The sequence below is a fragment of the Lysobacter gummosus genome, assembly GCF_001442805.1.
GTDB lineage: Bacteria > Pseudomonadota > Gammaproteobacteria > Xanthomonadales > Xanthomonadaceae > Lysobacter > Lysobacter gummosus.
This window is the reverse complement of sequence record NZ_CP011131.1, coordinates 3,322,556-3,436,385: the sequence shown is the minus strand read 5'-3', so window position 1 is coordinate 3,436,385 and position 113,830 is coordinate 3,322,556. Positions and strand designations below refer to the sequence as shown.

The following is a 113,830-nucleotide window of genomic DNA, read 5'->3' as shown; positions in this document are numbered from 1 at the left end:
CAGCCAGTCGTAGAGCGCTTGCGCGGCGGTGTGGGTGTCGTGGGCGGTGGACAAATTCATGCGGGCGGCGATGGCTGGCGTCGATTCACGGCTCTGAGATGGCGGCGAAGGGGCGGCGATCCAAGGGCAACCCGGAACGGACGGTTGCGGGCCCGACGCCGTCGATCCACGTCCGGCCTATTGATGATAACGGCGCAGGAGCGGCATCCAGCCGCGCCCGCTCCGGCAAACAAGAAGGCCGCCCGGATCGCTCCGGGCGGCCTGGCTGCCCGCGAGCCGAAGCTCGTGGGCCGCCGGGGGGAGGTCTTGGGAGCCGGCATTCGAGAATAGGGATTGGGGATTGGTAAAAGCGCGCTTAGCGCAGGATCTACCTGGGCTGTTGTCCCCATCCCGAATCCCTAATCCCGGCATTCACCAGACGATGCCCGCGCCGACCGTGACGCCGACATCGCCCCTGGAGTTGCTGTTGCCCGACAGCTTGTAGACGTAGCGGCCGTCCTCGGTGATGGTCGAGATGCCGATCGCGAAACCGGTCTCGCCGCGGAAACTGCTCGCCGCGATCGCCGCCATGCTCTTGCCCGGCATGTACGACTGCGGCAGGCCCGCGACCGCCATCGCCGAGGCGACGCCGGCGCTGGCCTTGTCGTCGAGCTGGCCGATCTCGCGGCGCAGGTTGTTGCCCCAGTTGTCGGTGTAGGTGTTGGACACGGTGATCGCGCGGTTCACGCCTTCGTTGAGCTGCTGCACGTTGACCGCATCGGTATTGGACACGCCGGCGCGGACGTTGCGGATGGTGACCGACGCGCCGCCGTTGTTGAGGGTGACCTGGCTGTTGTTGACGCTGCCATCGACATTGGTGTCGTAACGCACGGTGCCGTTCTGCGAGGCCTTGAGCTGGGCGACGTTGACCGCATCGTTGTCCAGGCTGCCGGCGGCGACGTTGACGACCTGACGCTGCTGCCCGGCGTTGCCGACCGAGACCGTGTTGGCGCGATCGGCCACCGCGCCCTGGCCCAGCGCGACCGCTCCGGCCGCGCTGACGCTGGCGCCTTCGCCGACCGCGACGGCGTTGGTGGCGCCGGCCGCGATGGTGGTGTTGGCGCCGACCGCGGTGCTGCCGTCGGCGTTGACCCGGGCGTTGCCGCCGATCGCGGTGTCGTTGGCGCCGGCCGCGTAACTGTCGCCGCCGATGGCGGTGGCGTGATTGCCGCCCGCGCTGGAACTGGCGCCGACCGCGACGCCGCGCGAGCCGGCCGCGACCGAAGCGTTGCCGGTGCCGTCGATGGCGATGCGCGGATCGGGCGTGCTCGCTGGCGGCAGGTTGTCGATGCGGTTGTTGATGTTGGTCAGGCTGGCATCGACGGCGGCGAAGGCGGCGCCCACGTTCTGGTAGCCGCTGCCTTGCACGGTGAAGGTCGGCGCCCCGAAGACGCCACCGTTGAACAACGCGCCGCCGCCGAAGATCGACGCCAGGTCGCTGCCCATGGTGTGTATCTGCCCGCCGTTGACCGCTTCCAGGCTGCCGGCGCCGATCTGGCCGTTGGCGAGGTTGCCGAGCACGGTGCCGGTGCCGGCCGGGCCGCGCAGGGTGATGTTGCCGTAGTCGGGATTGCCGGCGCCGTCGTCGTCGTACTGCACGGCGAAGGCGTTGGCGCCGTTGATGTTGCCGTCCAGCGCGGTCAGCGCCGAGCCGACATCGTTATAGGTGTTGCCGCCGATCAGATAATTCGGCGCGGTGAAGGTGCCGCCGGCGTTGAACACCGAGCCGCCGCCGAACAGATTGGCGATCGAGCTGCCCAGGCCGAAGATCTGCCCGCCGTTGACGCCCTGCAGGCTGCCGGCGGCGATCTGGCCGTTGGCGAGGTTGTCGAGCACCGTGCCGGTGCCGGCCGGGCCGCGCAGGGTGATGTTGCCGTAGTCGGGATTGCCGGCGCCGTCGTCGTCGTACTGCACGGCGAAGGCGTTGCCGGTGCTCTGGCCGCTGTCGAGCGCGGCCAGCGCGGCGCCGACGTTGTTGTAGCCGGTGCCGCCGATGACGTAGTTGGGCGCGGTGAAGGTCCCGCCTGCGTTGAACGCGGCGCCGCCGCCGAACACCGCCGCGGTGGCGCTGCCGACCGCGAAGATCTGCCCGCCGTTGACCGCTTCCAGACTGCCGGCGGCGATCTGGCCCGCGGCCAGGTTGCCGATCAGCGTGCCGGTGCCGGCCGGGCCGCGCAGGGTGATCGCGCCGTAGTTCGGATTGCCGGCGCCGTCGTCGTCGTACTGCACCGCGAAGGCGTCCGCATTGGCCAGGCCGGTGTCGATCGCGGCCAGGGCCGAGCCGACGTTGTTGTAGCCGTTGCCTTCGATGACGTAGTTCGGCGCGGTGATCGTTCCGTCCACCGCCACCGTGGCGCCGCCGCCGAGATGTTGCGCATTGGACTGGCTGATCGCGGACACCTGGCTGCCGTTCACGGCCTGGGTGCTGCCGGCGGCGATCAGGCCGGCGCGCACGTTCGAGATGGTGGTGCCGCCCGCTCCCTGCAGGGTGACGTTGGCGAAGTCCGGAATGCCGCCCAGGTCGTCGTACTTGACCGAGAACGGGTCCGATGCCGCGGTGGACAGCGCGCCCTGCAACTGGGCGAGGTTGACCGCGTCGGTGCCGCTGCTGCCGGCGGCGACGTTGGTGAGCTTGCGCGTCGCGCCGGCCGAGCCGATCGAGACTTCGCCGGAGGAGGTCTGCGGCGCGACCAGGCCGAAGGCGGCGTAGGCGGCCTGCGCGCCGACCGAAGTGGAGGAACCGGCGCCGAGCGCGACGCTGTTGGCGTGCGTGGAGGTCGCGCCGAAGCCGAGGATGGTCTGGCGATTGGCGTTGCCGAAGCTGTTGTCGCCGATCACCACCGAATTGCCCAGGCGCGCGGAGTAGTTGGTGTCGGGGCCGCCGGTGAAGCCGGCCGCGGCGGCGGTGATGGTGGGCAACTGGTGACGCGCGTTGGTGCCCATCACGATGGTGTTGGAGCCGTTGGCGTAGCTGCCGTCGCCGATGATGGTCTGGTTGTTCTGCGCCGCGTTGGTCTGCCAGGTGCAGGCCAGACCGATGATCACGCACGAGGCGTTGTTGTTGTTGCCGGTGTAGTTGCTGTCCTGGAACTGGATGTAGCTGTCGGACTGCACCGCGCCGATCAAGGTCAGATGGTTGGCCGGCTGGTTGCCGTCCAGGTCCGCCACGTTCGGCGCCTGCACCAGGTTGAGGATCAGCGACAGGTACGAGTAGTTGAAGTTGGCGCGGTCGATGGTCAGACAGCCCGAACCGAGCAGGCCGCAGGCCTGGTAATCGTTGCCCAGCAGCCAGTTGCTCAGGTAGGCGCTGATGCCGGGCAGGGTGTTGTTCAAGGCCGGCGGCGGTTCGATCACGCTCATCGGCGAGACCATGCCGCCGTCGAAGGCGCTGGCCGAGCTCCAGGTGTCGCGATTGGGAATGCCGTCGAACACCAGCGGCAGCAGCGGCGCTTCGCTGTCGAGCGCCTGATCGGTGGTGGCGGATTCTTCGCCGCTGTCGGCGGCAGGCTGGGATTCGACGCTTTCGAGGTCCGGCGAGGCGCCGGCGGCGAGTTCGGCCGCGGTCGCGGGCAGGGTGGTCATGCCGATGGCGATGCACCAGCTCAACACCGATGCGCGCAAGAGTTTCGCGCGTGCGGACGTGGAAGAGGTGGACGTGTGCTTGCGTTGGTGCGTGTCGAGCCTGGTCATGACAGCCTCCGTCTGCGTGTTCGGTAGGCCGATAGGCATTCGATGGGATTGAGCGTATGCGAACGCTGTTGCAACCGATCCGGGCGATGCGGCCCGATGGTGTCCCCCGTCCCCCGACGCCTTGGCTATCGCGTTCGCTGGCACGATCAGCCCTCGGCGATCGCAGGCTAGGCGCGTGAATCGCGCAACACACTCACCACCGCTCACGCCAAATCGCAGTGCGCGCGAGCGAAAAAAAACGGCGGCCGGTGAGGCCGCCGTCTTGCGTTCAAGCATTGTGATGCGCTTGCGGCGCTGAATGGTTCAGTTGTTGGCGCGGATGATCGTGCACAGGTAACCCATGCCGCGCACCGCGCGCAGCGGCAAAGGCAGCGGGCTCATCACCGCCACTTTCTTGCGCAGTCGATAGATCAGCATCTCCAGACGGTGCGGATCGAAGTCGTAGACGTCGCTGGTCAGCGATCCGATCAGGCTGTCGTGCGAAACCGGATGGCCGCCGGCGCCGGTGTTGACCAGGCGCATCAACACGCTGCGTTCGGGCGCGCTCAGGTCGATCGAAGCGCCGTCGGGCGTGCGCAGCGTCCAGCCGTCCAGGGCCAGTTCCCAATCCGGCTGCCCGGCGCTGGTGCGGGTGGGCATCGCGCGCATGTGGTGCTGGAGGCTGTGCATGGCGGTGATCACCGCGGCCAGGCCGTCGAGATCGACCGGCTTGGCGAAGCAAGCGTCGGCGAAATCATGGAACGACTCGGACTGGCCGCCGTTGGCGATGTCGGCGTCGAGCATGACGATGCCGATGTCGGAGTGTTGGCGCAGATGCAGCGCCACGGTGCGTGGATTGTCGTCGGGCAGATCGCTGGCGATGACCGCGATGTCGCACGGCGCGCTGAGCAGGTTGCGGTAGAGCGCGGTGGCGTTGGCGCATTCGACGATCGCGAACTGGCGCATCTGCAGCGAATGCAGAATCTGCTGGCGCAGATTCGGGTCGCGTTCGACTACAGCGATGCGGCGGTTGTTGCGGTTGTCGGCGGAGTGGTTCGAACTGCCGGAATGAACTGCTGAGATAGCGGCCATCCTGATCTCCCCTGTTGATCGAACTCCAAGCTGTTTTCTTATGGAAACAGTGCCGTCGATATCCAATATCAGGTTAATGGGGCTCCCTTGAAACCTAATGTGACATAGATCGGGCTTCACAAAAAGTGGGTAAATAATGTGGAACTAAATATCAATATTTAGATCGAGATAACGAATTGGGTGTGCCCTATGTGGCCTCAAACGCAGAAAAGGCCGCCCACCGGACAGGTGGACGGCCTTTTTTATCAAGACCGGTCGGGTCAGGCTGAATTATTTATTCTTCGAGCCCTCGGCCTGCGCCGGCGCGGTCAGGCCGCGGCGTTCCAGCAGCGGTTGAATCTGCGGATCGTGGCCGGAGAAGTCCCGGAACAGCTGCAGGGCGTCCTTGCTGCCGCCGCGCGAGAGCAGGGTGGCGCGGAAGCGGTCGCCGTTCTCGCGGGTCAGGCCGCCGTGCTGCTTGATCCATTCCACGGTATTGGCGTCGAGCACCTCGGACCAGATATAGGCGTAATAACCGGCCGCGTAGCCGCCCATGATGTGGCTGAAATACGGGGTGCGGTAACGCGGCGGGACCGGCGGGTAGTAGATACCGTCTTTCTTCAGCGAGGCGGTTTCGAAGGCCATCACGTCCTTGGGCGCCGGAATCTGGCCCACGTCGCCGATCTGGTGATAGTTCTGGTCCAGCATCGCCGCGCCCAGATACTCGGTGGTGGTGAAACCCTGGTTGAACTTGGACGCCGCCAGCACCTTGTCGAGCAGTTCCTTCGGCATCGGCGCGCCGGTCTGGTAATGCTTGGCGTAGTTGGCCAGCACCGACGGCCAGTCGGCCCACATCTCGTTGACCTGCGAGGGGAACTCGACGAAGTCGCGCGGCACGCTGGTGCCGGAGAAGTACGGGTACTTCACGTTCGAGAACATGCCGTGCAGGGCATGGCCGAACTCATGGAACATGGTGGTGACCTCGTCCCAGGTCATCAGCGTCGGCTTGCCGGCCGGCGGCTTGGGGATATTGAGGTGGTTGGCCACCACCGGCAGGGTGCCGAACAGCTCGGACTGCTCCACATAGGAGTTCATCCAGGCGCCGCCGCGCTTGCTGTCGCGGGCGTACATGTCGGCGATGAAGATCGCCAGCTGCTTGCCGTTGGCGTCGAACACGTCGTAGGCGGTGACGTCGTCGCGGTACAGCGGCAGGTCGGTGCGCTGCTTGAACTTCAGGCCGTAGAGCTGGCCGGCGGCGTAGAACACGCCGTTTTCCAGCACGTTCTTCATCTCGAAGTAGGGCTTGAGCTCGGCCTCGTCGAAGGCGAACTTTTCCTTGCGCACCTTCTCGGCGTAGAACGCCCAGTCCCAGGGTTCGAGCTGGAAGCTCTTCTCGCCCTTGGCGGCCTGCTCCTTGTCGATCATCGCCTGCAGGTCGGCGGCTTCGCGCTTGGCGTTGGCGACCGCGGCCGGGGCGAGCTGGCCGAGCATCTTGTTGACGGCCTCGGGGTTCTTCGCGGTTTCGTCTTCCAGCACGTAGGCCGCGTAGTTCGGGTAGCCCATCATCTTGGCGCGCTCGGCGCGCAGGGTGACGACCTTGGACACGATCGCGGTGTTGTCGTACTGATTGCCGCGGCTGCCGCGCACGATCGAGGCCTTGTGCAGCTTCTCGCGCAGGGCGCGGTTGGTCAGGTCGGTCTCCGGCGGCTGGCCGGTGGTGTTGAGCAGGGTCAGCAGGTACTTGCCTTCCAGCTTGCGGCCCTTGGCGGCCTCGGCCGCGGCGGCGATGCGCTCTTCCGACAGGCCGGCCAGCTCTTCCTTGGTATCGACGACGATCGCCGATTCCTTGACCTCGGCCAGCACGTTCTTGCTGAACTTCGCGCCCAGCTCGGCCAGTTCGGCGTTGATCGCCTTGAGCCGGGTCTTCTGCGCGTCGTTCAGATTGGCGCCGCTGCGCACGAAGTCGGAGTAGTAACGCTCGACCAGGCGCACGCCCTCGGCGTCCAGGCCCAGCTTGTCGCGCTGGTCGTACAGGCTCTTGATGCGCGCGAACAGCTTCGGGTTCAGCGAGATCGCGTCGCGGTGCGCGGCCAGCTTGGGCGCGTATTCCTGCTGCAGATTCTCGCGGGTCGGATTGGTGTCGGTGCCGGTGAGGTTGAAGAAGGTCGCGCCGGCGCGGCTGAGGATCTGGCCCGAGCGCTCCATCGCCAGGATGGTGTTGTCGAAGGTCGGGGCGTCGGCGTTGTTCGCGATCGCCTCGATTTCCTTGATCTGGTCGGCCATGCCGCGATCGAAGGCCGGAGCGAAGTCGCTGTCCTTGATCTTGTCGAACTGCGGGAAGTGCAGCGGCAGCGGGCTGAGCTGGAAGAACGGGTTCGCGCTGGATGCGGCGGCGGTCGAGGCGGTGGTCTGGGTCACGGCTTTGTCGGTCTTCGTCTGGGCCTGGGCATTGTGGGCCAGGCCCGGCACGGTGGCGATCAGGGCCACGGCCAGGGCCACGGCGAGGGGATGCTTCATCGTACGAACCTCGTCAAAAGGAACCTGGAAGCCTACCCGATGGGGGCCATAGGAGCCCCTGACGAAAGGCATGGGGGCTTCGGGAATCGGGAATCGGGAATCGGGAATCGGGAATCGGGAATCGGGAATCGGGAAAGCCTGCCGGCTGCCACCGCCAGCGTTACGCTTTTTACGAATCCCGAGCCCCTGAAGCCCCACCGCGAGCATGACCATCCGCCCGGGAACCGCCGCGGCCGCCGGTTTACACTCCGGCGATCTTCACGCCGGGAGAGGGCGGATGCGCAGCGCCATTGCAGGGAGCAGGCCATGACTACGGCGAGCGCACGCGCCTTCGTGCCCCTGGTCCACGTCGCCAACTTGCCGCGGGCGATCGACTTCTATGCGGTGTTCGGCTTCCGTGTCGGCGACGTCCACCACGAGCCCGGCAGCGGCGAAGACCCGGTCTGGGCCTGGCTGGAAAGCCCGGGCGGCGCGCAATTCATGCTGGTCAAGGCCGACGCTCCGATCGACGACACCGTCCAGGGCGTGCTGTTCTACATCTATTGCGACGATGTCGCGGCGATGCGCGAACGCGTGCTCGCCGCCGGCGTGCAGGCCGGCGAGATGGCCTATCCGTTCTACCGACCCAAGGGCGAGTTCCGGGTCAGCGACCCGGACGGTTACGTCCTGATGATTACCCACCACGACGATTGATTCCGCACTTTTCCTATTGCCCGGAGCCGTACCCGATGAATGCAGCGCGTCTGAAATCCACCGCAGGCCGCGCATTCGCGCGAGCGCTGTTGCCGAGCCTGTTGCTGGGCCTGTCCACCACCGCGCTGGCGGCGCAGACCACGCGCTACCTGGCCCTGGTCGACGGCGGCAAACAGGCCGGTCACCAGATCGTCAACGTCGCCGACGACGGCACCACCACGGTCGATTACATCTTCAAGGACAACGGCCGCGGCCCCGAGCTCAAGGAAACCTACACGCTCGGCAAGGACGGGACCTACCAGACCTACACCGTGCAGGGCACGTCGACTTTCGGCGCCAAGGTCGATGAAAGCTTCAAGCGCGAAGGCGCGCAGGCCAGCTGGAAATCGCTCGCCGATTCGGGCCAGATCAAACTCGACGGCGCCGGTTTGTATTCGCCGCTGGGCGGCACGCCCGCCGGCGTGTCGGTGATGATCAACGCCCTGAACCAGCGCAGCGACGGCAAACTGCCGCTGCTGCCCGTCGGCACCCTGAGCATGAGCAAGCTCGCGCAGGCCCAGGTCAACCGCGACGGCAAGACCCAGACCGTGGAGCTGGTCGCGCTGAGCGGGCAGGGCTTCTCGCCCAGCTTCGCCTGGGTCACCACCGGCGCCAATCCGCGCCTGTTCGCCTTCATCTTCCCCGGCTATCTGCAGTTGATCGAAGAAGGCTGGCAGGGCAACGCCGCCGCCCTGGAAGCGCAGCAGAAAACCGCCGAAGGCAAACTGCTGGTCGATCTGCGCAAGCAACTGGGCCACTCCTTCGCCGGCACCACGCTGCTGCGCGATGTGCGGGTGTTCGACAGCGAGCACGCCAAGCTCGGCGCCGCCACCGACGTGGTGATCGCCGACGGCAAGATCGTCTCGGTCGGCAAGGCCGGCAAGGATGTAAAGGCCGCTCGCGTCGTCGACGGCGGCGGCAAGGTGCTGATGCCGGGGTTGTTCGACATGCACGGGCATGTGTCGCGCTGGGATGGCGGCCTCAACATCGCCGCGGGCGTGACCACCGTGCGCGACATGGGCAACGACAACGCGACCTTGCAGCAGATGATCGCCGAAGGCGAAGACGGCACGCTGATCCTGCCGCGCGTGGTGCCGGCCGGCTTCATCGAGGGCGAGAGCAAATATTCGGCGCGCAACGGCTTCGTGATCAAGAACCTGGACGAAGCCAGGAAGGCGGTGGACTGGTATTCGGACCACGGCTATCCGCAGATCAAGATCTACAACTCGTTCCCGAAGGACGTGCTGCGCGACACCGTCGCCTACGCGCACGGCAAGGGCATGCGCGTAAGCGGCCATGTGCCGGCGTTCCTGCGCGCGCAGGACGTGGCCGACCAGGGCTTCGACGAAATCCAGCACATCAATCAGCTGATGCTGAATTTCTTCGTCGACGACAAGACCGATACGCGCACGTTGCAGCGCTTCTATCTGGTCGCGGACAAGACCGCGGACCTGGATTTCGATTCCAAGCCGGTGCAGGACTTCATCGCGACCCTGGCGAAGAAGCAGATCGCGATCGATCCGACCCTGGCGACGTTCGAGTTCCTGCATCAGCGCAACGGCGAGCTGTCGCCGATCGTGGCCGGTATCGAAGGGCACCTGCCGCCGGACGTGCAGCGCCTGCGCCGCTCGGCCGAGATGGATATTCCCGACGATGCCACCGCGGCGCGTTACAACAAGTCCTACGACAAGATGGTCGAGTTCGTCGGCCGCGCCTACAAGGCCGGCGTACCGCTGCTGGCCGGCACCGACGAAGTGCCGGGTTTCACCTTGCAGCACGAGCTGGCCTTGTACGTGCGCGCAGGCCTGACTCCGTCGCAAGCGCTGCAGGTCGCGACCTGGAACGCGGCCAAGGTCGCGCGGGTGATCGACGACCGCGGTTCGGTGACGCCGGGCAAGCGTTCGGACCTGATCCTGATCGACGGCGACCCGACCACGGATATCGGCGATATCCGCAAGGTGTCGCTGGTGCTGCGCGGCGATACGGCGTTTTATCCGAATGAGCTTTATCAGGCGCTGGGAGTGAAGGCGTTCGCGGCGCCGGCTAAGGTGACGGCGGCGAAGTAAACCTGCGTTGGTTTCGGCTGGCGCTAACCGGCCCGCGCCAATCAAGTCGAATTGAATCCCACCCGAAGTATTCCCCCCCCTTTGAAAAAAGGGGGGCAGGGGGGATTTGCTCTTCCGCCATCCACCCGACAGACCGCAAGCACCGGCAAAGCAAATCCCCCGCGCTGTGGAGCGCCGGGCTTCGGTCAGCGGCGCGGGGCGCTCGCCCCCTTTTTCAAAGGGGGCAATGGTTTGGGGCTTCGGTTGGGTCGAATCCAGGTGTCGCAGGCTACCAAGCCCACGCCAATCAATTCGAATCCGGCCCGAAGCATTCCCCCCTTTGAAAAAGGGGGCAGGGAGGATTTGCTCTTCCGCCATCCACCCGACAGACCGTAACCGCCGGCAAAGCAAATCCCCCGCGCTGTGGAGCGCCGGGCTTCGGTCAGCGGCGCCGGGCGCTCGCCCCCTTTTTCAAAGGGGGCAATGGGGCGGGGCTTCGGCTGGGTCGAACCCGGGCGCCGCATGGTCACCAAGCCCACGCCAATCAAATCGAATCGAATCCAACCCGAAGGATTTCCCCCTTTGAAAAAGGGGGGCAGGGGGATTTGCTCTTTCGCCATCCACCCGACACACCACAACCGCCGGCAAAGCAAATCCCCCGCGCTGCAGGGCGCGGGCTTCGGTCAATGACGCCGGGCGCTCGCCCCCTTTTTCAAAGGGGGCGACGGTGTGTGCGGCTTCGGTTGGCACGAAAAGCTCCGCCCCTGATCACCAAAAAACCCATTCGAGCACGGACTCTTTAATGATTTGGTAACATTCGCCGGTCAATGAGCCGACCACGGCGCGGGCAGGTCCGCGTCCCGACCGTCAAGGGACGGTCCGATCGCCCATCGCCGTCAGCCCATGCCCGAGGGGAGCATGATGCCGCGGTGGTTTCCCAAGCACTGGCGCCCCATGCGCCGCGTCCACCGAGAAACCCGACCATGCTCAAGCACTTGCGTGCTCCCCGCAGTCATGCCCTGGCTGCCGCCATCGGCCTGACCCTCGTTTCCGCCGCCGCCTTCGCCCAGGACGCCGCGCCCGCCACGGCCGCACCGGCCGAAGGCGAGGCCAAGACCCTCGACGCGCTGATGGTCACCGCCCAGCGCAAGGTCGAACGCGCCAAGGACGTGCCGGTCGCGCTCACCACCGTCGATCGCGAAAAGCTGCACGTGCTCGGCTCCGGCGGCGGCGATATCCGCTTCCTGTCCGGCCGCCTGCCCAGCCTCAACATCGAGTCCTCGTTCGGCCGCGCCTTCCCGCGCTTCTATATCCGCGGTCTGGGCAACACCGACTTCGATCTCAACGCATCGCAGCCGGTGTCGCTGGTGTACGACGACATCGTCCTCGAGAACCCGCTGCTGAAGGGCTTCCCGGTCTTCGATCTGGAAAACGTCGAGCTGCTGCGCGGCCCGCAGGGCACGCTGTTCGGCCGCAATACCCCGGCCGGCGTGGTCAAGTTCGAATCGGCCAAGCCGACCCGCGAACTGGAAGGCTACGGCCAGGTGTCCTACGGCACCTACGGCACCACCAACTTCGAAGGCGCGGTCAGCGGCCCGCTCGGTGCCAACTGGTCCGGACGCGCTTCGGCGATGTTCCAGCGCCGCGACGACTGGGTCGATAACACCAACCTCAACGCGCGCACCAACCAGAAGCTGGAAGGCTACGACGAATCGGCGCTGCGCCTGCAGCTGCAGTACGACGGCAGCGACACCTTCCACGCCTTGTTCAACGTGCACGCGCGCCGCCTCAACGGCACCGCGCGTCTGTTCCGCGCGCAGTTGTTCAAGAAGGGCACGAACGATCTGTTCGACGGGTTCGACGAAGAAAAGGTCGGCATCGACGGACGCAACTTCCAGCACCTGAAGACCTTCGGCGCCAGCGCGCGCCTGAGCTGGGATCTGTCGAACGAACTGACCCTGTACTCGATCACCGGTTACGAGACCGCCGATTCGCTCAGCCGCGGCGACATCGACGGCGGCGTCGGCGCGATGTTCCTGCCCGGCGGCAGCACCCCGGTCGGCATTCCGTTCACCGCCGAATCCGCCGACGGTCTGCCCGACCATCGCCAGATCACGCAGGAATTCCGCCTGGAATCGAACTACAGCGGCCCGCTCAACTGGCAGGCCGGCCTGTTCTACTTCGACGAGGACATCACCGTTGACAGCCTGAACTACGACACCCTGGCCGGTGGCGTGCAGGCCGGCCATGCCCAGCAGAAGCAGCGCAACAAGGCCTGGGCGGCGTTCGGCTCGCTGGAATACGCGGTCACCGATCGCTTCAAGCTGCGCGGCGGCCTGCGTTACACCCAGGACAAGAAGGACTTCAGCGCCAGCGTGCTGCAGAGCGCGCCGTTCGGCGCGCCGGTGTCGGGCCCGTTCAAGGTCACCACCGACGTCGACGACGTTAGCTGGGATATCAGCGGCGTGTTCCAGGCCACCGACGACATCAACCTGTATGCGCGCGTCGCGAAGGGTTTCCGCGCGCCCAGCATCCAGGGCCGCCTGTTGTTCCAGACGCCGCCGCAGCCGTCGGTGGCCGACGCGGAGAAGGTGATTTCCTACGAAGCCGGCTTGAAAGCCGACCTGTGGGACAAGCGCGCTCGCCTGGGCTTCGCGCTGTTCCGCTACACCGTCGATAACCAGCAGCTCAACGCGGTCGGCGGCGCGCTCAACCAGACCATTCTGGTGAACGCCGACAAGACCCTGGGCCAGGGCTTCGAAATCGACCTGGACGCGTACCTGACCGACAACCTGATGGTCACCTTCGGCGCCAGCTACAACGACACCGAAATCCAGGACAAGAACCTGTTCGTCGCTCCGTGCGGCGGCGGCTGCACCGTGACCGACCCGATCGTGGTCCGCAACGGCCAGACCCTGGCGGCGATCGACGGCAATTCGCTGCCGCAGGCGCCCAAGTGGGTGTACAACGTGACCGCGCGCTACAGCCTGCCGCTGGCCAACGGCAACGAGTTCTACGTCTATACCGACTGGGCTTACCGCAGCGAAGTGAATTTCTTCCTGTACGAGTCGAAGGAATTCCGCGGCAAGGCGCTGCTGGAAGGCGGCCTGCGCGTGGGTTACCAGTGGGACAACGGCCGTTACGACGTGGCCCTGTACGGCCGCAACATCCTCGACGAAGTGCGCGCGGTCGGCGGCATCGACTTCAACAACCTGGTCGGTTTCGTCAACGACCCGCGCATCGTCGGCGTGGAGTTCAAGGCTTCGTTCTGACGGTTGTCGCAGCTTGAGCAGTGAACAACGGCCCGCCCAGTGCGGGCCGTTTTTTTATCTCGCGCCGTGGCCAAGTCTTTTGTGGCGGGGCTTCAGGTCCGATGATCTTCGCTCAGGCCCTGGGGATCCGACCGGAGAACATCGGGCCTCAAGGCTCTTCCACAGGAGCGACGTCCGGGGCCGAGGTGAATCGCCGTCACCGTGTTAAACCGTGATCGAAGCGTCCATCTTTTCGTGCGCTGTCGGGCAGCTTTGGCGGCAGCCGGACAAGGCCGCGCCGACGCGCTATCGTGCGTCAACCCAGACATCGAGCGACGTCCCCATGACCACCGCCTACGACTTCTCCGCTACCGACATCGACGGCAAGACCCAGTCGCTGGACCGCTACAAAGGCAAGGTGCTGCTGATCGTCAACGTCGCCTCCAAGTGCGGCTTCACTCCGCAGTACACCGGCCTGGAAAAACTCGAGCGCGACTACCAGGCGCGCGGCTTCGAAGTGCTGGGCTTTCCCTGCGACCAGTTCGGCCACCAGGAGCCGGGCGACGAGAACGAGATCAAGGAATTCTGTTCGCTGACCTACGACGTGACCTTCCCGATGTACGCCAAGATCGACGTCAACGGCGACAAGGCGCATCCCTTGTGGAAGTGGCTCAAGGACGAGAAGGGCGGCTTCCTCGGCATCGATGCGATCAAATGGAACTTCACCAAGTTCCTGGTCGGCCGCGACGGCAGCGTCATCAAGCGTTATGCGCCGACGGACAAGCCCGAGTCGATCGCGGCGGATATCGAGAAGGCGTTGGCTTGATTGACTTGATCGTTGGGCGATAAAAAAGGCTTCGGCTTAAACAGCCGAAGCCTTATTCGTTTCAGTGCCGATCAAACCAACCTACAGTCATTCCCGCGAACGCGGACTCTGCTTTACTTCGACGAAGCCGAACATCCAGCGCCTTTCGTGCGAGAACGTTCGAAGTCACTGGATTCCCGCATTCGCGGGAATGACGTCCTGGAAGTTCGCCGCGGATTTACGGTCACCCCGCCGAGCCCCCTTCAACCCGAACACCGGCCGCAACAACGGCACGCGCCGGATGATCTCGTGCAGCACGAAGCACCCCGCCACCGTGCCGACCAGCACGATCGCCGGCTCCGCGACCGGGCCGAACTTCAGCGGCAAGATCCAGTACGCGATCAACACGATCAGGCTCTGGTGCAGCACGTACCACGGATACACCGCCTCGGTCGCCCACGGCAGCCAGCGGAACGGGCGGTTGAGCAAGGCGTGGCCCCAGCCCAGGATTGCGCAGATCGCGAACCACACGTACAGATTGCGCAGCAGCCACACGCTGTTCTGCAGCAGCGCCGGGATGTCGTCGGGCAGCACGATGACCAGGGTCAGATAGAAGCCGAACAGGCCCAGCGCCAGTCCCAGGGTCCACTTGCGCAGCCGCACCAGCTCGTTCCACAGCCCGCTGTCGTTGCCGATCCAATAGCCGTAGAGGAACACGGTGAAATAGACCGAATGGCGATACCAGTCGTGGATCAGATCGCCGGTGTCGTCGAACAGCGGCGCCAGCACGAAGGTGAACGCCGCCAGCGGCAACGCCGGCAGAATCATCAGCTTCCAACCGCGCAGGCCGACCGCCAGCGCATGCAGGCGGCGGCCGACGCGGTTGCGGAACAGGGGCAGCAGCGCGGCCAGGGCCATCGTGTAGACCCACAGATACACCAGGTACCACAGGTGGTTCCAGGTGAAGCCGTATTGCCAGCCATCGAACGCGCCCTTCGGCCAGGGCTGGAAGTGGTAGTAGCGGATCAGGAAATCGACGAACCCCGGCTCGACCAGGCCGTTGGCGACGCCCTGGGCGTAGGGCTGGATCGGCACGATCAGCAGGCAGCCGAAGGTCAACGGCAGCAACAGGCGCCAGCTGCGCTGGGCCACGAAGCGCCCGAGCGAAGTGCCGCGCAACAGGAAATGCACCGACAGGCCCGAGATCAGGAAGATCAGGTCCATGCGCCAGCGGTTCACGAACAGCATCGGGATCTGGAGGGGCTGCGACAGGTGCTCGCTCTTGAGGTGCCAACCCCAGTCGGCGACGTAGAGCATGGCGCAGTGGTAGAGGATCAACAGAGCGAAGGCGAGGGCGCGCAGGGCGTCGATGTCGTAGCGGCGTTGCATGGCGGGTCCGCGGCGGGAAGGTGGACAAATCCTGTAAGTCCAGGCACTTAGCCGGTACCCCCGGGTGACCGGAGGCGACCGGGCGGGGACGAATCGCGGCCCCGAGGGATAATCGGTTGCCGTCCCCGCCGCCGCTCAGGCGAGAATGCGCGGCATGAGCTTCGATGTTTCCGCCGCCAACGCCTCCGACCCGCAAGCCGCCGCGCCGGCCGCCGCCGCACCGACCGCCTGGGACCGTTACCAACCCTGGCGCCGCACGGTCGAAGTGCTGGCCTGGGTGACCCTGTTCGCGGTCAACGCCGCCTTCGGCACCTTGACCGCGGTGATCGACATCCACCGCTACCAGCTCGACATCCCCGACTGGGCCCCGGCGGTGTGGGAGGTCAGCAGCTGCGCGGTCGCCCTGGCGCTGGTGCCGGCGCTGGTCTGGTACACGCGCAAGATCCCGTTCCGTTTCGACAGCTGGCGCCGGGCCCTGGCCTTGCACCTGATCGGCAGCGTGCTGTGGTCGGTGCTGCACGTGGTCGGCATGGTCGCGCTGCGCAAATTGGTCTATGTCGGCCTGGGCGAGCGCTACGACGTCGGTTCCTGGGGTATGAACCTGTTCTACGAATACCTGAAGGACGTGCGCTCCTACACCTACATGGTGCTGTGGATGGAGGCCTACCGCCTGCTGATGCGGCGTTGGCAGGGCGAGGCCAGCCTGCTCGCCAGCCCGGATGACGTGCCCGAGCCGGCCGTGCCCGAGCGCCCGGAGCGCTTTCTGGTGCGCAAGCTGGGCAAGGAGTTCCTGATCGCCGCCAGCGACGTCGAGTGGCTGCAGGCCTCGTCCAACTACGTCAACCTGCACCTGCGCGGGCGCGACTACCCGTTGCGCACGACCATGGCGACGATCGAAACCCAGCTCGACCCGACCCGCTTCGTGCGCGTGCACCGCAGCTTCATGGTCAACCTGGATTGCGTGGGCGAGATCGAACCGCTGGAAAGCGGCGATGCGCGCATCACCATGCACGACGGCAGCAAGATCCCATGCAGCCGGCGTTATCGCGGCGCGCTGCGGCAGGAGCGGCGCGCGGCCTAGGGCGCGGCGCGGCTCAGTCGCGTTTCCTGGCCGGCTGCCTGAGCACTTCCGGCGGCAGCAGGTCGGCCACTTCCTTCGCGAACTGCTTCACCATCTTCGCCGAATAGCCGCTGTGGACCTTGGCGATCACGCCTTTCTGGTCGATCACGAACAGATTCGGCACGGCCTTGACCGCGTAGTACCGGGCCGCGGTGCCCGGGTCGCGGATGTAGGTCAGGTCGAGTTCGGGGTTGCGTCGCACGAACTCGTCGAAATCGCGCCTGGGCTCGTTGAGGTTGATCGCGATGACCTGCAGATGCTCGCGGCCGACGCCGGTCTGCAGCGCCGACAGCAGCGGCAGTTCGCGTAGGCACGGCGCGCACCAGCTGGCCCAGAAGCTCACCACCACCAGTTTGCCGCGGTGGTCGCTGACCTTGACCGGCTTGCCGGCGAGGTCCAGGCCGAGAAAGTCCGGCGGGGTTTCGCCGGGCCGCGGCTGGGAACTGGTCGAGGCGCGGGCGGCGGCGGGTGTTGCGACCGCGGACTCGGCGGCGAAGACCGGAGCGGTCAGTGCGCAGGCCGCGATGAGCCAGCCCGACAGCAACGTGCGCGCTTTCGACCGAAACCTCTTGGGTGCCATTCGTCCCGCCGTCGTCCGGATGCTATGCAGGCCGGCAGGGTAGCAGGCGCTCACTTCTCGACGAAGGCGCGTTCGAACACGTACTGGCCCGGCGTGCCGATGCGCGGCGCGGCGGTGAAGCCGCGGCGGTCGAGGATGTCGCGGAAATCGGCCAGCATCTGCGGGCTGCCGCAGATCATCGCGCGGTCGTGCTCGGCGTCCAGCGGCTCGATGCCGAGCTGTTCCATCATCCGCCCGCTGTCCATCATCTGGGTCAGCCGGCCGCGCTGGTCGCGCCCGTCGAAGGCGAAGTCCTCGCGGCTCACCGCCGGGTAATACTTCAGCTTGGCGGCGATCTGTTCGCCCAGGAACTCGTGCTGCGGCAGCTCGTTGACGATGTAGTCGCGGTAGGCCAGATCGTGCACGCTGCGCACGCCGTGGCAGAGCACGACCTTGTCGAAGCGCTCGTAGGTTTCCGGATCCTTGATCACCGACAGCCACGGCGCGAAGCCGGTGCCGGTGCCGAGCAGGTACAGATTGCGGCCCGGGTGCAGATCGTGGATCAGCAAGGTGCCGGTGGGCTTGCGCCCGATCAGCACGCTGTCGCCGGGGCGGATCGATTTCAGGCGCGAGGTCAGCGGGCCATTGGGCACCTTGATGCTGAAGAATTCGAGCTGCTCTTCCCAGTTGGCGCTGGCGATGGAATACGCGCGCAGCAACGGCTTGGACGCGCTGCCGTCTTCGTTCGCGACCTGCAGTCCGATCATCACGAACTGGCCGTTCTCGAAGCGGAAGCCGTCGTCGCGGGTGGTGGTGAAGCTGAAGTAGTCGTCGGTCCAGTGACGGACGTCCAGCACCGTCTCGGTGCCAAAAGCGGAGGACATGCCAGGGATTTCGGGTGGCGCGGGGCGCGTATTGTACCCCAGGATGAGAGCGGTTCTTATCTGGAGCGGTGCGGCGGCGGAAAGCGGAAACGAGTTCGCAGGAGTGAGGAGTGAGTAAAGGCAGGAGCCGGGTTCTTACTCACTCCTCACTCCTCTGAACTCGTTCCTGGCCCTAAAATCCCAGCCCTGTCAACGGGTTCCCCCTTCACGCCCGCATTGCGACAATCGCGAGGTTCCCGCTCGGCGGGGCTAAACGATTGGAAACGATGCAAGACAAGAACACGCAGTCCGCGCAGGTCGCGAACAAGATCGCCCAACTCATCGCCGTGGAAATCGGCGCCCAGACCGCCCAGGCCCTGTCCGCGATCGCCCTGCTCGACGAGGGCGCGACCGTGCCCTTCATCGCGCGCTACCGCAAGGAAATCACCGGCGGGCTCGACGACATCCAGTTGCGCGATCTCGAATCGCGCCTGCGTTACCTGCGCGAACTCGAAGACCGCCGCGCCGCGGTGCTGGAAAGCATCGCCGAGCAGGGCAAGCTGACCGACGAACTGCGCGGCGACATCGAGGCGGCCGACACCAAGTCGCGCCTGGAAGACTTGTACCTGCCGTACAAGCCCAAGCGCCGGACCAAGGCGCAGATCGCGCGCGAAGCCGGGCTGGAACCGCTAGCCGACGGTCTGCTCGCCGATCCGACGCTCAAACCGGAGGAATTCGCCGCCGGGTTCGTCAGCGAAGAAAAACAAGTCGCCGACGTCAAGGCCGCGCTGGAAGGCGCGCGTGCGATCTTGATGGAGCGCTGGGGCGAAGACGCCCGCCTGGTCGGCGAACTGCGCACCTGGCTCACCGAGGTCGGAGTGATCCGCGCGCGCGTGGCCGAGGGCAAGGAGAACGAAGGCGCCAAGTACCGCGACTACTTCGACCACGCCGAATCGCTGGCCAAGATTCCTTCGCACCGTCTGCTGGCGCTGTTCCGCGCCCGCCGCGAGGAAATCCTGTTTCTCGATCTGGACCCGGGCAGCGACGCCGAATCCGGTCACGCCTACGGCGAAGGCCGGGTCGCGCTCAACGCCGGCATCAGCGACCAGGGCCGTGCGGCCGATCGCTGGCTGCTCGACGCCTGCCGTCTGACCTGGCGCGCCAAGCTGCACCTGCATCTGCTGCTGGATCTGTTCGGGCAGGCGCGCGAGAAGGCCGAAGCCGAGGCCATCGACGTGTTCGGCGACAACCTCAAGGACCTGTTGCTGGCCGCGCCGGCCGGCCCGCGCGCCGTGCTCGGCCTCGATCCGGGCCTGCGCACCGGCGTCAAGGTCGCCGTGGTGGACGCCACCGGCAAGTTCGTCGCCCACGACACCATCTACCCGCACGAGCCGCGCAAGCAGTGGGACCAATCGCTGCACACCTTGCGCGCCCTGTGCCTCAAGCACGGCGTCGAGCTGATCTCGATCGGCAACGGCACCGCCTCGCGCGAAACCGACAAGCTGGCCGGCGATCTGATCAAGCTGATGCCCGAGACCAAGCTGACCAAGGTCGTGGTCAGCGAAGCCGGCGCCTCGGTGTATTCCGCCTCCGAGTTCGCGTCGAAGGAATTCCCCGATCTGGACGTGAGCATCCGCGGCGCGGTTTCGATCGCGCGGCGCCTGCAGGATCCGCTGGCCGAACTGGTCAAGATCGAGCCCAAGGCGATCGGCGTGGGCCAGTACCAGCACGATGTCGATCAATACCGTCTGGCGCGCGCGCTCGACGCCAAGGTCGAGGACTGCGTGAACGCGGTCGGCGTCTACGTCAACACCGCCTCGGCGGCGTTGCTGGCGCGGGTGTCGGGCCTGTCGAGTACGGTCGCGGAAAACATCGTCCGTCACCGCGACGAGAACGGCCCGTTCGCTTCGCGCAAGGCCTTGCTGAAAGTGCCGCGCCTGGGCGAGAAGACCTTCGAACAATGCGCCGGCTTTCTGCGCATCGTCGATGGCGACGAGCCGCTGGACGCCTCGGCGGTGCACCCGGAGGCGTATCCGGTGGTCGAGCGCATCGTCAAGCAGTGCGGCCGCGAGGTGAAGAGTCTGCTCGGCGATCCGCAGTTCGTGCGCAGCCTAAAGCCCGAGGCGTACACCGATGAGAAGTTCGGCGTGCCGACGGTGCGCGACATCCTCAAGGAAATGGAAAAGCCCGGCCGCGATCCGCGTCCGGAGTTCAAGGCGGCGAAATTCGCCGACGGCGTGGAAGACCTCAAGGATCTGCGGGTCGGCATGATCCTGGAAGGGGTGATCAGCAACGTCGCCGCGTTCGGCGCGTTCGTCGATATCGGCGTGCACCAGGACGGGTTGATCCACATTTCGGCGCTGTCGGACAAGTACATCAAGGACCCGCGCGAAGTGGTCAAGGCCGGCGATGTGGTCAAGGTGCGGGTGCTGGAAGTCGACATCCCGCGCAAGCGCATCGCCTTGACCCGCCGCCTGGACGACGCCGTCCCGGCGCCGCGCGCGCCGGGTGCCGAGCGCGGCGATCGCAACGAGCGTGGCGGCGGTCGCGGCGATGGCGGGCGCGGCAACAACAGCGGGCGTCCTGCGAACAACGCGGGTCGTCGCGATCAGCCGCAGCGCGGCGGTTCGTTCGCACCGCAGGGCAAGGCGGCTGCGCCGTTGGGCGGAGCGCTGGCGGATGCGTTTGCGAGGGCTAAGCAGAAGTCCTGATTGTTGGGGGCTGCTGGTTGTTCGAAGAAGCCGCTTGCTCGTGAGAGCAGGCGGCTTTTTTGTTGGTTGTGGGCAAGGGCGCGAGGATGTCTTGGATCGGGTGGGGCGATTGTTGGAGCAAATGTGAAATCAAGACTCTGCAGTTGCAGTTGTAGTTGTAGTTTCAGTTGCAGATGCCGTAGTTATTACTTTGGCTTTCGCTTTCGCCAAGATTTTTTCGCTCCGACTTGGCTTTTGCCTCTGTCGTTGCTGGGCGCGGCTTGTAACTCGCGAGACCAGGGACACCCGGAGGGCGGCGCACATGGACGTGCGCCGGGTCCCGCCGTGGGCAGGATGCCCACTGCGGGACCTGCCTGCGCAGGCTACGCACTCGTGGCTCTTGATTCGAAACAGCCCAAAGCCTTTTCTTTGGTTACTTTCTTTGTGGCTTTGGACAAAGAAAGTGACCCGCCGCTCCATGGCGGAAGCTTTAGGCGTTTGATCTTGCTCCTGCTCCTGCCTTGCTCTTGCTTGAGGCTTCTTTTGCTCGTCATTCCCGCGAAGGCGGGAATCCAGGGCCTTTCGTGCGAGAACGTTTGAAGTCTCTGGATTCCCGCGTTCGCGGGAATGACGGTAGGAGGGAGTGCGTAGGGCTGGTTGTTTCGATTAGGGACTACAGATTCCTTAGAGGCCTTAGAAGCCTTAGAAGCCTTAGAAGCTTCAAGCAAGATCAAACGCTAAACGCTTCCGCCATAGAGCGGCGGGTCACTTTCTTTGTCCAAAGCCACAAAGAAAGTAACCAAAGAAAACGCTTTAGCTGTTTCGAGTCAAAAGCCACGAGTGCGTAGCTTGCGCAGGCAGGTGCCACATTGGGCATCCTGCCCAAGGTGGCACCCGGCGCACGTCCATGTGCGCCGCCCTTCGGGTGTCCCTGGTCTCGCGAGTTACAGGCCGCGCCCAGCAACAGCAACAACAAAAGCAAAGCCGAGGCAAAGCAAAATCTTGGCAACGGCAACGGCAACGGCAACGGCAACGGCAACGCGATTGCGTCAGCCGCCACGCCGCATCAATACATCACTTCGCCGCAGGCGGATCGAGCCGCAACAACTTGCCTTCTTCTTCATCGGTCAGTACATAAACCTTGCCGTCAGCCGACACGCGCACATCGCGAACGCGCCAACCCAAGGATTTGAGCAGCCGCTCTTCCTTGACGATCTTGTCGCCATCCAGACTCAAGCGAATCAGGCTGCTGTCCGCCAACGCCCCAAGGAACAGACTGTCGTTCCAAGAAGACCCAGCATGACCGGTGTAGAAAGCCATGCCCGACAACGCAGGCGACACTTCCCAGACGTGATAGGGCGACTCCAGCCCCGGCTTCTCCTTGCCCTCGGCCTCGGCGATCTTCAGGCCGCTGTAGTCGATACCGTTGGTGATGATCGGCCAGCCGTAATTCTTGCCGGCCTGCGGCAGATTGATTTCGTCGCCGCCGCGCGGGCCGTGCTCGGCTTCCCACAACGTGCCGGTGCGCGGGTCGGTCGCCAGCGATTGCATGTTGCGATGACCGTAACTCCAGATCTCCGGCCGCGCGTCGTTGCGGCCGACATAGGGATTATCCGCCGGCACGCTGCCGTCCAGGTTCAGGCGCACCAGCTTGCCCTGCAGTTTGTCCAGCTCCTGCGAGGCCATGCGCTGCTGGCGCTCGCCCTGGGTGATGAACATATGGCCCTTGCCGTCGAAGGCGATGCGCGAACCGAAATGATTCGGGCCGACCAGCTTGGGCTGTTGCTCATAGATGCGCTTGACCTCGGTCAGCGCGGTATCGCCGAGCGTCGCGATCGACACCGCGGTGCCGGCGCTGCCGTCGGGGCCGGGTTCGGCGTAGCTCAGGTAGATGTGTTTGCTGGTGGCGAAATCCGGCGCCAGCACCACGTCCAGCAAGCCGCCCTGGCCCTTGGCCCACACGGGCGGAACGTTGGCGATCGGCGCGGAGATCGCGCCGTCCTTGCTCACGCGGCGCAGGCGGCCGGGGCGTTCGGTTACCAGGAACTCGCCGTTGGGCAACAAGGCCACCGACCAAGGATGCTCCAGGCCGCTGACGATTTCGGTGACCCGCATTTCGCCCAGTTCGCTGGGCACGCGATGTTCGGTGGTTTGTTTTGGCGCCGGCCGGGCAGCCGCGGCTTCGGCGTCGCCTCCGCGCTGGCAGGCGGCCAGAGTCAACAGCATCACGGCGGACAAGACGCCGCGTCGTAGGACGAAAGTCATGCTCAGCTCCTGAAAACGGTGAGGTCGTGATCGCAAGCCGGCTCACCATAGCTCGCGCGCGGCGCCGGAACAATTCGACTTTGTTCGCCCATCGCTGGCGCGCGAACGGCCGGCTCAGCGGTAGCCGGCGGCCTGCAATTCGAACAGCTCCGCATAGCGTCCGCCCTGCGCGAGCAATTCCTCGTGGGTGCCGCTGGCTTCCAGTCGGCCTTCGGCCAGCACCAGGATGCGGTCGGCCATGCGCACGCTGGAGAAGCGATGCGAAATCAGCACGGCCGTGGTTTCCTGCGACAGTTCCTTGAAGCGCTGGAACACTTCGAACTCGGCGCGCGCATCCAGCGCGGCGGTGGGTTCGTCGAGGATCATCACCTGCGCATCGCGCATGTAGGCGCGCGCGATCGCGATCTTCTGCCATTGGCCGCCGGACAGGTCCACGCCGGTCTTGAAACGCCGGCCGATCAGCTGGTCGTAGCCGCGCGGCAGGCCTTCGATCACCTCATCGGCCATTGCCCGGCGCGCCGCTTCGCGAATGCGTTCGGCATCGTTCATCGCGTCGATCTGGCCGACGCCGATGTTCTCCCCGGCGGTGAGGTGATAACGCACGAAATCCTGGAAAATCACGCCGATGCTGGAACGCACCTGATCCAGGTCGTAGTCGCGCAGATCGCGGCCGTCGAGCAGGATGCGTCCCTCGTCGGGGTCGTACAGCCGCGCCAGCAATTTCACCAGGGTGGTCTTGCCGGCGCCGTTCTCGCCGACCAGGGCCAACACTTCGCCGGCCCGCAACTCGAAGTCCAGGCCGCGCAGCGCCCAGCGTTCGGCGTCGGGGTAGCGGAAGCCCACGTTCTCGAACACGAAGCCGTGCTGGATCGGCTTGGGCACCGCGACCGGATGGGCGGGGGAGACGATCTCGGGTTTGATTTCGAAGAAGGAGAACAGATCGTCCAGATACAGCGCTTGGCTGGCGACTTGCGAGAAGCCGACCAAAAGCCCTTCCAGCAATTGCCGCAGCCGGCGAAAACTGCCGGCCAGGAAGGTGAGGTCGCCGATGCTGAAATCGCCGCTCACCGTGCGCCAGGCGATGTAGCCGTAAGCGATGTAGTAGCCCAAGGTCCCCAGCCCCGCGAGCAAGGTTCCCCAGAACGCGCGGCGGCGGGCGAGGGCGCGATTGGCCTTGAAGAATTTGTCCGCCAGTTCGCGGTACTTGGCGATGAGGAAGCGGTGCAGATTGAAGATCTTCACCTCCTTCGCGGTTTCCACGCTGGCGCCCATCTGGCGCACGTATTCGAGTTGGCGGCGTTCCGGCGTCCAGGCGAAGTTGAGCGAATAGCCCAGCGCGTTGAAGTGCGCTTCGCCGATGAAGGCCGGAATCAGCGCGACCGCGAGCAGCAGGATCAGCCACGGCGCATACACCAGCAGGCCGATCGCGAAGCTGATCACGGTGATGGTGTCCTGGACCTGGCCGAACAACTGGCTCATCAGGCTCATGCGCCCCATCGTCTGGCGGCGCGCGCGGTCGAGCTTGTCCTGCAGATCGGGATCTTCGAAATCCTCCAGGTCCAAGGTCGCAGCGTGTTCCATCAGGCGCACGCTGGTGACGTTGGTGAACAGCTCCGACAGCAGCGAGTCGCCGTAGTTGACCACGCGGCCGAGCAGGTCCGAGCCGATCGCGAGGCCGAACTCCAAGGCCAACAGCGCCAACAAAGTGTCCAGTTGTCCGCCCGCCCAGGCCTCGGGCAACGAGCCGAAGCCGTGCCCGGTACCGACCAGCCGCACCGCTTCGTCGATGATCAGCTTGCCGACGTAGAGCGTGACCACCGGCAACAACGCGCGTATCAGGCGCAATCCGAGCGTGATCAGCGTCAGCGCGGGGCTGGTCTGCCAGATCTGCCTGAGGAAGGGCGGCAGATTGCGCAGCGCGTTGAAACGTTCGCGCAGACTGGGTTTGCCGCCGCTGTCTTTGCCGGGACGACGGGCGTTGTCGTTATCGTGGGGAGTGGCCATGCACCGATTGTGCTCCCGATCCGCCGTGGCTTGCGACCGGTCCTTGCATCGTCTTGAATCCGGCGCTCATCGGTGCTGAAGTGCGGTCACCGCGAGGCAGGGCGCAGCAGGATGCGCAGGATCTGATCGATGCCATCGTCGGCGCGCGCATTCCGATCGGCAGTGACAGGCCCGGCATCGAGCGCCGACGGACAAGGGCTCTGTCGGGATAAGCCGTTCGGCATATCGCGTAAGCGGTACAAGCCCATCGCGATCGAGGCATTGCGACTGGCATCACTGCGGAGCCCAGGCGAGTGAATTGTGATGCGCGCATCGTCGCGGACTGATGCAGTCCGGATACGGCACCGATGCCGCGAATGCGTCCGATGTCGGTCGGAAGCGGCGATTCCCGCCCCTTCAAAGGATCGACCACCATGCAAAAGCAAGCACTGCCGCTGCTGGCCATGGCCTGCCTGTGCCCCCTGTTGGCTATCGCGCAAGCGCCATCCCGAGCCGCCGCGGCCTGCCGTTCCGATACGGCCCGGCAGATATCCGTCACCGGCACGGGCCTGGGCCGCAGCTTCCAGAATCCCTGTTTCTCGCCGAACGGCCGGGTGTTGGCTTTCACCAATTTCGCTACGCGCTACAACACCGGAAAATCGGTGGTGCGCACTGTGCCGGCCGAGGGCGGCGCGGTGTTGGCCGCGCTCAGCCCCACCTCCGCGCAGAGCGTGAACCTGCCGGGGCAATGCTGGTCCGCGGCCACCGATGAGGTGGCCTATTCGAGCGATGTCGTCGATCGCGACGAAATCTATCTGGCGCCCGCGGCCGGCGGCGCGTCGCGGCGCGTCACCCGACGGCCGGGCTTTCTGGCGTGGGAGCCGTCGATCTCGCCGGTGCTGAGCGAAGGCAAGCGGTGGATCGTGTTCGAGTCGCACAGCCAAGCCAATCCGGAGGCCGGCGGCGAATTGTGGAAGATACGCAGCGACGGCACTGAGCCGGCCGTCCGCCTGACCCAGAGCCATAACGACCGACAGCCGGAGTGGTCGCCCAAGGGCGACAAGATCGTGTTCCAGCGCGAGGTCGGCCCTGAAAGCTGGGACGTGTTCACGCTGGATGTCGCCACCGGCGCGGTGTTCAACGTGACCCGAGCCGGCGAGCTGTTCAATACCGATGCGTCGTGGTCGCCGAGCGGAAACTACATCGTGTATTCGTCCGGCGATGCCGATGTCGAAATCGCGAACGTGTTCGTGATTCCGGCCAACGGCGGCAACCGCATCCGCGTCACCCGCAGTTGCGGGCTCGACGGCGCGCCGGGCTGGTCGCCGGACGGCAGCACGATCGCGTTCGAATCGGCGCCGTTCGATCCGGATGCGCAAGGCAGCACGACCTTGTGGACGATCGACGCGCCGGCGGGCGTTCGCTGACGGCGGTATCGATCCGCGCCGCCGGAACCCGCGAGACATCGGCGGCCGCAAGGCCGCCGATGATCGCCGCGAGGAAGGGCGATCAGCCTTTCGCGGCCTCGCCGTCGCCGAACACCGGCCGGAAGAAGCTGCGCTCGTAGCTGACGATGAAGCGTTTTTCCGCCGCATAGGCGAACGCGGCCTGACACTCGGGATCTTCGAACGAGCGCGTGCGGTAATCCTCGTACGCGGCCAGGCTCGGAAACGAAAACATCGCCAGGGCCACGTTGCTATGGCCCTCCGAAGGCATGAAATAACCGTGGTGGGTGCCGCCGAATTTCTCGACCAACGGAATCCACAGGCGGCCGTATTGCTCGAACTCGGCCAGTTGGTAGGGATCGATGATGTAGCGCAGGTAGCAGGTGATCATGCGGACTCCGGTGCGGCAGTGAGGGGCGTCGCTCGCGGACACGGCGTGAGCGCAGGCATCAGATCGTAGCGCCGAGCAGAAAGATCGGCCGATACAGGGCAAGCACCACAAAGGCGGAACCCGCCATCGCGAGCATCACGCCGAACAAATACGCGGCGTTGTCGCGCTGCCGCGCCGGCCAGACCGCCCACAGCGCCAGCACCGCCAGCGGCGCCGGACACAGCATCCACGGGTAGTCCATCAGGATTTGCGTCATCCGCGGCAGATCGGCGCCGAATGCGCTGAAGGTGGCCTTGAACTGCGGCACCACGGCCAGGGTGCCCAGGCCGATCAGCAGCGGCGCGATCAGTCCGATCGCCAGCCGCATGGGGCGGAAGGCCGGGTTCTGCGGCGAGGTAACGGTCGAACGGGGTGGCTGGTAGCTCATCGGGTATCCGTCTAGGCCGTGATCGGACGGCGGGAGGCGTGCGCGGCCCCGGGACGGGCGCCCGGGGCCGCGTCGGGGCGCGACCCGGCCGGACGGGTAGAATAGCGGTCCCACACCGCCAGCCCTACGCCCGCCGTGACCGCAACCTCGTCTTCGGCCGCTTCCAGCGGCCCCGTCGTCATCCGCCAGGACGACCTGATCCAGTCCATCGCCGATGGCCTGCAGTACATCAGCTATTACCACCCGGTCGATTACATCAAGAATCTCGCCGCTGCCTACGAGCGCGAGGAAAGCGCCGCGGCCAAGGACGCGATCGCGCAGATCCTGATCAATTCGCGCATGTGCGCCGAAGGCCACCGGCCGATCTGCCAGGACACCGGCATCGTCACCGTGTTCCTGGAAATCGGCATGGACGTGCGCTGGGACGGCGCCACCATGGGCGTGGAGGACATGGTCAACGAAGGCGTGCGCCGCGCCTACAACCATCCCGACAACAAGCTGCGCGCCAGCGTGCTGGCCGATCCGGCCGGCAAACGCAGCAACACCCGCGACAACACGCCGGCGGTGGTCAACGTCAAGGTCGTGCCGGGCAATACGGTCGATGTGATCGTCGCGGCCAAGGGCGGCGGTTCGGAAGCCAAGTCCAAGTTCGCGATGCTCAACCCGTCGGATTCCATCGTCGATTGGGTGCTCAAGACCGTGCCGACCATGGGCGCGGGCTGGTGCCCGCCGGGCATGCTCGGCATCGGCATCGGCGGTACCGCCGAGAAGGCGATGCTGCTGGCGAAAGAATCGCTGATGGAGCCGATCGACATCACCGATCTGCAGGCGCGCGGCGCCAGCAATCGCGCCGAAGAACTGCGTCTTGAGCTGTACGAGAAGGTCAATGCGCTCGGCATCGGCGCGCAGGGCCTGGGCGGCCTGACCACGGTGCTCGACATCAAGGTCAAGGACTATCCGACCCACGCCGCCAACCTGCCGGTGGCGATGATCCCGAATTGCGCGGCGACCCGCCATGCGCATTTCACCCTCGACGGCAGCGGTCCGGTGATGCTCGATCCGCCGTCGCTGGAAGACTGGCCGAAGCTGACCTACGACGCCTCCAAGGGCCGCCGCGTCGATCTGGACACGGTGACGCCGGAAGACGTCGCCAGCTGGAAGCCCGGCGAAGTGCTGCTGCTCAACGGCAAGCTATTGACCGGTCGCGACGCCGCGCACAAGCGCATGGTCGAGATGCTGGGCAAGGGCGAGCCGTTGCCGGTCGATTTCAAGGGCCGTTTCATCTATTACGTCGGCCCGGTCGATCCGGTGCGCGACGAAGTCGTCGGCCCCGCCGGCCCGACCACGGCCACGCGCATGGACAAGTTCACCGAACAAGTGCTGGCGCAGACCGGCCTGCTGGGCATGGTGGGCAAGGCCGAACGCGGCCCGGCCGGCATCGACGCGATCAAGAAGCACCGCTCGGTGTACCTGATGGCCGTCGGCGGCGCGGCGTATCTGGTGTCGAAGGCGATCAAGGCCTCGCGCGTGGTCGGCTTCGCCGACTTAGGCATGGAAGCGATCTACGAGTTCACCGTGCAGGACATGCCGGTGACGGTGGCGGTGGACAGCACCGGCGAGTCGGTGCACAAGACCGGCCCGAAGGAATGGCAGGCGCGGATCGGGAAGATTCCGGTGGTGGTGGAGTCGGCCTGAGCGGCGCTGCTGCGCTGTTTGCGGATCTAACGAAGACGCCGGGCTTGCCCCGGCGTTTTTGTTTTTTGCGGTCGGTGATTGTGCTGCGGTGCTTTTGTCGGAAGGGGCTTCAGCGCCGTCTTTCCAGGCCGTCATTCCCGCGAAGGCGGGAATCCACAGACTTCAGCGCTATCCTTCCAGGCCGTCATTCCCGCGAACGGGGGAATCCAGAGACTTCAGCGTCATCCCTCCAGTCCGTCATTCCCGCGAACGCGGGAATCCAGAGGCTTCAGCGCCATCCCTCCAGTCCGTCATTCCCGCGAAGGCGGGCTCCGCTTTACTTCGGCGGAGCCGAACATCCAGAGCCTTCAGCGTCATCCTTCCAGTCCGTCATTCCCGCGAACGCGGGAATCCAGTGACTTCAAGCGTTCTCGCACGAAAGGCCCTGGATGTTCGGCTCCGCCGAAGTAAAGCGGAGCCCGCGTTCGCGGGAATGACGGTAGGGGAGAGCGTCGATACCTGGGAGGGACGCGTAGGCACAGTCTGTCGCTGCAAAGCGCGACGTGAGCATGCCGCACGCGGCACCCAGCACCCGGACCCGCACAGACCTCACCCCAACCCCTCAAAGCATCTTGACCAACCGCTCCAGCATCTTCTTGGTCGCCGGCCGAGCCAAATACTCACGAGCCATCGTCTCCAACCCCAACACATTCGTCTCGCTCGTATCGTCCAGATCATCCAGCCCGACAGTCAGCTCGGCCTGCATGCGGAAATACCCATCGCCGACCAACTGCCGCGCGATGTAATCCACCGAATCGGTATTGCCGTCGAACAACACGTCGATGATCGGCACCGCCCATTCCAGCGCGCCCCACGAGCGCGCCGATTCCAGGTCGATGCTGCGCGTGCGCTCGCCGCTGCCTACCGATACCACCACCAGATCGCGGCTGTTATCGACCTGGGCGTCTTTGCGCAACGCCTCGGCGATGGCGCAGGCGGTTGGATTGTTGGCGACCACGCCGCCGTCGATCAGCGCGCAGTCCTTGCCTTCGACCTTCATCGCATGGGCGGGGAAATAAGTCGGCGCCGCGCTGGAGGCGCGACACACCTGCCACACCAGCAGGTCGCGATGCTCGGGCTGGAAACTCTTGAAGATCACCGGCGAGCGCGAAATCGTGTCGTAGCTGGTGATCAGCACCGGGGCCTTGAGCTGGCCCAGCGTGGTCTTGCCGAACACCTTGCGCAGGACTTTCTCGATGCCCACGCCGTCGTAGCGCGGCGCCGACAGGCCGTCGCTGATCAAGCGACTAGTGCGCGACCACAAGCGGCCGGCGAGATTGGGAAAAATCAGATGGCGCTGCGCGCGATACAACTGCGCCAGCGCGTCCGGATCGATGCCGCTGGCCAGTCCGCAGGCGATCAGCGCGCCGGTCGAGCTGCCGGCGATCAAGTCGAAATTCTTCAGTAAACCGGTTTTTCCGGCCTGGGCCTTTCCCGCCTGAATCAGGGCCTGTTCCAGGCCCCCCAGCCAATGGCAACTCACCAGGCCGCGTATGCCTCCGCCGTCCAGCGAGAGGATGCGCCGCATCTTCATCGTGTTCTCCGTCGATCCGATCCAGCCTAGCGCGGCGGATCGGCGGCACGGATCACATTGCGTCGCAGTTTCGAACACGCCGCCTTGCCGGGTCGGGCGGATGCCGCGCGGCCCGGCGAGGCCATGCATCGCCGGGCCGCGCAGCGCCGGCTCAGTACCACTCCAGCAGCGAGATGCCCAGGCCGATGTAGGTGGCGCGGTGGTTGTAGTCGATCAGGCTCTCGCCGTAGCCGTCGAAGATCTGCAGATGGCCGCGCAACTGGTTGTGGATCGGGAATCCCCAGTCGAACTGCAGCGCACCGTGCGAGCGGTCTCCGCTGCGCAGCGAATGCCGCGCCATCAGCGAGAACTCATGACCGCCGCGCTTGTGCACGATGGTCAGGTCGCCGCGGCCGATGTAATCCTCGATATCGGGATTGTCGTCGTCGCGGCCGTCGGAGATTCGCCACCACGGCCGCGCCACGATCGCCCAGTTCTCGCGATCCAGGCCGATCTGGCCGATCACCCGGTTCCAGCTGCGCGAGAACGGATCGGTGCGGCCGTTGGACTGGTGATTGACGCCGATCGCGGCCATGCGGCCGCTCCAGCCGCCGATGTGATAGTTGTTGCGGAACACCAGCATCACTTCGGGTTCGTAGTTGGTCTCGCGGAACGGACGCGAGTCCTCGGCGTTGTAGACCTGCCAGCGCGAGGACTGGGTATAGCCCATCCAGATGTCGCCGTTGTCGCCGAACAAGTTCTCCACCGCCTTGGTCTTGAAGCTGATCTGGAACTTGGTCTCGATGTCCTTGAGCGACTGCGGCTCGGTCACGGTGTTGCGCGGGTTGGGCGAGTGCGGCAACACGTTGGGATCGTTGTTCCAGAACACCGGCAACAGGTACACCGGCTTGTAGGCGCGGAAGTTGAACACGCCCAGCTTGGAGTCCTTGGCCAGCTCCCAGCGGCTGTCGAGCAGGCCGCCCTTGCCGGCGTTGGCGATCGCGTCATTCAGCGGCTCGTCGTGACTGAACATGCTGCCCGACACCGCGCGGCGCGCGCGCTCGGCGACGCCGGGCTTGGGTTCGCCGGCGATCTCGTCGCCGATTTCCAGATTCTTGCGGATCGCCTTGGCTTCCTTCGCGGCGATATCGGCCTGGCGCGCGTCGCCGGCCTGGCGGCCCAGCGCTTTGTCGTAGCAGGCCAGGCGATCGGCATCGACGGTGACCGCCATGCACGCTTCCGGAGTCGCCGGTTGCGCGGTGGTCTGGGCCGAGCCGATCGACGGCGAGGCCGCCAGGGCGAGGAACAGGATCGTGCGGGAGTAGGGCATGGCATGACTCGCGGCGTAAGCGTCAAAACCGCTGCAGTCTTGCATTGATGTGCGAACGAAGCGTGAACCGGGCGCACGCGTTGAACACTCGCGCGCCACTTAGAAGAACCACGCCAGCGCGAACAGGCCGACCATCGCGAACGCCAGTCCGAACTTGAGCACGGTGCCGACGACGATGCCGATCCAGGTGCCGACGCCGACCTTGGTCGCCTGGGACAACTGACGCGTATGGATGAGTTCGCCGACCAGTGCGCCGACGAAGGGGCCGACGAATACACCGACCAGCCCGAACGCCAGCCCGGCGAAGGTGCCGATGACCGAGCCGATAATCGCCAGCTTGCTCGCCCCGACGCGTTTGGCGCCCATCGCCGTGGCGGCGAAATCGATGCCCATAGACAGCACCGTCAGCAGGCCGAGTACGACCAGGGCGACCCCGCCCACTTTCTCGAATCCCGACACCCACGAGGCCAGCAGCATGCCGGCGAACACCAGCGGCAGACCGGGCAGCGCCGGCAGCACCGTGCCGACGATTCCGATGACCACCAGCACGCCCGCCAATATGTAATAAAACGTATCCAAATCCATGCCGAACCCCTGTCCGGACGGGTTGTCCGGGCTGTTTGCATTTTGGCCCATGTCGGGGTACGTTGCGGGCGCTGCGTTTGCCAAGGGTCACCGTGAATCGTGGCCCGATGCGGTTGATCCATCGATCCGCTACATCGTTGCACCTCGCTTCCTCCTTGCAACCAGCACGCGGAAAAGCCGCGTTAACAACACCACGTTCCAAGGAGAGAGTAACGATGTCCGGCAAAGAAATCGGAACCGTCAAGTGGTTCAACGATGCCAAGGGTTTTGGCTTCATCAGCCGTGAAAACGGCGAAGACGTATTCGTGCATTTCCGCGCGATCCAGTCCCAGGGCTTCAAGAGCCTGAAGGAAGGCCAGAAGGTTTCCTTCACGGTCGTGCAGGGTCAGAAAGGCCTGCAGGCCGACGCGGTCGAACCGTTGTAAGACGTTCGCTGCGGCGCAACATCGCGCCGCACTTCGTCAGAGAAACCCGGCCTCGGCCGGGTTTTTCTTTTGTGTAATTTTGATGCATGTCACAAATGTACATATTCGCCGCTCCATCGCCGCCGAATATGTATTTTTCGCCCGCCGGGCCGGCGCTCAAACGCGTTCGGATTCGCAGCGCGGCGCCGGCGAAAATCCGCTGCGGGATTAAATCGCGGGTTTATATCGATTTAAATCTTTCGCCGGGCGCGGCCCGCCGGAATGCCGGCGGCGATCGCACGCGCCTTCGATGCGCCTTCGAATAAAAAACCGGGGGCCCGAAGGCCCCCGGCGACCGCGACGGCCTCGACGGCCGTCCCCACTTCCCTGTGGCGGCGATTCCCGCGACCGGCGTGCCCGTATTCGCCCCGCGCCGGTTCGGTGACCGCGCCCGGACCTGGGCGCGGCAAGCCTGCGTCGGTGGCGCGGCGGGCCTCGTCTCCCGCCGTGCCTGCGCGCGTCCTGCATCGCTGCGCGCGTCCTGCGCTGGGCTCGTAGCTATCCAACGCACGCGCCGCGGCGACGGGGTTGGCGCCGCGCAAAAAAAAACGGCCCGCCGAAGCGGGCCGTGATTCGCAGCGAGAGAGCGCGGAGCCGTTGCCGCGGCGCCGCGCGCGATCCTCAGTTCTGGAAGGGCGTGTTCTCGGCGAAGTACTCGTGGTTGTCGGCGTTGTCGAGCGCGTTGGTCGGGTTGGTGTTGGCGAGGTTCTTCGCGCCGGCCTGACCGTAGACGTGATCGTCGGTGCCCGCGACGACGGTGAAGTGGCTCATCTCGTGGATCAGCGTGCCGGCCTTGGAGTCGGTGCCGGTCAGCGGCGCGTTCCAGAACGCGTTGCAGACATAGATCTGGTACGGCTGGTTCGGATAGACGTAGGCATAGGCGCTGCTGGTGCAGCCGCAGTTGATGGTGATCTGGCCGCCGCTCTGGTCGATCGCCGAATCGATCGAGGCGAAGTGCGCGCGCGCGGTGCTGTAGCGGCTGGAGGTGTAGGCGCCGAACCACGTCGTATAGCGCGGGCCGACGGTGCCGTTGTTGAGATAGCCCTTGGCGTTCTCGGCGTAGGCGCGCGCCTGGACCACGGCCTGGCCGGCCGAACTGGTGCGCGAAGTCGTGCAACCGACGTAGTTGACGCCGTTGACCACGGCCTTGCTGCCGACCGGCTTGGCCGCGGCCGAGACCTTGGCGCCGCCGAGCTGATCCAGACCGTCCACCCACAGGCTCAGCGGCGCGCTCTGCACGCTCATCGGCAAGCCGTTGCTCTGTTGCAGCATCACCCGGTCGGAGGTGGATGCGTGCTGCAGCGGCGCGTTGAACGCGACCACGTACTGGCCGGTCCTGGACAGGTCGTAGCCGGCCGACAGATCGATCACGCGGCGCACGGTTTCGCCCGGCTGCAGGATCGCGAAATCCTCCGCCTGCGGCAGGCCGCGCTTGACCATCGCGCCCTCGTAGGCGACCGGCTGGCCGTTGTAGCTGATCGAGAACAGCTTCGACTCGAACTGATCCGACGGCAGCTGCCACTTGGGCAGGCGCACGGCCTTCTTGCTGGTGTTGGTGATGCTGACCTCGACCGAGCCGAGGAAATCGTCGGCGCCGCCGGTCACCGCGACCATGCCGACGCGCAGCGGATTGTTCTGCGCCGAGGGCGGCGTGGCGACGGCGGCGGCGATGGCGCCGGACAGGACGGCGCCTACGGAGACTGCATGCACGAAGCGAAATTTCATTCCGATCTCCTGATCTTGCGATGGCTAGGTCCGCGAGGCGGACGCGAATGACCCTAGCGCAAGGCCCGTTCGATGAAGACCCCATTAAGTGCGCCAGTTCCGCGGCTAATCGTGATGCGGGTTATGAACTCATCGCCTCGTGCGCGCATAACGAAAACGGCCCGCGATGCGGGCCGTTTTCTTTCGTTACATTGTTTCATCACCGCGGCGCGAATACCCGCGCTTGCGGCCGGGCGCGATCAGCGGATATAGACGCGACCGTTGGCGACGCGCACGTAGGTGTTCTCGCGAATGCCGCCGAGATCCTTCTGCGTGACCACCGTGGTGCGGCCATCGTCCATGCGCACGTAGACGTTGTAGCTCGGCGCGCCGACGCGGTTCTGGATCGCGTTGCCGGCGAGGGCGCCGGCGACCGCGCCGCCAACCGTGGCGGCGTTCTTGCGGCCCTTGCTGTCGGTGTGGTCGTCGGCGATCTTGCGGCCGGCGACGGCGCCGACCAAGCCGCCCAACACGGCGCCGGTGGCGCTTGGGGCGGTGCTCTGGGTGCTGATCTGCTCGATGCGGGTGACGACGCCGCAGTCGTAGCAATTGTTCTGTTGGCTGGGGTAGGCGGGCTGCTGCGGATAGTTGTTGTTGTAGCCGCCGTTGTTGTACCCGCCGCCACCGTAACCGGGCGAAGTAGCGCAACCGGCCAGTACCAGCGTGGCTGCGGCCGCTACGCCCAGCAATCGGATGTTGTTGGTATTCATTCCAGGCTCCTGCGCTTGTGCATTGCGAAGTGGCGGACAGTCGCCACGCGCCTGCCAAGCTATAAGCCGGTGCGTGAACGCGTGTTCAATTTATGTGCCGCCAATCTGCTGTGTTCAGCTGGCGGCAGGCAGAGCGATGCAAGCGCGCAACAAAAGCCGGCCCCGGGTGTCCGGGGCCGGCGTATTGGGAACTTGTCGATGGCCTCGCGCGCAAGCGCGCGCGGTCGCTCTCAGCCGCGGAAATCCTGATGGCAGGCCTTGCAAGCTTCGCCGATCTGCTGCGACACCGTGGTGACGCCGGCGCAACTGACCGGCGGACTGGTCAGGGCGCCGTCGAGCGCGGCGCGCATCTTGCTGGAATGTTGCGAGAAGCGCTGATCGTCCTTCAGATCGGGGAAGGCCGGATCCAGGTCGTCGGCCATCGTGCGCAGCGTCTTGATGTGCGGCAGCGTGTCGGTGGGGCCGCAGCGATTTTCCTTGACCTTGGCTTGCAACTGATCCAGATGCCACGCCTGCACATGCATGACGCTGTCGGGAAAATGGTCCTTGCGCTGTTCCAGCGCGCGTACCGCCATGACGGTGGCGATGACGCCGCCGACCAGGCCGATCAAAAACAGGAACAGGTACTTCGAACCATTGCCTTTGCGTTTCGCAGGGGCGTTGGTGGGCTGGGTATCGCTCATTGCCTGGCCTCCATCCAAGATCGCCGAACGATAGCATGCGCAGATGTGAGGTCCAGATCACGTGCGCGAGCGTGTACGCGTGCCTGCGAGTGGACGGGGACGCGGCGCCTGCGCGGGCGCGTGGCGATCGGTGGCGGGTTGCTTGACGGCGGGACGCGGCGATGGAAAGCGAACGGCTTTTCGCGAGGCGAGGGCGGCTTGCACGGACCTGCGGACTCGCGCCTTCGTGGGCGATCGCCGAGGTGCTGTCCGGCGCGTTCGCGGCATCCAGGCCGAGACGCTACGGGTGGGGCGGGCAGGGCGCCGGCTCGCCCGGCCCCGGTCGCCTCATCCGCGGCTCAGTGCTTTCCGCCGCGACCGGGCCGAATCGGCGGCCCGGGCCACTACACTATGCGCATGACTTCCGCATCTCCCGACACCGTCTGGCAAGAGCGTTTTGCCGGCATCGACCGTTTGTACGGACAAGGTTCCGTCGCCCGTTTCCGCCAATGCCGCATCGCCGTGGTCGGCATGGGCGGGGTCGGCTCCTGGGCAGTGGAGGCGCTGGCGCGCACCGGCATCGGCCATCTGACCCTGATCGACGCCGACGATCTGTGTGTGTCCAACACCAACCGGCAATTGCCGGCGCTCGACGGCCACTACGGCCGCGCCAAGGTCGAGGCGATGGCCGAACGCTGCCGCGCGATCAATCCAGCGATGGAAGTCGATGCGGTGCAGAGCTTTCTGACCCCGTCGAACCTGGACGAACTGCTCGACCGCCGCTTCGATCTGGTGCTCGATGCCTGCGACAGCTTCCGCAGCAAGGTCGAGCTGATCGCCTGGTGCCGGCGGCGCAAGCTGCCGGTGATCGCGGTCGGCTCCGCCGGCGGACGTACCGATCCGACCCTGGTGCGGGTGCGCGATCTGTCGCGCACCGAGCACGACGCGATGCTCGCGCTGATTCGCAAGAAGCTGCGCGGCGAATTCAATTTTCCGAAGAATCCGGATCGTTACTTCGGCGTGTCGGCGATTTATTCGCTTGAGAACGTGAAGTATCCGCAGCCCGACGGCACGGTCTGCGGCTTGCGGCCGAAGGTCGCCGGCGATGCGGCGCTGAAGCTCGATTGCGGCGCGGGGCTGGGTGCGGCGACGCACATCACCGGCGTGTTCGCGTTCGCGGCGGTGGGACGGGCGCTGGAGATTCTGCTCAAACCGAAGGTGCAGGCGGCTTGAGTTCGTCGCGGCTGAGCGAAAAGCATCGGGGCTGAAGCCCCTTCCACAAGAGATTCCGACGCCACATCCGCTTTTGTGGGAGGGGCTTCAGCCCCGACGCTTTCCGATCACCGAACCGGAACCCACCCGCCGTTCAAGCCAGCCCGAACAACCGCCGGGCATTGTCGGACGTGGCGGCCGCGATGTCCTGCGCCGCCACGCCGCGCAGCTCCGCAACGACTTCGCACACCCAAGACAGCCGGGCCGGCTCGTTGCGCTGCCCGCGAATCTGCGCGTCCGGCTGATCCGGCGCATCGGTTTCCAGCAGCAGGAATTCGATCGGCATCGCCGCGACGATGCGGCGCAACCGCTGGGCGCGATCGTAAGTCACCGGCCCGCCGAGCCCGATCGAAAACCCGAGCTTCCACAACTGCCGCGCCTGCTCCTCGCTGCCCGAATAGCTGTGCACCACGCCGCGCAGGCCGCCGATGCGGCGGATCGCGGCGAGGGTCGCGTCGACCGCGTGGCGCGCATGCACGATCACCGGCAGGTCGAATTCGCGCGCCAGTTCCAGCTGGCCTTCGAAGTAGAACGACTGCAGTTCGCGGTCCAGCCCTTCGACAAAATAATCCAGCCCGCATTCGCCGACCGCGCAGGGACGTTCGCGCTCGATCCATTCGCGCAGTTCCGGCAGATGCTCGGGGCGGTGCGAGTCCAGGTACATCGGATGCAGGCCGTAGGCCGGATGCAGACCCTCGCCGGTGCAGACCTCGCGCAGCTTCGGCCAGCCGGCGGCGTCGATCGCCGGAACCACCTGCGCGGCGACGCCGGCCGCGCGCGCGCGTTCGACCACCTGGGCACGGTCGGGGTCGAATTCGGCCGCGTCGAGATGGCAGTGGCTGTCGATCAACCCGCGCATGGGCTCAGGACGAGGGCGGCTGGATGCCAGGCGGTTGCGGCGCTTTGCGGTTCTTCCAGTTGGCCAGCAGCAAGGTGCCCAGGCCGAGCAGGATCTCGTCGGCGAACGGCACGAAGTCCGGAATCACCAGGTCGAAGGCGAACAGGGTCGCGGTGACCACGAACAGACGCGGATAGCTCAGGCGTCCGAGAAAACCCATCAGGGGAGCCAGCAACGGATTGGCCATGTTCGATCCAGGTGTGACGCAGGTTGCAAACACGCTAGCACGCGCTCGCGTGACGGTTCAGACAGGGGACAGATTAGCGAAAATCAATAGGTGCTGGTTCAGCTTTCAAGTGGTGGAATGGCGGCGTCCACACACGGTTTGGACATGCCTCGGGGAGAGGCTTCCGAAAAGCCGGGCTCAAGCCAGTCTTCGACGAAGCGCTCGATCCGCATTCCAGACTCTCATACCACCGCGGTTCCCCCGCTGCAGGAGGCTCCACATGAACAAGAACATTATTGCGGTCGCGATCGCGTCGCTGTTGGTCGGCGGCGTAGCGGTTGCGGCCTTCCAGAGCTTCCGCGGCACTCCCGCCACCCAGGCCGCGGCGCTGACTCCGGCGCCGGGCGAGCAACTGCCGGCGATCAACGGCGCGACCCCGGCCGGCGATCTGGCCGCCAGCGGCGCGATCAACACCGCCCCGCAGGTCGAATACGCCGACGTGGTCAACGTCAAGCCGATCAACCAGAAAGAAAAGCTCTACGCCACCGTGATCGGCACCGATCCGGTGCGCGAGACCAGCACCGTGTCCACCCCGCGCGAAGTCTGCCAGGACGTGGTCGTGCAGGAACGCCTGCCCGAGCGCGACGGCAACGTCGGCGGCACCGTGGCCGGCGCGGTCATCGGCGGCTTGCTCGGCAATCAGGTCGGCGGCGGCAATGGCCGCAAGGCCGCGACCGCGGCCGGCGCCGTGGCCGGCGGCTTCATCGGCAACCGGGTCGACCGCAACCATGTCGGCGGCCGTGTCGTGAACCGCACCGAGCGCCAGTGCCACACCACCTCGGACACCTCGCAGTCCTCGCGAGTGGTCGCCTATAACGTGACCTTCCGTAACCCGGACGGCACCACCGGCACCATGCGCACCGAAAGCAAGCCCGGCAGCCGCATCGCCCTGGGCAACGAGAACAAGGTGGTCGGCTACGACGTGACCTACCGCTACCAGGGCCAGGAGCAGACCATCCGCATGGATGAGCGTCCGACCCAGCGCCTGCCGGTCATCAACGGCCAGGTCGTGACCCAGACCGCTTCGGTGGCGGCGCCCGATCGCGGCTGATCCACCCAGGCGCCTTCGGCGCTCAAGTCAGTACCCTCGAACGGGGCCGGTCGATCCGGCCCCGTTTGTTTTTGCGCGCCGCCGGCCCGGCCCGGTTTCGCGCCAGCCGGGCGCCGCCGCCATCGGCTGACCGGGCCCGGGCGGGGCGGGGCGCGAACCTGTCCCGGCACGGCCGCCGCTTTCGCAAGAATCCACCGCATACCGGCCCGTGCGTGCGCAGCGAGCCTGTTCGGCCTTACTCCGGCCCGGTGGGCCCATTACAATGGCGGTCTTTCTGCCAAGGATTATTGAGCCCGATGGCCCTGCATCCCTACGATCTGTACGACGTGCGTTCCCTGCTCAGCGAAGAGGAGCGCGCCGTCCAGGACACCGTCGCCCGCTTCACCGACGAGCGCGTGATCCCGATCATCGGCGATGCCTTCGACCAAGGCCGGTTCCCGAAGGAACTGGTGCCGGAAATCGCCGAACTGGGCCTGCTGGGCTCCTCGCTCCCGGAAAAATACGGTTGCGCCGGCCTCAATGCGGTCAGCTACGGCCTGATCTGCCAGGAACTGGAACGCGGCGACAGCGGCATCCGCAGCTTCGTCAGCGTGCAGTCCTCGCTGTGCATGTACCCGATCTACGCCTACGGCACCGAAGAGCAGCGCGAGCGCTGGCTGCCGGGCATGGCGAAGGGCCAGATTATCGGCTGCTTCGGCCTGACCGAGCCGCACGGCGGCTCCGATCCGGCCAACATGAAGACCAACGCCAAGAAGGACGGCGCAGACTGGATCCTCAACGGCTCCAAGATGTGGATCACCAACGGCAACCTGGCCGACATCGCCATCGTCTGGGCGCAGACCGAGGACGGCATCCAGGGCTTTGTGGTCGAGAAGGGCATGCCCGGTTTCGCCGCGCAGGAAATCAAGCACAAGATGAGCCTGCGCGCGTCGGTGACCTCCTCGCTGTTCTTCGACAACGTGCGCGTGCCCGAAGCCAATCGCCTGCCGAACGTGAAAGGCCTCAAGGGCCCGCTGGGCTGCCTGACCCAGGCCCGCTACGGCATCACCTGGGGCCCGATCGGCGCGGCCATCGCCTGCCTCGACGAAGCGCTGAACTACACCAAGGAACGCATCCTGTTCGATCGTCCGGTCGCGGCGACCCAGTCGGCGCAGATCAAGATGGCCGAGATGGCGCGCCGCATCACCCTGGCGCAGCTGCTGGTCGTGCAGCTCGGCCGTCTGAAGGACGCCGGCAACATGCAGCCGACCCAGGTGAGCCTGGCGAAGTGGAACAACTGCCGCATGGCCATCGACATCGCGCGCGAATGCCGCGATCTGCTCGGCGGCGCCGGCATCACCACCGAGCATTCGGCGATCCGTCATGCGCTGAACCTGGAGTCGGTGATCACGTACGAAGGCACCGAGACGATTCACCAGCTGGTGGTCGGTCGCGAGTTGACGGGCATCAACGCCTTCTAAGTTTTGCTGCCGCAAGGCAGCACGATGTTCCTTCTCCCGCTTGCGGGAGAAGGTGGCCCGCAGGGGCCGGATGAGGGCACGCGGCAAACAATCGCCCGCGGCAACACACGCGACCTCGCGCGCCCTCACCCCAACCACTCTCCCGCAAGCGGGAGAGGGGCTCAATCGGTGGACAGGGGCTTGACGATGCGCACCAGGAGTACGCGACCGTGATGACGATTCCCGATATCCAGCTGGAAACCCCGCGCCTGATCCTGCGTCCGCCGCGCCTGGAAGACTTCGACGCCTGGGCCGCGTTCATGGCCGACGGCGATCACGTGCGCTACGTCGGCGGCGCGCAGCCGCGGCCGCTGGCCTGGCGCGCGATGATGTCGGTGGTCGGCTCCTGGGCCGTGCAGGGTTTCGCCTTCTTCTCGGTGATCGAAAAAAGCAGCGGCCGCTGGCTCGGCCGGCTCGGTCCCTGGTACCCGGAAGGCTGGCCGGGCACCGAAGTGGGCTGGGGCATCGTCGCCGACGCCAACGGCAAGGGCTACGCCAGCGAAGGCTCGGCCGCGGCCATCGACTGGGCGGTCGAACAACTGGGCTGGACGCAGATCATCCACACCATCGACCCGGAAAACGTCGCCTCCAAGGGCGTCGCGGGCAAGCTGGGTTCGCGCTTCCTGCGTTATGGGCGGCTGCCCGAGCCCTACCACGAAAAACAGGTCGAAGTCTGGGGACAGTCCGCGGACGAATGGCGCGCGCGGCGCAAGAGCGGAGCCTGAGCATGATCACCGTCCACGGCTTTTCGCCTTCGGGCAATTGCCACAAGCTGCGACTGCTGCTGGAGCAACTGGGCGAGCGCTACGACTGGGTCGAAGTCGACAGCAGCCAGGGCCAGACCCGCACGCCGGAATTCCTCGCCCTCAATCCCAACGGCAAAGTGCCGGTAGTGGAATTCAGCGACGGCCGCACGCTCAGCGAATCCAACGCCATTCTCTACTACCTCGCCGACGGCAGCGACTTTCTGCCGGCCGATCTGTGGCAACGCGCGCAAGCGCTGAGTTGGATGAATTTCGAGCAGTACAGCCACGAGCCCTGCATCGCCGTGGCCCGCTTCATCGCCGGCTGGACGCCGCTGGATTCGCCGCGCCGGGCCGAACTGCCGAAGCTGCGCGAGCGCGGCCATCAGGCGCTGGCGGTGATGGAGCGGCATCTGCAAACCCACCAGTGGTTCACCGGCGATCGCTACGGCATCGCCGATATCGCCTTGCACGCTTACACCGATGTGGCCGAACACGGCGGCATCGCCTTGTCGCCGTATCCCGCGATCCGGGCCTGGCTGGCGCGCGTGCGCGCGACGCCGGGTTTCATCGCGCTGCCCGAGCCCGGCCCGCAGGCCGCGCGGCTGATCGCACAAACCCTCTGATCTTTCCTCACCGATATGCCGGCCCGGCGACGGGCGGCGGAGCTTCCGATGTCAGCGCAACCGCAGTCCTCGATCTTCAGCAGCGTGCCGAACTTCAATCCGGTGGCCAACCCCATCCCGGCGCGAATGAAGGGCCTCAACCGGGCTGAAATCTGCGATCTCAATTTCGTCGAATTCGTCAACGGCTGGAACGGCCGCGGCGATGCGCGCCCGGCGGCGGACGAAGCCATCCTCGACGGCAGCGCGCTCGATGCGCGCGGCTTTCGCGAACTGTTCGAATCGCAGTTGATCAGCCGCCACCTGGACCTGATGGCGCGCGTGCTGCGCGTGCAGAACAAAGTCTTCTACACCATCGGTTCCAGCGGCCACGAAGGCAATGCGATGGTCGCGCGCCTGACCCGCCACACCGATCCGGCGTTCCTGCATTACCGCAGCGGCGGCTTCATGGCCGAGCGCTTCCGCAAGTTGCCGGGCATGGACCCGGTGATGGACTCGGCGCTGTCCTTCGCCGCGAGCAAGGACGATCCGGCCTCCGGCGGCCGCCACAAAGTGTGGGGTAGCAAGCCGTTGTGGGTGTTGCCGCAGACCTCGACCATCGCCTCGCACCTACCGAAGGCGCTGGGCACTGCCGTCGCCATCGAGACCGCGCGTCGCCTCGGCCATGTGCTTCCCATTCCCGACGACAGCATCGCCATCTGCTCCTTCGGCGACGCCTCGGCCAATCACGCCACCGCCCAGACCGCGTTCAACGCCGCGGCCTGGACCGCGTACCAGAAGCTGCCGGCGCCGGTGTTGTTCGTGTGCGAGGACAACGGCATCGGCATCTCGGTGAAGACGCCGGGCGGCTGGATCGGCAACCGTTTCCGCAGCATGGACGGTCTGGATTATTTCGCCGCCGACGGCCTGGATCTGGCCAGCGGTTACGGCGACGTGCAACGCGCGGTCGAACACTGCCGCCGCACGCGCCGTCCGACCTTCCTGCATCTGCGCACCACCCGCATCATGGGCCATGCCGGCACCGACTTCGAGATCGAATGGCGCTCGGTCGAGGAATTGTGCGCGGTCGAGGCCAGCGATCCGCTGTTGCGCTCGGCGGCGATCGCGCTGGAATCGGGATTGATGTCGAAGACCGATGTGCTGGATCTTTACGAAGCCACGCGCAAGCGCTGCTTCGCCGCGGCCGAAGAGGCCGACCGTCGGCCCAAGCTCGACGATCTGCGCGAAGTGATCGCGCCGCTGGCGCCGTATTCGCCCGCGGCGGTGGCGAAGGAAGCCGCGCGCGCGGATTTCGCCGAGCGCCGCCTGGAAGTGTTCGGCGGCCAGGCCAAGCTGCCGGAAAACCAGCCGCCGCGGCATCTGGCGATCCAGATCAACAACGCCCTGCACGACATCTTCGCGAAATACCCCGAAACCTTGTTGTTCGGCGAAGACGTCGCGCAGAAGGGCGGCGTCTACACCGTCACCAAGGGCCTGCAGAAAGCCTTCGGCGCGCGCCGCGTGTTCAACACGCTGCTGGACGAGACGATGATCCTCGGCATGGCCCAGGGCTTCGCCAACGTCGGCCTGCTGCCGATTCCGGAAATCCAGTACCTGGCGTATTTCCACAACGCCTGCGACCAGATCCGCGGCGAAGCGGCCTCGCTGCAGTTCTTCAGCAACAACCAGTACCGCAACCCGATGGTGGTGCGCATCGCCGGCCTGGGCTATCAGCGCGGCTTCGGCGGCCACTTCCACAACGACAATTCGATCACCGCCCTGCGCGACATTCCCGGCCTGGTGGTCGGCTGTCCCTCGCGCGGCGACGATGCGGCGACCATGCTGCGCACGCTGACCGCGCTGGCCAAGACCGACGGCCGCGTGGCCGTATTCCTGGAGCCCATTGCGTTGTACATGACCAAGGACCTGTACGAAGCCGGCGACGGCCAGTGGCTGACTTCGTATCCCGGTCCAACTGAAGCGATGACGCTCGGCGAGGGCCGCGTCTACGGAGAAGGCGAGGATCTGGTGATCTTCAGCTATGGCAACGGCGTTCCTATGAGCTTGCGTGCGGCTCGACAGATCGAACAGTCCCTTGGCTGGAAGATCCGCGTCGTCGATCTGCGCTGGCTGGTCCCGCTCAACGATGGCTACATCGCCGAGCAGGCCAGGAACGCCAAGCGCGTCATCGTCGTCGATGAAGGCCGGCGCAGCGCCGGTGTGGGCGAGGGCGTGATCACCGCGCTGGCCGAAGCCGGCCTGGGCGCGGTGCCGATGCAGCGCGTGGTCGGCGTGGACACCTACACGCCCCTGGCCGGCGCGGCGTTCCTGGTCATTCCCGGCGAGGACGACATCGTCCGCGCCGCCGACACCCTGGCCAAGGGCTGATCGCCGATGTGCGGACTGGCCGGCCTGCTGCGTCCGCGCAACGATCTCGATCACGAGCATCTGCTCGCGCTCGCCGGATCGATGGGCGACGCCTTGCGTCATCGCGGCCCGGACGACGACGGCGTCTGGGCCGATCCGCAGACCGGCATCGCGCTGGCGCACCGGCGCCTGAGCATTCTCGATCTGTCGCCGCTGGGCCATCAACCGATGGCCTCCGCCGACGGCCGCTACGTGATCGCCTACAACGGCGAGATCTATAACTTCGCCGAGCTGCGCGAACAACTGCTCAACCTCGGCCGCGGTTTCCGCGGCCACTCCGACACCGAAGTGCTGCTGGCGGCGGTGGTGGAGTGGGGCGTGGAGGCGGCGATCGCGCGCTGCAACGGCATGTTCGCGATCGCGCTGTGGGATCGCGATCGCAGCGAGCTGTGGCTGGCGCGCGACCGCGTCGGCAAGAAACCGCTGTACTACGGCTGGGCCGGCGACACCCTGGTGTTCGGCTCCGAACTCAAGGCGCTGTGGCGGCATCCGCAATTCGACAACGGCGTGGATCGCAATGCGCTGGCGCTGTTGCTGCGTTACGACTACGTACCCTCGCCGCACTGCATCCATACCGATACTTTCAAGATCATGCCGGGCGCACTGTTGCGCCTGGACGCGGCCACGGTCGCCGCCGGCGCGGCCGCGCACGATCCCACGCGCGATCAGCAGCGTTATTGGCAGGCCGGCGAACGCATGGCCGCGGCGATCGCGCAGCCCTTCGACGGCGACATCGATGCGGCCGAAGACCGTCTCGACGACCTGCTGCGCGACGCGGTCGGCCTGCGCATGGTCGCCGACGTGCCGGTCGGCGTGTTCTTGTCCGGCGGCACCGATTCGTCGGTGGTGACTTCGCTGATGCAGGCGTTGAGCGCCAAGCCGGTGCAGAGTTTCACCATCGGTTTCGAAGGCTCGCACCACGACGAAGCGCCGCTGGCGCTGGAAGTCGCGCGTCACCTGGGCACCGCGCACACCGAGTTGTACGTCAGCGGCGCCGATGCGCTGGCGGTGGTGCCGCGCTTGCCGGCGATGTTCGACGAGCCCTTCGCCGACGCCTCGCAGGTGCCGACCGCGCTGGTGTGCAAACTCGCGCGCAGCCTGGTCACCGTGGCCTTGTCCGGCGATGGCGGCGACGAATTGTTCTTCGGCTACAAGCGCTACGAGCGCGCGCTGCGCAATCTGCGCCTGCTGCAGCGCGTGCCGCTGCCGTTGCGCGGCTGGCTGGCCAAGGCCGCGCAAGGCCATGGCGAAGCTTCGCGCGCCGGTGGTTTCGCCGCGTTCGCGGCCGAGATGGGCGCGCGCGGCATCGGCGATGTCTATCGCAACCGCATCGTGCGCTGGCGTTTTCCCGAAGCCGCGATACCGGGCGCGAAGTTGCCGCCGACCCTCTACGACCTGGCCGATCCGCTGGCCGGGCAGGGCACGCCGGCCGACGCGATGATGCTGGCCGACTACAGTGTCTACCTGCCCGACGATCTGCTGTGCAAGGTCGATCGCGCCAGCATGGCGGTCGGATTGGAAGCGCGCGCGCCGTTGCTGGATACGAATATCGCCGAGTTCGCCTGGTCGCTGCCGTTGTCGTACAAGCGCGGCGAAAGCGGCAGCAAGCATCTGCTCAAGCGCGTGCTCAAGCGCTATCTGCCCGATGCGATGGTCGATCGCGGCAAGCGCGGCTTCGGCGCGCCGGTCTCGCAGTGGCTGCGCGGCGATCTGCACGACTGGGCCGAGGCCTTGCTCGATCCGCAGCGTCTGCGCGCGCAAGGGTATTTCGATGCCGAGTTGGTCGGCGGCCTGTGGCGCAGCTTCGTCGCCGGCGAAAAACGCTGGCACACGCACCTGTGGAACGTGCTGATGTTCCAGGCCTGGCACGAGCATTGGCGCGAACAGCGCAATCTGGCCGGCGACGCGATGGCGCGCAATTCGCACGGCGAGGGCGGGTTGTAGCGCGGCGCCGATCTTGGCCGGCGTAGTGCCGCGGCCTATGCGCGAGCTGCGACCGAGCGGCCGCGGCTCGCATCGATCGCAGCAGCGGTAAGTTCGCGGTGTACCTGCTCGCTTCCCGCGGCCCGGCTCAGCGTTCCAGCCCCGCGAGCAGCGTCTGTTCGATCACGGCATGCCCGTCGATGCTCGCCGGGCCTTCCGGGCGATCCAGCGGCAACACCGCCAGCGCCAGATGCATCGCCTCGGCATCGGCGGTGGAGGCGACCGAGCCCAGCACCGCCGCTTCGCCGCGCACTTCCGCGCCGGCGGCGACCTCGGCCGGACTTTCGAACAACACCAGCCCGCGCTTGGCTTTGCCGAGGAAGTGCGTGCGCGCGACGATCTCCTGGCCCGGATAGCAGCCCTTCTTGACGCTGAAGGCGCTCAACCGCTCCAGCGACAGTTGCTGCGGCGTCCATTGCTCGGCCTGCGAGGCCGGCAACCGCGGCAGGCCGTGGCGCAGATCGGCCAGCGTCCATCGCGCCAGCGCCGCCGCGTCTTCCTCCGCCTTCGCGCCGGCCGGAACGATGCGCAAGCTCCGCGCGCCGCCGTCGCCGCTGAAATCCAGTTCCAGGCCCGAGGCCTCGTCGCCGCCGATTTTCGCGCGGTTGGCGTGCTCGGGGGCCGAATGGCGGCCTTCGATCACCCAGTCTTCACGCAAATCGATCGCGACCTTGCTGCGGAACACGAATCGCTTCAGCGACTGCGCCATCGCCGCCGCGTCGGCGTCCGGCAGCAACAGCCAGACCTTCTGCTCGGACAGGCGCAGCAGCGCGAACAGCGCAATTACCCGGCCTTTTGGCGTCAGCCAGCCGTTCCACTGCCAGTGGCCGTCGGCCAGCGACTTGACATCGTTCATGAACTGCGCCTGGGCGAAAGCGGCCGCGTCGCGGCCTTCCAGGGCGATGAGATATTGACCGGACAGGGCGAACGCCCGTCCGGGCAAGGCTTGCGGGTTGTCAGGCATGGGGGCCGGGAATTAATATTTAACGCTGTGATGATAGGCGAAACCACCCCGGAAGCACGTTCGGACCAACAGTCCGAGACCCCGGCAACTCCCGTTTCCGAAACGGGAGGCCAATCGCCTTCCGCCAAGGACGCTCCTGTGGAGCATGCTCCGAAAGAGCACGGTGGTCGCGAGGGCCTCGAACCGACCCGCTACGGCGACTGGGAAAAGAACGGCCGTTGCATCGATTTCTGACCGGCGGTTGTCGCTTCAGCGATATCAGCGCACGCTGACTTCATTGGAGACGACGGCCGCAGTACCGATCTTTGATCCGACGACCCGCTTTTCAAGCACGCGACCCAATACCCAAGCGCTCCCACGCTTCCCGCCACGCGGCGCCGCCGCCCAGCCGAGATTGCCACGCTAATGGCGAACCGCGAACGACCCCTATCACCTCATCTGCAGGTTTACCGCTGGCAGATTCAGATGGTGACCTCGATCGTGCACCGGACCACCGGTGTAATCCTTTTCGTCGGCGCCTTGCTGATCGCCTGGGGCCTGGTCGCCCTGGCCGCCGGGCCGGAGTCGTGGGCGCGCTTCGTCGCCTGCGCGCGCTCGCCGCTGGGCTTTCTGGTCCTGTTCGGCTGGACCTGGGCCTTCGCCTACCACCTGATCAACGGCATCCGCCATCTGGTCCAGGACGCGGGCTACGCCTACAAGGTCGAGACCTTCATCCGTAACGGCTGGATCAGCGTCATCGGCAGCCTGGTGCTGACCGCCTTGATCTGGGTCGTGGCCATGATGTCGCGAGGTGGCGCATGAGCACCAAGATCGGAAGCAACAGCGGCAAGCAGCTGCGCAACCCGCTCAAGACCGCGCGCGGTCTGGGGTCGGCCAAAGACGGCACCCATCACTTCATCGTCCAGCGCGTCACCGCGATCGCGCTGATCGGGCTGACCCTGTACGTGCTGGGCCTGATCGTGTCGTGGATCGGCGGCGACTACGCCAGCGTGCGCGCCTCGGTCGCCAATCCCTGCAACGCGGTGCTGCTGAGCGCGTTCGTCATCGCGATGTTCTGGCACGCCAAGCTCGGCCTGCAGGTCATCATCGAGGACTACGTCCACACCCCGGGTCTGGCGGTCGCTTCGCAGATCGCCGTCGTTTTCGTTTGCGTACTCGCGGCTCTCGCCAGCGTGCTCGCCATCATCCGCATCACGTTGGGAGCCTGAGTCGTGGCCTCTGCCTACAAGATTCAAGAACACAAGTTCGACATGGTCGTGGTCGGCGCCGGCGGCGCCGGTTTGCGCGCGACCTTCGGCCTGGCCCAGAAGGGCCTGAAGACCGCCTGCATCACCAAGGTGTTCCCGACCCGTTCGCACACCGTGGCCGCGCAGGGCGGCATCTCCGCCGCGCTGGGCAACATGGGCGAGGACGACTGGCGTTACCACTTCTTCGACACCGTCAAGGGTTCGGACTGGCTGGGCGACCAGGACGCGATCGAGTACATGTGCAAGGAGGCCATCCCGGCCATCATCGAGCTCGAACACCAGGGCGTGCCGTTCTCGCGCACCGACGAGGGCAAGATCTACCAGCGCCCGTTCGGCGGCATGACCACCAAGTACGGCGAAGGCCCGCCGGCGCAGCGCACCTGCGCCGCCGCCGACCGCACCGGCCACGCCATCCTGCACACGCTGTACCAGCAGTCGCTGGCGCACGACGCGCAGTTCTTCATCGAATACTTCGCTCTCGACCTGATCATGGACGAGACCGGCGCCTGCCGCGGCGTGCTCGCCCTGGACATGGCCGAAGGCACGCTGCACCTGTTCCGCGCTCAGGGCACGGTGCTGGCCACCGGCGGCTACGGCCGCGCGTACTTCTCCGCGACCTCAGCCCATACCTGCACCGGCGACGGCGGCGGCATGGCGCTGCGCGCGGGCCTGGGCCTGCAGGACATGGAGTTCGTGCAGTTCCACCCGACCGGCATCTACGGCGCCGGCTGCCTGATCACCGAAGGCGTGCGGGGCGAGGGCGGCATCCTGCGCAACAGCAACGGCGAGCGCTTCATGGAGCGCTACGCGCCGAGCGTGAAGGACCTGGCGCCGCGCGACATGGTCAGCCGTTCGATGACCATCGAAATCCGCGAAGGCCGCGGCGTGGGCGAGCACAAGGACCACATCCTGCTCGACCTGACCCACCTGGGTCCGGAAGTCATCCACGAGAAGCTTCCCGGCATCGCCGAATCGGCGCGCATCTTCGCCAATGTGGACGTCGAGAAAGAGCCGATCCCGGTGATCCCGACCGTGCACTACAACATGGGCGGCATCCCGACCAACTACCACGGCGAAGTCGTGCAGTTGAAGAACGGCAACCCCGACGCGGTGGTCGAAGGCCTGTACGCGATCGGCGAAGCGGCCTGCGTGTCGGTGCACGGCGCCAACCGCCTGGGCTCGAACTCGCTGCTCGATCTGGTCGTGTTCGGCCGCGCCGTGGCCAACCGTTGCGCCGAGACCATCACCCCCGGCGGCCCGCACGCCAAGTTGCCGGCCGACGCCTGCGACGAAGCGCTGGCGCGCCTGGACAAACTGCGCAACGCCAGCGGCAGCACCCCGACCTCGGTCATCCGCGACAAGATGCAGCGCACCATGCAGGCCGACGCGGCGGTGTTCCGCACCGGCGAAACGCTGAGCGAGGGCGTGCGCAAGATGCGCGAGATCCACGCGCTGTTCGCCGACGTCAAGGTCAGCGACCGTTCGTTGATCTGGAACTCGGACCTGATCGAGACCTACGAGCTGTCCAACCTGCTCAGCCAGGCGCTGGCGACGATCGTCTCGGCCGAGAACCGCACCGAGTCGCGCGGCGCGCATGCGCGCGAGGATTTCCCCACCCGCAACGACAGCGAGTGGCAGAAGCACACGCTGTGCTATGTCGACGAAAAGGGTACGACCAGCATCGACTACCGTCCGGTGCACAACTACACCCTGACCGACGACGTGGCCTACGTGCCGCCCAAGGAACGCAAGTACTGATCGGCGACCGCGGCGCGCGCCCGTTCGCGCGCCGGTAACTCCCACCCCTCAGTACCGCCGCCAGCCCAGAGATCGCCAGCATGGCTCAGTTCGCACTACCGAAAAATTCGCAGATCCAGAAGGGCCGCCATTGGCCGACGCCCGGCGCCAAGCAGCCGCGCACCTTCAAGGTCTACCGCTGGAATCCCGACGACGGCATGAACCCGCGCGTGGACACCTATGAGGTGGACCTGGCGACCTGCGGCCCGATGGTTCTGGACGCGTTGATCAAGATCAAGAATGAGATCGACCCGACCCTGACCTTCCGCCGCTCCTGTCGCGAAGGCATCTGCGGCTCGTGCGCGATGAACATCGACGGCACCAACACCCTGGCGTGCACGCGCGCGATCGCCGATTGCGGCGACGCCAAGGGCGACGTGCCGGTGTATCCGCTGCCGAGCATGGCCGTGGTCAAGGATCTGGTTCCGGACCTGACCCACTTCTATGCGCAGTACGCCTCGATCCGTCCGTGGCTGCGCACCCAGAGCGCGACCCCGTCCGACCGCGAGCGCCTGCAGTCGCCGCAGGACCGCAAGAAGCTCGACGGCCTGTACGAATGCATCCTATGCGCGTGCTGCTCGACCAGCTGCCCCAGCTACTGGTGGAACGGCGACCGTTACCTCGGCCCGGCGATCCTGCTGCAGGCCTATCGCTGGATCATCGACTCGCGCGATGAAGACACCGGCGCGCGCCTGGACGATCTTGAAGACCCGTTCAAGCTCTACCGCTGCCACACCATCATGAACTGCGCCCGCACCTGCCCGAAGGGATTGAATCCGGCGCAGGCGATCGGCGAGATCAAGAAGCTGATGCTGGCGCGCCGGGTCTGATCGCGGCAACGGATTCGATCTGAGCGTATTCGACGCCGCCGTCCGGACTATCCGGGCGGCGGCGTTTTCGCGAGCGGGGCTTGGCCGTTGGTGCGATGGCGGGATGTGGTGGGTGGGGCCATCCTCCCAACCCGTCATTCCCGCGAACGCGGGAATCCAGAGACTTCAGCGCCATCCCTCCGGTCCGTCATTCCCGCGAAAGCGGGAATCCAGCGACTTTCGTGCGAGAACGCCTGAAGTCTCTGGATGTTCGGCTCCGCCGAAGTAAAGCGGAGCCCGCTTTCGCGGGAATGACGAGCAAGGAGCGAAATACTCGGAATCGAGCAGTCGAGCAGTCGAGCAATCGAGCCACAAACAAGCTATCGCGACGCAGCCGCCCACCGGCAAAAACAGCCCACGTCGCACCGACACCGACCCGCCGCGCAACCGGCGGCCACCAAGGAACGAGGCGACCGATGGACACGAAAGCGATCTTCCTGCCCGCGCTGGCCATGGCCGCGCTGACCTGTATCGTCTGGCTGCGCATGTTCCGCGTGCGCATCCGCCAGATGTACCGCGACCGCATCCATCCGCAATCGGTGGCGACCTCGGCGCAGGCCATCGCACGCTTCACCGAATCGGCCGCGGCGGATAATTTCCGCAACCTGTTCGAACTGCCGGTGCTGTTCTATCTGGCCCTGACGGTGGCCGCGTTCAACGGCCTGGCCGACACGCTCACCCTGACGCTGGCGTGGCTGTTCGTGGCGATGCGCATCGCGCACAGTTTCATCCAGTGCACCTACAACCGCGTCATGCATCGCTTCGCGGCGTATGCGGCCGGAGGCCTGGTGCTGTGGGCGCTTTGGATTTATCTCGCAACAGGATTGATCGGTCGATGATGTTCCGCGAAGCGAAATCGGCGGCAAAACTCGGCGAACCGTTCGGCTACCGCAAACGCCGCCCTGACAGCGCGTGCGCGATCATCGTCGCGCCCCCTTCTGACGGAAACCGCCCATGAGCGAAGAACTGTCCGCCGCGGACGAAATCGAACTGCGTCGCCTGCGCTGGCGCTGCCGTCGCGGCATGCGCGAGCTGGACCAATTGCTCGGACGCTATCTCGATCGCGAATGGAGGCAGGCTTCCGAAGCGCAGCGCGGGGTTTTCCTACGGCTGCTGGAAACCGAGGACGATAAGCTCTGGCACTGGTTCATGGGCCATGAGGAGGCCGGCGATGCCGAGCTTCGATCCCTCGTCGAATTCATCCGCCGGCTGCCGCCCTGAGCGGCAGCCACAGGCAAGCAGCCGCCCTGAGCGGCAACCGCACGCGAGCAACCGCTTCGATCGCCAGCGGCAAGCAGGCGCCCGCTTCGAGCAGGAAACGCTGCGCCATCGTCCCGGGCCGCCACCGGCAGCGGACTGTCGCCTGCAATGGCGCCCGTCGCGGCTGCTGTCGGCGGCCTTGATCGCGTTGGGGCTGGCGGCCGCGTTCTCGGTCGTGGCCTCCGAGCTGCCGTTGCCCGCGTCGCTGCCGCTCGCCGCGATGGCCCTGGCCTGGGCCGGGTGGTCGGCCCGGCGCGAAGCCCGCCGTCCGCCGCGGCCGCTGGTGATCGCCGGCGGCCGCGCCACGCTCGCCGCCGCGCCGATCTCGGACCTGCGCCTGCACTGGCGCGGATGGCTGGCCCGGCTGGATTTCACCGGCTCCGACGGCCGCCGCCGGCGCCTGCTGTGGTGGCCCGACACCCTGGACGCCGCCGGCCGCCGTGAACTGAGGCTGGCCGTCGCGGTCACAAGTCCTGCGCGCGGTCCGCGTTCGATGGCACCATGAGCGGCGATTCGGGCTTCGCGCTTCGGACGTCGTGAAAAACGCGGCGCCGAACGCCCGCTCGAAGCCGGCCGACAGCGGAACCGAACGAAGAGCCAGATGAAGACCATGCCCAATTCCCAATCCCGAGTCCCGGCTCCATAGATGTTCAAACCTCTTTCAGTAGCCATCGGCCTGCGCTATCTGCGCGCCAAGCGCCGTAACGGCTTTATTTCCTTCATCTCGCTGGCCTCGATCGCGGGCATCGCCCTGGGCGTGACCGCGCTGATCACCACGCTCGCGGTGATGAGCGGTTTCCAGCGCGAAATCCGCGACCGCATGCTGCAGATGGCCGCGCACGCCACCGTCAGCGCCTACGGCGAGCCACTGGTCGAATGGCAGCTCGCGGTCAACAAGGCGATGGCCGACATCCGTGTGGTCGGCGCCGCGCCCTACATCGAGAAGGAAGCCCTGCTGTCGGCCTCGCGCCAGCAGCCGGCGATCATCCGCGGCGTCGTTCCGTCCGAAGAGGGCAAGGTGTCGGTGCTGGCCGAGAAGATGGTCGAGGGCAAGCTCGATTCGCTCACGCCCGGCAGCTTCAACATCGTGCTCGGCAAGGAACTCGCGCTGTGGATGGGCGCGCAGGTCGGCGACAGCGTGGTGGTGATGACCGCCGACGGCCGCAGCACGCCAATGGGCGCGATGCCGCAGCTCAAGCGCTTTAACGTCAGCGGCATCTTCGAAGCCGGCTACAACGAATACGACAAAGGCCTGGCGGTCGTGAACATGCACGACATGCAGCGGGTGCTGCGCATGGGCGACGGCGTCACCGGCGTGCGCCTGAAACTGCACGACATGGACCAGGCCGCGGAGGTGGCGCGCGATCTGGCGGTCAGCCTGGGCGGGCCATATCGGGTCACCGACTGGAGCAGCGACAACGCCAACATGTTCCGCGCGCTGAAGATGGAAAAGACGGTGATGGCGATCCTGCTGTCGCTGATCATCGCGATGGGCGCGTTCAACCTGGTCTCCTCGCAGGTGATGCTGGTCACCGACAAGCAGGCCGACATCGCGATCCAGCGCACCCTGGGCCTTACTCCCTTGAGCGTGATGCGCATCTTCGTCGTGCAGGGCACCTTGATCGGCATCATCGGCACCGTGCTCGGCGTGGTCGGCGGCATCGTGCTGACCTTGAACCTGGAGCACATCCTCAAGCTGATCGAGAAAGTGCTCGGCGTGCAGTTGCTGCCGGAAGACGTCTACTACATCACCGGTCTGCCGACGGATCTGCAGAGCAGCGACGTGATCATCATCGCCTGCGTCGCGCTGGCGATGGCGTTCGTCGCCACCATCTATCCCGCCTGGCGCGCCGCGCGCACGGCACCGGCGGAGGCGCTGCGTTATGAGTGATATCCGCAATCCGGCCGCCGCCGCAGCCTCGCAAGCTTCGGACGACATCGTGCTGTCCTGCGAAGGGCTGGCGATGACCTATTCGGAAGGCAATCTGCATACGCCGGTGTTCGACGGCCTGGACCTGTCGGTTCGCCGCGGCGAGACCGTGGCGATCCTGGGCGCGTCCGGCGCCGGCAAGAGCACCTTGCTGCATCTGCTCGGCGGCCTGGACACGCCGACCGCGGGCGAGGTCTATGTCGGCGGCCATCGCATGAACGGTCTGCCGGATCGCTCGCGCGGCATCCTGCGCAATCAGTCGCTGGGCTTCATCTATCAGTTTCACCATCTGCTGCCGGAATTCACCGCGCTGGAGAACGTGATGCTGCCGGTCCTGCTGAGCGGGCGCTCGGTGCGGGCCAAGCGCGCGCGCTCGTGGGGCGGCGTGGTGATGGCGGTGCCGCGTTACCTGTTCTTCGATCTGCCGCTGGCGATGGTGCGCTCGGTGTCCGAGAGCGTGGACGCGCCGTCGGTGGCGCAGGCGCGCCAGCGCGCGACCGCGCTGCTGGAATCGGTCGGGCTGGGGCATCGGTTGCAGCACAAGCCCGGCGAACTGTCCGGCGGCGAGCGTCAGCGCGCCGCGGTCGCGCGTGCGCTGATCAATCGTCCGGCCTGCGTGCTCGGCGACGAGCCCACCGGCAATCTCGATGAGAAGACCGCGGCCACGGTGTTCGAGATCATGCTCTCGCTCAACCGCGAGCAGGGCACCAGCCTGGTGCTGGTGACCCACGACCGCCGCCTCGCGCGGCGTCTGGATCGCGTGCTGGAATTGCACGAAGGCAAGCTGCGGCAACTGGCGCCGAGCGAAGTCTGACCGGGGCGAAGCAGCCGGCGACGCGCAAGGCGTTCGCCGGCCGATAGAGACTTGCCCCTGTCGATGCGGCGCCCGCGAACGCTTGCTGCGTGCGCGGGCCGAGCAAGGCGCCTGATTGCAGAAGGCCCGGACCTGAGGCGAACGCAGCGTAGATGCCTGCATTCGCTGCCGCCGCGTGGCCGCGGGGCAGGGCGGTCGTGCTACGAACGACTGCGCCGTTCGCCACGATCCGATCAGGAAAACGCCTACAGCCCGATGGCATCAATACCGATTGGACGATCCGGACACCGTTCGTAGAGTCTGCATAACGCTCGCACGGATCGCGAAGCGCGGCCATCGACGGAGAACCCAACATGCTCGACGCGGCAAGGACGCCGCCTTTCGGAAAACTCGCGGCGATCGCTTTGCTGGCCGGCGCCGCCGCCGCGCTGGCCTCGCCGTGGCTGTGTCCGTGGGGACTGTCGGCAGCGATGCTCATCGCCGCGGCGATCGCATGGTGGCGTTCGCCGCGTTGGCGCGTCGTCGCGATCGCCGCCTTCGGCTTCGCGCTCGCCAGCGCGCACATCGCCTACGCACTCGATCTTCAGCTGCCGGCGCAGTGGGAGAAACGCGAGGTGGCGATCAGCGGCCGCATCGTCGATCTGCCCGTGCACGAAACGCGGCGCACGCGTTTCGAGTTCCGCGTCGACGACGACGCCCAGCAACCCGCGCCTCTGCGCGGCGGCCTGCTGCGATTGGCGTGGTACGACGACGATCCGCGCCCGCGCAGCGTGCTCAAGGCCGGGCAGCGCTGGCGCTTCCACGCGCGGGTGCGCGCGCCGCGAGGCCTGCGCAATCCCGGCGGCGCGGATGCGGAGAAGTACGCGCTGATGCAGCGCCTGACCGCGACCGGCTACCTGCGCAATCCCGAAATCAGCCAGCGGTTGTCCGCGGCGCAGGGCCTGACCGCATGGCGCGAATCGATCTGCGACCGCATCGCCGCGACCGTGCGCTCGGACGGTTCGCGCTTCGTGCGCGCGCTCGCGCTGGGCGACACGCGCGGCCTCAAAGATCGCGACTGGGAAGTGCTGCGCGCCGACGGCCTGACCCATCTGATCGCGATTTCGGGTTTCCACGTCGGTCTGGTCGCGGGCTTCTTTGCCTTGCTGGCGCGGGCGCTGTGGTGGTCGTTGCCGATGCTGGGGCGGCGGGTGCCGGCAGTGATCGCCGCTTCGGTCGCGGCGATGCTCGGCGGATTGCTGTACGCGGCGGCGGTGGGGTTCGCGCTGCCCACCATGCGCACCTGGCTGATGATCGCGGTGATAGCCGCGCTGCGGATCGCGCGGCGGCCGGTGCACGGGTTCGACGCGCTGGCGCTGGCGGCGATCGCGGTCTTGCTGGCCGATCCGCTGGCGCTGCTCGGCGCCGGGTTCTGGCTCAGCTTCCTCGGCGTGGCCTGGCTGCTGTGGTGTCTGCCCGGGCCGGACGCCGGCGGTTGGCGCGAACGCCTGCGCGGCTTCGTTTCGGCCCAGGGCGTGGCCAGCCTGGGTTTGCTGCCGGTATGTGTGGCGCTGTTCGGCCAGGCCTCGCTGGCCGGGCCGCTGGCGAATCTGCTCGCGGTGCCGTGGTGGAGTCTGCTCGTGGTGCCGCTGGCCCTGCTCGGAACCGGGCTGGAGAGCGTCCACGCCGGCGCCGGCGAATTCGCCTGGCGCTGGGCCGCGGCCTGCTTCGAGCCCGGCTGGCCGGCCTTCAGCGCCCTGGCCGAGAGCGGCCTGGCCCTGTGGTGGCTGCCGGAAGCGCGCTGGTTCGCGTTGCCGTTGGCCCTGCTCGGGGCGTTCTGGCTGCTGCTGCCGCGCGGCGTGCCGGGCAAGGCGCTGGCCGTGCTGCTGTGGATGCCGTTGCTATGGCCGGATCGGCGCCTGCCGGGGCCGGGCGAGGCGGAACTGGTCGTGATCGATGTCGGCCAGGGCCTGTCGGTGCTGGTGCGCACCGCCCGACACAGCCTGCTGTTCGACGCCGGCCCGGCGGTGCGCGACGGCTTCGACGCCGGCGAACGCGCGGTGGTCCCGGCCTTGCACGCGCTGGGCGTGCGCCGGCTCGATCAGGTCGTCGTCAGCCATGGCGACAACGACCATGCCGGCGGTATCAAAGCCGTGTTGCGGGCCTTTCCGGCGCCCGCGCCATTCGCGCCGCCCGATATCGACGGCGAGGCGGTGCAGAGCCTGCTAACCCGCGCCTGCAGCGCCGGAACCGCCTGGCAATGGGACGGCGTGCGCCTGCGTTTCCTGCATCCGCCGGCGCATTTTCCCTATCTGAAGAACGAATCCAGCTGCGTGCTGCGGATCGAAACCGAGCACGGCGCGGCGCTGCTGACCGGCGATATCGGCGAGGTCGTGGAGCGCGATCTGGTCCGCCGGGCGGCGCAGTCGCCGGCGCAAACCCTGCACGCCGAGGTGGTCCTGGTCGCCCACCACGGCAGCGGCGGTTCCTCCGATCCCGAGTTCGTCCAGGCCCCCGGCGCCCGCCACGCGCTGGTCTCCAGCGGCCACGGCAACCGCTTCGGCCACCCGCGCGCGGACGTGCTCGAACGCTGGCGTCGCGCCGGCGCGGCGCCGCGAAACACTGCCGACGACGGCGCCTTGCGGGTCGGCCTGCGCGCGCAGGGCATCGGCGTGGAAACGCGACGCCAGGCACACCCGCGGGTCTGGGATGCGACCCGCCGCGCGGACCCTGGGCTATCCTATCGGCCTGATTGAAGTCGGCCACGGGCCGGAGGTTCGCGAGTGCTGGAACTGGTGAAGGCCGGCGGTTGGCCGATGATTCCGTTGTTGATCCTGTCGGCGGTAGCGCTTGCGATCATCATCGAGCGACTGTGGACTCTGCGCCGGCGTGCGGTCCTGCCGCCCCAGCTGGGCCAGGAAGTGCGCGCCTGGGCGGCCAGCGGCAAGCTCGACCCGGCGCATATCGAATCCCTGCGCGCGACTGCGCCGCTGGGAGCGCTGCTGGCGGCGGCGCTGGACGTGCGCCTGCGTCCGCGCGAGGAAATCCGCGAACGCATCGAGGACGTGGGCCGGCATCTGGTCCACCGCATGGAGCGCTACCTGAACACGCTCGGCACCATTTCCGCCGCGGGCCCGCTGCTGGGCCTGTTCGGCACCGTGGTCGGCATGATCCAGATGTTCATGGTCATCAACGATCACGGCATCGGCGACGTCAACCAGCTGGCCGGCGGCATCGGCAAGGCGCTGGTGTGCACCGCCACCGGCATGATCGTGGCGATCCCGGCGCTGATCGCCCACCGCTGGTTCCGCGGCCGCGTCGCGGAATACATCGTGGCGATGGAGCACGAAGCCATCGCCCTGATCGACGTGCTGACCCCGGGCACCGCCGAATCGCGCCAGACCGAAGCGGCGCGCGCGCCGGTGCGCCTGGCCGGCGGCCAGGCCGGCTGAGGTCGCCGCATGCGTATTCGCGACCATCGCGCCGACGACGAACCCGAGATCAACCTGGTCCCGCTGATCGACGTGATCCTGGTGCTGATCATCTTCTTCGTCGTCACCGCGACCTTCGACGCGCGCTCGGTGCTCAAGCTGGAACTGCCGCGCGCCACCGGCGAGCCTTCGGGCGACGCCAGCAAGGCGCTGATCGTGCTGGTCAACGCCGAAGGCCGTTACTTCGTCGGCGACCGCGAGGTGCTGCGCGACGATCTTGAATCGCTCAAGACCACCATCGCCGAAGTCGCCGGTTCCGACCGCGACCGCGCGGTGATGCTGCGCGCCGACGCGCGCACGCCGTACCAGGCCGTGGTCACCGTGTACGACGCGCTCGGCCAGCTGGGTTTCCGCCGGATCATGAGCGCGACCGCGCCGCCGCAGAACGCCGGCGCGGCCAAGCCCGCGGAGGCCGCGCGGTGACGGCGAGCGCTGCCGCTTCGCCCTGGCAGACCTACCGCCGGTTGTTCCGCTTCGCTCTGCCGTATCGCACTCTGCTGTGGTTGGCCGGGATCGGCATGCTGATCGAAGCCGCGGCGGGCGCGGGTTTCACCAAGTTGATGGAACCGATCATCAACGAGACCTTCATCGCCAAGAATAAAAATGTCGCGATCTGGTTGCCGTTGACCATCGTCGGTCTGTTCGTCTTACGCGGCATCGCCGGTTACGTCACCGACTATTACATGGCCAAGTCCGGCCGCGGCGTGGCCCGCGATCTGCGCGTGCAGGTGCTCGGCAAATATCTGCGCATGCCCGGCGCGCGTTTCGATACTGAGCCGGTGACCTCGATGTTGGTGCGTCTGGGTTCCGACAGCGATCAAGTCGCTCAGGCCTCGGTCGACGCACTCAAGGTCATGGTGCAACAGTCGACTCAGGCGTTGGGTCTGCTTGCGATGATGGTCTGGACTAGCTGGCAGGTGACTTTGGCGGTGTTGGTCGTAGCGCCGCCGCTGGCCTGGGTGATGGACAAGGTCGGCCGGCGTTACCGGCGTATCAGCCACCGCATCCAGGAAAGCGGCGCGGAGTTGTTGCTCGCCGCCGATCAGAGTCTGTCCAACCAGCAGGAAGTGAAGATCTACGGCGCGCAGCCGACCGAATTGGGCCGTTACCGCGCGATCGCGGACCACTATCTCAAACTCAGCCTCAAGGTCGAATCCACCCGCAGCATCGCTTCGGCCATGGTCCAGTTGATGGGCTCTGTCGGTTTGGCGGTGTTGCTGTTTGTCGCCGGCTATGAAGCTTTCAACGGGCGTCTGAGCGCCGGCGGTTTCGTCGCGTTGATGTTGGCGATGATGGCGATGATCCCGAACCTGCGCCAGCTCACCAACGTGCAGAACATGCTCCAGCGCGGCGTGGCCTCGGCCGAGCGTCTGTTCGAAGTGCTCGATGCGCCGGAAGAGCCCGACGGCGGTTCGCGCGAACTCACGCGCAGCCAGGGTCTGATCGAATTCCGCGACGTCACCGCGCGTTATCCGGGCCAGGCGCAGCCGGCCTTGTCAAACATCGCCTTCACCGCGCGCCCGGGCACGGTCACCGCCATCGTCGGCCGGTCCGGCAGCGGCAAGTCGACCTTGATCAAGCTGATTCCGCGTTTCTACGACGTCGAATCCGGGCAGATCCTGCTCGACGGCCATCCGTTGCAGGACTACAAGCTCACCGATCTGCGTCGCCAGATCGCCTTGGTCGGCCAGCAGGTGATGTTGTTCGACGGCACCGTCGCGGCCAACGTGGCCTACGGCGAAATGCAGGATCGCGATGCGGACGCGCTCAATCGCGCCATGAAGGGCGCCAACGCGGCCGAGTTCATCGAGCGCATGCCCGAAGGCGCGCAGACCTCCATCGGCGCCAAGGGCGGCAAGCTCTCCGGCGGTCAGCGCCAACGCCTGGCGATCGCGCGCGCGATGCTCAAGGACGCGCCGATCCTGATCCTCGACGAAGCCACCGCCGCGCTCGACACCGAGTCCGAGCGGCTGGTGCAGGACGCGCTGGAGCGGCTGATGCCCGATCGCACCACGCTTGTGATCGCGCACCGGCTGTCGACCATCGAACACGCCGATCAGGTGCTGGTGCTGGATCAGGGCCGCATCGTCGAGCGCGGCTCGCATGCCGAACTGCTCGCCCACGGCGGGCTTTACGCGCATTTGCACCGCATGCAGTTCCGCGACGCCGAATGAATGACGCGATGAAGGGCGCGAACCAGGCCGCGATGCCCGCGCGAATCGACCCGCCGCGGATTTCGCCCAACACCGGCGGTGACCGATGAGCGCCGATCGCCGCGGCGGTGTTCCCGCCTACTGGTACGACGACACCGCCGTGCCCGCGCACGCGCGCCTGCTCTCGGGCCTGTACGGCGCGGTCACCGGCTTTCGCCGCGCGCTGTACCGCAAGGGCTACAAGCGCCGCCTGCACCCGGGCGTGCCGGTGCTGGTGGTCGGCAACATCACCGCCGGCGGCGCCGGCAAGACGCCGCTGACCATCGCCCTGGTACAGCGGCTCAAACAGGAAGGCTGGAACCCCGGCGTCGCCAGCCGCGGTTACGGCCGCGACGACATCGCCACGCCGTTGTGGGTCGAACGCGACACCGATCCGCGCCTGGGCGGCGACGAACCGGTGCTGATCGCGCGCCGCACCGGCGCCAAGCTGCGCGCCGACCGCGACCGCGCCGCCGCGGCCAAGGCCCTGGCCGAAGCCGGCTGCGACATCGTGATCTGCGACGACGGCCTGCAGCATTACCGCCTGGCGCGCGACATCGAGATCGAAGTCGTCGACGGCCGCCGCCGCTACGGCAACGGCCAACTGCTGCCGGCCGGACCTTTGCGCGAGCCGCCCGAGCGCGGCGCGCAGTGCGATTTCCGCGTGGTCAATCTGGCCCAGGCCGCGACCAGCGACCCGACCGCCAACGCCGGTTTCGGCGAATGGCCGATGCGCCTGATCGCCGATCAGGCGCAGTCGCTGCTGGGCACGCGTCCGCTCAAGCTGGAGGCCTTCGCCGGCCAGCGCGTGCACGCGGTCGCCGGCATCGGCGATCCCGAGCGCTATTTCTCCATGCTGCGCGGCTTCGGCATCGCGGTCGTGCCGCATGCGTTTCCCGATCATCACCGCTATGTCGAATCCGACTTCGCCTTCGGCAGCAAACTGCCGGTGCTGATGACGGAGAAAGACGCGGTCAAGATTCCGCTGACGGGCGAGGGCGCGTTCGCCTCGGAGGCGTACTACAGCGTGCCGGTGCGCGCCGAATTGCCGGAGGCGTTCTGGGTGTCGTTGTTGGATAAATTACAGGCGCTGCCGCGGCGCTGAGTTGTTTGCGGCGTGGTTGTTGCGAATCCGCAACGGCCCGCCATCGCCCGCCATCGTCGTCGCCACCGCCGCACTGCCGTACCGTTCGGAGACAGCCATGAGCCAGGATTTCGTCGTCGCCATTCCCGCCCGCTACGCCGCTTCGCGGCTGCCCGGCAAACCGCTGCGCACGCTCGCCGGCGAGCCGCTGGTGCTGCACGTCGCGCGCCGCGCACTGGCGGCGGGCGCGAGCGAAGTGTGGGTCGCGGCCGACGACGAACGCATCGCGCAGGCGCTCAAGGACAGCGGCGTGCAAGTGGCGATGACCTCGCCCGACCACGCCTCCGGCACCGACCGTCTGGCCGAATGCGCCGACATCGCCGGCTGGCGCGACGACACCGTCGTGGTCAATCTGCAGGGCGACGAGCCCTTCGCGCCGGCCGCGGGCATCCTGGCCACCGCACAGACCTTGCGCGACAGCGGCGCGGACATGTCCACGCTGGCCACGCCGGTCACGCAGGTCGAAGTGTTGTTCGATCCCAACGCGGTCAAGTTGGTGCGCGCCGGCAACGGCGATGCGCTGTACTTCAGCCGCGCGCCGATTCCGTGGCCGCGCGACGCCTTCGCCAAGGATCGCGAACGCATGCCCGGTGGCGGCGAATGGCTGCGGCACATCGGCATTTACGGTTACCGCGCCGGATTCCTGCGCAAGTTCGCCAAGATGCGGCCCGGACGCCTGGAGCAGATCGAGTCGCTGGAGCAATTGCGCGCGCTGGAAGCCGGTTACCGCATCGCGGTCGGCATCACGCCCGAGCCGTTCCCGCCCGGCGTGGACACGCCGGAGGATCTGGCCCGGGCCGAGGCGCATCTGGCCGCCGAAGCGGACGCGACCGGCGCAGGCCTGGACGGCGAGGGCGGTTGAGGCATGCGCCTGCTCGTGGTCTGCCTGGGCAACATCTGCCGCTCGCCGGTCGCCGAGGGTGTGCTGCGCGCGCGCATCGAGGCCTCGTCGATCACCGGCCGGGTCGAGCTGGATTCGGCCGGCACCGGCGACTGGCACGTCGGCGATCCGCCGGACCGGCGCGCGACCGCCAACGCCGCCGAGCACGGCATCGACATCTCCGGCCTGCGCGCGCGTCAACTCGAGGCCGCGGACTATCGCGATTTCGACTGGCTGCTGTGCGCCGACCGCGCCAACCTGCGCGATGTCCGCGCCCGCGCGCCGAAGGGCGCCCGCGCGCGCAGCGCCTTGCTGCTGGACTGGTGCGGCACGGTCACCGACGGCGAAGTGCCCGATCCCTACACCGGCGGGCCGGCGCAGTTCGAGCATGTGTTCCAGTTGCTCGATCACGCCGCCGACGGCGCGATCGCGCGTTTGCGCGAAGAGCTGGGATTACGCGGCGGCTAGAGCTGGCCGCAGTTTCGATCCGCTGCCGAAGGGCTGCTCAAAGTCTCTGCTGAGGCTTTCGAACCCTGCTTTTTCTGCTCGTCATTCCCGCGAAAGCGGGCTCCGTCTTACTTCGGCGGAGCCGAACATCCAGTGACTTCAAGCGTCCTCGCACGAAAATCCAGCCCGTCCGCCCAACCCAACCGCGACCCCGCGCAGTCCGCGCCCAGCCTCAGATCCAGCCCCGCGGCCCTTGCGCTAACGCATAATCAGCCCAATTCAAGCCTTATCCATTCATTACGCCGGCCTCCGGGCCCCAGCCGTTAGCCGACCGATGTCCGTGACCGCGACGCCCGCTCTCTCGCCAGCCAGCCCGCTCGATTCCGTCGCCGCTCGCGCGTGCGCAGGAGCCGTACGCGCATGACGGCCGCCCAGCCCGCGCCCTTCGACGGCAAGGCCTTCGTCAAGCAGCTCAGCACCGCGCCCGGCGTCTACCGCATGATCGGCGCCGACGACGGCGTGCTCTACGTCGGCAAGGCCAGCGCGCTGCGCAATCGCGTCTCCAGCTACTTCAACGCCACGCCCAAGTCCGCGCGCATCATGTCGATGCTGTCGCAGACCGCGCGCATGGAGGTCACGGTCACCCGCACCGAGGCCGAGGCGCTGATCCTGGAAAACCAGCTGATCAAGTCGCTCAAGCCGCGCTACAACGTGCTGCTGCGCGACGACAAGAGCTACCCCTACGTGCTGATGACCAGCGAAGCCTGGCCGCGCATCGCCATGCATCGCGGCCCGCGCGCGGTCGCCGGCCGCTACTTCGGCCCCTATGCCAGCGTCGGCGCGGTGCGCGACACGCTCAACCTGATGCACAAGCTGTTCCGCCTGCGCAGTTGCGAGGACAGCGTGTTCCGCAATCGCTCGCGGCCGTGCCTGCAGCACCAGATCGGTCGCTGCAGCGCGCCGTGCGTGGGCCTGGTGCCGGCGCGCGACTACGCCGAGAGCGTGCGCCGCTCCGCCCTGTTCCTGGAAGGCCGCAGCGACGAACTCACCGACGAACTGGCCCGCGACATGGAAGCGGCCAGCGTGCGCCTGGATTTCGAGGACGCCGCGCGCATCCGCGACCTGATCGCCGGCATCCGTAGCCTGCAGGCGCGCCAATACGTGGACGGCCGCGCCGCCGATCTGGACGTGCTCGCCATCGCCATGCAGGGCGCGGCCGCCTGCGTGCTGCTGCTGGCGTTCCGCGACGGCCGCAACCTGGGCACGCGCGCGTTCTTCCCGCAGACCCGCGGCAGCGACAACCCCGAGGAAGTGCTGACCGCCTTCATCTCGCAGTACTACGGTGAACAGACTCCGCCGCGCGAGATCGTGCTCGACCGCGATCTGCCCGATCGCGAACTGTTCGAACAGGCCTTCTCCGCGACCGGCGAACGCCGCGTGCAGATCAAGGCCAACGTGCGCGGCGAGCGCGCCGGCTATGTCGATATGGCGCGCCGCAACGCCGAACTCGCGCTCGGCACGGAACTGACCAGCCACGCCGCCCAGCTCGCTCGCGCCGAGGCGCTGCGCGATCTGCTGCGCATGCCGTCGTTGCCGCAACGCATCGAATGCTTCGACATCAGCCACACCATGGGCGAGGCCACGGTGGCCTCGTGCGTGGTGTTCGACGCGCAAGGTCCGGTGCGCGGCCAGTACCGGCGCTACAACATCACCGGCATCACCGAGGGCGACGACTACGCAGCGATGAACCAGGCCATCGCCCGGCGTTTCCGCCGCGTGGTGGAGGGCCGGTCAGACGGCGTGATGCCCGACATCCTGCTGATCGACGGCGGCGCCGGGCAGGTCGCGCAGGCGCGCGCGGCACTGGAGGAGCTCGGGGTCGAGAACCTGATCCTGGTCGGCGTGGCCAAGGGCCCGGCCCGGCGCCCCGGCGACGAGGAGCTGCTGCTGCCCGACGGGCGCACCGTCCGCCCCGGCGCCGAGTCGCCGGCGCTGCAACTGGTCCAGCAGGTTCGCGACGAGGCGCACCGTTTCGCCATCACCGGCCATCGCGGCCGTCGTCAGAAGACACGCAACAGCAGTAGGCTGGAAGATATTCCGGGCATCGGCCCGCGCCGACGCGCTAGTCTGTTGAAGCATTTCGGCGGTCTGGGCGGTCTCAAGGCCGCCGGGATCGAGGAAATCTCCCGGGTCGAGGGCGTCAACGAAGCCTTGGCCGAGCGCATCTACGCCGCCCTGCACGGGCTGGACGCGCCGGCCGAAGCCCCGGCGCCCGCAGGTTCAGGCACCACCCCCAAGGCCGCGGCCGCGGGACGCAGGAAAACGCGCAGTGCAAAGGCCGGCGGCGCGGATGCCGGCAGTGAACAAGCCGAGGCCGCCGATCCGGCGCCGGACAGCAAGCGGAGCGAAGGATGAAGTTGACCATACCCACCATGCTGACCCTGGCGCGGATCGTGTTGATCCCGGTGCTGGTGGTGGTGTTTTTCCTGGATTTCCCGTGGACCAACTTCGCGGCCGCGTTCATCTTCGCCTTCGCCTCGATCACCGACTGGCTGGATGGCTGGATCGCCCGCCGTTTCGACCAGTACTCTGCCTTTGGCGCCTTCCTCGATCCGGTCGCCGACAAGCTGATGGTCGCCGTCGCGCTGCTGCTGATCGTGCAAAAGCACCCGACCGTGTGGATGACCTTGTGGGCCGCGGTCATCGTCGGCCGCGAGATCGCGGTGTCGGCGCTGCGCGAATGGATGGCCGAACTCGGCCAGCGCGCGGCGGTGAAGGTCGCCGCGATCGGCAAGATCAAGACCATCGTGCAGATGGTCGCGCTGGTGTGCCTGCTGTATCAGGAAAACCTGCTGGGACTGCCGGTGTTCCGGATCGGCGAGTGGATGCTGGCCGCCGCCGCGTTGCTGACATTGTGGTCCGGACTGGCCTATTTGCGCGCCGCATGGCCTATAATGAACGCGGACACGAACAAGCCTTCGAGCTGACCGGAAACGGAACGCTCGGGCGCGAACCGACCCCTGGCCGGGGGAGGGACGCATCGCAGCCAGCCTTATGCGGCGGGCTGCGCAGGCGGTTCGGTCACCGGGCCGCGAGGTGCCGGGGTGTGAAGAAAACGGTTGACAGTTTTCTTTCGATGCCTAAAATATCGCTTCCTCCGCGGGAATAGCTCAGTTGGTAGAGCACTACCTTGCCAAGGTAGATGTCGCGAGTTCGAGTCTCGTTTCCCGCTCCAGATTCAAGATAATTTCGGCAACGAGATCGTCTTAGAAACTAAACCCCCTCGCGGGGTTTTGTTTTTTTTATAAGCGAATGTGCGCAGTCGATGATTGCAAGGATTCGTGGCTGCAGGCAGTATGTGTCGCGTCACCGGCCGGGTGGCAGAGTGGTTATGCAGCGGACTGCAAATCCGCGTACGCCGGTTCAATTCCGACCTCGGCCTCCAATTCGAATAGACGATCCGTCGCAAGGCCGGCCGTTTCTTCAACCAGGTTTCAGCGGGAATAGCTCAGTTGGTAGAGCACTACCTTGCCAAGGTAGATGTCGCGAGTTCGAGTCTCGTTTCCCGCTCCATCTTGGCGTCGCAAGTTCGAACGCTTCACCGAAATCCGACGCTGTGAAGAAGGGGCCCTTGGCCCCTTTTTGTTGCCTGCGATTTTTGTTGGGGGCTCGTGTCTGCCTGGGTAGCCGGGCACAGGCAGGGCGGAGAGAGTTCTTCACAGGCCGCAGTTCGGGGTGTTCGCGAACGTGTGCGATCGACTCAATGCGACAATCCCACAGTTGGATTGTCGCGATCGTGGTGCCCGGAGCCGGACTTGAACCGGCACGGCCGCGAGGCCGGCGGATTTTAAGTCCGCTGCGTCTACCGATTTCGCCATCCGGGCACGGTGCGGTGACCTGCGTAGTTTAGCCTATCCGGCAAAACCCGGGCGCTCCCCCGACTCGCTACCGTCCACTGGTCGAGGCGTCACGTCGATCTCGCTGTCATGCTGGCGGAAAGTGTCGCGAAATTTTTCCCCTGAGCGATTGTGGCATCGTCATTGATTAGGCGACTGGTGTACGGCTGCATGTTCACGCACCGCTCCGTTCACGACCACTGCCCTCCAACGTTTTGTTCCCCATCAGCCCGGCAATTCGCGTGTGGGGAGACATTCGGTGGGAAACAAGAATTCGAATCAGGCGGGTTCATCCAAGCAAGACCTTCTCGTCCAGTTGCGCAACCTTTCCGGCCCAGGCCGTACTACCGCCGATGAGGTGACATTGGCTGGCGTGCTGGCCTACATGCAGGAATATGATCCCGATCATTGGAGGTGGGGCAAGGGTGTGCCTGTATCGGAAAGGTTCATCGCCAAATATCGCCGGGTGGAAGAGCTGACCGCAGAGATCGGCATGAGCGGGAACCGTCGAATCGAATTGCTTCGTGCGGCATACGATCGCTTCGACGACGGAACCCGCCTGGCGAACGCAGGGATTCGCAAGCCGAACCTCGCGCAAGCGGCTAGCGGACCGGTGGCGCGGGAGCGGGAGGCCACGAGGTCGCGCAATCACTCGCGCGATGTGCTCGCGGACATGGAGCGCTTGATCGCCGATCCGCACAGCTTGTTGAATATCGGCGGCCGTTCCCGCGAGGAACTCACCGCGTTGCCGGAGGCCGAGCTGGACAATCTGGTGCGGATGGACGCGAGATTCGTCGAAAAAACGCGAGGCCTGTGGGATCCGAGCCTGAGCGGGCTTGGCGCAGCGCAGCGCTGCATCGACGACAACTATCGCCCAGGCCTGGTCGGAGTGGGCGAGACCAATGCCGAGCCGCTCGCCGCGCTGGAGCGCGGGCGGCGGCTGGCCGATATCGCGATACACCGGGGTTTAAAAATCGGCGAAAATCTCGGCAGAGATTGCACGATCCAATTGTTCGCGCAGACCGCGCTCAATATCGATCTGGCGATGAAAGACGGCAACACCATGACCGGGCGCGGCGCGTCCACGCTCACGGAAAATACGATGTACTCACCCGACGGCCACGCCGTCGGCGGTCTGGGAGCGCAGATGGGCCGCTACAGAAGTTGATCTCTGGGCTGCTGCGGAACTTGAAAGGTTTCTTCCCCCGCAGCAGACCGAGAATCTGTCGGTGCGAAGGCTAGGGCTTGAGCGTGCGATACGCACTGGGCTGCAAGCCGGTCCAGTGCTTGAACGCGCGGTGGAAGGTGCTCGATTCGGAGAATCCCACGCGCCGGGCTATTTCCGCGATCGGTATCGGGGTTTCCGCCAACAGCGTGATGGCCGTGTCGCGGCGCCATCCGTCCTTGATGCCCTGGAAGGTATTTCCCTCCCGCTTGAGGTGCCGACGCAATGTCTGCGGACTCATGGCCAGTCGTTCCGCGGCGGTTTCCAGGTGCAGCGTCGAGCCGTCTTCGTCGTGGCCGAGCATGCGCCGCACTTGCGCGCTGACTTTTTTCCCGTGTTCGCGTCGCAACAACAGCTCGTAGATCGAGTTGCGCAGGAACACCCGCAAGCTGTCGTCGCCTTGCACCACGGGCGCGTCCAGAAAGGCGGCGGGAAAGCACAGCGCGGTGCGCTCGGCGTCGAAGCGCAGCGGCGCGGCGAAGATGATCTCGTACTCGCGCTTGTAGACGGGCATCGCGAAGCTGAAATCCACGTGCTTGAGTGGAATCGAATCGCCTACCAGCCAGCTGGCGAACCGATGCCCCGCGACCAGCAGCGTCTCGGCGAGGAAATGATCGGGCAGTGTGTTCTGGGCTTCTTCGATGATCAAATAGCCGAGATCGCCGTCGCGGGCGATCATGAAATCCGCGCGCCCTCCCTGCAGCAGCGCGTAGTAGCGGCTGGCGCGGGACATGGCCTGGCCCATCGAGTTGCTGTGGATGATCGCCCGGCAGATCATGCCGAAGCTGCCCAGCGGCAGCGGATGCCGGCCGCAACCGAGTAGTTCGTCGTCCATATGACGCCACAGCGATTGCAGCAGTCGGGCGTACTGTTCGAAGCTCACGCGTGCGCGCGGCTCGTCGAGCGCCGACGCGGGAATGCCGGCAGGTACGAGCAGAGGTTCAACCGCCTCGCCTCGCTGTCGGGCGCCGCGCAGCGCCGCATGCACGAAGTGAATCGAAACCGTGCGGTTGTAGTTTGACGAAGCCGTGTTCGGCGTGCTGGCTGACTCGGATGACATCGCTGGCGTTTCGCTGTCCTGGGAAGCCTGCCGGCTGTTCCGGCCCCTGCGGCAGGATCTGGTTTTATGCACCAATACCCGCAAAAGCCCAAGTCCCGATAGCGCCACCCTTGGCCATGCCCTGACTGTCATAAGCGACGTGCATCACGGCTGAGCGATTTTGCCAATGAATCGCGACGATTCCGCCATTGAGGCCGTTCAGGCCGTTCTTTAGCCTCCTAGCGCGGTACCGCTTCAGCCGACAGGGCGATCGCGTCCACGGCAGCGGATCCGGCCCGCGCGCACCCACGCGCCGAGCTTGGATGCTGGATGACTTATGCATGGCCGCGCGCCGAGTGCGTGCGGTTTCCCCCGAACCATCTTTGATGGAGTGCGTGTCATGTTGAAGAAGACCCTGCTGAATCTGACCGTCGCAACTGCGCTGAGCGCTGCGGCGATCCTGCCGGCGGCCGCCGCGGACACTTACACCAAGACCAAATACCCGATCGTGCTGATCCACGGCTTCGCCTCGTCCGATCAGGTGCTGGGCTTCAGCACCTTCTACAACATTCCCGACGAGTTGAAGGCCGGCGGCGCCACCGTGTATGCGGCGAAGTTGCCCGGCTTCAATTCCGACGAGGTGCGCGGCGAGGAACTCATCAAGTATCTCGACAATCTCAAGGCCACCCAGGGCTATACCAAGTTCAATCTGCTCGGCAACAGCCAGGGCGGGTTGACCGTGCGCTACGTCGCCGCGGTGCGTCCCGACCTGGTGGCCTCGGTGACCACCGGCCATACGCCGCATGCGGGCACCGCTCCGGCCGATCTGGTCAGTGCTGTACTGCCGGAAGGCTCGCCGCTGCGTCCGATCGTCGCCGGCGTGATCAACGCCTTCGCCTCGCTGATGGGCGGGCAAGCCGATGCCTTGGCGGCCTTGAATCAGCTCAGTTCCAAGGGTGCGGCTGAATTCAACCAGCACTATCCGCAGGGCAAGCCGTCCAGCGAATGCGGCAGCGGTGCGGCGGTCGTCGACGGCGTGCGCTATTACTCCTTCGGTGGCGTGGGCGTGTCCACCAATCTGCTGGATCCGACCGATCTGACCGCCGGTGCCGTCAGCCTGTCCTACCTCGGCGCGCCCAACGACGGCATCGTCGGACAGTGCTCCTCGCATTGGGGCGAAGTGCTGCGTGACGACTACCTGTGGAACCACTTCGACTCGGTCAACCAGACCTTCGGCCTGCGCTCGGTGTTCTCCTCCGATCCGGTCACGGTGTACCGCGCGCATGCCAATCGCCTGAAGAATCTGGGGCTGTAAGCGATGCGGGGCAGGATCGTCTTGCTCGCTGTCGCTGTCGCTGTCGCGGCCGGCGGACTGCTGTGGTGGGGTGCCCAAGGGCGGGCGCCCCATCTGGCCACGACACAGGCGCGCGGCGATGCGGTGATCGACGAATCGGCGGCCGAAATCGCGCCGGTGCAGGGCAATGCCGCGACGGCGATGGCGGCCGCAACGGCGAGGGATTCGCTGCGCGGGACCGTTGCTGACGGCGCCGTGCACCTCGACGGCAAGGGCCATCCCATCGCCGATCGCGAGCTGCGGCGCTTGTTCGACTATTTCATCAGCCGCATCGGCGAGCGCAACGAACAGCAGATCCGCGCCGATCTGCTCGCCTATCTGAGCGCGCGCCTGGATCAGGGCGCAGTGGCGCAGGTGCTGGCGTGGTTCGATTCGTATGTGACCTTGCAACGCAGCGCATCGACGTTGGCGGGCGAGGGCGGCGATCCACGCGCCGCGGTCGTGCGCCTGCGCGGCCTGCGCGCGCAGCGCATGGGCGAGCAGATCGCGCAGGCGTGGTGGGGCGATGAAGACCGTTATCTCGATTACACCCTGGCGCGCCAGGATGTGCTTGCCGACGCCAGCCTGAGCGCGGAGGAACGCGCGCGTCGGCTCGGCGAACTCGACCAGAGCCTGGACCCTTCGCGGCAGGCGCTGCGCCGAGAGGAAGACGCGGCGCAGCGGACCCTGGCGCAGAGCGAGGACTACATCCGCCGCGACGTGCCGGCGGCGCAGCGTTACGCCGAACGCGAACAAGAGTACGGCGCCCAGGCCGCGCAGCGTTTGGCGGCGCTGGATCGGCAGCGCGCCGCCTGGGATGGCCGCTTGCGCGACTACGCTTCGGCGCGCAAGAGCATTCTCAGCGATACGCGCCTGTCGCCGGCGCAGCGCGAATCGCGATTGAGCGAATTGCTGGCGCATCGCTTCGATGCCACCGAGCGCCTGCGCGTGGATGCGCTGGCTCGCAACGATCTGCTGCCGCGCTGATGGGGTTAGCGCCCCGGGTCCGGCTCAGTCCTGTGAACTGTCCCCGCGCGCACGCGCGGCGCTGTCGCGACGATAGGCGTTGCCGAGCACCGGCGCAGCGGGGTCACCGCCGCGCTGCGCCAGGGCCGCTTCGCGGCGATCGAGTTCGGCCTCGCGCCGGCGCAGTTCCTCCGACTGCGCGGCATGGCGCGCGGTCACCGCATCCATCGCCAGGTCCAGCGCCTGCAGCCACAGCTGGCGCAGCGGCGCGGGCACGTCCTCGGCCAGCGGCGCGAACTGCAGGCGCGTGGCGAGCCCGGCATAGAACTGGCGCAGCATCGGATGCAGGCGATTGGGCGAACCGCGGCCGTAGACGGTGCGCAGGCTTTCCACGGTCGGCTGCACGCCCGCGCGCAACAGTCGCCAGGCGATGTCGTCGAGTTGCGCCTGCTCCAGCGGCGCGCGCATCGGCGCGCCCGGCAACAGGCCTTCGCCGATCAGTTCCTCGCGGATCTTCCACAGCGCATTGTCTTCGGCCGGCATCGGCGGTCTCCTAGGCGAGCTCGAACGCCGACTTGGCGTCGAACTTTTCCTTGAGGAAGCGCTCGCTGACGATCAGCGATTCGGCGTCGCCGGCGAAGGCGTCGCGCGCGATGCGCTTGAGCGATTCGTCCAACAGCTGCAATTGCTGCGACAAGGTCTGCGCCGCGGTGCGGCCGTCCTTGAGCGCCTGGGTCTTGGCGAAGATCGGCGGCAGTTTCAAGTAACCGGAGAGCATGTCCGGCAGATAGCGGCGCAGGGTTTCCTGCACGGTGAACGCGGCCTGCGCCGACATCGCTCCGGAACGTTTCAGTTCGCTCAGCCGCGGCAGCAGTTCTTCCAGGGTCTGCTGGATGTTGCGCAAGCTTTCCAGCGCGGCCGGCGGCATATGCCGGGCCACTTGCTTGACCAGCCGCTGCAGATGCTCGACCAAAGCCTCGCCGGATATTTCGGTTTGCACGATCGACTCGGCCAGCGTGCTGCGCGGCCAACCCAGAGCGCCGACCCCGTACAGACCCAGCACGATCAACGGCCAACCGCGATCGATCACCCCGGCGAACAACAGCCCCAGGCCGAGCAGACCCAACACGCAACCGGCGATGTTGCGATTGCTGTACAGATACAGCCGCAACTTCTGCATCGGCGTCGGCGCGATCAGATCGTTCATCACTGGTATCCGCGGATGTCCTTGAACACCAGGGTCAGCGATTTGGATTTGGCGTCGAACACCTTGCCGCCGGTGGCTTCGGCCAGCGCGCTCATTTCCTTGACGTCGGCGTCGCCGAACAGGATCGGGAACACCCGGATCGAGCGCAGGCTTTCGTCCTGCGCCGCGTGCCAGGCGAGGAATTCGCTCAGGCCGCTGCCTTCGGTGTTCTCGCCGTCGCTCATCAACACCACGGTGTAATAGCGCGGTTGCGGGTTCCTGCGTTTTTCCTCCGCCAGTTCTTCCAGAGCCTTGCGCACGCTGTCGAAGATCGCGGTGCCGCCGTCGGGCTGCATCGGCGCGACCGCCGCGCCGATCGCCTTGAGCGTGGCCTCGCTGCTTTGCGCGGTGTCGCCCATGTCGAACAACTGCGTCGGCCCGGGTTGGTTGGAGAACGGCAGCAGGCCGACGCGTTCGCGTTTCTGGAAGCGCGCGTAGCGGCCGCTGAGCGAGCCGGCTTCGGCGCCGGCCAGGGTCGCCATCGCCGCCTTCATCGCCTCGATGCGGCCGTCGTTGGCCATCGAGCCGGACAGATCCAGCACGTAGCGCGAGCTGGCCGGAATACGCACGTCGGCGAGGAAACCTTCCAGCAGTTGTTCGATCACCTGCGGCTGGCCGGGGAAGGGCAGCTCGATCATGGTGCGCTTGGGAATGGCCGCGGCGGCGGTCGCGTCGGGGTTGACCGGACGGCGCAAGGTCGCTTCCGACAAGCGCGTCTGGAACGCCGGCGAACGCAGGAACGCGATCAGCTTGTCGTAGTCGGCGCGCTTGCCGGCCTGCAGCAGCATCAGCGGATAGTCGGCGGTGACGATGCCTTCCTTGGGATACACCAGCACCAGCGGCTCGGACAGCTTGCCGTCGCGGTTGAGGCTGAGCAGCACCGATTCGTAGTTGATCAGGCCATCGACCTTGGCCTGATCGCGCACGTAGGCTTCGGCGAGCCAGCCCGACGAGCCCGAGGTCATGCGCTGGCCCTGGAAAAACGCCTTGAGCGTGGGATTGGCGACATCGGCCTGGGTCAGCGCATCGGGATTGGATGCCAGCGCCGAGGCGATGCCGATCAACGCGGTGAAGCCGGTGTTGCTGGAAGTCGGGTTGGTCATGCCGAAACTGAAACGGCCGCTGCGCGAGGCTTCGGCGATGTCCTTCCAGGTCGGCTCGCCCGTGTCCCAGCCCAGCTCGCGCGCTTTCGATGCTTTCACGCCCAGCACCACCGGCGACAGCATCACTTTGTCCTGCGCCAGCAGCCGCTGCTTGAGCGCGGGGTTCATCGCCAGATACTTGCCGTGACTTACCCACACTGCATCGAAATTCTCGCCGGCGTTGAGGCGGTCGATCGCATCCAGGGTGCCGGCGTAGGTGAAGTGCAGCTTGACGCCGGTGGCCTTGCGGATGTCTTCCGACAACTGCGTTTCCACGTCCTTCAACTCCGAGCCGGCCAGCACGGTGAAGGCGTCGGCCGCGGGCCGGCTGTCGCCGCCGGTATTGGAGCCGCCGCCGTTGCCGCCGCCGCACGAGGCGAGCACGAGTACGGCGAAGGCGAGCAGGGCGTTACGCATCAGTCGGATCATGGTCGCGGCCATCCTGTGGCGGTTCCGGCCGGAGCCGGAGTGACGGTGCAATGTGGGTTCGGTGCCGCCATCGGGCGCGGCTTACAGCGCCACCGGCCCGCTCACCGCCGGCACGCTGTGCTTGACTGCCGCGATCGCCTCGCGTTCGCGGTTCATGCGCGCCTCGCCCGTGGCGATCAGGCCGCGCAGTTGTTCGATGTTGGTGCCCATCGAGGCGATCGACTTGCTGCGGAACTCGTCCATGCGGTCGAGCGCGGCGAAGGTTGTGTCGAAGGCGGTCTGCAGGGTCTGCACGCCGATCAGCGGATTGGACTGGAACTCGGCGACGCGGTCCACGTGCTGGCCGAACTGGGTCGAGGTCGAGGTGATCAGGCCTTCGATCGCCTTCGAGCTGGACTTCAGAGCGTCCATCACCTGGATCTGATAGCCCTGCGCGCGCGCCAGGGTGGCGGCGATCGACAGGCTCGACATGCCGATGGTGGCCATGCGGTCGCAGCCGTTGCGCAGCTCGCGCCCGGTCTTGCGCAGACCTTCGAGCATCTTGTAGCCGTTGATGCACACCAGAATCTGGGTCTTGATATCGACGCTGGCCTGGCGCACGTAGAACAGCACTTCCTGTTCGACCGCCTTGGCCCGCGCCGGGTCGGTGGCCTTGAGCGAATCCAGCGCGGTGGAAAGGCGCGTGTCGAGCTGCTCGGCGAACACGTCCGCGGCCTTGAGCTTGGTCATGGCTTCGAGCAGTTTCTGCATCGTGCCGTACAGCGCCTGATCGTCGCGCGCCAGTTCGTCCTGCACGCCGTACAGGTTGTCGATGGTCTTGCGGATCGATTCGCCCGCCGAGTCGAAACGCTGCAGGTAGGCGCGCAGTTTGTTGCCGAACGGAATCAGGCCGAGGATCTTGTAGGCGCTGAACAGATCGCCTTCATTGGCCGGATTGAGGTCTTCGAACAGGATGCGCATCTGGCTCATCACCTTGAACGCCGGGCTGTCGGCGTCGGAGATGAAGTTCTTGTCGAGGAACTTGTTCGTCAGCAGCGTACTGTCGCCGATTTCCTTGCGCCCCAGGCGGAACGCGCTGTCCACACGGCTGCGGAAATCTTCCGAATGCGGATCCAGCGCCAGCAGGTCGGCGATGAACTGGTCGGCCTGGGTCAGCACCTGTTGCTGGGTTTCGTCCTTGAACGGAATCATCGCCGCGGCCTGATCGGGCTCGCGCACGGCGATCGCCGGTTCCGGCATTTCCAGGGTGAGCGGCGCGACCGGTTCGGCCAGCGTCTGCGCTTGCGGTTCTTGCTTGACGTCGCTGTTCATCAGGGCGTTCCTTCAGTGGCCGAGCTTGGTTTCGATGCGGCTGATCATGCGTTCGAGGATGTCGTAGGTCGGCGGATCGACCACATCGACCAGCGATTGCGGCACCTCGATGCCGCGCGCCTTCGCATCGTCGAACAAGGCCGCGTTGTCCGGACCGCGCAGGCCGTAGCGCGCGGCGATCGCCTGCACCTTGGGATTGCGTTCGAAGGCTTCCGCGAAGCGCGCGCCCTTGTCGTTGAGGGCGACGATGGTGTGCTTGGTCAGCACGGTCGGCTGCGGGTACAGCAGCACCATGTCCGGGTCCACGCTCTTGTGCTTGAACGCGTACTCCAGGAACTGCTGCTCGTAGATCATCACCAGCGGCGACTTGCCCATCTTCATCGTCACGTAGTCCTCGAATGGACCGGACGAGCTCGATTCCTGATAGCCCTGCTTGGAGAACAGATGCACCAGCCGGTCGGCGACCTGGTCGGCGCCGGCCTCGTTGGCGACCACGTCGTCGCCGTTGGCCAGATAGCTGGCCAGGGCCAGGTACATCGCCGCCGAATTGCTGGTGCGCACGTCGGTGCTGGTGATCAGCACGGATTTGCTGACGGAATAATTGGGGTTGGGCTGCAGATCCTTCCAGCGCGTGCCTTGCTCCATCAGCGCGACCAGCTTGCGCATGTCCACGATGAAATAGGCATTGCCTTTCTTGCCGACGATGCCGTTGGCTTCCAGGGTCGGCAGCAGCGGCTTCCAGCTCGCCACCGTCATCGGCGTGTAGTAGCTGTTGAACACGCGCCGCGAACCGGTGGCGGCGGCGATCTTGCGCGCCGCCGCGGCGCCGGCCGGGTAGGCGGCGTCGAAGGTCTTCAGATCCGGGCGGGTGGCGATTTCGCGCGAGCCGGCTTTCTGCACGTCGAGCACGATGTTGTCCGCGAGCAGGGCCTGGGCCAGTTCGGGATCGCGCAGGAATTCGAGCTTTTCCGAACCGGTGAGCACGCGCACGGTGATGCGGTTCGCGGCGGCGGCCTGGGCTTGATCGGCCGCGGCGGCGGCGCGATCGCTGTCGCGCTTGCCGCTGAAGGACAACACGATGCCGATGACGACACCGGCCAGCAACACCACCGCCAGAGCGGGGCCGAGGATCTTCCTCATCTGTGGATCTCCTTATGCTGGCGCAAGCGTATGGGCTATGTATGACCTATGTTTGACAGCGCGGCGCCGTCCGTCGGGGCTAGATTGGACGCGAGCGCCGGCGCGGGAGGCGCCGACGCTCGGTCGTATCGCGATAGAGGCAAGCGGCTCAGCGACTGTCGCCGAGCATGCCCAGTTGCTTGAGCAGCGCGAGGTTGTCCTCGATATGCCAGTTCTCGTCGATGCGGTCGCGGCCGATGCGGTAGATGTCGGTGGCGATGAAATCGATGGTCTGGCCCCGGCCCTGGGTATCGCCGAAGCGGCCGGTGAAATGGCCGCGGAAGCGCAGGTGCACGGTCGCGCGATCGCCGGCGACGATCAGTTGCTCGATCTGGCAGCGCAGATCGGGGATGGCTTGCCGCATGGTTTTGGAGGCCTGCAGTGGCCCGTCCACACCCTGGGCGCGGCCGGCCGGCAGGGTGCGATCGATGAAGTCCGGCGCCAGTGCGGCCCGGGCCAGCGCCGGGTCGCCGTTGTTCCAGAAGCTGGCGTAGCGGCGCGCGGCCAGGACGCGCGCCGCCGCCGCGGGGGTGGCGATCGGCGTATCGGTGACGATCTTGGTCGGCTGCAGCAGGGGCTCGGCAACGGATTCGGCAGCGACCGCCCGCGCGGCGGGCAGGGCCAAGGCAAGGAGGACGGCGAGGGCGGCGGGGCGGGAAAGCGGCGAGGGCATGGGCAGGCTCCGTATGAGGGATGGGACGGGAGGCCCATGTTCAGTCAACGATCCGCGTTGAAATACCGCGCCAATGCCCAGGTACTATTTCCATAAAGCGAACAGTGGCCGCCGATGATCGACAACCTGCCCAACCTGCTGGCCTTCGATCGCATCGTCCGCGCCGGCAGTCTGTCGGCGGCGGCGCGCGAGCTGGATTTGTCGCTGGCGGTGGTCAGCAAGCGGCTGACGCAACTGGAGTCGGCGCTGGGCGTGCGTCTGCTCCAGCGCACCACCCGCCGCCAGACTCTGACCGAAGAAGGCCGGCTGCTGCATGCGCAAGTGGTGCGCATCCTGGCCGAGGTCGAAGCGGCCGAGGCGCTGATGTCGCAACAGCGCGCCAGCATCGGCGGCCTGCTGCGGATCACCGCGCCGCACGATCTGGGGCGGCGCTGGATCGCGCCGATCCTGGCCGACTTCCAGCGTCTGCATCCGCAGCTGCGCGTGCAATTGCAGCTCAGCGACGCCCTGATCGACCTGGTCGGCGAGGGCCTGGACCTGGCCGTGCGCTTCGGCAGCCTGGCCGATTCCAGCCTGATCGCGCGGCCTTTGGCGCCCAATCACCGCGTGGTCTGCGCCGCGCCGGCGTATTTGCGCGAACACGGCGAACCCGCGCATCCGGCCGATCTGATCCGCCATCGCTGCATCGTCATCGGCGATTCGCCGAGCGCGGAATGGCGCTTCATCGGCGACGAACCGGTCAGCGTGCGCATCGACGCCACGCTGGTCAGCAACGACGGCGGCGTGGTCCTGGCCTGGGCGCTGGCCGGCGCCGGCATCGCGCTGAAATCGATCTGGGACGTCGGCGACGATCTCGCCGCCGGCCGCTTGCGCCGCGTGCTGCCGGACTACGCCGTCGCCGCCGCGCCCTTGCATGCGATCTATCCGCACAGCGCGCATCTGGCGCCGCGAGTGCGGGCGTTCGTCGATTACCTGCGCGAACGCTTGCAGGCGGCCTGGCGATGGGAATCGCCGCCCGGCGCGTGAATGGCCTCGCGGCATCGGCCGCGGCCGCGGTTGTGACACTTGTACATGGCCGCGTCCGGCCTCGCCTTGTACTCTGGCCGCATCCCACCGCCATCGCGCCGGCGTTGACCCGCGGCGGCGCGGCCCGTTTTCAGTTCATCGAGCACGCAGCATGACCCTCCTCGTCACCGGCAGCGCCGGCCACCTGGGCGAAGGCCTGATGCGCCGCCTGCGCGCGCAATCGCGCGAGGCGCGCGGGCTGGACATCAAGCCGTCCGCGTTCACCGACCTTGTCGGCTCCATCGCCGATCGCGATTTCGTCGCCGAGGCCATGCGCGGCGTGCGTTGCGTGATCCACGCGGCCACGCTGCACAAGCCGCACGTGGCCACGCACAGCTACCAGGACTTCATCGACACCAACCTCACCGGCACGCTGACCCTGCTGCAGGCCGCGCTGGCCGCGGGCGTGGAGTCGTTCGTGTTCACCAGCACCACCAGCGCCTTCGGCGCGGCGTTGACGCCGGGGCCGGGCGAGCCGGCGACCTGGATCACCGAGCAGGTCGCGCCGATTCCGAAGAACATCTACGGCACCACCAAGATCGCCGCCGAAGGCCTGTGCGAACTGTTCCATCGCAAGCACAAGCTGCCGGTGCTGGTGCTGCGCACTTCGCGCTTCTTCCCCGAGGACGATGACGACGCCTCGGTGCGCGAGGTGTTCGAATCGGCCAACGTGCAGGCCAACGAGTTGCTGTATCGCCGCGCCGACATCGACGACGTGGTCCAGGCCCATCTGTGCGCGATCGAGCGCGCGCCGGAGCTGGGCTTCGGCCGCTACATCGTTTCGGCGACCACGCCGTTCTCGCGCGAGGATCTGCCCGCGCTCAGCCGCGACGCCGCCGCCGTGGTCGAACGCCTGTTTCCGGACTGCCGCGAGTTGTACGCGGCCAAGGGCTGGAAGCTGTTCGCGCAACTCGACCGCGTCTACGTCAACGACGCCGCGCGGCGCGATCTGCATTGGCAGCCGCGCTTCGGTTTCGGCTACGTGCTCGACTGCCTGCGCGCCGGCCTGGATTTCCGCAGCGCGCTGGCGCATGAGGTCGGGGTGAAGGGCTATCACGCGCAGCGCTTCGACGACATGCCGTATCCGGTGGCGTGAGCCGGGGCAGGGCGGTCGCGGCGCGAGGCAGGAGAAATCCAGGTCAGGCGGCTAGAATGCGGATCGGAGCGATCGCCCGGCCCGCCGCCGCGATCGCGCGATATTCGAGCGCTTCCACCCTCTGGGTCGGAGCGCGGGCAACCAGGAGCGCTGGGCGATGGAACCCGATCCGCCGATGAAACACCGCCGCGGTGCGGCGCAGGCCCGCGGCGCATGAGCTGGATCGCGCTGATCTGCCTGGGCGCCAGCGACGGCGCGCGGGTGGAGAATCTGCTCGACGCCGCGGTGCTGCTCGCGGCCGATGTCGAGGTCGCCGGCGTGCGCGCGGTGTCCGAGCTTTACGGCGATCGCCATCGTCCGCATCGTGGCGGCGCCACGGTCAATCTGATGCTGGCGCTGGAATACACGGCGGTGCCGGCGATCGACGCACTGGAACGGCGCTTCAAGCGTCTGGAAGCCGATTTCGGCCGCGAACGCGATCCGCGTCGGCAGATGCCGGTGCCGCTGGACATCGATCTGCTCGGCGGCATCGACATCGCGCCGCAATGGCAGACGCGTTACGACCCGGGGCGGCCGTATCTGTTTCATGGCTTGCAGCAGTTGGCGCTGCCCGCGTTGCAGGGCGAACTGGCTGCGCTGGCGCAGCAGCGCGGGTTTCGCGCGGAACAAAACGCCACCGGCTTTTACAGCTTCGCCAGCGCCGGTTTCGTGCAGCGTCATTTGCGCGAACACGCCGACCGCACGGCGAGTGCATCGCAACGGGAGACCGGCTGATGTCGCAACGGATCACCTTGGTTACTGGCGCCTCGCGCCGCATCGGCCGCGCCATCGCCGAGGCCTGCCTGACCCGCGACGAGCGCGTGGTCGCGCACCGGCGCAGCGCGGACAGCGACCCGGAACCGTTTTGTGCGCCGGTGCTGGAGTGGTGCTGGGACATGAACGACCCGCTGCCGGCGTTGCCGGAGGCGGACATCACCGACGTGGTGCTGAGCGCGTCGCTGTTCGAACGCGGCTACGCCTGGGGCGCGCTTGGCGCGGCCGACGGCGGCCCGGGCCGGATCGAGGAAGAACGCGAACGCCTGCAACGGCATCTGCGCGTGAACCTGCTGGCGCCGTGGGAACTGGTGGTCAGCCTGCACGCGCGCCGGCCGCTGCGTTCGGTGGTGATGCTGCTCGACACCTATCTGGACCGTTCCTTCGCCGGCCATTCGGCCTATCAGGTCAGCCGCGCCGCCGGCGCCGGCATGGTCCGCGCATTGGCGGCGGAGTTGTCGCCGTGCCGCGTCAATGCCGTCGCGCCCGGCACCGTGCTGCCGTCGGTGCGCGACCCGGCCGAACGCGCCGAGCAGGAAGAGGCGATCGCCGCGCGCACGGTGCTGGGGCGCATGGGCTCGGTCGAGGACGTGGTCGAAGCGGTGCTGTATCTGCGCGATGCGCCTTACGTCACCGGCGAGATTTTGCGAGTGGATGGGGGGCGGTTCAAAGTTTGAGGTTCGCCGTTGGCGACTGACGTGGCCACCAAAAATTGCATCGCCTTCATCTCCCTCTCCCGCTCGCGGGAGAGGGTTGGGGTGAGGGGATGAGCGCCGCAGGCGCGAATGCTCTTGTGTGGAGTTCTGCGACTACCGCGCCCTCACCCCAACCCCTCTCCCGCGCCCCGAAGGAAGTCACCTTGGGTGGCAAGCGGGAGAGGGGCTCCGTTCGGGATGAGCAGAATTGATCACTCGACGATTGAGCCCGCATCGCACGCAAGCAAACGCATCCGTCGCCAATAGCGACGGATGCGCAAGTAAAAAACTCAAGCCCTGGCAACCAGCTCAGCCACGCGCCGCTGAAAATACTGACGCGCCGCCTGCGCATTGCTGCGCGCGCGTTCCCAGGCCGAACGCGCCGCGTCCTGGGCATGCTCCCAGTCCAGCGCCGAACCCAGGCGGATGCGCTGGTAGCGTTCGCTCAGATCCAGCAGCGGATCGTCGAAGTCGCGATCGGGATGTTCCAGGTGCGCGGAAATACCGACGTAGAACGCCGGCGCATAGTCGCTGAAGTGCAATCCGTCGCGGTAGAACTCGGCATCGCGGTAGTGAATGGCCCAGTAACTCAGCCCAGGTGTGGTCGGAGTGGGGCGGCCTTGCAAGGTGGTCGTCATCGCTCTGGCTCCGCATGGGAACCCCTGTGCATGAATGGTGCCGGAGGCAGACGTTAGCTGTACGTAAACGCGATATCGGGTTTTCGGCAGTGCAAACTGCGTCGCATCTTGCTTGCGAAATCGCTCCGGCTCGCTTGACCGCTACGCTTGCATTCGCTGCATTCGGCAAAAAAATGGCCCCGGCATCGCGCCGGGGCCATGGGCGTGCGCAGCTTTGTTCAGGGACCTTGCGCCGCGGTCACCGCGGCATCGGCGTCGATCAATCCCGGGCCGCAACCGCCGGGGCACTTGGCGGCGGCGATCGGCCGCGCGGTGCTGGTCAGGATGGTCTGCACCTGCGCGGTGGTCAGCGCCGGCTTCAACGATTTCATCAGCGCGACCACGCCGGCCACGTGCGGTGCGGCCATCGAAGTGCCCTGATAGAAGCCGTAGCCGTTGCCGTCGATGGTGGACAGCACGCCGTTCTGCGTATGGTTCTGCGTGCACTTGCCGCTGGTCGATTCGCCCAGCGCCAGGAACTCGGTGGCCGGCGAACAGGTTTCGCCGCCGGGCGCGGTGATGTCGATGCCGGCGCCGTAGTTCGAATACCAGGCGCGGTTGCCGTTGATGTCGCTGGCGGCCACGGTGATGGTGTTGGGACAACTGGCGGGAGTGAAGCCGGCGACGTCGGTGTTGCTGTTGCCGGCGGCGACGACCACCACCGAGCCGTTGTTGGTCGCGGCGTTGATCGCGTCGCGATAGGTCAGCGTCTGGCTGCAGGCCTGTGCGCCGCCGAGCGAGAGATTGATCACGTCGGCCGGATTGGCGTTGGCCGGAATGCCGCTGACGCTGCCGCCCGATGCCCAGACGATGCCGTCGGCGATGTCCGAGGTCTGGCCCACGCCGCTGTTGCCGAGCACGCGCACCGGCAGGATCTTGGCCTCGCGCGCCACGCCGGCCACGCCGAGGTTGTTGTTGGTGACCGCGGCGATGGTGCCCGACACATGCGTGCCGTGTTTGATGTTGGACGAATCGGTGGCGTTGTTGTCGCGGCCGTTGCCGTCGTTGCCGCCGCCGCAGTTGTAGGGCAGGCCGGCGAACAGGCACGCCAGGCCCAGGCCGTTCACCGAGGCCACGAAGTCGTAGCCGGACAGGAGGTTGGCGTTGAGATCGGTATGGCTCAGATAGCCGCTGTCGACCACCGCGACCACCACGCCGGCGCCGCTGGACCGGTCCCAGGCGCCGGGGCCGTTGATGCCGACCGCGCCGGTGGCGTAATGCCATTGCTCGTTGTAGCGCGTGTCGTTGGGGATCAACTGCGTGCGCATCATTAAATCGGGTTCGACGTATTCCACCGCCGGATCGGCGGCGATGCGCTTCATCAATGCCAAGGCATCGACGCGGTCGAGGCGGCGATCGGCGCGGATCACGTCGGCGCCCAGCGACATGCGGCGCACATGCGCCAGGCCCAGCCGCGGTTGGCCGGGGGCGGTCGCGGCGCGGGACAAGGCGGCGTTCAGGCTCGCCGCTTCGACATGCGCGCGGCTGCCGCTACGGTATCTGACGATGAATTGATCGTACTGGCCGGCCGGTTCCAGGCCGTTGGCGTTGACCACGCCGGCGCCGGCAGGCGCGGCGCAGACGGCGGCGAGCGCGGCGGCGGTGGCGATGGCGAGCGGGCGACAGGCCCGGGCGGCGCGGCCGCTGACGAGCGGCCGGGAAGCGGAGCGCATGGATGAGTGCGACATCGGCGAAGCCCTCACGTTGATAGGCCGCTGGCAGCGGCGGAAGGGGCGGGCCCTCGCGGTGCGGCGCGATCGTGTCGCCCGGGTGGAGCGCCCGGGTCCAATGTAGGCGTCGCCCGCACCCGGATGCCGGCGGCGGCAAGCACAAAAAGCACGTGAATTGGTGATGCCCCGCACCGTTCCGGCGCGCAGGCACATTGCGCTTGCGCTGTGCTTTTCGGCGCGGGAAAGGCCGCGCCGATGCGCTCGGGTGCAGTGCGTGCGCGATTGCGATCCCATCGCAGCCGGCGTTGCCCGGGCTGCGGCCAAGTGCGGCGCTTGCGCAACGGCCTGGGCTCGCGCAGGGTATGCACAACCCGCCGCAAATCCTTGCGGCGCCTGCCTCGACAGTCCGCGGGGAGTGTGCGTGACGGCAACCACCGACCGCCCGTTGGACCCGGCCAGCGCCAGCGAACACCTGCGCTTCGTGCGCCGTATCTATCAGATGCGGACGCTGGGCCTGGGCTGCGGATTCTTCGCCGTCGCCGGCGTGCTGTACGAGGACGGCGCGCCGTGGTGGCTATGGGCGATCCTGTCCGTCAACGGTTATCTGTGGCCGCCGTTGGCCTATCTGCTGGCCTCGCGCAGCGGCGATCCGGAATACGCCGAGTACCGCAATCTGGTCATCGATTCGGCGATGGGCGGCGTCTGGATCGCGGTCATGCAGTTCGACGTGGTGCCCAGCGCCTTGCTCGCGGTGATGCTGTCGGCGGACAAGATCGGCGTCGGCGGCTGGCGCTTCTTCGCCCGCACCGGGCTGACCCAGGCCGCGACCTGCCTGAGCGTGTGGGCGATCCTCGGCTTTCCGTTCTCGCCCGACAGCTCGATGCCGGTGATCCTGTCCAGCCTGCCTTTCATGCTGGTCTATCCGCTGGCGATCAGCAGCGCGGCCTACGGGCTGGCGCGCAAGGTGGTGCGGCAGAACAAGCAACTGGCCCACATCAGCCGCACCGATCCGTTGACCGGCCTGCAGAACCGCCTGCATTGGGACGACTCGGCGACCGCGACCATGACCCACTGCGCGCGCGCCGGCAAGGACGCCGCGCTGGTCCTGATCGACGTGGACCGGTTCAAGGAAATCAACGACTACCACGGCCATCTGATCGGCGATGCCGTGCTGCGCCGGGTCGCCGACAGCTTGCACGCCATCACCCGCATGACCGACACCGCCAGTCGCATCGGTGGCGACGAATTCGCGCTGATCCTCATGGACACCGGACGCGAAGACGCGGCGGCGATCGCCGAGCGCGTGCGCAAGAGCATCGAGGACGCGCGCTTCGAGGAGGCGCCGGCGCTGCGCTGCACGGTCAGCATCGGCGTGGCCCCGACGGGGCCGAAAACCATCAGCGCGGCGATGTGGATGCGCCATGCCGACGCCGCCTTGTACCGGGCCAAGCAACTGGGCCGCAACGCGGTCGCGGTGGCGGCCGAATGAGCGGGCGCACGCTCGATGCCAGCGGCGAACCCGCGCCGCCGTGGACCTCATGGGCGCCCGAGGGCGGTTGGGAGCGCTTCGCCGCGCGGCAGGCGGTGTCGGACGCGATCTGGGACAGCGTGTCGGAAGAGGGCGGCCAGTGGCATTACCTCAATCCGGCCGGCGGCCTGTCGATCTGGGAATGCAGCGCCGACGGCAGCGCGATCCTGATCGACTACCGCGACGATCGTATCGTCGCCCTGCAGACCAACGGCGGCGCGGCGCAGCGGCATTTCCTCGCGGTCGCCGCGCCGTTCGGCCTGCTGGAGCAAGCGCCAGCCGATGTCATGCCCGGGCCCGGCTGAAACCGCGCTCGCCAGGCCGCGGCCGGGCGCCGATATGCGAACTGCGCCGCCGGTATTTGCCAGCGCGCGACGCCGCTCTCTAGAATCCCCGCACCGGTGGTCCGGGCCGCCCCGGCGCCCGCTCCCGACATCAGGGCAGGGCATGGCGCAGTACGAAAGCAGTTTCGCGCAAGCGCGCATCGGCGTGATCGGGCTGGGCTATGTCGGCCTGCCGCTGGCGCTGGAGTTCGGCAAGCGCTACGACACCGTCGGTTACGACATCAATGCCGTGCGCGTGGCGCAGCTCAGCGTCGGCGAGGATCATCATCGCGAGAACAGCGCCGAGGAGATCGCCGCCGCGGTCCGGCTGCGTTTCAGCGCCAGCCTGGAAGACCTGGCCGATCGCGAGGTGTACGTGATCACCGTGCCCACGCCGATCGACGAACACAAGCGCCCGGACTTCAATCCGCTGATCCAGGCCAGCCGGGCCCTGGCCGGGTTGCTCAAGCGCGGCGACACGGTGATTTACGAATCCACCGTCTACCCCGGCGCGACCGAGGAAATCTGCATTCCCGAACTCGAACGCAGCTCGGGCTTGCGCTGCAACGAGGATTTCTTCGTCGGCTACAGCCCGGAGCGGATCAACCCGGGCGATCGCCAGCGCCGCCTGGTGGACATTCCCAAGGTCACTTCCGGCTCGACCCCGGAAACCGCCGACCGGGTCGATGCCCTGTACCGCAGCATCATTCCGGCCGGCACCCACAAGGCCTCCAGCCTGCGCGTGGCCGAAGCGGCCAAGGTCATCGAGAACACGCAGCGCGATGCCAACATCGCCTTGATCAACGAGTTCGCGCTGATCTTCCAGAAGCTCGGCATCGACACCACCGAGGTGTTGGAAGCAGCCGGCAGCAAGTGGAATTTCCTGCCGTTCCGGCCCGGGCTGGTCGGCGGCCACTGCATCGGCGTGGACCCGTACTACCTGATCCAGAAAGCGCAGAGCGCCGGTTACTACCCCGACATCCTGCTGGCGTGCCGTCGCATCAACGACTCGATGGGCAGCCATGTCGCCGCCGAAGTGGTCAAGCGCATGATCCAGCGCGGCATCGCTCTGGCCGGTTCGCGGATTCTGATCCTGGGCATCACCTTCAAGGAAAACTGCGCCGACCTGCGCAATACCCGGGTGATCGATCTGGCGCGCGAGTTCGGCGAATACCGCGCCCAGGTCGAGATCCACGACCCGTGGGCGCATGCCGAGGAAGCGCGGCGCGAGTACGGGGTGGACATGGTCGAGCGGCCCGAAGCCGGCGTCTACGACGCGATCGTGCTGGCGGTGGCGCACGAAGAATTCCGCACCCTCGGCGCCGCCGGCGCGCGCGCCTACGGCAAGCCCGGCGCCTTGTTGTACGACATCAAGAGTCTGTATCCGCGCGATGAGGTGGATGCGCGGTTGTAGGGATGGGACGAGGGCGGTCTTCCGGGCCGTCATTGCCGTGGATGCAGGCTGGGCTTGCCGTAGAAGCCGCGCACTGCGCGCCTTCAGCGCGCACCCCGAAGACCGTCATTCCCGCGAAGGCGGGCTCCGCTTTACTTCGGCGAAGCCGAACATCCAGAGACTTCAGCGCAATCCTTCCAGTCCGTCATCCCGCGAACGCGGGAATCCCAAGACTTCAGCGCAATCCTTTCAGTCCGTCATTCCCGCGAAGGCGGGAATCCAAAGACTTCAGCGCCATCTCTCCAGACCGTCATTCCCGCGAACGCGGGAATCCAGAGACTTCAAACGTTCTCGCACGAAAGGCCCTGGATTCCCGCGTTCGCGGGAATGACGGTAGGTGGTGTCGGCGTGGTCGTGCACCTGCGTAATGGTGAGCAGCTCCTCGGCAGCTCAGCGGCAGCTCCGCACTAGTTCCGCACCAGGTCCGCACCAGGTCCGCAGCAGCACTGCGGCAGCACCGCAGTTCCCCGCAGCCTCTCAGCCTCGCAGAGCCCCCCCCACCTCCCGCCCGCCGCCGTACAGCCAATCCACGCGCCCGAGGGTATGCTCGGCCTCAGCTCGTGAACCCATCCGATCGCCATGCGCTATGCCGCTTACGTTGCAAGTCTGATCCTGACCCTGATTTCGGCGGTGCTGGTGTTCGCGCATCACAGCGACTGGCTGTGGGGCGTGGCCGGTTTCGGCGCGGTGGCGATCCTGGGCACGCTGGACCTGCTGCAGACCCGCAGCACGCTGCGGCGCAACTACCCGGTGCTCGCGCATTTCCGCTACGGGCTGGAGTCGATCGGCCCGGAGATGCGCCAGTACTTCATCGAGGCCGATACCGCCGAGGTGCCGTTCTCGCGCCAGCAGCGCGCGCTGGTCTATCAGCGCTCCAAGTCGGTCAACGACGTGCGCCCGTTCGGCAGCCAGCAGGACGTCTACAGCCTGGACTACGAATGGATCAACCATTCGTTGGCGCCGACCTCGCACGTCGCGCACGATTTCCGCATCACCATCGGCGAGAACACCGCGCATCCGTATTCGGCCAGCGTGTTCAATATTTCCGCGATGAGTTTCGGCTCGCTGTCGGCCAATGCGATCCGCGCGCTCAACAAGGGCGCCAAGCTCGGCAACTTCTATCACGACACCGGCGAGGGCTCGATTTCGCCGTACCACCGCGAGAACGGCGGCGATCTGGTCTGGGAAATCGGCTCGGGCTACTTCGGCTGCCGCGATGAGCGCGGCATGTTCAGCGAGGAGCGCTTCCTCGCCAATGCGCGCGACGAGCAGGTCAAGATGATCGAGATCAAGCTCTCGCAAGGCGCCAAGCCCGGTCACGGCGGCGTGCTGCCGGCGGCCAAGGTCAGCGCGGAAATCTCCGTCACGCGCGGCGTGCCGATGGGCCAGGACTGCGTGTCGCCGGCCGCGCACACCGCCTTCGATTCGCCGCAGGGGCTGCTGCATTTCGTCGCCAGATTGCGCGAGCTGTCGGGCGGCAAGCCGACCGGATTCAAGCTCGCCATCGGCCATCCCTGGGAATGGTTCGGCATCGCCAAGGCGATGCAGGAAACCGGAGTGTTGCCGGATTTCATCGTCGTCGATGGCGCCGAGGGCGGCACCGGCGCGGCGCCGGCGGAATTCATCGATCACGTCGGCGTGCCGATGCACGAGGCGCTGATGCTGGTGCACAACACCCTGGTCGGACTGGAGCTGCGCGACAAGATCCGCATCGGCGCGGCCGGGCGCATCACCAGCGCCTTCGACATCTGCCGCACCCTGGCGATGGGCGCGGACTGGTGCAACGCCGCGCGCGGCTACATGTTCGCGCTGGGCTGCATCCAGGCGCAGAGCTGCCATACCGACCGCTGCCCGACCGGCGTGGCGACGCAGGACCCGAGCCGCTGGGGCAAGCTCGACGTGCCGGACAAGTCCACGCGCGTGTTCCACTTCCACGACAACACGCTCAAGGCGCTGCGCGATCTGCTGTGCGCAGCCGGGCTGACCCATCCGAGCGAGATCGGCCCCGAGCACATCCTGCGCCGGGTCTCGCCGACCGAGGTGCGCTCGCTCGGCGCGCTGTACAACTTCCTCACTCCCGGCGAACTGATCGGCAAGATTCCGGCGCACGCGGTGTTCCAGTCGTTCTGGGCCGGCGCGCGCAGCGATTCGTTCCGGGCGCCGGATCGGGTGCTGGCGATGCGCAGCAGCAAGTCGTTCTGATCGCGCGCCGATGGCGCTGAAGTAGATTCGTTTCGGGCACGGAACTTCGCTCAGGCCCGGCCTGCCGCGCAGCCGCGAAGTCTTTTGTGGGAGGGCTTCAGCCCCGATGCTTTTCGATCAGCTCGCCTGCTGACTAGAGCAGTTCGAGCACCCGCTCCGGCGGCCGCCCGATCACCGCGCGTCCGCCATGCACGAAGACCGGTCGCTCGATCAGGCGCGGATGCGCGACCATCGCCGCGATCAAGGCCGCTTCGTCGAGCGAGGCCTCATCCAGCCCCAGGGCGGCATATTCGTCCTCGCCGCTGCGCAGCAGCGCGCGCGCCTGAACGCCCAGCAGTTTGAGCAAGGCGCGCAGTTCGGCCGCATCCGGCGGCGATTCGAGATAGGCGACGATGGCCGGCTCCAGGCCGCGCTCGCGCAACAGCTCCAGGGCGCCGCGCGACTTGGAGCAGCGCGGGTTGTGATACAGCCGGGTCGGGGCGATGTGGGCGTCGTTCATGGCTGGATTCCGGCGCGCGGCAGGTCGCTGGCGCTCGCCGCGGAAACGAAAAAAGCCGGCTTTCGCCGGCCTTTTCGTCTAACTGGTGGGCGGTGCAGGGTTCGAACCTGCGACCCTCGCCGTGTGAAGGCGATGCTCTACCGCTGAGCTAACCGCCCGATGTTGAATCGGGCCGCAAATTCTAATGGGCCCAAACGCAACAGGCAAGCCTTGCTTGCGATCGCCCGGAAAAAACGGCGATCGGCGCGGATAGGCCCCGTCAGCGCGGCTGCGTCGAGCGTCCGCGCCGCGGGGCCGCGACCGCTGCGCGCGGGGTTGCCCGCGCCCGCGCCGCCGCCCACCGCCCGCCTCAAAGATCCAGCACCCAGTCGTTGTATCCGTCGAAATGGGTCGGGTGGGCCTCTCGATAGGCCTTGACCTCGTCCATGTGGTCCTTCTCGCGCTTGAAATCGGCTTCGCGCTTGGCCGGGTCGAGGAAGGGCGCGTAGCTTTCGGCGCCGCGGTCCTTCTCCCACTGTTCGCGGAAATGCGCGAACTCCTCGCGATGGAAATCGAAGATGCTGCGGTCGCCCGGCGCCTGCCGGCCGCCCCAATCCTCGTGGCTCAAATCGGCGATCACGTCGTTCTTGCCGCCGGCATTGCGGAACTCGGCCAGCGTGGTCACCGCATAGTCGTACTTGAGATTCCAGTCCGGCCGGGCGATGCCGTCCCCGGCCAGGTTCTTGAACCACTCGTACTGGTCCTTGACGAAACTCTTGTCCTTGGCGCTCTGCACCCAGGTGCCGATCAGCAGGCCGACCACGCCGGCCGCCACGCCCACCGCCGACAGGCCGCGCGACAGCGTCGTCAGCACCCGCGATGCGGTGCTGGCCTGTCCGCCCTGCGCCGCGCTGGTGAAGGTGCTGAGCGCGTTGGCGCCGGCCGAGGCCAGTTCGCTGGAACCGGAGATCAGGCTCAGCACCGCCTCGGCGCGATCGCCGGGACTGCCGTCCTCGCCGAAGGCCTGCTCGACCGACATGCCGCCGGTGACGACGTCGAGCACGCCGCCGGCCACGCCGGTGAACTTCGACACCACATCGACCGCCGCAGTGGCCGAGCGGCTCAGACGCGAGGCATCGGCGCCGGCTCCGTTGCCGGAGATCAGACCGCCGAAGCCCTTGGTGATCTCGTCCGCCTTGTCCACCCCGGTCGGCTCCGGCACATCGGTCGCGGCGACGCGTTCGCCGACCTTGCTGACGATGCTGTTGGGCTCGGCCGAACCGACTCCGATCGCGTCCTGGGTCTTGCCGTCGACGCCGAGCAGGGTCAGCGCCGAGGCGTCGATGCCGGCCAAGTTCGGCAACACCTTGGCCGCATCGGGCAGTGAACCGACGAAACTGATCAGACCGCCGGCCACGGCGAGGTTTTCCTCGGCCGTGCCGAACTCGCCGGTGCTCAGCGAATGCACCGCGCCGGCCAGGCCGAAGGCGCCGGAGATCGCCGGCAGCAGGCCCTGCGAGTCGAACTGATCGAACAGTTTACGGATCGAATCCTTGTCGCCGCTGGCGAAATCGACCTTGGAGAACGCTTTGTCGATGTCCTCGGGCTTGTAACCGTTGGCGCGCAGTTCGGCCGCGACCTTGCCCGCGTCCACGCGCGCATCGGCGCCGTCCTTGCCGAGCAAACTGTCGATCTGTTCGCCGATCTCGCCCGGCAGGCCGGTGACGGTGTCGAGCGTGCCCTTGACCGTTTCCAGCACGTCGGCGACGCCGCCGCCCAGGGCCTCGTCATCGACCTTGGTCGGGTCGGCGAAGGCGCTGTCGAAATCCTTCGCCAGCGCGTTGGCGGTGAACTTTTGCCCGGCGCTGCGGGCGCGGTCGGGATCGAGCAGCGACAACTGGCTGATCGCGTCCTCGACGTCGGCGCGCGCGCGTGGCGCGTCCCAGGACGGCAGCTTGGAGATTTCATCGACGTAGTCGGCGCTTTCGACCACCTTGGCGAGTTTGTCGGCCATCGCCTTGCGATCGGCCTCGGGCACGGCCTTGACCGCTTCGTCGAGCTTGGCGGCGAAGTCCTTCGCGATCGGCTCGCGCCGCATGAGGTATTCGATTTCGCGGTTGATCGCGGCGCTGTCGAAGATCTCCTTCATGTCGGCCGGTTCGAGCTGGGTCAGGCTTTCGACCTCGGTCTTGGTGCCGGTCCAGGGTTTGAAGTCTTCGTAGGTCGGCTTGATGAACTTGCCGTTGCTGACCGCGTCGCGCGCTTCCAGCAATCGCACCAGCCTGGCCTGGTCGCTGTCGGGCTCCAGGTCGTCCTTCTTGTACTGGTCTACCAGGCCTTTGTATGCGGCCTGGCCGATGGTGAGTTTCTCGTCGCCGCTTTCGATGTCGGTCTTGAGCGAAAACGCATCGGTGTCTTTCTTCGGCGGCAGGTCGGCCTTGCCGCGAGTGAGATCGATCGTGGCCGCGCCGACATCGAGGTATTTCTGTTCGGCGGCGGCGAAGATCGAGGGATTGCCGATTTCGGCGACGACGTGCTTGGCGCCGTCCTTGGTGATGAAACGGGTGTAGCCGGGCTGCACTTCGCCGGGGACGTCGACGGAGCGGATGTCGTCGTAGGTGATCTGGGCGTCGCGAGCGACCATCTGGTAACCGCCTTCGGTCACGCGATCGTGAATGCGTCGGCCCTCGGCGACCGGGTCGGGCTTGCCGCGATAAGGTTCGTGGCCCGGCCCGCTGGTGGGGCCGTTGGATTTGCGGATCGGCGGTGTTTCGACCGCGTTGAATTGCATCTGCGGCAAGTACGTCGGCGCGACGCGCGAGGCGGCATCGATGGCCATGAGCAGCTCCTGTGGGGGCAGGTCGATGTAACGACGGTGCCCGGGGGAGGTATCGCGGCACATCTGGGGAAAACCCCTGAAACACGAACACGCACGTGATGCGCATCACGTAGCGATGACAGCGCTGTCTTTTGTTCAGGCTCGCGAGCGTGCGCACCCGATCTCGCCGGAGCCGGGCGGGCGAATCGCAGCGATCGCGATTCGCCCGCCGCGCGCGGATTAGCGCAAGCCCATGGATTTCAATCCGCCTATTCCAACTGTTCCTTCGCGTAGTTGGCGTCCAAGGCCTCCATCGCATCGAGCGGCTTGAGCTTGGCGGCTTTTTCGTACGCCGCCGCGGCCGCGTCTTCCTGCTTGTCGCCGTGCAGCAGGATCAGCACGTTGCCGTGTTCGATATGCGCGATCGGCGAGTCGGGCGTGAGCTTGAGCGCGGCCTTGATGTGCTTGTCGGCATCGGCGGCTTTCGCGCCGTAGGTGAGGCCGCCGATCATGCCGCCGATCTTGTTGATGATCTCGGCGTGATACAGCGCCATTGCCGTGTGCGCTTCGGCGTGCTTGGGTTCGAGCTGCAGCGTGGTGTCGAGCGCGGCGCGCACCTTGCCGGCGATGCCGGCCTTGAGCGCCTTGGCGATGCTCAGGCCCTGGCTGTAGCGGCCCAGCGCGAAGGCGTGGCGATAATGGCTGTTGACCTCGTCGGGCAGCGCCGCGACCGCGGTCTCGGCGATCTTGGCCGCCTGCTCGTAGCGCTTGAGCTGTTCGGCTTCGTCATCGACCAGGTAAGTCGCATGAATTCCCAGAGCTTTTACCGCGACGCTGGCGCCGACCGGGCCGAGCGCCTGGCCGGCGTCGAAGGCGGCCTTGAAATCGCCGCGATGGAATGCGCGCCACGCGTCCTGCAGCGCCGCGGCGAGCGCATCGGCGTCCAGGCCCTTCGGCGCGGCCTTGCCGGCGGCCTTGATCAGCGCGGTCGCGCGCTTGGCGTCGGGATACGGTTCGGCATCGCCGGCGTGCAGCTTGGGCCAGGCTTTCTTGAGAGCGTCGCCGGCGTAGGCGTAGCCCTTGGCATCGTGAGGAAAAGCGGCCCAGGCGGATTTGGCGGCCATCTGCAGTCCTTGTCGAACGGATCGGATCGGGAGGGCAGCATCCCGCCGCGGCGGGGGCGCTGGCAAGAGGCAGCGCGCAGGCTGTGCGCAAACTGAAGCGGCTAGTGTGATTGCTCGATGGGGCGCGGCCACAGTGCGCTGGTGGAACCGCCCATTCCGGGCGGTCGGCGGAGCAAACGATGGCAGCTGTGAAACGCAAGAAGCCGGTGGCAGCGAACGAAACCACGCTGCGTCACCTGTGGCTGGCCGGTCTGGGTCTGGCCGTGATCGCGCGCCGCGAAGCGCTCGCCGGCGCCGGCCGCGCGGCCGGTCGGGTCGAGGCGCTGCAACAGCGCGTGCGCGATCTGGCCTCCGACGCGCGCAGCAACGTGCGCGGCGGGATCGAGAACGTGCGCGATCAGGTCGAACCCAAGGTCATCAAGTTCAGCGCCGAGGTCGAGGCGCGTCTGGCCCCGGTGCTGGACAAGTTGGGCCTGAAGAGCGGCAAACCCCGCACCCAGCGCAAGTCGCGCAAGCCGGCGGCGAAGAAGCCGGTTTCGCGCCGCACCGCGCGCAAGCCGGCCGCGCGCCGCAGCCGCAAGGCCTGATCGCGGCGCGGCCACGGTCCCGGCGATGCGATCGCCGCGGATCAGGCCGGAACATCGAAAGAAACATCGAAGGGCGCCGCGATGGCGCCCTTCGTTCGTCGCCGGCCAGGGTGCCGGTCGAAGCTCAGCCGCGATCGCGCGGCCGATAGCGGTTGACGATCATCCCGCACTCGTAGGCCTGCGAATCCAGCAGGCTCAGCGCCAGCCCGTCCTGCGGAAACAGCGAGCGACCCGCGCCGGCCGCGGCGGGATTGAGATAGAACTCGAATTCATCCACCAGCCCGGCCGCGGTCAGCGCCGAGGCGAAACCGACGCCGCCGTAGCAGATCAGCCCCTTGCCGGGCTGGGCCTTGAGCGCGTTCACTTCCCGCGCCAGGCCGCCGCCGGCGATGCGTGTGCGCGGCCAGCACGGCTGTTCGATCTTGTCGCTGATCACGATCTTGTCCAGGGCGAGGATCTTGCGCGTGAAGTCGAAATCGCGGTCGTCCGGATGATGCGCGGCGGCGGCCGTCCAATGGTCGATGAAGCCTTCCTCGGCCATCGGCCGGCTCAGCACCAGACCGTCGATGCGGTCCAAGGTGGCGTTGAAGCGCTGCTTCAAGGCCGCGTCCCAGGCCCAGGGGCCGCGCCAGTCGAAGCCCCACAGTTGCCAGCCGTCGCGCTCGGCGGCGACGCTGCCATCGACGGACATCTGCATCTGCAAGGTCAGCTTGCGCATGGGGGCGGCTCCGCGGGGCAGGGAGCGACGGCGGCGCGCCGTCGCGGCCGCGGCAGTGTGCGCCCGGACGCGGGCGCGGGTCAGTGACAACTGTACTGGCCGAAGCGGCCGGGCCCGATCAGTCCAGATAAGCCCGGATCAGCGTATTCAGATGCAGCCGTTCGGCATCGCGAAGGAACGGCGAGAGCAGCATCATCACCTGGACGATGCCGTCGCGGATCGCCGCGTGTTCGTCCTTGTCGCCGCGCGCGGCGGCGTAGTTGAGCCAGAAGGTCGCGATGACCAGCACATTGGTCGCGGTCGCGGCCAATTCATCCCCGGAAGCCCGCATGACTCCGGCCTGCGACAAACCCCGCATGACCAGATGCGCCTGTTCATCGGCGCGCTTGAGGATGCGCGCGAAGCGCAGGCGCAGGCGGCGGTTGCGGCTGAGGATCTCGACCAGATCGCGGTACAGGAAGCGGTAGTCCCAGATGCATTCGAACACCAGGTGCAACTGCAGCCAGATGTCCTCGAGTCCGGGCAGGCGCCCCTGGGGCGCGGCGAGCGCGGCGTCCATGCGCTCCTCGAAGCGCGCGAACAACTGCTCGATGATGTCGTCCTTGTTGCGGAAGTGGTAGTACAGATTGCCCGGGCTGATCTCCAGCTCGTCGGCGATATGGTTGGTGGTGACGTTGGGCTCGCCCTGCGCGTTGAACATGGTCAACGCAGCATCGAGGATGCGCTGGCGGGTCTGTTTCGCCATCGGGCTGCCTAGGTAAGAGGGACGGGGCGGGCGCGGCGTCAGCCGCGCAGTTTCTTGACCAGATCGACGTATTTCTTCTTCGCCTCGTCCTGCGCGGTGCCCTTGAGCTTTTCCCAGGCCTCGTACTTGGCGGTGCCGACGAAATCGAAGAACCCAGGCTTGGGCCCGTTGACGTCGCCTTCGGCGCCTTGCTTGTACAGCGCGTACAGGCGCAGCAGGGTGTCGTTATCCGGACGGTCGGGCAGGGCTTGGACGTCTTTTGCGGCTTGTTCGAACGCGGACTGGATGTCGGACACGGGCGGCCTCTCCTGGGCACCAGGGTGAAGCGGCATAACAGCACGCGCTCCCCAGGCGGTCAATACGGAGCGGCGCGGTCAATACGGAAAAGAATTGTTACTGCGCTCAGGCTCTGGCACCGTAGCGTCATGCCGCCGCAGCGGCGGCCGATCGGGGCCATCCAGGAGAGGGGTATGAGCTATTTCGTCACCGGCGCGACGGGTTTCATCGGTCGCTTTCTCGTCAGCAACTTGCTCAAACGCAAGGGCACGATCCACGTGCTGGTGCGCAAGGATTCGCAAAAGAAATTCGATGCCACCGCCAAGAAGATGGGCTGGGATCTCAAACGTGTGATCCCGGTCGCGGGCGACATGACCCAGCCCAAGTGCGGCCTCACCGCCGCGCAACTGCGCGCGTTGAACGGCAAGATCAAGCATTTCTTCCATCTGGCCGCGATCTACGACCTTACCGCCAGCGCGCAGGCCCAGCGCGTGGCCAACATCGACGGCACCCAGCACGCGCTGGACCTGGCCGCGGCCATCGCCGCCGGCTGCTTCCACCACACCAGTTCGATCGCCGCCGCCGGCCTGTATTCGGGCGTGTTCCGCGAGGACATGTTCGACGAGGCCGAAGGCCTGGACGATCCGTACCTGCGCACCAAACACGATTCCGAAGGCCTGGTCCGCAACGAAAAGCGGGTCAAGTGGCGCATCTATCGCCCGGGCATGGTGGTCGGCCATTCGCAGACCGGCGAGATGGACAAGATCGACGGCCCGTACTACTTCTTCACCTTCCTCAAGAAGCTGCGCGAGATGCTGCCGCCGTGGATGCCGATGCTGGGCCTGGAAGGCGGCCGCATCAACATCATCCCGGTGGACTACGTGGTCGATGCGATGGACCACATCGCGCACAAGCCCAAGCTCGACGGCCACTGCTTCCATTTGACCGATCCGGAGCCGCAGCGCGTCGGCGAGGTGCTCAACACCTTCGCCCGCGCCGGCCATACGCCGGAGATGACCATGCGCATCGACGCGCGCATGTTCGCCTTCGTGCCGGCCGGCATCCGCGGCGCGGTGACCAACCTGCCGCCGGTCAAGCGTTTCATCGGCATGCTGCTGCGCGACTTCAAGATCCCGAAGGAAGTGATGAAGTTCATCACCTATCCGACCCGGTTCGACAATCGCGAGACCGAGCGCGCGCTGCGCGGCAGCGGGATCAAGGTCCCGAACCTGGACAGCTACGCCTGGCGGCTGTGGGACTACTGGGAACGGCATCTGGACCCGGACCTGTTCGTCGATCGCACCCTCAAGGGGAAGGTCCGCAACAAGGTCGTGGTGATCACCGGCGGTTCCTCGGGCATCGGCCTTGCGACCGCGGAGAAGGTCGCCGCGGCCGGCGCGGTGACGGTGATCGTCGCGCGCGGCGAGGCCGAATTGTTCAAGGCCCGCGACGAGATGAAGGCGTTGGGCGGCAAGGTATTCGCCTACACCGCCGACTTGGCCGACATGGCCGATTGCGACCGCCTGGTCAAGCAGGTGCTGGCCGATCACGGCCACGTCGATATCCTGGTCAACAACGCCGGCCGTTCGATCCGGCGTTCGATCGAGCTCAGCTACGATCGCTTCCACGATTTCGAACGCACCATGCAGCTCAATTATTTCGGCAGCCTGCGCCTGATCATGGGCTTCATGCCGAAGATGACCGAGCGCCGCAAGGGCCACATCATCAACATCTCCTCGATCGGCGTGCTGGCCAATTCGCCGCGGTTCTCGGCCTACGTCGCCTCGAAGGCGGCGCTGGACGCATGGAGCCGCTGCGCCCAGGGCGAGTTGTCGGGCAAGGGCATCAGCTTCACCACCATCAACATGCCGCTGGTGAAGACCCCGATGATCGCGCCGACCAAGATGTACGACAGCGTGCCGACCCTGACCCCCGACGAAGCCGCCGACCTGGTGGTCAAGGGCATCATCGAACGCCCGAGCCGCATCGCCACCCGCCTGGGCATCTTCGCCTCGGTGGTCAACGCCCTGGCGCCGAAGGCCTACGAAGTGGTCATGAGCACCGCCTTCGAACTGTTCCCCGATTCCGCCGCCGCCAAGGGCGACAGAAAGGGCCTCAAGGACGAACACGCCAGCAACGAACAAATCGCCTTCGCCTCACTGATGCGCGGCGTGCACTGGTAAACCGCCGTCGGCGGACAAACAAAAAAGAGCCGGTAATCCCGGCTCTTTTTTTAGCTGTAGCAAAGCTTTGGCCCGGCGTAGCTATTAACTCGCGAGACCGAAGGACACCCTAAGAGCCGGGCAATCCGGTTCTTTTTTAGCTAGCGTTCGATCTGCTTATAGCGTTCGATCTTGCGTGAAGCGCCTAGCGCGTCCCCGCGATCAATAAGCGCGACACTGAAAGAACCGCACCCGAGTAGTACTGCCAGGCGGCGGCTGCAACTGCACCCGAGAAGACCGCAACTCCGGATACCGATCCAACACCTCGCAGATGCTGTCGATATCCTGCTTGCCCGCTTCGGTAAGACGATAGATCAGCAAATTGGAAGGCGTAGACCACAACGCCCGCTCGACCCCGTTCAACCCCGCGATAGCGCGAATCACATAAGCGCGATCGGCCGCAGGATTAGCCGTAGTGCCCGAAGCCGCCGGCGCAGCCGCCAGAGGGCGAGCCGGTACCGCCGGTTGAACATCGGCAGCCTGATCGTCGGCGGGAGCGGCCGCATCATCAGCAGCAGGCGCAGGCGTCGCGTCCACAGGCGGCATCGCAGCCGCGGGCGGCGCATCCGCCGGCACCGGCGCGACATCCCCGCCGCCCTGCGCCGCAGGCGCCGCGGCAGCGGCCGTCTCGGTCGCCGGAGCAGCCGCAGGCGGAGCGCTTGGAAGCAAATGCGGCACCACGAAACCCACGATCAACCCCAACACGATCGCCCCGGCCCAGGCCGCGACGATCGTCTGGATACTGCGCTTCTGCGCCGCGGCGATGACCTCGTGGCGAGTAGAGGCCGGCAGCAACGGCTCGACCAGCTCCCACAGCGTCTCGCCGCTGTACAGATCCAGCCCGTCGGAGACGCGCTCGGAATGGCCGTCGAAGCGCCCCGTGGTGACCAGCAGACCGCCGGCGGCGCCGTTGAAGCGCACCGCATCCGCCAACTCGGCTACGGTCGCGGCCGAGACCTTGTAATCGGCGTCGCCGAGCTTGCACGACAGCAGCCACGGCTTGCCGGCGCGCAGCAGGCGCAGCTCGGCCTGAGTGCCGCGGGCGAGGGATTCCTCCACCGACTCCGCCTCGAACCCGCGCTCGCGCAGAGCCTCGACGATCAGGCGCGCGAATTCGCGCCAGCGCATCTTGGCCAGACCGGCGATACCGGTGGAGACCTCAGTGCGATGGCGGCGATAGGACCAAAGGTAGGCGGTGGACGCCAGACCGATCGTCAGGGTGACGGCGGCGGCAGCCCACAAGGAGAAACTCGACATGCAGCGCTAGGCCCATAAAAGACGCTGAGGATATACGGCTTCAGATACATGAAATTCACGAAAAATGAGACCAATTTCTCGGAATCGTTGTGTCTTTCATCAGCCGTTGCTCTTCCAACGTCCCACGGACGGGGCTGTGAACGGCAACTGCATGCTGGCACGAACAGTGCCGGAGGAACGTATTTGGAGTGTCTGTAAGCCACAAAGTGCGCTAGATGCGCAGTGGTCTAAGCGTGCGCGACGGCGCAAGAACCGTGCAGGGCATGGCGCCCTGAGGCCGGGAAATAAGAAAGCCCGCCAGTCCGAAACCGTAAGGGGAGGGGAGCATACGGAAGCGCGGACTGGCGGGCTTAAACAGTGCGCGGCGATGGATGGCCGCGCGATCGAACCGGGTGTGTACGACAGGTACTACGAATCTTGTATCGGCGAGCGGCCGCTTACGGCGCGACCGGCGGCTTGGGACGGGCGATCGACTTGCGCGGTGCCTTGGCGGCCTTGGCCGGCTTCTTCGCCGCGGCCTTGGCGGCCTTCGGCTTGCGCGCCGCGGCGGCAGGCTTGGCGGCCTTGGCGGAAGCCTTGCGCGCGGCCGGCGCGCCACCTTGGCGGCGCAGCTCGGCGGTCAGGGCATCGACGCGCTCGCTCAGGCCGGCCAGATCGTCGCGGCCCGGCACGCCGAGCTTGACCAGCGCGCGCTGCACGCGTTCTTCGAACACCTTTTCGAGGCGATCCCAGGTATCGGTCGCGCGCTCGCGCGCCTGGCCGACCTTGGACTCGACCGCATCGCGCAACACGCTGGCCTGACCGCCGGTGAACTTGCGCGCGGTCTGTTCCAGGTTCAGACCTTCCTTGACCAGACCTTCGAACAGCTTGGTGCCCTCGGCCTGAGCGCGACCGAACGCGCCGACGCCGGCCAGCCAGATCTGCTGCGCGGATTCGCTCAACGTCTTGGACAGGCGCTCGGCCTGCTCCTGCGCGCTGCCCTTGCCGGCGTTTTGGGTCTTGCCGGCGGACTTCTTCGCGGTCTTCTTGAACTTGGCGGCCATGGACATCCTGTGATTGGGGTTAGTGCTGTGCCCCCAAGATGGGCTTGCTGTCTAGAGTATTCACACCAACACTTGGAGTACGCCCAAACATCCAAGCGCGCAAACCGTTTGTCCGGCGTTGAATCAGCAAATCGCGGCGTCAGGACCCCAATCCAGCCGCGACGAAAGTCACTAGAAGCGACGGCGTTGAATCAGCAGATCGCGGCGCAAGGGGTCCAATCCAGCTGCGATGAAAGTCGCTCGAAGCGACCGCGTTGAATCAGCAATTCGCGGCGTCAGTACCCCATTTCAGAAGCGACGAAAGTCACCCTTGCCCGTCATTCCCGCGGACGCGGGCTCCGCTTTACTTCGGCGAAGCCGAACATCCAGGGCTTTTCGTGCGAGAACGTTTGAAGTCACTGGATTCCCGCGTTCGCGGGAATGACGGCCTGGGGAGATGGCGTTGAAGCTTCTGGGGGTTCGGCTTCGCCGAAGTAGAACCGCGTCTGTGAAAGCGGGAGTCGGGCGACTTCAGGCGTTCTCGCACGAACGGCCCTGGATGTTCGGCTTCGCCGAAGTAAAGCGGAGCCCGCGTTCGCGGGAATGACGGACCGGAGAGATGGCGCTGAAGTCTCTGCGAGGTCGGCTTCGCCGAGACAGGGCAGAGTCCGTGAAAGTGGGAGTTGAGTGGCTTCAGACGTTCTCGCACGAAAGGCCCTGGATGTCCGGCTTCGCCGAAGTAAAGCGGAGCCTGCGTTCGCGGGAATGACGGACTGGAGATATGGCGCTGAAGTCTCCGGATGTTCGGTGTCGCCCAAGTAGTCAGTCTGGCCGACGCCAACCACCCTCACCCCACTTGTTGCCGCTTGCGAACCGCCCGCTTCCCGGCCCGCGACGGCGACGCCTTCGGCGCCTTGGCCACCAGATGATCCACATCATCCAGCGCCCGCCGCAGCCGCGCCGTGGTCTCGGTATCGCGCTGCGGCTTGCCGATGCCGTCGAGGATGGAGCGCTCGGTATCGGCCAGCACGTCCTCGCGCAGGCGCAGGCCGTGCGCGGCCAGCATCGGCGCCAGCGTGTCCCGGCGCAGGCGCAGGTCGGCCAGGGTGTTGCGGTAGGCGATCTCGCAGATGCGCTTGCGCGCCGAGAAGCTGAAGGCGTTGGTGAAGAACAACTCGCGGTCTTCGGCGTTGGGCTCGAACACCAGTTGGTCGATATCGGGGTATTGCTGGGCGTAGCGCGCCAGCCCGACCTGCATGCGCGATTGCAGCAGGGTGCGGAAGGTCTGCGACAGCACCGCCGGCAGGCCGCCCGCGGCCAGGCTGTTGTCCTCGGCCACCGGCACGCCGTGGTTGTGGTTGAACGGCACCAGCGGATTGATGCCGATCAGCAGGTCCACGCCGCGTTCGAGCACGACCGAGGCGTGCATGGTCCGGCGCAGCGCGCCATCGACGAAGTGACGGCCGCGGATCTGCACCGGCGGGTACAGGCCCGGCAGCGCGGCGCTGGCCTGGACCGCCTGCGAGATCGGCACGTCCTTCCAGTTGTCGCCGCCGAAACGCACCGCGTCGCCGCTGTCGATATCGACAGCGACCACGTACAGCTCTGCGTCGAGTTCGCGGAAATCGTTGCTGCGGCCGCGCCGGGTGAACACTTCGCGCAGGAACAGCTCGACCTGGGCGTTGTCGAACAGGCCGTTGGGGATCAGGCCGCCGAAACGGGTGATCAGGTCCGACCAGCGCGCTTCCAGCGGCGAGAACAACAGCTCGCGCCACCATTCGGCGGCCAGGCGCGGAAAGCTCGCCGCGCGCTTGACGTATTCCAGGAACGCCGGGCGCATGAAGGTCTCGGGGCGGAATTCGACGTCGGCGCTGTCGCCGGTGACGAAGATCCGGCACATCTCGGCGGTGTCCATGCGATTGGCCAGACCGGCGGCGAGGAAGGCGCCGCTGCTGACGCCGACGTAGCAGTCCAGCCGGGTCAGGTCGAGGCCTTCGATCGCCTCGTCGAGCGCGCGCAGAGCGCCCAGCTCGTACATGCCGCCGATCGGGCCGCCGCCGGCGATGGCCAGGCCGATCTTCGGCTTGGCGCCGTCGGACGCGGATTTCGTCGCAGGCTTGGATGCGGAGGGGCGGGTGCCGTTGGCCGACTGTTTGCGGCTCGCCCGATTCCGGGCGGAGTGAAGTGACAGCATGTGATCGGCGGCACGGCCTTGGCGGAATTCGGCCGAGTGTAGCCCAGCCGGGCGAGGCGTCCAGCAGACCTGTACCAAGGTCGCAGGCGGCGGCGACAGGCAGGCGAAAGCCAGGAGGCTCAAGGCCCTCCCGCTCGACAGGGCGCTCAGCTTTTGTGGCGGGGCTTCAGGCCCGGTGCTTTCCGCTCCGAGGCGACGATGCCTGAGGCCCGCACGCCTTGCAGCCGGCCGCCGCCGCCGCGATCATCCCTCCCGATGTCCAGGACGACCGACCTCAGCCGACGACTGGGCTGCCTGCTGGCCCGCCACCAGGCCCTGCACGATCCGCGGCGCGAACCGCGCAACCAGTTGCGCTGGCTTCCGGAGCTGCGCCAATGGCAGGCGCGGCGGCTGGAGGCCAGTTTCGACCGCTTCCTGCGCGATCCGCGCCGGCGTCCGGCGGCGCAGTTCTTTCTCAGCGACGTCTACAACGACCGCGACTTCAGCCGCCGCGACGCCGACATCGCCAAGGTCCTGCCGATGATGCAGAAGCTGCTGCCGGGCGCCTTGCTGTCCACGGTCGCCGACGCGATCGAGCTGGGCGTGCTGACCCAGGCCTTCGATCTGCGCATGAGCCAATGGCTGCACGAGATCGCCCCGCGCCGGCGCAAGCTCGATGGGGCGCTGTACGCCCAGGCCTACCGCGCCTGCGGGCTGCCGCGCCTGCGCGAGCATCAGATCCAGCTGATCTCGCGGGTCGGCCTGGGCCTGGGCAAGGCGCTGCGGATGCCGGGGGTGATGACCCTGCTCAAGCTCTCGCGCGGCCCGGCCAAGGCGGCGGGGCTGTCGGAGCTGCAGGGATTCCTGGAACGCGGTTTCGCCGCGTTCGCGCAACTGGGCGATGTGCGCGAGTTCATCGCCGAGATCGAGCAGGACGAGCGCGAGGTGGCGCAGCGCTTGTTCGACGAGGACGCCGACCCGTTTCCGGGACTGGCCTGAGCGCGGAGCTTACTTGAAGCGTTCTTCCAGGACCCGGCGGATTTCCGATTCGATCGGCCCCTTCAGCGCGCCCAGCAGGAACCCGAGCTGCGCGGTCACGTGCAGTTGATTGGGCTTGAGCGCGATCTTGCCGTCCACGCCGCTGCGGGAAAAATTCAGGATGTCGTCTTCCCAGCCGTACTCGACGTCGAAACGCTCGGCGAGCTTTTGCGCGACTTCCTCGACGGCCTTGCGGGCCTTGGCCGGAGCCAGCGTGTGCGGGTGGCGGATATCGATACTGGACATGGTCTGGGTTCTCCCTGGAGCCGGCTATTGTGCCAAGGCCTGCGGCCGGGAGCGAGGAGCCAGGAACGAGTTCGCAGGAGTGAGGAGTGAGTCAAAGCACTGTACTCACTCCTCTGGACTCGTTCCTGGCCCCTCAGTCCGCCATGTGCCATAGAGTTCATTCATCCGCCGAAGCCAGCATCCTGGGTGTGCCCGTTTACACAACCTGCTAGATTCCTGTCGAGTGAGCGCCCTCAAACTTCGATACCCCAACCGCGAACATGGCGACCTGGCACTGAAGCCGGGCGTACATGCCATCGGCCGCGACGCGGCCGGCCGCACCGTCCTGGTCGAGGACGCGGGCGCGGCGATCGCGCAACTGACCGTGGACCGCCGCGGCGTCTGGCTGCAGGTGCGCGAAGGCCTGCGCGGTCTGCACGTCAACGGCCGTCCGGTCAAACGCATGGCGATGCTGCGCGCGGGCGACGCGATTTTCCTCGACGGCGTGGAATTGCTGCTGGTGGCCGACAAGCCCGAAGCCGCGCCGCCGTTCGGCGTGGAGATTCCGGCCGATTCGCGCATGGTCGTGCGCGGCGTCGGCGGCATCCATCACGGCCGCTGCTACACCCTGGATCAGCCCAAGGTGATCGGCCGCGCCGGCGATTGCGACATCCGCATCAACGAGCCGGCCTTCGCCGATCGTCACGCGCGCCTGGAGGCGCACGCCGACGGCGTGGTCCTGCGCGATGTGGGGTCGGTGGACGGCAGCGTGGTCAACGGCCAGCCGGTGCGGCATGCCTTGCTCAAGCCCGGCGACCAGTTGTTGCTCGACGGCCAGCACCGCTTCGTGATCGAAGCGCCGAGCCGCCAGTTCAGCGCGGCCGAGGCCTTGCAGGCGCAACTGGCGCAGGAAGCGGCCGCGAACGAACCCCGGCCGTCGCCGCCGTCGGCCTTGCCGTCGTCGGTGCGGCGCATGCCGTGGCTGTTGCTGGCGGCGGTGGTGATGGCCGGCTTGCTGGGGCTGTTGCTGCTGTACGGCGTGCGCTGAGCGGCTGAGTCGCGTCGCGGCGGGTTGTCGGGGGCTGAACCCTCCCGCAAGAGATCTGGCGGCTTCGTGATGTTTGGCGATGCTCAGCGCGCCGCCGTCTGCCTGGCCCGCGCCCTGGCCTCGGCGAACCTGCGCCACACCCGCCAGCCCAGCAGCACCGCCAGGATCGCCGCGTACAACGCCGGCTCGCGGATATCGGACTTCACCAGCCACCAGAAATGCAGCACCGCCAGCACGGCGATGACATAGACCAGCTGATGCAGCCGTCCCCACAAACGCCCCAGCCGGCGCATCATTCCCTGGGTCGAAGTCAGCGCCAGCGGAATCAGCAGCAGCCAGGCCAGGAAACCCACGGTGATGTACGGCCGCTTGGCGATCTCCTCGAAGATCTGCGTCCAGTATCCCTTCAGATCCAGGATCAGATACGCCGCCAGATGCAGGCTGGCGTAGAAGAACGCATACAGCCCCAGCAGGCGCCGGAAACGCAGCAGCGCCGCTTGCCCGGTCAGCTGACGCAGCGGCGTCACCGCCAGCGCGATCATCAGCAATCGCAGCGCCCACAGGCCCAGCCGGTGCTCGATCGCGGCGATCGGGTCGGCGCCCAAGCCGCCGCTGCCGGTCAGGAATTCCTCGCGGATCTGCCAGGCCAGGATCGCCGCCGGGGTCAGCGCGAGCGCATGCACGACGATCTTGGCCGCAATCACGCCCCGGGGCGTCCTGCGTTTGTGCGCCGGCCGCGACGCGGACGCGGCGGCCGGCGGATGAGCCGCGGAATCGGCCGTCATCTCAGAACCAGGTCCGCAGGTTCATGCCGGCGTACAGGCTGGATACCTGCTCGCCATAGCCGTTGAACAACCGGGTCGGGATGCGGTCGGCGAACAGCTTGCTGCCGGTGCCGGCGATGCGGCGTTCGGTCTTCTGGCTCCAGCGCGGGTGATCGACCGCCGGATTGACGTTGGAGAAGAACCCGTATTCGTTGGATTGCAGGTCGTTCCAGCTGGTCAGCGGCCGGTGCTCGACGAAGCTGATGGCGATGATCGACTTGATGCTCTTGAAGCCGTACTTCCACGGCACCACCAGCCGCAGCGGCGCGCCGTTCTGCTGCGGCAGCGGCTTGCCGTACAGGCCGGTCGCCAGCAGGGTCAGCGGATGCATGGCCTCGTCGATGCGCAGACCCTCGCGGTAAGGCCAGTTGATCGAGGGATAGGCGATGCCCGGCATCTGCTTGCGGTCGGCCAGGGTGGTGAAGGCGACGTACTTGGCCTTGGAGGTCGGCTCGAAGCGCTTGAGCACATCGGCCAGCGGCACCCCAAGCCATGGGATCACCATCGACCAGCCTTCCACGCAGCGCAGCCGGTACACGCGTTCCTGCGGGGCCAGGCCCTTGATCAGATCTTCCAGCGAAAGCTTGCCGGGTTTGGCGCAAGCGCCGCCCACCGCTACCGTCCACGGACTGGTGCGCAGGGTCTTGTCGGCCGCCGAAGGGTCGCCCTTGTTGGTGCCGAATTCGTAGAAGTTGTTGTACGAGGTGACGTCGGCGTAGCTGGTCTGGACTTCGTCGGTGCGAAAGCCGGCCTTGATCTGTTCCGGACTGGGCGGCGCGGCCTTGGGCGGCGGCGGGGCTTCGGCTTCGGCGCAGCCCGACAGGCCCAGCGCCGGGCTCAGGGCGAAGGCGGCCAGCAGGCGCCGCCGGTCGCGGTAGACCGCCTCGTCGGTGATCTGCGAGGAGGGGATATTCAGTGCTTCGCGCAACGACATGGGGACGGCTCCGGGACGGACGGGCGATGGCTTCGCGGCGGGTGGGGGCGGCTCATCATCCATACGAGACCGGGTACCCCTATAGAGGCCGCTTGCGGGGTAAAAGTTGCGCGAGTAACGACAAGTACACACGGTGCTGCACTGCGGCATACTGCGGGGCCCACCCCAACCACGGAGCCACCGATGTCCCGCGCTTTCAACTTTAGTGCCGGTCCCGCGACCCTGCCCGAATCGGTCTTGCTGCAGGCGCAGTCGGAACTGCTGGAGTGGAACAACGCCGGGGCCTCGATCGTGGAACTCAGCCATCGCGGACCGGAGTTCATCCAGGTCGCCGCCGAGGCCGAGCGCGACCTGCGCACGCTGATGTCGATCCCGGACGATTACGCGGTGATGTTCCTGCAGGGCGGCGCGACCGCGCAGCAGGCGTTGATCGCGTTGAACTTCGCTAATCCCGGCCAGACCGTGGACTACGTGGTCACCGGCCACTGGGGCAAGACCGCATTGAAGCAGGTCAAGCCTTACGTCAACGCGAATGTCGCCGCCAACGGCGAGGCCAGCGGCTTCCGCGAAATTCCGGCGCGCGACACCTGGACTCTGTCCAAGGACGCGGCCTACGTTCACTACACCGCGAACGAAACCATCCATGGCGTTGAGTTCCGCGATATTCCCGACGTCGGCGAGGTTCCCCTGGTCGCCGATTTCAGCTCCTCGATCGTGTCCGAGCCGCTGGACGTGTCCAGGTTCGGCGTGATCTACGCCGGCGCGCAGAAGAACCTCGGCCCGGTCGGCGTCAGCGTGGTCATCGTCAAGCGCGAACTGCTCGAACGCGCCGGCCAGCCGCGCGCGGAAATCTTCGACTACCGCGCTCACGTCAAGGGCGAGTCGATGCTCAACACTCCGCCGACCTATAACTGGTATCTGGCCGGGCTGGTGTTCAAGTGGATGCTGGCCGAAGGCGGCGTGACCGAGTTCGCCCAGCGCAACGCGCGCAAGTCGGCGCTGCTGTACGGGGTGATCGACAACTCCGGCGGCTTCTATCGCAACGAAGTGCTGCCGGCGGTGCGCTCGCGCATGAACGTGCCGTTCTTCCTCAAGGACGAAGCGCTGGACAAGCCCTTCCTCAAGGAAGCCGAAGCGGCCGGGCTGATCTCGCTCAAGGGCCATCGCGCCCTGGGCGGCATGCGCGCTTCTATCTACAACGCGATGCCCGAAAAGGGCGTGCAGGCGTTGGCTTCCTTCATGCAAGACTTCCAACAACGGCACGGGTGAGCGGCCGCGCTTGGCCGATGCCCTGTCGGCATCGGCCGCGGCTGCGAACGCCCGGCCAAGGATGGCCGGGCCGGGCGATCCGAAGGCGATCAAGTTTCGCCACGGACGGCAGCGAACACCTTCGGAAGCGACGAGACTCCAATGACTGACAAATCCAGCAAGACCAAGAAATCGCAAGCCAAGCTGCCCGGCAAGGCGAAGCCCGCCGCCGCCAATAGCGCCGCGGAAAATAAACCGGCGGGCAAAGCCAAGCCGGCTGCGATCGAAGAAGCTGCGCCCGCCGCGGCCATTCCCGATCTGGCCACGCTGCGCGAACGCATCGACGGCATCGACCTGCACATCCAGCAACTGATCGGCGAGCGCGCGCAGTTCGCCAATCAGGTGGGCAAGGCCAAGGGCAAGCTCGCCGCGGCGGTGGATTACTACCGCCCCGAACGCGAAGCCCAGGTGCTGCGCCGGGTGGTCGATCGCAACGACGGCCCGCTCAACGACGAAGTGCTGGTGCGGCTGTTCCGCGAAATCATGTCGGCCTGCCTGGCTCAGCAGGAGCCGTTGAAGATCGGCTTCCTCGGCCCGGAAGGCACGCATTCGCAGCAGGCGGTGTACAAGCACTTCGGTCATTCGATCCACGGCCTGCCGCTGGCGAGCATCGAGGAAGTGTTCCAGGAAGTCGAAGCCGGCAGCGCCGATTTCGGCGTGGTGCCGGTGGAGAACTCCACCCAGGGCACCATCCAGTCCACGCTCGACATGTTCTTGACCTCCAAGCTGAAGATCAGCGGCGAAGTCGAACTGCGCGTGCACCAGCATCTGCTTTCGCGCAGCGGCCGCATCGAGGATATCGAGCGCGTCTACTCGCACCCGCAGTCCTTCGCCCAATGCAAGGCCTGGCTGCGCCAGTACCTGCCCAAGGCGGAGAAGATCGCGGTGTCGAGCAACGCCGAGGCCGCGCGCCGCGCGCGCAACGCCGACGACGCGGCGGCGATCGCCGGCGCCAGCGCCGGCAACGTCTACGGGCTGCGCAACGTCGCCGGTCCCATCGAAGACCGTCCCGACAACACCACGCGCTTCCTCGTGATCGGCCGCGAACTGTTCACGCCGTCCGGCAACGACCGCACCTCGCTGTTGATCTTCATCAAGGACGAGCCGGGCGCGCTGTACAACGTGCTCTCGCCGTTCGCCAAGCGCGGGCTGAGCATGAACCGCATCGAGTCGCGTCCGGGCCATACCGGCCGCTGGCAGTACGCGTTCTTCGTCGATATCGGCGGCCACGTGCAGGAGCCGGCGATGCGCGAAGCGCTGGAAGAACTGGACGAACTCGCGCACGAGGTGAAGGTGCTCGGTTCCTACCCGGTGGCGATCGCATGAGTCAGGCGGCATCGCAATCCGCGCAGGCGCCGGCCTTCGACGAAGCCTGGTTCGCCGCGCGCGCGCAGCCGGGCGTGCAGCGCCTGAAGGCCTACGATCCGGGCCACGATCTGGTCGCGCTGCGGCGCAAGTTCGGCGAAGCCAACCTCGCCGAACTGGGCTCCAACGAAAACCCGTACGGCCCGTCGCCGGCCGCGCGCCAGGCGATCCTCGACAGCCTGCACGCGCTGCATCGCTATCCCGATCCGCTCGGCGCCGATCTCAAGCGCGCACTCGCGGCCCGGCATGGCGTGGACGTCAAGCAGATCCAGCTGGGCAACGGTTCGCACGAATTGCTGATGCAGCTCGGGCAAGTGTTCGCAGGTCCGGGCGATGAGATCGTGTTCTCGCGTTACGGCTTCGCCGTGTTCGCGCTGTCGGCCCAGGCCGCCGGCGCGCAGATGCGCATCGTCGAGGCCTTGCCGCGCGATGCGGCGATGCCCAACGGCCACGACCTGGACGCGATCGCCGCGGCGGTCGGTCCGGCCACGCGCCTGGTCTACATCGCCAATCCGAACAACCCGACCGGCACCTGGTTCGGCCGCGACGCGCTGATCGCGTTCCTCGATCGCGTGCCTGGCGAAGTGATCGTGGTCATGGACGAGGCTTACGCGGAAATGGCCGACGCGCCCGATTACGCCAGCGCCTTGTCCTTGCTCGACCGTTATCCGAATCTCGCCATCACCCGCACCTTCAGCAAGGCCTACGGCCTGGCCGGCCTGCGCGTTGGGTATCTGCTGGCGCAACCCGGGCTGATCGCGGTGATGGACCGTCTGCGCGAAAGCTTCAACGTCAACGGCCTGGGGCTGGCCGCGTGCGAAGCCGCGCTGGGCGATGTCGATCATCTGCAGTGGGCCTGCGCGCGCAACGCCGAGCAGCGTTCGGCCTTGAGTGAGGCGCTGGGCAGGCGCGGCCTGCGCGTGTTTCCGTCGCAGACCAATTTCGTGCTGGTCGAGTTCGGTGCGCGCACACCGCAGATCGAAGCGGCCCTGGTCGAACGCGGGGTGATCCTGCGGCCGATGGGCGGCTATGGCCTGGCCGATTGCATCCGCATCAGCGTCGGCTCGCCCGACGAAAACCGCCGCCTGCTCGCCGCGCTCGACGAGGTGCTGGCATGAGCGCGGCCAGCGCCGATCACGGCGCCGCCGCCGCGCAGGACTGGATCGCCGGCGCGGGCATGCCGTTGCGTGGCTCGCTGCGCGTGCCCGGCGACAAGTCGGTGTCGCATCGCGCGGTCATGCTGGGCGCATTGGCCGAGGGCGTCACCCGCGTCACTGGGTTTCTGGAAGGCGAGGACACCCGCGCCACCGCGCGCGTGTTCGAGCGCTTGGGTGTGCGCATCGAAACGCCGAGCGCGAGCGAACGCATCGTCCACGGCGTGGGCCTGCACGGCCTGCGCGGCATCGACGCGCCGCTGGACTGCGGTAATGCCGGCACCGGCATGCGCCTGCTCGCCGGCGCGCTGGCCGGACAAGCCTTCGACAGCGTGCTGATCGGCGATGCCTCGTTGTCGAAGCGGCCGATGCGCCGCGTGACCGAGCCGCTGGCGGCGATGGGCGCGCGCATCGACACCGACGAAGGCGGCCTGTCGCCGCTGCGCATCCATGGCGGCCGCGCGCTGACCGGGATCGAATACACCTTGCCGGTCGCCAGCGCGCAAGTGAAGTCGGCGCTGCTGCTGGCCGGCCTGTACGCGCGCGGCGACACCGTCGTGCACGAACCGCATCCGACCCGCGACTACACCGAGCGCATGCTGGCCGCGTTCGGCTGGCCGATCGACTTCTCGCCCGGCTACGCCAGATTGAGCGGCGGCCACACGCTGCGCGCGACCGATGTCGCGGTGCCGGCGGATTTCTCCTCGGCCGCGTTCTTCCTGGTCGCGGCGAGCGTGGTGCCGGGTTCGCAGCTGCTGCTCGAAGCGGTCGGCATGAACCCGCGTCGCACCGGCCTGCTGGCGGCGCTGCGGCTGATGGGCGCGGACATCGTCGAAGAAAACCCGCGCGCCGAGGGCGGCGAACCGGTCGCGGACTTGCGCGTGCGCCATGCGCCACTGCACGGCATCGAAGTGCCTGAAGCGCTGGTGCCGGACATGATCGACGAATTCCCGGCCTTGTTCGTCGCCGCCTCGCTCGCGCAAGGGCGCAGCGTGATCCGCGGCGCGGCCGAGTTGCGGGTCAAGGAATCCGACCGCATCGCGACCATGGCCACCGGTCTGCGCGCGCTGGGCGCGCGCATCGAGGAAACGCCCGACGGCGCGATCATCGACGGGGGCCCGCTGCATGGCGGCGAAGTGGAAAGCCACGGCGACCATCGCATCGCCATGAGTTTTTCCATCGCCGCGCAGTTGGCGTCGGGAGAAGTGCGGATCGGCGATGTGGCCAATGTGGCGACTTCGTTTCCGGGCTTCGAGGCGTTGGCGGCGCAGGCGGGGATGCGGGTCAGGGTTGCTGAGTAAAGCGGCTGCTAGGAAGGCCACCGGTCTCCCCAGGCCGTCATTCCCGCGAAGGCGGGTTCCGCTTTACTTCGGCGGAGCCGAACATCCAGCGACTTCTAGCGTTCTCGCACGAAAGGCCCTGGATTCCCGCGTTCGCGGGAATGACGACCTTGTAGATATGTCATGTCTGCAAAATCCGCCACGCAAAAAAAACGGCAGCCCGAAGGCTGCCGTTTTTTTGTGGGAGGGGCTTCAGCCCCGACGCTCTTCTTTCAGATCGCAGTGCCGCATATCCCGGCTTGCTGATCGACCCTTCACTGCGCCGGACGAAACTCCACCGGCTGCTCCACCACCGAAGCGACCTCGCGCCCATTGCGAGTCGCCGGCTTGAAGCGCCAGTCGCGCATGGCCAGCATCGCCGCGCGATCGAGATCGCGCGAGCCGCTGCGGCGGGAGACCGCGATGTCGTCCGGAACGCCGTCGGCGCCGACATTGACCCGCAGCACCACGGTGCCGCCTTCGCCGCGACGCAGCGCGGCGACCGGGTAACGCGGTTCCGGGCTGCGGCTTGCGATCGGTCGCGCGTCGGTGGCGCGCGGTTTGGCCGCGAGCGCCTTGCGATGCGCGGCCGCCTTGGCCTTGGCCACGGCGGCCTGCCTGGATGCGGTAGCGGCGTTGGCGTCGGCGGCGCCATCGGCCGGAGTGCGTTCCACCGGCGGCAAGGTCACCACCGGATGGATCGGCGCCGGCGGCGCGACGGCCGGGCGCTTGCCGTAGAAATACCAGCCCATGAACGTGGCCGCGAGCAGCAACATCAGCAGCCACAGGCCGTTGCGGCTGGGCGCGGCCTCGACCGCGGTGGCTTCCGGAGCCGGGACCTCGTGCTCGGGCCGGTTGGGATCGATGGTTTGTGACGGTGTGCTCATGCCGACCTCCTTGCGAACGATCCCCGGGGGATGGGATCGCGGAGGCCGAGCTTCTAAGCGGCGGCGTTACTCGCGGGTGAACGAGGTGTGGATTTGGTTCAGGGGCGATTCAAGCGCGAATTGGGCATGAGCGGCATTTAAAAGCTGGAAGTCGGGGGGCTCGGCTTCGGTAATAGCGCGTTGAATGCTTACTGGGTTGGATTAAACGTGATCGGCACCATCACCACGTCGGCCGCCGGTCGCCCCCCGCGCATGGCAGGGCGGAAACGCCAGCTGCGCACCGCATTGACCGCGGCGCGGTCGAGCATCCGCGAGCCGCTGGTTTCGGCGACATCGACCGCACCGGTATCGCCCTGTTCGGTCACCTCGACCCGCACCCGCACCGTGCCGCCTTCGCCGCGGCGCAGCGACGCGGCCGGGTACTGCGGCGCGCGGTTGCCCGGCAGCGGCGTGGCCGGCACGTGCGCGCCGCTGGCGACCGGCGCCGGCGAGGGCTGCGCGCTCGGCGCGGACTGCGGCGGAGCGGGAGGATTCGGGTTCTCGACCAAGCGCGGCTGCTCATCCGGAGCCGCCTGCGTCGTCGCTTCCGGCGCCGCAGGCGGCGCGGCC

The 113,830-nt window shown here is 66.7% G+C and carries 98 protein-coding genes, 5 tRNA genes and 1 pseudogene (2 of these 104 cut by a window edge); 59 read left to right on the top strand and 45 right to left on the bottom strand.

From position 1 onward, the window contains the following. The 4 genes from LG3211_RS14030 to LG3211_RS14015 form a co-directional block, all read right to left on the bottom strand. A protein-coding gene (locus LG3211_RS14030) for an NAD-dependent protein deacetylase (protein WP_057943381.1) crosses the window boundary here: on the bottom strand, positions 1 to 60 show its 5' end (the start). It extends 780 nt beyond the left edge of the window; only the first 60 of its 840 coding nucleotides appear in the window; the start codon lies at positions 58 to 60; the stop codon falls past the left edge of the window. 351 nt (positions 61 to 411) lie between these two features. Beyond that, positions 412 to 3,729, bottom strand: a complete 3,318-nt coding sequence (locus LG3211_RS14025) for a YadA family autotransporter adhesin (RefSeq protein WP_148648908.1) — start codon at positions 3,727 to 3,729, stop codon at positions 412 to 414. A gap of 303 nt (positions 3,730 to 4,032) precedes the next feature. After that, entirely contained in the window at positions 4,033 to 4,800 is a 768-nt protein-coding gene (locus LG3211_RS14020; RefSeq protein ID WP_057943379.1) for a response regulator transcription factor, read from the bottom strand. Between the two features lie 270 nt (positions 4,801 to 5,070). Further along, the gene (locus LG3211_RS14015) at positions 5,071 to 7,296 is read right to left on the bottom strand and encodes a M3 family metallopeptidase (protein WP_057943378.1); all 2,226 of its coding nucleotides are present in this window, start codon (positions 7,294 to 7,296) and stop codon (positions 5,071 to 5,073) included. Between the two features lie 306 nt (positions 7,297 to 7,602). Between LG3211_RS14015 and LG3211_RS26440 the strand changes: the two genes are divergently transcribed. The 4 genes from LG3211_RS26440 (at position 7,603) to LG3211_RS13995 (ending at position 14,150) form a co-directional block, all read left to right on the top strand. After that, positions 7,603 to 7,989 (top strand): VOC family protein, encoded by a 387-nt coding sequence (locus LG3211_RS26440; protein WP_057943377.1) that lies wholly within the window; start codon positions 7,603 to 7,605, stop codon positions 7,987 to 7,989. A 35-nt stretch (positions 7,990 to 8,024) separates the two neighbouring features. Further along, positions 8,025 to 10,094 (top strand): amidohydrolase family protein, encoded by a 2,070-nt coding sequence (locus LG3211_RS14005; protein WP_057943376.1) that lies wholly within the window; start codon positions 8,025 to 8,027, stop codon positions 10,092 to 10,094. A 962-nt stretch (positions 10,095 to 11,056) separates the two neighbouring features. Then, positions 11,057 to 13,345 (top strand): TonB-dependent receptor, encoded by a 2,289-nt coding sequence (locus LG3211_RS14000; protein WP_057943375.1) that lies wholly within the window; start codon positions 11,057 to 11,059, stop codon positions 13,343 to 13,345. Positions 13,346 to 13,667: 322 nt separating this feature from the next. Beyond that, the gene (locus LG3211_RS13995; RefSeq protein ID WP_057943374.1) at positions 13,668 to 14,150 is read left to right on the top strand and encodes a glutathione peroxidase; all 483 of its coding nucleotides are present in this window, start codon (positions 13,668 to 13,670) and stop codon (positions 14,148 to 14,150) included. A gap of 165 nt (positions 14,151 to 14,315) precedes the next feature. On the opposite strand, the gene LG3211_RS13990 is transcribed toward LG3211_RS13995, so the two are convergent. Further along, positions 14,316 to 15,518: an acyltransferase family protein gene (locus LG3211_RS13990; RefSeq protein WP_057943373.1), complete on the bottom strand. Its 1,203-nt coding sequence runs from the start codon at positions 15,516 to 15,518 to the stop codon at positions 14,316 to 14,318. Positions 15,519 to 15,672: 154 nt separating this feature from the next. Here LG3211_RS13990 and LG3211_RS13985 point away from each other — a divergent pair, with 154 nt between their 5' ends. Continuing rightward, complete coding sequence (locus tag LG3211_RS13985; RefSeq protein ID WP_083512901.1) at positions 15,673 to 16,599, top strand: LytTR family DNA-binding domain-containing protein; 927 nt, start codon at positions 15,673 to 15,675, stop codon at positions 16,597 to 16,599. Between the two features lie 13 nt (positions 16,600 to 16,612). On the opposite strand, the gene LG3211_RS13980 is transcribed toward LG3211_RS13985, so the two are convergent. Both LG3211_RS13980 and LG3211_RS13975 read right to left on the bottom strand, forming a co-directional pair. Then, a complete protein-coding gene (locus LG3211_RS13980; RefSeq protein WP_083512539.1) occupies positions 16,613 to 17,218 on the bottom strand; it encodes a TlpA disulfide reductase family protein in 606 nt (201 codons plus the stop codon). A 50-nt stretch (positions 17,219 to 17,268) separates the two neighbouring features. After that, complete coding sequence (locus LG3211_RS13975; protein WP_057943371.1) at positions 17,269 to 18,081, bottom strand: ferredoxin--NADP reductase; 813 nt, start codon at positions 18,079 to 18,081, stop codon at positions 17,269 to 17,271. Positions 18,082 to 18,347: 266 nt separating this feature from the next. Between LG3211_RS13975 and LG3211_RS13970 the strand changes: the two genes are divergently transcribed. After that, positions 18,348 to 20,771, top strand: coding sequence for a Tex family protein (locus tag LG3211_RS13970; protein ID WP_057945489.1), 2,424 nt, complete (start codon positions 18,348 to 18,350; stop codon positions 20,769 to 20,771). 1,053 nt (positions 20,772 to 21,824) lie between these two features. Here the strand turns inward: LG3211_RS13970 and LG3211_RS13965 are convergent. Together LG3211_RS13965 and LG3211_RS13960 are read right to left on the bottom strand one after the other, a co-directional pair. Next, a complete protein-coding gene (locus LG3211_RS13965) occupies positions 21,825 to 23,015 on the bottom strand; it encodes a PQQ-dependent sugar dehydrogenase (protein ID WP_222837503.1) in 1,191 nt (396 codons plus the stop codon). Between the two features lie 114 nt (positions 23,016 to 23,129). Continuing rightward, positions 23,130 to 25,019 carry an ABC transporter ATP-binding protein gene (locus tag LG3211_RS13960; protein ID WP_057943370.1) on the bottom strand — a complete coding sequence of 630 codons (1,890 nt, stop codon included), beginning with the start codon at positions 25,017 to 25,019 and terminating at the stop codon, positions 23,130 to 23,132. A gap of 413 nt (positions 25,020 to 25,432) precedes the next feature. Between LG3211_RS13960 and LG3211_RS13955 the strand changes: the two genes are divergently transcribed. After that, positions 25,433 to 26,425, top strand: a complete 993-nt coding sequence (locus LG3211_RS13955) for a TolB family protein (protein WP_187313019.1) — start codon at positions 25,433 to 25,435, stop codon at positions 26,423 to 26,425. 82 nt (positions 26,426 to 26,507) lie between these two features. On the opposite strand, the gene LG3211_RS13950 is transcribed toward LG3211_RS13955, so the two are convergent. Together LG3211_RS13950 and LG3211_RS13945 are read right to left on the bottom strand one after the other, a co-directional pair. Beyond that, positions 26,508 to 26,834, bottom strand: coding sequence for an NIPSNAP family protein (locus LG3211_RS13950; protein ID WP_057943368.1), 327 nt, complete (start codon positions 26,832 to 26,834; stop codon positions 26,508 to 26,510). 58 nt (positions 26,835 to 26,892) lie between these two features. Next, entirely contained in the window at positions 26,893 to 27,261 is a 369-nt protein-coding gene (locus tag LG3211_RS13945) for a hypothetical protein (RefSeq protein WP_148648905.1), read from the bottom strand. 135 nt (positions 27,262 to 27,396) lie between these two features. Between LG3211_RS13945 and LG3211_RS13940 the strand changes: the two genes are divergently transcribed. After that, entirely contained in the window at positions 27,397 to 28,956 is a 1,560-nt protein-coding gene (locus LG3211_RS13940; RefSeq protein WP_235114342.1) for a fumarate hydratase, read from the top strand. A 601-nt stretch (positions 28,957 to 29,557) separates the two neighbouring features. Here LG3211_RS13940 and LG3211_RS13935 read toward each other — a convergent pair. The 3 genes from LG3211_RS13935 to LG3211_RS13925 all read right to left on the bottom strand — a co-directional run bounded on the left by LG3211_RS13935 (position 29,558) and on the right by LG3211_RS13925 (position 32,423). Then, on the bottom strand, positions 29,558 to 30,529 hold the full coding sequence (locus tag LG3211_RS13935; RefSeq protein WP_057943366.1) for a patatin-like phospholipase family protein: 972 nt from the start codon (positions 30,527 to 30,529) through the stop codon (positions 29,558 to 29,560). Between the two features lie 151 nt (positions 30,530 to 30,680). Continuing rightward, positions 30,681 to 31,838: a phospholipase A gene (locus tag LG3211_RS13930; RefSeq protein ID WP_057943365.1), complete on the bottom strand. Its 1,158-nt coding sequence runs from the start codon at positions 31,836 to 31,838 to the stop codon at positions 30,681 to 30,683. Between the two features lie 99 nt (positions 31,839 to 31,937). Then, entirely contained in the window at positions 31,938 to 32,423 is a 486-nt protein-coding gene (locus tag LG3211_RS13925; RefSeq protein ID WP_057943364.1) for a DUF456 domain-containing protein, read from the bottom strand. Between the two features lie 215 nt (positions 32,424 to 32,638). Here LG3211_RS13925 and LG3211_RS13920 point away from each other — a divergent pair, with 215 nt between their 5' ends. After that, complete coding sequence (locus tag LG3211_RS13920; protein ID WP_057943363.1) at positions 32,639 to 32,848, top strand: cold-shock protein; 210 nt, start codon at positions 32,639 to 32,641, stop codon at positions 32,846 to 32,848. Positions 32,849 to 32,943: 95 nt separating this feature from the next. Beyond that, positions 32,944 to 33,153 (top strand): hypothetical protein, encoded by a 210-nt coding sequence (locus LG3211_RS25725; protein WP_148648904.1) that lies wholly within the window; start codon positions 32,944 to 32,946, stop codon positions 33,151 to 33,153. Positions 33,154 to 33,508: 355 nt separating this feature from the next. On the opposite strand, the gene LG3211_RS13915 is transcribed toward LG3211_RS25725, so the two are convergent. From LG3211_RS13915 to LG3211_RS13905, 3 genes are all read right to left on the bottom strand, one after another. Continuing rightward, positions 33,509 to 34,612, bottom strand: a complete 1,104-nt coding sequence (locus tag LG3211_RS13915; RefSeq protein WP_057943362.1) for a M35 family metalloendopeptidase — start codon at positions 34,610 to 34,612, stop codon at positions 33,509 to 33,511. 239 nt (positions 34,613 to 34,851) lie between these two features. Then, positions 34,852 to 35,361 carry a glycine zipper 2TM domain-containing protein gene (locus LG3211_RS13910; RefSeq protein ID WP_057943361.1) on the bottom strand — a complete coding sequence of 170 codons (510 nt, stop codon included), beginning with the start codon at positions 35,359 to 35,361 and terminating at the stop codon, positions 34,852 to 34,854. 230 nt (positions 35,362 to 35,591) lie between these two features. After that, entirely contained in the window at positions 35,592 to 36,044 is a 453-nt protein-coding gene (locus tag LG3211_RS13905; RefSeq protein WP_057943360.1) for a hypothetical protein, read from the bottom strand. A 396-nt stretch (positions 36,045 to 36,440) separates the two neighbouring features. Between LG3211_RS13905 and LG3211_RS13900 the strand changes: the two genes are divergently transcribed. Beyond that, a complete protein-coding gene (locus tag LG3211_RS13900; protein WP_057945486.1) occupies positions 36,441 to 37,256 on the top strand; it encodes a tRNA threonylcarbamoyladenosine dehydratase in 816 nt (271 codons plus the stop codon). A gap of 133 nt (positions 37,257 to 37,389) precedes the next feature. On the opposite strand, the gene LG3211_RS13895 is transcribed toward LG3211_RS13900, so the two are convergent. Continuing rightward, complete coding sequence (locus LG3211_RS13895) at positions 37,390 to 38,154, bottom strand: TatD family hydrolase (RefSeq protein WP_057943359.1); 765 nt, start codon at positions 38,152 to 38,154, stop codon at positions 37,390 to 37,392. A gap of 4 nt (positions 38,155 to 38,158) precedes the next feature. After that, a complete protein-coding gene (locus tag LG3211_RS13890) occupies positions 38,159 to 38,380 on the bottom strand; it encodes a DUF6116 family protein (protein ID WP_057943358.1) in 222 nt (73 codons plus the stop codon). A 259-nt stretch (positions 38,381 to 38,639) separates the two neighbouring features. Between LG3211_RS13890 and LG3211_RS13885 the strand changes: the two genes are divergently transcribed. The 6 genes from LG3211_RS13885 (at position 38,640) to asnB (ending at position 46,685) form a co-directional block, all read left to right on the top strand. Further along, positions 38,640 to 39,470, top strand: coding sequence for a glycine zipper 2TM domain-containing protein (locus LG3211_RS13885; RefSeq protein ID WP_057943357.1), 831 nt, complete (start codon positions 38,640 to 38,642; stop codon positions 39,468 to 39,470). A 296-nt stretch (positions 39,471 to 39,766) separates the two neighbouring features. Beyond that, the gene (locus LG3211_RS13880) at positions 39,767 to 40,930 is read left to right on the top strand and encodes an acyl-CoA dehydrogenase family protein (RefSeq protein WP_057943356.1); all 1,164 of its coding nucleotides are present in this window, start codon (positions 39,767 to 39,769) and stop codon (positions 40,928 to 40,930) included. Positions 40,931 to 41,142: 212 nt separating this feature from the next. Then, positions 41,143 to 41,694: a GNAT family N-acetyltransferase gene (locus LG3211_RS13875; protein ID WP_057943355.1), complete on the top strand. Its 552-nt coding sequence runs from the start codon at positions 41,143 to 41,145 to the stop codon at positions 41,692 to 41,694. 2 nt (positions 41,695 to 41,696) lie between these two features. Beyond that, positions 41,697 to 42,338, top strand: a complete 642-nt coding sequence (locus tag LG3211_RS13870) for a glutathione S-transferase family protein (protein WP_148648903.1) — start codon at positions 41,697 to 41,699, stop codon at positions 42,336 to 42,338. Between the two features lie 126 nt (positions 42,339 to 42,464). Then, entirely contained in the window at positions 42,465 to 44,702 is a 2,238-nt protein-coding gene (locus tag LG3211_RS13865) for a thiamine pyrophosphate-dependent enzyme (protein ID WP_057945485.1), read from the top strand. 6 nt (positions 44,703 to 44,708) lie between these two features. Further along, the gene (gene asnB / locus LG3211_RS13860) at positions 44,709 to 46,685 is read left to right on the top strand and encodes an asparagine synthase (glutamine-hydrolyzing) (protein WP_057943353.1); all 1,977 of its coding nucleotides are present in this window, start codon (positions 44,709 to 44,711) and stop codon (positions 46,683 to 46,685) included. Between the two features lie 127 nt (positions 46,686 to 46,812). Here asnB and ygfZ read toward each other — a convergent pair whose 3' ends face one another. After that, a complete protein-coding gene (gene ygfZ, locus LG3211_RS13855; RefSeq protein WP_057943352.1) occupies positions 46,813 to 47,688 on the bottom strand; it encodes a CAF17-like 4Fe-4S cluster assembly/insertion protein YgfZ in 876 nt (291 codons plus the stop codon). A gap of 30 nt (positions 47,689 to 47,718) precedes the next feature. Here ygfZ and LG3211_RS27300 point away from each other — a divergent pair, with 30 nt between their 5' ends. The 23 genes and pseudogenes from LG3211_RS27300 to LG3211_RS13745 all read left to right on the top strand — a co-directional run bounded on the left by LG3211_RS27300 (position 47,719) and on the right by LG3211_RS13745 (position 67,311). Continuing rightward, complete coding sequence (locus LG3211_RS27300; protein WP_057943351.1) at positions 47,719 to 47,922, top strand: DUF1674 domain-containing protein; 204 nt, start codon at positions 47,719 to 47,721, stop codon at positions 47,920 to 47,922. Positions 47,923 to 48,093: 171 nt separating this feature from the next. Further along, on the top strand, positions 48,094 to 48,489 hold the full coding sequence (sdhC, locus tag LG3211_RS13845) for a succinate dehydrogenase, cytochrome b556 subunit (RefSeq protein ID WP_057943350.1): 396 nt from the start codon (positions 48,094 to 48,096) through the stop codon (positions 48,487 to 48,489). After that, complete coding sequence (sdhD, locus tag LG3211_RS13840; protein WP_057943349.1) at positions 48,486 to 48,896, top strand: succinate dehydrogenase, hydrophobic membrane anchor protein; 411 nt, start codon at positions 48,486 to 48,488, stop codon at positions 48,894 to 48,896. The genes sdhC and sdhD overlap by 4 nt, the downstream gene beginning before the upstream one ends. 42 nt (positions 48,897 to 48,938) lie before the next feature. Beyond that, positions 48,939 to 50,693 (top strand): succinate dehydrogenase flavoprotein subunit, encoded by a 1,755-nt coding sequence (sdhA, locus tag LG3211_RS13835; protein ID WP_057945484.1) that lies wholly within the window; start codon positions 48,939 to 48,941, stop codon positions 50,691 to 50,693. A gap of 80 nt (positions 50,694 to 50,773) precedes the next feature. Continuing rightward, on the top strand, positions 50,774 to 51,562 hold the full coding sequence (locus tag LG3211_RS13830; RefSeq protein ID WP_057943348.1) for a succinate dehydrogenase iron-sulfur subunit: 789 nt from the start codon (positions 50,774 to 50,776) through the stop codon (positions 51,560 to 51,562). A 455-nt stretch (positions 51,563 to 52,017) separates the two neighbouring features. Next, positions 52,018 to 52,440 carry an MAPEG family protein gene (locus LG3211_RS26435; protein WP_057943347.1) on the top strand — a complete coding sequence of 141 codons (423 nt, stop codon included), beginning with the start codon at positions 52,018 to 52,020 and terminating at the stop codon, positions 52,438 to 52,440. Continuing rightward, positions 52,437 to 52,559, top strand: coding sequence for a hypothetical protein (locus LG3211_RS27220; protein ID WP_257720557.1), 123 nt, complete (start codon positions 52,437 to 52,439; stop codon positions 52,557 to 52,559). Before LG3211_RS26435 ends, LG3211_RS27220 begins: the two co-directional genes overlap by 4 nt. After that, entirely contained in the window at positions 52,556 to 52,822 is a 267-nt protein-coding gene (locus LG3211_RS13820) for an FAD assembly factor SdhE (RefSeq protein ID WP_057943346.1), read from the top strand. The genes LG3211_RS27220 and LG3211_RS13820 overlap by 4 nt, the downstream gene beginning before the upstream one ends. Further along, the gene (locus tag LG3211_RS13815; protein WP_235114356.1) at positions 52,773 to 53,366 is read left to right on the top strand and encodes a hypothetical protein; all 594 of its coding nucleotides are present in this window, start codon (positions 52,773 to 52,775) and stop codon (positions 53,364 to 53,366) included. Before LG3211_RS13820 ends, LG3211_RS13815 begins: the two co-directional genes overlap by 50 nt. Before the next feature lie 141 nt (positions 53,367 to 53,507). Beyond that, complete coding sequence (locus LG3211_RS13810; protein ID WP_057943344.1) at positions 53,508 to 54,752, top strand: lipoprotein-releasing ABC transporter permease subunit; 1,245 nt, start codon at positions 53,508 to 53,510, stop codon at positions 54,750 to 54,752. Positions 54,753 to 54,825: 73 nt separating this feature from the next. Beyond that, complete coding sequence (locus tag LG3211_RS13805; RefSeq protein WP_148649202.1) at positions 54,826 to 55,605, top strand: ATP-binding cassette domain-containing protein; 780 nt, start codon at positions 54,826 to 54,828, stop codon at positions 55,603 to 55,605. Between the two features lie 353 nt (positions 55,606 to 55,958). Next, positions 55,959 to 58,340: a DNA internalization-related competence protein ComEC/Rec2 gene (locus tag LG3211_RS13800; RefSeq protein WP_057943342.1), complete on the top strand. Its 2,382-nt coding sequence runs from the start codon at positions 55,959 to 55,961 to the stop codon at positions 58,338 to 58,340. Positions 58,341 to 58,367: 27 nt separating this feature from the next. Further along, positions 58,368 to 59,036 carry a MotA/TolQ/ExbB proton channel family protein gene (locus tag LG3211_RS26430; RefSeq protein ID WP_057943341.1) on the top strand — a complete coding sequence of 223 codons (669 nt, stop codon included), beginning with the start codon at positions 58,368 to 58,370 and terminating at the stop codon, positions 59,034 to 59,036. Between the two features lie 9 nt (positions 59,037 to 59,045). After that, positions 59,046 to 59,498: an ExbD/TolR family protein gene (locus LG3211_RS13790; protein ID WP_057943340.1), complete on the top strand. Its 453-nt coding sequence runs from the start codon at positions 59,046 to 59,048 to the stop codon at positions 59,496 to 59,498. Beyond that, on the top strand, positions 59,495 to 61,249 hold the full coding sequence (msbA, locus tag LG3211_RS13785; protein ID WP_057943339.1) for a lipid A export permease/ATP-binding protein MsbA: 1,755 nt from the start codon (positions 59,495 to 59,497) through the stop codon (positions 61,247 to 61,249). The genes LG3211_RS13790 and msbA overlap by 4 nt, the downstream gene beginning before the upstream one ends. Before the next feature lie 85 nt (positions 61,250 to 61,334). Then, positions 61,335 to 62,372 carry a tetraacyldisaccharide 4'-kinase gene (gene lpxK / locus LG3211_RS13780; RefSeq protein ID WP_057943338.1) on the top strand — a complete coding sequence of 346 codons (1,038 nt, stop codon included), beginning with the start codon at positions 61,335 to 61,337 and terminating at the stop codon, positions 62,370 to 62,372. Between the two features lie 97 nt (positions 62,373 to 62,469). After that, positions 62,470 to 63,273, top strand: a complete 804-nt coding sequence (kdsB, locus tag LG3211_RS13775; RefSeq protein ID WP_057945483.1) for a 3-deoxy-manno-octulosonate cytidylyltransferase — start codon at positions 62,470 to 62,472, stop codon at positions 63,271 to 63,273. A 3-nt stretch (positions 63,274 to 63,276) separates the two neighbouring features. Next, positions 63,277 to 63,759 carry a low molecular weight protein-tyrosine-phosphatase gene (locus LG3211_RS13770; protein WP_057943337.1) on the top strand — a complete coding sequence of 161 codons (483 nt, stop codon included), beginning with the start codon at positions 63,277 to 63,279 and terminating at the stop codon, positions 63,757 to 63,759. Between the two features lie 399 nt (positions 63,760 to 64,158). Further along, a pseudogene (gene uvrC, locus LG3211_RS13765) lies at positions 64,159 to 66,003 on the top strand (excinuclease ABC subunit UvrC); the annotation flags it as partial. Positions 66,004 to 66,149: 146 nt separating this feature from the next. Next, positions 66,150 to 66,725 carry a CDP-diacylglycerol--glycerol-3-phosphate 3-phosphatidyltransferase gene (gene pgsA / locus LG3211_RS13760; protein ID WP_057943336.1) on the top strand — a complete coding sequence of 192 codons (576 nt, stop codon included), beginning with the start codon at positions 66,150 to 66,152 and terminating at the stop codon, positions 66,723 to 66,725. Positions 66,726 to 66,897: 172 nt separating this feature from the next. Next, positions 66,898 to 66,973, top strand: a tRNA-Gly gene (locus LG3211_RS13755). 136 nt (positions 66,974 to 67,109) lie between these two features. Continuing rightward, positions 67,110 to 67,183, top strand: a tRNA-Cys gene (locus LG3211_RS13750). A 52-nt stretch (positions 67,184 to 67,235) separates the two neighbouring features. Next, positions 67,236 to 67,311 (top strand) — tRNA-Gly (locus LG3211_RS13745). A 224-nt stretch (positions 67,312 to 67,535) separates the two neighbouring features. On the opposite strand, the gene LG3211_RS13740 is transcribed toward LG3211_RS13745, so the two are convergent. Next, a tRNA-Leu gene (locus LG3211_RS13740) sits at positions 67,536 to 67,622 on the bottom strand. A gap of 271 nt (positions 67,623 to 67,893) precedes the next feature. On the opposite strand from LG3211_RS13740, the gene LG3211_RS13735 reads away from it, so the two are divergent. Then, complete coding sequence (locus tag LG3211_RS13735) at positions 67,894 to 68,802, top strand: hypothetical protein (RefSeq protein WP_148648901.1); 909 nt, start codon at positions 67,894 to 67,896, stop codon at positions 68,800 to 68,802. A gap of 70 nt (positions 68,803 to 68,872) precedes the next feature. On the opposite strand, the gene LG3211_RS13730 is transcribed toward LG3211_RS13735, so the two are convergent. Then, positions 68,873 to 70,003: an AraC family transcriptional regulator gene (locus LG3211_RS13730; RefSeq protein WP_187313018.1), complete on the bottom strand. Its 1,131-nt coding sequence runs from the start codon at positions 70,001 to 70,003 to the stop codon at positions 68,873 to 68,875. A gap of 295 nt (positions 70,004 to 70,298) precedes the next feature. On the opposite strand from LG3211_RS13730, the gene LG3211_RS13725 reads away from it, so the two are divergent. Together LG3211_RS13725 and LG3211_RS13720 are read left to right on the top strand one after the other, a co-directional pair. Next, positions 70,299 to 71,213, top strand: a complete 915-nt coding sequence (locus LG3211_RS13725) for an esterase/lipase family protein (protein ID WP_057943333.1) — start codon at positions 70,299 to 70,301, stop codon at positions 71,211 to 71,213. A gap of 21 nt (positions 71,214 to 71,234) precedes the next feature. Next, positions 71,235 to 72,218: a lipase secretion chaperone gene (locus tag LG3211_RS13720; RefSeq protein ID WP_187313017.1), complete on the top strand. Its 984-nt coding sequence runs from the start codon at positions 71,235 to 71,237 to the stop codon at positions 72,216 to 72,218. 24 nt (positions 72,219 to 72,242) lie between these two features. On the opposite strand, the gene LG3211_RS13715 is transcribed toward LG3211_RS13720, so the two are convergent. From LG3211_RS13715 to LG3211_RS13690, 6 genes are all read right to left on the bottom strand, one after another. Further along, complete coding sequence (locus tag LG3211_RS13715; RefSeq protein WP_057943331.1) at positions 72,243 to 72,740, bottom strand: DNA-binding protein; 498 nt, start codon at positions 72,738 to 72,740, stop codon at positions 72,243 to 72,245. A 10-nt stretch (positions 72,741 to 72,750) separates the two neighbouring features. Continuing rightward, on the bottom strand, positions 72,751 to 73,404 hold the full coding sequence (locus LG3211_RS13710) for a hypothetical protein (RefSeq protein WP_057943330.1): 654 nt from the start codon (positions 73,402 to 73,404) through the stop codon (positions 72,751 to 72,753). Further along, positions 73,404 to 75,014, bottom strand: coding sequence for a substrate-binding and vWA domain-containing protein (locus tag LG3211_RS13705; RefSeq protein ID WP_148648899.1), 1,611 nt, complete (start codon positions 75,012 to 75,014; stop codon positions 73,404 to 73,406). Before LG3211_RS13705 ends, LG3211_RS13710 begins: the two co-directional genes overlap by 1 nt. Before the next feature lie 81 nt (positions 75,015 to 75,095). Then, entirely contained in the window at positions 75,096 to 76,325 is a 1,230-nt protein-coding gene (locus LG3211_RS13700; RefSeq protein ID WP_057943328.1) for a toxic anion resistance protein, read from the bottom strand. Positions 76,326 to 76,337: 12 nt separating this feature from the next. After that, positions 76,338 to 77,465, bottom strand: a complete 1,128-nt coding sequence (locus LG3211_RS13695) for a hypothetical protein (RefSeq protein ID WP_057943327.1) — start codon at positions 77,463 to 77,465, stop codon at positions 76,338 to 76,340. A gap of 148 nt (positions 77,466 to 77,613) precedes the next feature. After that, positions 77,614 to 78,177, bottom strand: a complete 564-nt coding sequence (locus tag LG3211_RS13690) for an ester cyclase (RefSeq protein WP_057943326.1) — start codon at positions 78,175 to 78,177, stop codon at positions 77,614 to 77,616. A 114-nt stretch (positions 78,178 to 78,291) separates the two neighbouring features. Here LG3211_RS13690 and LG3211_RS13685 point away from each other — a divergent pair, with 114 nt between their 5' ends. The 4 genes from LG3211_RS13685 to LG3211_RS13670 all read left to right on the top strand — a co-directional run bounded on the left by LG3211_RS13685 (position 78,292) and on the right by LG3211_RS13670 (position 81,828). Beyond that, positions 78,292 to 79,203 carry a LysR family transcriptional regulator gene (locus LG3211_RS13685; protein ID WP_057943325.1) on the top strand — a complete coding sequence of 304 codons (912 nt, stop codon included), beginning with the start codon at positions 78,292 to 78,294 and terminating at the stop codon, positions 79,201 to 79,203. A 151-nt stretch (positions 79,204 to 79,354) separates the two neighbouring features. After that, entirely contained in the window at positions 79,355 to 80,338 is a 984-nt protein-coding gene (locus tag LG3211_RS13680; RefSeq protein ID WP_057943324.1) for an NAD-dependent epimerase/dehydratase family protein, read from the top strand. 213 nt (positions 80,339 to 80,551) lie between these two features. Further along, positions 80,552 to 81,112 carry a 2-amino-4-hydroxy-6-hydroxymethyldihydropteridine diphosphokinase gene (locus LG3211_RS25720; protein ID WP_057943323.1) on the top strand — a complete coding sequence of 187 codons (561 nt, stop codon included), beginning with the start codon at positions 80,552 to 80,554 and terminating at the stop codon, positions 81,110 to 81,112. Beyond that, positions 81,112 to 81,828, top strand: a complete 717-nt coding sequence (locus LG3211_RS13670) for an SDR family NAD(P)-dependent oxidoreductase (RefSeq protein WP_057943322.1) — start codon at positions 81,112 to 81,114, stop codon at positions 81,826 to 81,828. The genes LG3211_RS25720 and LG3211_RS13670 overlap by 1 nt, the downstream gene beginning before the upstream one ends. Before the next feature lie 308 nt (positions 81,829 to 82,136). Here the strand turns inward: LG3211_RS13670 and LG3211_RS13665 are convergent, their stop codons facing one another. Then, positions 82,137 to 82,484 (bottom strand): hypothetical protein, encoded by a 348-nt coding sequence (locus LG3211_RS13665; protein WP_057943321.1) that lies wholly within the window; start codon positions 82,482 to 82,484, stop codon positions 82,137 to 82,139. 218 nt (positions 82,485 to 82,702) lie between these two features. Then, a complete protein-coding gene (locus LG3211_RS13660; RefSeq protein WP_083512530.1) occupies positions 82,703 to 84,196 on the bottom strand; it encodes a S8 family serine peptidase in 1,494 nt (497 codons plus the stop codon). Positions 84,197 to 84,614: 418 nt separating this feature from the next. On the opposite strand from LG3211_RS13660, the gene LG3211_RS13655 reads away from it, so the two are divergent. The 4 genes from LG3211_RS13655 (at position 84,615) to LG3211_RS13640 (ending at position 89,699) form a co-directional block, all read left to right on the top strand. After that, positions 84,615 to 85,682, top strand: coding sequence for a diguanylate cyclase (locus tag LG3211_RS13655; protein ID WP_187313016.1), 1,068 nt, complete (start codon positions 84,615 to 84,617; stop codon positions 85,680 to 85,682). Continuing rightward, the gene (locus LG3211_RS13650; RefSeq protein ID WP_057943319.1) at positions 85,679 to 86,026 is read left to right on the top strand and encodes a hypothetical protein; all 348 of its coding nucleotides are present in this window, start codon (positions 85,679 to 85,681) and stop codon (positions 86,024 to 86,026) included. The genes LG3211_RS13655 and LG3211_RS13650 overlap by 4 nt, the downstream gene beginning before the upstream one ends. 142 nt (positions 86,027 to 86,168) lie before the next feature. Further along, positions 86,169 to 87,458, top strand: a complete 1,290-nt coding sequence (locus LG3211_RS13645) for a nucleotide sugar dehydrogenase (protein WP_057943318.1) — start codon at positions 86,169 to 86,171, stop codon at positions 87,456 to 87,458. Between the two features lie 618 nt (positions 87,459 to 88,076). Then, positions 88,077 to 89,699 (top strand): FMN-binding glutamate synthase family protein, encoded by a 1,623-nt coding sequence (locus tag LG3211_RS13640; RefSeq protein ID WP_057943317.1) that lies wholly within the window; start codon positions 88,077 to 88,079, stop codon positions 89,697 to 89,699. A gap of 133 nt (positions 89,700 to 89,832) precedes the next feature. On the opposite strand, the gene arsC is transcribed toward LG3211_RS13640, so the two are convergent. The 4 genes from arsC to LG3211_RS13620 all read right to left on the bottom strand — a co-directional run bounded on the left by arsC (position 89,833) and on the right by LG3211_RS13620 (position 94,119). Beyond that, positions 89,833 to 90,198: an arsenate reductase (glutaredoxin) gene (arsC, locus tag LG3211_RS13635; protein ID WP_057943316.1), complete on the bottom strand. Its 366-nt coding sequence runs from the start codon at positions 90,196 to 90,198 to the stop codon at positions 89,833 to 89,835. A gap of 83 nt (positions 90,199 to 90,281) precedes the next feature. Then, a tRNA-Val gene (locus LG3211_RS13630) sits at positions 90,282 to 90,356 on the bottom strand. Positions 90,357 to 90,547: 191 nt separating this feature from the next. Continuing rightward, positions 90,548 to 93,016 (bottom strand): hypothetical protein, encoded by a 2,469-nt coding sequence (locus tag LG3211_RS13625; RefSeq protein ID WP_057943315.1) that lies wholly within the window; start codon positions 93,014 to 93,016, stop codon positions 90,548 to 90,550. Positions 93,017 to 93,264: 248 nt separating this feature from the next. After that, positions 93,265 to 94,119: a tetratricopeptide repeat protein gene (locus LG3211_RS13620; protein ID WP_057943314.1), complete on the bottom strand. Its 855-nt coding sequence runs from the start codon at positions 94,117 to 94,119 to the stop codon at positions 93,265 to 93,267. A gap of 179 nt (positions 94,120 to 94,298) precedes the next feature. On the opposite strand from LG3211_RS13620, the gene LG3211_RS13615 reads away from it, so the two are divergent. After that, positions 94,299 to 94,706 (top strand): hypothetical protein, encoded by a 408-nt coding sequence (locus LG3211_RS13615; protein WP_148648898.1) that lies wholly within the window; start codon positions 94,299 to 94,301, stop codon positions 94,704 to 94,706. A 124-nt stretch (positions 94,707 to 94,830) separates the two neighbouring features. Here LG3211_RS13615 and LG3211_RS13610 read toward each other — a convergent pair whose 3' ends face one another. The 3 genes from LG3211_RS13610 to LG3211_RS13600 all read right to left on the bottom strand — a co-directional run bounded on the left by LG3211_RS13610 (position 94,831) and on the right by LG3211_RS13600 (position 96,501). After that, positions 94,831 to 95,424, bottom strand: coding sequence for a dihydrofolate reductase family protein (locus LG3211_RS13610; protein WP_057943312.1), 594 nt, complete (start codon positions 95,422 to 95,424; stop codon positions 94,831 to 94,833). Between the two features lie 118 nt (positions 95,425 to 95,542). Continuing rightward, positions 95,543 to 96,169 (bottom strand): TetR/AcrR family transcriptional regulator, encoded by a 627-nt coding sequence (locus LG3211_RS13605; protein ID WP_057943311.1) that lies wholly within the window; start codon positions 96,167 to 96,169, stop codon positions 95,543 to 95,545. Between the two features lie 38 nt (positions 96,170 to 96,207). Next, complete coding sequence (locus LG3211_RS13600; RefSeq protein ID WP_386793172.1) at positions 96,208 to 96,501, bottom strand: acyl-CoA-binding protein; 294 nt, start codon at positions 96,499 to 96,501, stop codon at positions 96,208 to 96,210. A 138-nt stretch (positions 96,502 to 96,639) separates the two neighbouring features. Between LG3211_RS13600 and LG3211_RS13595 the strand changes: the two genes are divergently transcribed. Continuing rightward, entirely contained in the window at positions 96,640 to 98,628 is a 1,989-nt protein-coding gene (locus LG3211_RS13595) for an SDR family oxidoreductase (protein WP_057943309.1), read from the top strand. 201 nt (positions 98,629 to 98,829) lie between these two features. On the opposite strand, the gene LG3211_RS13590 is transcribed toward LG3211_RS13595, so the two are convergent. The 3 genes from LG3211_RS13590 to LG3211_RS13580 form a co-directional block, all read right to left on the bottom strand. Then, positions 98,830 to 99,909, bottom strand: a complete 1,080-nt coding sequence (locus tag LG3211_RS13590) for a restriction endonuclease (protein ID WP_187313015.1) — start codon at positions 99,907 to 99,909, stop codon at positions 98,830 to 98,832. A 452-nt stretch (positions 99,910 to 100,361) separates the two neighbouring features. Then, on the bottom strand, positions 100,362 to 100,967 hold the full coding sequence (locus LG3211_RS13585; RefSeq protein WP_057945481.1) for a phasin family protein: 606 nt from the start codon (positions 100,965 to 100,967) through the stop codon (positions 100,362 to 100,364). Between the two features lie 826 nt (positions 100,968 to 101,793). After that, positions 101,794 to 103,140, bottom strand: coding sequence for a patatin-like phospholipase family protein (locus LG3211_RS13580; protein WP_083512528.1), 1,347 nt, complete (start codon positions 103,138 to 103,140; stop codon positions 101,794 to 101,796). 255 nt (positions 103,141 to 103,395) lie between these two features. Here LG3211_RS13580 and LG3211_RS13575 point away from each other — a divergent pair, with 255 nt between their 5' ends. After that, entirely contained in the window at positions 103,396 to 104,118 is a 723-nt protein-coding gene (locus tag LG3211_RS13575; RefSeq protein ID WP_057943307.1) for a DUF8198 family protein, read from the top strand. Positions 104,119 to 104,127: 9 nt separating this feature from the next. Here the strand turns inward: LG3211_RS13575 and LG3211_RS13570 are convergent, their stop codons facing one another. Further along, on the bottom strand, positions 104,128 to 104,403 hold the full coding sequence (locus tag LG3211_RS13570; RefSeq protein WP_057943306.1) for a polyhydroxyalkanoic acid system family protein: 276 nt from the start codon (positions 104,401 to 104,403) through the stop codon (positions 104,128 to 104,130). A 223-nt stretch (positions 104,404 to 104,626) separates the two neighbouring features. Here LG3211_RS13570 and LG3211_RS13565 point away from each other — a divergent pair, with 223 nt between their 5' ends. After that, positions 104,627 to 105,430, top strand: coding sequence for an FHA domain-containing protein (locus tag LG3211_RS13565; protein ID WP_057943305.1), 804 nt, complete (start codon positions 104,627 to 104,629; stop codon positions 105,428 to 105,430). 83 nt (positions 105,431 to 105,513) lie between these two features. On the opposite strand, the gene msrQ is transcribed toward LG3211_RS13565, so the two are convergent. Together msrQ and msrP are read right to left on the bottom strand one after the other, a co-directional pair. Further along, positions 105,514 to 106,134 carry a protein-methionine-sulfoxide reductase heme-binding subunit MsrQ gene (gene msrQ, locus LG3211_RS13560; protein ID WP_057945479.1) on the bottom strand — a complete coding sequence of 207 codons (621 nt, stop codon included), beginning with the start codon at positions 106,132 to 106,134 and terminating at the stop codon, positions 105,514 to 105,516. 82 nt (positions 106,135 to 106,216) lie between these two features. Next, complete coding sequence (msrP, locus tag LG3211_RS13555) at positions 106,217 to 107,188, bottom strand: protein-methionine-sulfoxide reductase catalytic subunit MsrP (RefSeq protein ID WP_057943304.1); 972 nt, start codon at positions 107,186 to 107,188, stop codon at positions 106,217 to 106,219. Between the two features lie 183 nt (positions 107,189 to 107,371). Here msrP and serC point away from each other — a divergent pair, with 183 nt between their 5' ends. The 4 genes from serC (at position 107,372) to aroA (ending at position 112,316) form a co-directional block, all read left to right on the top strand. After that, entirely contained in the window at positions 107,372 to 108,457 is a 1,086-nt protein-coding gene (gene serC / locus LG3211_RS13550) for a 3-phosphoserine/phosphohydroxythreonine transaminase (protein ID WP_057943303.1), read from the top strand. Positions 108,458 to 108,598: 141 nt separating this feature from the next. Continuing rightward, complete coding sequence (pheA, locus tag LG3211_RS13545; protein WP_057943302.1) at positions 108,599 to 109,822, top strand: prephenate dehydratase; 1,224 nt, start codon at positions 108,599 to 108,601, stop codon at positions 109,820 to 109,822. Continuing rightward, positions 109,819 to 110,979 (top strand): histidinol-phosphate transaminase, encoded by a 1,161-nt coding sequence (gene hisC, locus LG3211_RS13540; protein ID WP_057943301.1) that lies wholly within the window; start codon positions 109,819 to 109,821, stop codon positions 110,977 to 110,979. Before pheA ends, hisC begins: the two co-directional genes overlap by 4 nt. Further along, on the top strand, positions 110,976 to 112,316 hold the full coding sequence (aroA, locus tag LG3211_RS13535; RefSeq protein WP_057943300.1) for a 3-phosphoshikimate 1-carboxyvinyltransferase: 1,341 nt from the start codon (positions 110,976 to 110,978) through the stop codon (positions 112,314 to 112,316). Before hisC ends, aroA begins: the two co-directional genes overlap by 4 nt. Before the next feature lie 293 nt (positions 112,317 to 112,609). On the opposite strand, the gene LG3211_RS13530 is transcribed toward aroA, so the two are convergent. Further along, entirely contained in the window at positions 112,610 to 113,221 is a 612-nt protein-coding gene (locus LG3211_RS13530) for an energy transducer TonB (RefSeq protein ID WP_057943299.1), read from the bottom strand. Between the two features lie 188 nt (positions 113,222 to 113,409). Continuing rightward, a protein-coding gene (locus LG3211_RS13525) for an energy transducer TonB (RefSeq protein WP_057943298.1) crosses the window boundary here: on the bottom strand, positions 113,410 to 113,830 show its 3' portion. The gene runs 245 nt beyond the window's last position; only the last 421 of its 666 coding nucleotides appear in the window; its start codon lies beyond the right edge, outside the window; it ends in the stop codon at positions 113,410 to 113,412.

Bases quoted from the DNA above. Each gene is read 5' to 3' on its own strand.
- LG3211_RS13770 (WP_057943337.1), top strand. From the start codon at position 63,277: ATGCGCCTGCTCGTGGTCTGCCTGGGCAACATCTGCCGCTCGCCGGTC.
- LG3211_RS13980 (WP_083512539.1), bottom strand. From the start codon at position 17,218: ATGGCACCCAAGAGGTTTCGGTCGAAAGCGCGCACGTTGCTGTCGGGC.
- msrP (WP_057943304.1), bottom strand. From the start codon at position 107,188: ATGTCGTTGCGCGAAGCACTGAATATCCCCTCCTCGCAGATCACCGAC.
- LG3211_RS13600 (WP_386793172.1), bottom strand. From the start codon at position 96,501: ATGCCGCTTCACCCTGGTGCCCAGGAGAGGCCGCCCGTGTCCGACATC.
- LG3211_RS13705 (WP_148648899.1), bottom strand. From the start codon at position 75,014: ATGATCCGACTGATGCGTAACGCCCTGCTCGCCTTCGCCGTACTCGTG.
- LG3211_RS13530 (WP_057943299.1), bottom strand. From the start codon at position 113,221: ATGAGCACACCGTCACAAACCATCGATCCCAACCGGCCCGAGCACGAG.
- asnB (WP_057943353.1), top strand. From the start codon at position 44,709: ATGTGCGGACTGGCCGGCCTGCTGCGTCCGCGCAACGATCTCGATCAC.
- LG3211_RS25720 (WP_057943323.1), top strand. From the start codon at position 80,552: ATGAGCTGGATCGCGCTGATCTGCCTGGGCGCCAGCGACGGCGCGCGG.
- LG3211_RS13995 (WP_057943374.1), top strand. From the start codon at position 13,668: ATGACCACCGCCTACGACTTCTCCGCTACCGACATCGACGGCAAGACC.
- LG3211_RS26435 (WP_057943347.1), top strand. From the start codon at position 52,018: ATGGACACGAAAGCGATCTTCCTGCCCGCGCTGGCCATGGCCGCGCTG.
- LG3211_RS13810 (WP_057943344.1), top strand. From the start codon at position 53,508: ATGTTCAAACCTCTTTCAGTAGCCATCGGCCTGCGCTATCTGCGCGCC.
- LG3211_RS13950 (WP_057943368.1), bottom strand. From the start codon at position 26,834: ATGATCACCTGCTACCTGCGCTACATCATCGATCCCTACCAACTGGCC.
- LG3211_RS13930 (WP_057943365.1), bottom strand. From the start codon at position 31,838: ATGCCCTACTCCCGCACGATCCTGTTCCTCGCCCTGGCGGCCTCGCCG.
- LG3211_RS13575 (WP_057943307.1), top strand. From the start codon at position 103,396: ATGTCCAGGACGACCGACCTCAGCCGACGACTGGGCTGCCTGCTGGCC.
- LG3211_RS13890 (WP_057943358.1), bottom strand. From the start codon at position 38,380: ATGGCCAATCCGTTGCTGGCTCCCCTGATGGGTTTTCTCGGACGCCTG.
- LG3211_RS13990 (WP_057943373.1), bottom strand. From the start codon at position 15,518: ATGCAACGCCGCTACGACATCGACGCCCTGCGCGCCCTCGCCTTCGCT.
- lpxK (WP_057943338.1), top strand. From the start codon at position 61,335: ATGAGCGCCGATCGCCGCGGCGGTGTTCCCGCCTACTGGTACGACGAC.
- LG3211_RS13885 (WP_057943357.1), top strand. From the start codon at position 38,640: ATGAACAAGAACATTATTGCGGTCGCGATCGCGTCGCTGTTGGTCGGC.
- pheA (WP_057943302.1), top strand. From the start codon at position 108,599: ATGACTGACAAATCCAGCAAGACCAAGAAATCGCAAGCCAAGCTGCCC.
- serC (WP_057943303.1), top strand. From the start codon at position 107,372: ATGTCCCGCGCTTTCAACTTTAGTGCCGGTCCCGCGACCCTGCCCGAA.
- LG3211_RS13615 (WP_148648898.1), top strand. From the start codon at position 94,299: ATGGCAGCTGTGAAACGCAAGAAGCCGGTGGCAGCGAACGAAACCACG.
- LG3211_RS27300 (WP_057943351.1), top strand. From the start codon at position 47,719: ATGATAGGCGAAACCACCCCGGAAGCACGTTCGGACCAACAGTCCGAG.
- LG3211_RS14005 (WP_057943376.1), top strand. From the start codon at position 8,025: ATGAATGCAGCGCGTCTGAAATCCACCGCAGGCCGCGCATTCGCGCGA.
- LG3211_RS13580 (WP_083512528.1), bottom strand. From the start codon at position 103,140: ATGCTGTCACTTCACTCCGCCCGGAATCGGGCGAGCCGCAAACAGTCG.
- LG3211_RS26440 (WP_057943377.1), top strand. From the start codon at position 7,603: ATGACTACGGCGAGCGCACGCGCCTTCGTGCCCCTGGTCCACGTCGCC.
- LG3211_RS13625 (WP_057943315.1), bottom strand. From the start codon at position 93,016: ATGGCCATCGATGCCGCCTCGCGCGTCGCGCCGACGTACTTGCCGCAG.
- LG3211_RS13960 (WP_057943370.1), bottom strand. From the start codon at position 25,019: ATGGCCACTCCCCACGATAACGACAACGCCCGTCGTCCCGGCAAAGAC.
- LG3211_RS13690 (WP_057943326.1), bottom strand. From the start codon at position 78,177: ATGCCCTCGCCGCTTTCCCGCCCCGCCGCCCTCGCCGTCCTCCTTGCC.
- sdhC (WP_057943350.1), top strand. From the start codon at position 48,094: ATGGCGAACCGCGAACGACCCCTATCACCTCATCTGCAGGTTTACCGC.
- LG3211_RS13685 (WP_057943325.1), top strand. From the start codon at position 78,292: ATGATCGACAACCTGCCCAACCTGCTGGCCTTCGATCGCATCGTCCGC.
- LG3211_RS13900 (WP_057945486.1), top strand. From the start codon at position 36,441: ATGACTTCCGCATCTCCCGACACCGTCTGGCAAGAGCGTTTTGCCGGC.
- aroA (WP_057943300.1), top strand. From the start codon at position 110,976: ATGAGCGCGGCCAGCGCCGATCACGGCGCCGCCGCCGCGCAGGACTGG.
- LG3211_RS13830 (WP_057943348.1), top strand. From the start codon at position 50,774: ATGGCTCAGTTCGCACTACCGAAAAATTCGCAGATCCAGAAGGGCCGC.
- LG3211_RS13605 (WP_057943311.1), bottom strand. From the start codon at position 96,169: ATGGCGAAACAGACCCGCCAGCGCATCCTCGATGCTGCGTTGACCATG.
- LG3211_RS13895 (WP_057943359.1), bottom strand. From the start codon at position 38,154: ATGCGCGGGTTGATCGACAGCCACTGCCATCTCGACGCGGCCGAATTC.
- LG3211_RS13790 (WP_057943340.1), top strand. From the start codon at position 59,046: ATGCGTATTCGCGACCATCGCGCCGACGACGAACCCGAGATCAACCTG.
- LG3211_RS13640 (WP_057943317.1), top strand. From the start codon at position 88,077: ATGCGCTATGCCGCTTACGTTGCAAGTCTGATCCTGACCCTGATTTCG.
- LG3211_RS13870 (WP_148648903.1), top strand. From the start codon at position 41,697: ATGATCACCGTCCACGGCTTTTCGCCTTCGGGCAATTGCCACAAGCTG.
- LG3211_RS13800 (WP_057943342.1), top strand. From the start codon at position 55,959: ATGCTCGACGCGGCAAGGACGCCGCCTTTCGGAAAACTCGCGGCGATC.
- LG3211_RS14015 (WP_057943378.1), bottom strand. From the start codon at position 7,296: ATGAAGCATCCCCTCGCCGTGGCCCTGGCCGTGGCCCTGATCGCCACC.
- LG3211_RS13815 (WP_235114356.1), top strand. From the start codon at position 52,773: ATGCCGAGCTTCGATCCCTCGTCGAATTCATCCGCCGGCTGCCGCCCT.
- LG3211_RS13935 (WP_057943366.1), bottom strand. From the start codon at position 30,529: ATGAAGATGCGGCGCATCCTCTCGCTGGACGGCGGAGGCATACGCGGC.
- arsC (WP_057943316.1), bottom strand. From the start codon at position 90,198: ATGAACGACGCCCACATCGCCCCGACCCGGCTGTATCACAACCCGCGC.
- ygfZ (WP_057943352.1), bottom strand. From the start codon at position 47,688: ATGCCTGACAACCCGCAAGCCTTGCCCGGACGGGCGTTCGCCCTGTCC.
- LG3211_RS13585 (WP_057945481.1), bottom strand. From the start codon at position 100,967: ATGGCCGCCAAGTTCAAGAAGACCGCGAAGAAGTCCGCCGGCAAGACC.
- LG3211_RS13915 (WP_057943362.1), bottom strand. From the start codon at position 34,612: ATGAAATTTCGCTTCGTGCATGCAGTCTCCGTAGGCGCCGTCCTGTCC.
- LG3211_RS13905 (WP_057943360.1), bottom strand. From the start codon at position 36,044: ATGAGCGATACCCAGCCCACCAACGCCCCTGCGAAACGCAAAGGCAAT.
- LG3211_RS13725 (WP_057943333.1), top strand. From the start codon at position 70,299: ATGTTGAAGAAGACCCTGCTGAATCTGACCGTCGCAACTGCGCTGAGC.
- LG3211_RS27220 (WP_257720557.1), top strand. From the start codon at position 52,437: ATGATGTTCCGCGAAGCGAAATCGGCGGCAAAACTCGGCGAACCGTTC.
- LG3211_RS13965 (WP_222837503.1), bottom strand. From the start codon at position 23,015: ATGACTTTCGTCCTACGACGCGGCGTCTTGTCCGCCGTGATGCTGTTG.
- LG3211_RS13975 (WP_057943371.1), bottom strand. From the start codon at position 18,081: ATGTCCTCCGCTTTTGGCACCGAGACGGTGCTGGACGTCCGTCACTGG.
- LG3211_RS13910 (WP_057943361.1), bottom strand. From the start codon at position 35,361: ATGAATACCAACAACATCCGATTGCTGGGCGTAGCGGCCGCAGCCACG.
- LG3211_RS13710 (WP_057943330.1), bottom strand. From the start codon at position 73,404: ATGAACGATCTGATCGCGCCGACGCCGATGCAGAAGTTGCGGCTGTAT.
- LG3211_RS13985 (WP_083512901.1), top strand. From the start codon at position 15,673: ATGAGCTTCGATGTTTCCGCCGCCAACGCCTCCGACCCGCAAGCCGCC.
- LG3211_RS13805 (WP_148649202.1), top strand. From the start codon at position 54,826: ATGACCTATTCGGAAGGCAATCTGCATACGCCGGTGTTCGACGGCCTG.
- LG3211_RS13680 (WP_057943324.1), top strand. From the start codon at position 79,355: ATGACCCTCCTCGTCACCGGCAGCGCCGGCCACCTGGGCGAAGGCCTG.
- LG3211_RS13670 (WP_057943322.1), top strand. From the start codon at position 81,112: ATGTCGCAACGGATCACCTTGGTTACTGGCGCCTCGCGCCGCATCGGC.
- LG3211_RS13645 (WP_057943318.1), top strand. From the start codon at position 86,169: ATGGCGCAGTACGAAAGCAGTTTCGCGCAAGCGCGCATCGGCGTGATC.
- LG3211_RS13715 (WP_057943331.1), bottom strand. From the start codon at position 72,740: ATGCCGGCCGAAGACAATGCGCTGTGGAAGATCCGCGAGGAACTGATC.
- sdhA (WP_057945484.1), top strand. From the start codon at position 48,939: ATGGTCGTGGTCGGCGCCGGCGGCGCCGGTTTGCGCGCGACCTTCGGC.
- LG3211_RS25725 (WP_148648904.1), top strand. From the start codon at position 32,944: ATGTACATATTCGCCGCTCCATCGCCGCCGAATATGTATTTTTCGCCC.
- LG3211_RS13660 (WP_083512530.1), bottom strand. From the start codon at position 84,196: ATGCGCTCCGCTTCCCGGCCGCTCGTCAGCGGCCGCGCCGCCCGGGCC.
- LG3211_RS14000 (WP_057943375.1), top strand. From the start codon at position 11,057: ATGCTCAAGCACTTGCGTGCTCCCCGCAGTCATGCCCTGGCTGCCGCC.
- kdsB (WP_057945483.1), top strand. From the start codon at position 62,470: ATGAGCCAGGATTTCGTCGTCGCCATTCCCGCCCGCTACGCCGCTTCG.
- LG3211_RS13970 (WP_057945489.1), top strand. From the start codon at position 18,348: ATGCAAGACAAGAACACGCAGTCCGCGCAGGTCGCGAACAAGATCGCC.
- LG3211_RS13880 (WP_057943356.1), top strand. From the start codon at position 39,767: ATGGCCCTGCATCCCTACGATCTGTACGACGTGCGTTCCCTGCTCAGC.
- LG3211_RS13920 (WP_057943363.1), top strand. From the start codon at position 32,639: ATGTCCGGCAAAGAAATCGGAACCGTCAAGTGGTTCAACGATGCCAAG.
- LG3211_RS13865 (WP_057945485.1), top strand. From the start codon at position 42,465: ATGAAGGGCCTCAACCGGGCTGAAATCTGCGATCTCAATTTCGTCGAA.
- pgsA (WP_057943336.1), top strand. From the start codon at position 66,150: ATGAAGTTGACCATACCCACCATGCTGACCCTGGCGCGGATCGTGTTG.
- hisC (WP_057943301.1), top strand. From the start codon at position 109,819: ATGAGTCAGGCGGCATCGCAATCCGCGCAGGCGCCGGCCTTCGACGAA.
- LG3211_RS13945 (WP_148648905.1), bottom strand. From the start codon at position 27,261: ATGAGCTACCAGCCACCCCGTTCGACCGTTACCTCGCCGCAGAACCCG.
- LG3211_RS13700 (WP_057943328.1), bottom strand. From the start codon at position 76,325: ATGAACAGCGACGTCAAGCAAGAACCGCAAGCGCAGACGCTGGCCGAA.
- LG3211_RS14020 (WP_057943379.1), bottom strand. From the start codon at position 4,800: ATGGCCGCTATCTCAGCAGTTCATTCCGGCAGTTCGAACCACTCCGCC.
- LG3211_RS13650 (WP_057943319.1), top strand. From the start codon at position 85,679: ATGAGCGGGCGCACGCTCGATGCCAGCGGCGAACCCGCGCCGCCGTGG.
- LG3211_RS13875 (WP_057943355.1), top strand. From the start codon at position 41,143: ATGACGATTCCCGATATCCAGCTGGAAACCCCGCGCCTGATCCTGCGT.
- LG3211_RS13820 (WP_057943346.1), top strand. From the start codon at position 52,556: ATGAGCGAAGAACTGTCCGCCGCGGACGAAATCGAACTGCGTCGCCTG.
- LG3211_RS13595 (WP_057943309.1), top strand. From the start codon at position 96,640: ATGAGCTATTTCGTCACCGGCGCGACGGGTTTCATCGGTCGCTTTCTC.
- LG3211_RS13665 (WP_057943321.1), bottom strand. From the start codon at position 82,484: ATGACGACCACCTTGCAAGGCCGCCCCACTCCGACCACACCTGGGCTG.
- sdhD (WP_057943349.1), top strand. From the start codon at position 48,486: ATGAGCACCAAGATCGGAAGCAACAGCGGCAAGCAGCTGCGCAACCCG.
- LG3211_RS13610 (WP_057943312.1), bottom strand. From the start codon at position 95,424: ATGCGCAAGCTGACCTTGCAGATGCAGATGTCCGTCGATGGCAGCGTC.
- LG3211_RS13925 (WP_057943364.1), bottom strand. From the start codon at position 32,423: ATGGATTTGGATACGTTTTATTACATATTGGCGGGCGTGCTGGTGGTC.
- LG3211_RS13620 (WP_057943314.1), bottom strand. From the start codon at position 94,119: ATGGCCGCCAAATCCGCCTGGGCCGCTTTTCCTCACGATGCCAAGGGC.
- LG3211_RS13955 (WP_187313019.1), top strand. From the start codon at position 25,433: ATGCAAAAGCAAGCACTGCCGCTGCTGGCCATGGCCTGCCTGTGCCCC.
- LG3211_RS13570 (WP_057943306.1), bottom strand. From the start codon at position 104,403: ATGTCCAGTATCGATATCCGCCACCCGCACACGCTGGCTCCGGCCAAG.
- LG3211_RS13695 (WP_057943327.1), bottom strand. From the start codon at position 77,465: ATGAGGAAGATCCTCGGCCCCGCTCTGGCGGTGGTGTTGCTGGCCGGT.
- LG3211_RS14025 (WP_148648908.1), bottom strand. From the start codon at position 3,729: ATGACCAGGCTCGACACGCACCAACGCAAGCACACGTCCACCTCTTCC.